Genomic DNA, 115,343 nt, shown 5'->3' with positions numbered 1-115,343 from the left:
AGATTCTATTCATAGAGTGCAAGGATTGAATATAGGTGCAGATGACTATATCGTAAAACCGTTTGAACCATCTGAATTGATTGCGAGAATTAATTCTCATTTTAGAAGAAATTATGTATTTACAAAAAATATTGTAAATACAATTAATTGTGATAGAGAAGTTAATAATTTAAAGATTAGCATTAAAACACATAAAGTTTACTATGGTAATATAGAGATTGAACTAACGCCAAAAGAATTTGATATTTTGTGGTTGCTTATGGAAGAACCTGGTAAAGTGTATAATATGGATGATATACACTATAAAATATGGGGTGATAAGGTGCTAGAAAATGAAGTTAATCCAGTTATGGTTCATGTAAGAAGAATTAGAAGTAAGTTTGAAAAGATTGGGTTAAAATCAGTCATATTAACTGTTTGGGGAGTGGGGTATAAAATCAATGGGTAAGAAAAACCGTTTTTTTGTGGAAGGTATTATTTATCAAATACTATGGATATTTTTAAGTACAATCCTATTTTTCATTATTTACAAAATAATGGATAATTCTTTTGTTGACAGTGTAAATCCAGAATTGCCATTAGATAAATTTGCTTCCTTTTATTTTGAAATAGGTAAATATATAATACTTTTACTAGGGGCGGTTGCTATATTGATAGGGACATTTATAATACAGAAAAAAAGGTTTTATGTATATAATCAATATTTTGAGTCTGGACTGAATTATCTTAAAAGTGAAGATAAAGATTTAATACCATTTCATGAGTCATTATCAAAGGAACGAGATTTGTTTATAGAACTTCATAATTACAATAAAGAACTTGAAAAGGAGTATGAACTGGTATATAAAGAAAAAACAGATCTGCTAACGTATTTAGCTCATGATATAAAAACTCCTCTTGCGAATATGATAGGTTATATAACACTATTAAAAGACGAAAAAAATCTTTCTGAAGAACAAAAAAATAAGTTTGTTGATGTTATATATGAGAACATAGAATATTTAAATCGTTTAAGTGAAGATTTTTTTTCATATTTAAAATTCAATTTAAATGAAATTCCACTAAATTTAACGGATGTAGATATAAAAATTTTTTTTAGCCAGTGGGAAGAAGAAAAAAGTATATCTATAAAAGATCATCTTTTGATTTTGGAGTTTTTAAATTTGGAAAACAGTAAGATTAAAACGGAACCACAACTTTTACTTAGAATAATGGAGAATCTGATTACAAATGCAGTTAATTATTCTGTGAAAGGAACAAGCATAAATATAAAGGTTGAGGAAATTAATGGAATGTTAAAAATAAGTGTTATAAACGATGTTTCTCCAAATTTAAATGTGAATTGGAATATGGTTACTTCAAAGTTTTATAGGGGAAATTTATCAAGACGAATAAGCAATAATGGATCGGGACTTGGACTTACAATTGTAAGTGACATTGTAAAACACTTGGGTGGAAATTTTGAAATTGGAGAGGAGAATAAAAGAGTTTGTGCTAAAGTAATACTTCCATATAGATTAAATTAAATCGCAAAGAAAACGCAAGAATTATTCAAAGATATCGTTAAGTATAAAGCAAAGAGCTATTCTATAATATAAATAAGGATAGCTCTTTTATATTTGAATGGAATTCTTAATTTGAATCATCATCTGTGATTATAAATATATAAAAGAGAGGTGGAGTTTTATGAATTACAATAATCCTCATAGGTATAGGAACGGAGATTGAGTAGAGTTTTTGAAAACTTTATTCGGAAGAAAAATTTTACAAAAAGTTTAAGTATTTGAGAGAGGAGAATTTTATCATGAAAAAAGCATTGTCATTAGTATTATTAACAGGTTTTATGTTAGTATCATTCGTACCAGCATTTGCAGCAGAAAAAACAAACTTACCATATGTTGAAGGTCTTGGTTATGAGGTGGAAGTATTTGAAGAAGATTATACTCTGCCAAGGTTGTTCAGTTATGATAGCGGATGGAAAAGTTTTTTAGGTGGAAAATGGAGACATGGTGTAGGTAGTGTATATGTTTGGTCTAAATACGATCACAATAATAAAACACATAAAACTACAGTACAAGGTGCTGGTGGTCAATTCTCTTATTCGGGTTGGACAAGAGCTGGAAGTAGAGCAGAAGCTTCTTGGGAAAAAGCTTCAAGTGGTAATAGAGCTTGGGCTGATGTTAAATAACAATAAATAAAAATAGTTGAACGAGTTTGAGCGGTGCCACGTTGTTATTTTAGTATTGTGGTATTACTCATACTCGTTATTTTTATAAAGTTGGAGATGATGCAGAATGAAAAAAACAGTGGGTATACTGGCAATTTTACTAATTATAGTGATTGGTATAGGAAAGTTTTTCTATTCAGACGGTATGTTTTTAAATATATTCATAAAAGAGTTTAATACTACTGTAAACATTGTAACAAAGCCAGAAATAGCTGATAAAACAATAATTGAATTGCAGAAAATCGCCAATAAAAATGATTTAAGCTTCATAAAGGAAGAATATATTCCTAAGAATAGTAGATTTGATAAACAGAAAATAAAGATTTACATTCATCTAAATGATTCTGAATGGTTCAAGAAATCTTTTAGAAATATATCTATTGCTGATAGCAAAGACAAATTGAATGATTTTGAGAATGTAAAATCAATGAGTTTACTCACGTCAAAAGATATAAGCTTAATTCCTTTTGAAAACGTCAGCAAGGAAAAAGTTAATGGGGATTATCATGTAAGAGGTACGGAAGTAAATATTAATAAGTTTATTGAAGAAATAAATCAAAATGAAAAATTAAAAACAGAGGTCGTGGTTAATCCGGATTTTACTGTTTCTAGTGAATTCACACAGAAACAAGCATATCTATATATGCTTACGATTTTTATTATATTTGTAGCTACTGTCTTTTGTCTAATTATTTATAATGGGATGCTTTCAAAGGAATTATCGATATCAATTTTACTAGGATACGACAAATTAACTTTAGCTATTTCTAAGGTTTTAAATATTCTTGCAATACCAGCAATAGTGGGACTTGTACTGACGATTGGAATTATAGAATATTTAGTTGCTCCTAGTGATATTTTAGGATTTATGATATCAATGAAAACAATACTTATTTTAGTTGCTTTTATAATAGGGGGGCTAATATCAATAGAGTTTATATTGATTTATCTCAAATTAAAAGGAATTAATGTTATTGCCTTATTGAAAGGTTATAGAAGAAGTTATCATAGAAGTTCTTTTTTTATAAAAACAGGGTCGATTGTTATGGTTCTTTATTTAGCAATTGTAAGTATTTTAGGACTCGCTGATTACTTGAGTATGAAACAATACATTCCAACTTGGGAAAACTCAAAATATTATGCAAATATGGCTTGTGCATGGTCTTGGAGTTATGAAAAAGATGATGATAAGTTCCATGAGATTGTTATTCCAAAGCTGAATAACTTATGGAATAGTTTGGACGATAGTGGAGCAATATTATTTAATGCCCCAAACGTTAGAAAAGAGGGAATGAATGATGATGAGGAGTATCTAAATCAACAACCGTTTCAAGGCAATTATGCCTATGTAAATAAAAATTATTTACATATTGCTAATCTCTTAGATAAAGATACGAATAAAATAGAACAATATAAAATACATGAAAATGAGTGGATTGTTTTTGTTCCAGAAGATGTTAAAATTACTGAATTTGACAAAGAAAAAATTCATGAAGATCATATTTTTCAAAATATAAAAAAACAAGGTACAATTATAGAAACATATGTAAGGCTGAAAGATAATCAAAGTGTATTTTCTTTTGATAGTGGCAAAAGAATTGATGAAGCAAACTTGAAAAATTATGTTTTGGTAGCAGTAAATGGGAAAGAATTACTCCCAGATTACGGAATCAAACTATCATCTTTAGTAAATGGGCAGCTACATCCATATGTTAAAGAGCCTAGTAGAGGATACGAGAGTTTGAAGGACGTAATTGAAGAAACAGAATCTGAGCCGTTTATACTCTTTATCAGCTCAGTCTACGATGATATAGTCTCAAGAATAGACGAATATAAGATGGAGGCAAGTATATATGTTATTGGTCTTGTCTTATCTATTGTTATTTTAGCAACGTTATTAAAAATAGATAAAGAAATATATTTTTATAATCATGGACAACGAATAGATGTTTCTAGGTTGTTGGGATATGGATTTTTTGATATACATCATAAGAAAATTATTGAAAATATCGTTGGTTATATCATAAGTATTATTATTTTATTTATGGTTATTATGGTAACAGGAGTAATAAGTGATGTTGGACTGTTTATACCAAGAGATGGTTGGAGTATGTCTAAACTTTTGATTAGTTTAATAATAGCTATTTGTGGAAGCTTTATATGTTTTGGCATAGAAATTTTACAACTAAAGAAAAGTGAAAGAAGCATTGTACTTAGGTTAAAGGAGGGGTGTTAAATGCAAAAAGAAAAGGAATTGCAAATAACCTTAAGAAATGTCTCTAAGAAATATGGGGAACACAGTATTTTGGAAAATATTAGTTTGGATATTTATAAAGGAGATTTTGTTTGTATCTTTGGGAAAAGTGGAGGAGGAAAAACAACACTTTTGAATATAATTGGGACATTAGAAAATTATGATAGTGGTAGTGTAACCTGTTTTTCAAATCGAGATCCTATAAAAGATCCTAAAGTAGGAGAGCTATTACGCAGAGAAAAAATTGCTTATTTATTTCAAAATTTTGCTTTGGTGGAAAAAATGACGGTTGAGGAAAATATGATGCTTGCTGCCAAATACAATAAAGAAAAAAATAAGAAAAATCTTATAGAAGCTGCCTTGAATAAAATGGGCATTTCAGACAAATTAAAATCGAAGGTTTATGAACTTTCAGGTGGAGAACAGCAAAGGGTAGCCCTTGCAAGAAATATGATAAAACCGTTTGAAATTATGTTGGCGGATGAACCGACAGGTTCTCTTGATTATGAGAATAAAAAAATTGTAATCGATACACTTATTAGATTAAATAATGAAGGTAAGACGATCGTAGTTGTAAGTCATGATAAGGACTTTGAAAAAGTAGCACATAAGAATTATATTATTGAAAAGTCAGCTATAAGGGAGGTGTTAAGATGAAAAGGAAGATTGCTTTATTAGTACCGGTTATAGCACTGTGCATTTGTGGTTTATTCTTTTACATGAACAGAAATAGTGATGATATTGATGTTGCATTTACAGTAAAAAATGAAACAAAAGAAAAAATAGATACAGTGGGTATTGCGATGGGGAAAAAATGTATTTTGAATAGAACAAATGGAGAAAAATTTTATTTTCCAAAAGATCTAGTCAAAGAAAAACAAGACAAAGCTATTGTTTTTGTAGTATCTAAAGATGGAATCATAGCAAAGTCAGGTGAAATAGATTTAAAAGAAAATAAAGAAGTAAGCATAAGGGAAATTAAAGAAGGAGAAATATCATTGGATATAGCTGCTCAAAAAACAGATATAAAAATTAGTATTCCTAGATTAGATGCTTGGAAGGTTAGTACAGATAAAAAATTTATCAAGGGTTCTTATGAAGCAAATACTGATTCGCAATATACATTATATTTATTAGGAAAAGGAGGAAAATTAGGTATTTCCAGTACAGAAATGAAAGGAATACGTGTTATTGCAAGTTGGGAAAAACCGAAAGATAAAATAGATAGTTGGCTTATATTTAATGATTAAAAACACCCCAAAAGTTAGATTTTTTCTGTCTAACTTTTGGGGTGCAGTTCACTGAGTCCTTTTAGTTTTATCTTAATTCGTTCGATGTTGTAATAATCAATATAGTCTACAATAGCTTGTTCCAATTGCTCAAGTGAGTGAATGGTCTTCTCATAACGATAAAACCTCTCAGACTTAAGAATGCCAAAGAAGGACTCCATCATGCCATTATCTGGGCTGTTTCCTTTACGTGACATAGATGGCTGGATTCCTTTATCCTCTTTATTTAATCTAATAGGTCCTTATTTTCAATTAAGAGTTCTAGTGGGGATTTATCTCTTGCTACAATAAAACCGGGTTCATATTGGGTATGAAATGTTCTTTTCTGAGAAGTTGGATCAATATACAATTCATCTCCATCTTCTGTGTATAGTTGGTTGCCTCTTGTTAGGTAAAGTAAATCCTCTAAGTACTGTCCATCAGTTTGTAGAAAATGTTCGATGTATTTGACAGCCTTTAAGATCTCACTTACTTTATCAGAGTATTCATTCGATTCAAGAACACTCTTTTCTAATTCAATCTCCTTACTCGTTCCAAAAAGTTGAGTTGGAGTTGCATTAAAATATTCTGCTATCTTATCTAAATTTGCAAAGGTAGGATAGCTTTTTTGTTTTTCGTAGTCAGAGATGGACTGTTTACCGATTCCTAAATCTTCAGCTAGTTGAGTTTGGCTTACCCCTTTTTCTATGCGTAGTCGTGCCAAATTGGGTCCAAAATTTTGAATAATAAAGGTCATGATAAACTCCTATGTTGTATTTTAAACTTATTCTATCACCTATAAACTTACAAATCAAGTTTTTAGTTGACTATTCCAAATGTTTTTTATAAAATATATTTATAACTTACAAATAAGTTACAAATGATACAAATAAGTCATATATTTAGGAATAGTAAGTGAGGAGGAATTTGAGGACGAGACTATGACTATGACTGATGACTATTCGAAGCCTTGGAGCTAGAAATTGTGTGGACAAAGGCAAGGGACGAGCCTGACGGGAAGTCAGGCGAAGTCCTGCAGACTGCCGTCCAGACAATTTCTAGCCAAGCAAAAGCTGGCTATTCTAACAGCCAGCAAAAAGGTACACTTAGGACAACGTCCAAAGAACGACGGGACGAGCAAACGTTGATTTGACGGTGTTTCTGAGGCCTAAAAAATCTAAAAGAAGGGGGGACAATTTTGTTGGTTTCTATACAAGATTTAAGAAGCATTCAAGAACGATGTGAAATAGGAGAATTAGTACAGCGACTAGATGTCAGTATTGATAGATTAACGGTTATCTGGGATACAGAAACTGGTTCCTTAAGACGAATTTTCAAAAATCTGAAACAGGCAATAAGTACAAGAGTTGACGCATTTGAAATACATGATAACGTACGAGATGATGTCTTTACTTTAGCTAAAGATTTTAATGAGTATGATTCGATCAATATTATATTTTTTCAACTATCCACTTATGGAGGTGAACAATTGATTCGAATTGATTTCAATCCTAATACTTTAAAAGAATTTGATGGAATGAAAGTATGGAGGCAATTAATGTACTTTGCCAGATTGAATTCATTGACGGTACGTTTGTCTCGTTTTGATTTGGCATTTGACATTTTCAACAGGCCTGAAATCGTTAATTTGCAACATATTAAAGGTGGTGTTACCCATAAGGTCTTCTATGGTCGAGGGGGCGAATTAGAGACGAAATATTGGGGTTCTAGCGGTAGTAATGTACAAGTTAGGTTATACGATAAGAATAAAGAAATCATTGCTCACAAGCGCGAAGAGAAGCTGGATTTGGCTGTAAATCCGTTTTGGTGGAGACTGGAGTTCCAACTTAGAACCAAAGCGATTGGTGAGGAGATGGTCCAAGATATTATGAATCGACTTGATAATTTCGGATTTTATAAGCTAGAACATATTCGAGTGGAGCAAAGAGCATTTACAATTATCTTTCTCAACAATCCTGAGCTGTTGTCATTGGCTTTTCCAAATTTAAAATCAGATAGCATCAAAAAGAAAAAAACAAGAGTCCGCAAACTATTGAGAGAAGAAACGAACCAATTTGCGGAAGAATTAAAAGAAGTATTAATACAGAATCTCCCTAAATTAAATACAGAATTACAACTACTTGTAGGCGAGTTTCTGAATTTAGAAAATAAATAAGGAGGATAACTATGGATCATAATTTAATTAGTAACAAAGAATTAATTGAAATGGGCTATCGCCCTCACACTGCAAATGATATCATCCATCAGGCAAGAGAATTACTTGTATCACGAGGCTATACATTTTATAATCGCAAACGTTTGATGGTTGTTCCAAAAAATGTTGTAAATGAGATTCTAGGAACAGAGGTGGCGTAATATGGCAAGTGTTCGTTACCGAAAGCGAGGAGATAGTAATTTATGGACCTATGAAATTCGTAACGAAGGAAAAACTGTTGCTCATAATAGCGGTTTTAAAACAAAAAAACTTGCAGAGTCAGAAGCTGAACCGATTCTGCAAGAACTTCGTTTAGGAAAAAGAATTTCTAGAGATATTTCTCTTGCCGATCTATATCAAGAATGGCTTGAACTAAAAATTTTACCAAGTAGTAGGTCGGAAGAAACAAAGAAAAAATATCTTCTCCGTAAAAACACAATTGAAAGATTATTTGGAAATAAAAAAGTCACTCAAATTCGTGCGAGTGAATACCAAAGAATTATGAATAAGTATGGGCAAACAGTTGGTAGAAATTTTCTTGGTAGATTGAATACTGGAATTCATCAGAGCATCCAAATGGCAATTGCTGACAAAGTTCTAATAGATGATTTTACACAACATGTCGAGTTGTTTTCATCCAAAGAACAACAGATGACAGAAGAGAAATATTTACATACAGAAAAGGACTATCTGGATTTACTTTTAGCAGTAAAGAGAAAATTTGATTACCAACGTTCAATTGTTCCTTATATCGTCTATTTTCTATTAAAAACAGGCATGAGGTTTGGAGAGTTAATAGCGTTAACTTGGAATGAAGTTGATTTTGACAGAGGATTGTTAAAAACATACAGGAGGTATAATACTCTCTCTCATAAGTTTGTTCCACCAAAAAATAAAACGTCTATTCGGATGGTTCCAATAGACGAAGAGTGTATCAAAATTTTGCGCCTTTTACAAACGGAGCAAGAAAGAGCAAACATGGAGTTAGGAATCAAAAATCGATATCGAATGATCTTTCAACATTTTGGATATATTCATTCAGTTCCAGATATTGCTAGCGTCAATAAAGCTTTGAGTGTTCTCTTAAATGAGTTGGACATTTATCCAATTATCACGACAAAAGGAGCACGTCACACCTATGGAAGCTACCTCTGGCACAAAGGGTTTGACCTTGGAGTTATCGCAAAAATTCTAGGGCATAGAGATATTTCAATGTTGGTAGAAGTATATGGACACACTTTAGAAGAGAAAATTTTTGAGGAATTTAATCAAATCAGAGATATCTGGAAAGATTGCTCATAAAAAAATGTGGGGCAAATGATGGGGCAAATGCTCTTAAGACAAGCAAAAAAGCCTTGGTTATCAAGGCTTTTACTGTTGAAGTTTGATGCCCCCTACAGGGCTCGAACCTGTGACCCATAGATTAAGAGTCTACTGCTCTACCAACTGAGCTAAGGAGGCAAATATAAAAAGCTGTATTGGTGCCGAAACTTCACGATTTGTATTGAACCCGCGCAATTAAGCAGGTGGGCAACTCGCTCTGACTTAGCTGCTTCCGCGTGAAACGGCCTGCATACTGCCAGAAGTCTTTTGTTTCCCTAATAATACAAAAAATAGTCGGTCAACACTTAAGTGTGAAGTCGTACACCACAGCGTTTCTATATGTATATGATACCACATTTTGAAAATATTTCAAGGGAAAATCTCAATTTTTTGAAACCGATGTCACTTTTTCTTAAATTGATCAATCTTCTCCTTGGTGGTTCCGAGAGCACGCTCGTACTTGCCATTTTCATTGGGAATAAAGTAGGAGGCGTGTTTGAGCTTGTCTGGCAGGTAGTCCTGATTGACCCAGTTGCCAGGGTAGTTGTGGGGGTATTTATAGTTTTGCGCATTTCCCAGTTCCTTGCTTCCGGCATAATGACCATCTCGGAGGTGGCGAGGAATAGGAAGGTTGCCAGAACTTCTAAGATCAGCCAGCGCCTTGTCCATCGCAACGTAGGCTGAGTTGGATTTAGGCGAAAGGGCTAGATCGATGACGATGTTGGCGATGAGAATGCGGGCCTCAGGAAAGCCGATGCGCTCAGCTGCTTGAAGGGCTGTTACGGTATGGATCTGCGCATCTGGATTGGCCAGACCGATATCCTCATAAGCGATAACAGTCAAGCGACGAGCGAGGCTGGGTAGATCTCCGGCTTCGATCAAACGAGCGGCGTAGTGGAGACTAGCATCGACATCCGAACCACGGATAGATTTTTGCAGAGCAGAGAGTACATCGTAGTGGCCATCTCCATCTTTGTCCATGGTGATATAGCTGCGCTGGAGGCTGTTTTCCATGATCTCTAGCGTAATATGGCGAATCCCTTCTGCATTTTCAGAGGTCGACAGCACCGCCAGATCGAGAGAATTAAAAGCAGAGCGAAGATCTCCATTGGTCGAGGTAGCGATGAAATCCAAAGCGTCCTCATCGAGCACGACTGGAAAGTCAAAGCCACGCTCGGGATCATCTAGAGTCGTTTTCAGAGCTTGCTTGACCTCCTCCGTCGTCAACGGTTCCAGCTCAAAGATCTGTACGCGGCTACGAATAGCGGGTGTGACAGAGAAAAAGGGATTTTCAGTCGTTGCACCGATCATGATGACTAGACCGCTTTCGAGCAAAGGCAAGAGAAAATCTTGTTTGGTTTTATCGAGGCGATGGATTTCGTCCAAAAGGAGGACTAAGCCACCAGAAAATTTGGCCTCCTCTGCGATTTCTTGGAGGCGTTTTTTACTGTCAACTGTTGCATTAAAAGTTCGAAAAGCATACTTGGTCGTTCCTGCGATCGCAGAAGCAATACTGGTCTTTCCGATCCCCGGAGGTCCATAGAGAATCATAGAGGACAGACGATTGGCCTCGACCATGCGACGAATGATTTTGCCTTCTCCGACCAGGTGCTGTTGACCGATGACTTGATCGATCGTTCGTGGTCGCATACGGAGTGCGAGATTGTCGGGCATTTCCTTCTCCTTTCTAGCTTTGTCTCCTTTCAAAGAGGCGTTTTTTATGGTAAGATTGTAGTAACTATTGTATCATATTCCGCTCTAAGAGTGGGAAATTAGAAAGAGGACGCTATGTCTAAATACGGATTTTTGGATATTTTAGAAGAGGAGATGGACAAGGTTTTTCCTTTTGATTTTGAGATCAATTGGGATAAGAAAAACCATGCGGTAGAAGTGGCTTTTCTCTTGGAAGCGCAAAACACAGGCGGGGTTGCCCTGGTTGATGAAGCTGGAGAAGAGTCTGACGAGGATATCTTCTTTGAAGAAGCCGTCATTTTCTACAATCCAGCCAAGTCTCATGTGGAAGAAGATGCCTATTTAACAGCGATTCCTTATGAGCCGAAAAAAGGCTTGTCTCGTGAGTTTCTAGCTTATTTTGCGACTTTCCTTCGAGATACAGCTGAGCTGGCCTTGGATGAGCTCATGGATTTCTTAGCAGACGAAGAAGCAGAGAGCTTTGAGATCGTCTGGAACCAAGAAGTTTTTGAAGAAGGCAAAGTCGGCCTAGAAGAAAGCACCTTTTATCCTTATCCGAGATATTAGGAGGGAAAGCTCATGCTTGAGGATTGCTTAGAAGAACGGTTCGAATTTACGGGTTGTAAAATTGCCTTGATTTGTGATGGGCAAATTTTGACCATCTTGCGCGATGACAAGGAGGATATTCCCTGGCCTAATATGTGGGAATTACCAGGTGGTGGTCGGGAAGGAAATGAGACCCCTTTTGAGTGTGTGGCGCGTGAGATTTATGAGGAATTGAGCATCCAACTGTCGAAAGCCGATGTGATCTGGTCCCGGCTCTACCCCAGTATGCTAGATGGAAATAAAAAATCCGTCTTTTTAGTTGGGAGGTTGACACAGGAACAGTTCGAAAGTATCATCTTCGGAGACGAGGGCCAGGGCTATAAGTTAGTGAGCTTTGAAGAATTTTTAACTTCAGATCGAGTTGTTCCCCAATTGCAAGAACGAGTGAGAGATTATATGGAGGAAAGTTTATGATAACACTTGAGAAAGCAGGAGCAGAGGATTTAGAAACCATTATTGCCATTCAAAGAGCCAGTTTTAAGGCAGTCTATGACAAATACCAAGATGAATATGATCCCTATCTAGAAGATCGTGAGCGAATCAAATGGAAATTAGTTGAGCGGCCCCATAGCTATTACTACTTTGTAAAAGAAAACGAAGAGAAGATTGGTTTTTTACGAATTCATACCAATGAAGAGTTAACGGAAGCTTGGTTGGGGACTGCAGCGATTCTGCCTCCGTATCAGGGAAAAGGGTATGGATCTGAAGGATTACGCTTGCTAGAAGAGGAGTTTTCAACCGTTAGACAATGGGATTTGTGTACGGTGTTACAGGATGCAGGGATGGTCGCGTTTTACGAGAAGAATGGCTACCATCAAACCCATATCGAGCCTGAAAAAGAAGGCATGGATATGGTCTACATGAAAAAATTAATAGAGAAATAGAAAGGATGGTTCAGTTAAATTTCTAAACTGAACCCGCCCTAAACACTGTGCCAAAAAGGTAAACTTCTCATAGATACAAGTGTCTTCAGAGAGTTTCCTATTTTGGCTTTGTGTTTTACGGGCTTGGTATCTTAATGATGGAAACATGGCAAGAGTTAAAAGTAACGGTGAAGCGTGAGGGTGAGGAGCTAGTCTCTAATCTCTTGATCGAGTTAGGCGCCCAAGGAGTTGCGATTGAAGACAGCATGGACTATGTGGGAAATGTCGACCGTTTCGGTGAGATTTTCCCAGAGGTTGTGCAACAAGAAGAAATCGTGGTGACGGCCTACTACCCGGAAACGGTTGATGTAGCAGCGGTTGAAGCGGATTTGCAGGCGAGTCTTGCAGAATTGACCGACTTTATGGATTTAGGAGAGATCAAGATGGGAACGACTGCCTTGGCTGAGGAAGACTGGGCCGACAACTGGAAGAAGTACTATGAACCAGCTCGTATCACTCATGACTTGACCATCGTGCCGTCATGGACAGACTATGAAGCGACTGCTGGAGAAAAGATTATCAAGCTGGATCCAGGGATGGCATTTGGAACAGGAACCCACCCAACAACCAAGATGAGCCTCTTTGCCTTAGAGCAAGTTCTTCGTGGTGGGGAGACAGTGCTAGATGTGGGGACAGGATCAGGCGTCCTTTCCATTGCTAGCTCCCTTCTGGGTGCTAAGGAAATCTTTGCCTATGACTTGGATGATGTAGCGGTTCGCGTCGCTCAGGAAAATATTGAACTCAACCCGGACATGGAAAACATCCATGTTGCCCCAGGCGATTTGCTCAAGGGCGTGGAGATTGAGGCAGATGTCATCGTAGCCAACATCTTGGCGGATATCCTTATCCATCTGACAGACGATGCTTATCGTTTGGTCAAGGACGAAGGTTACCTGATCATGAGTGGCATTATCAAGGACAAGTGGGACATGGTGCGTGAGTCAGCTGAGTTAGCTGGATTTTTCCTTGAAACCCACATGATCCAAGGGGAATGGAATGCCTGCGTCTTCAAGAAGACCAAGGATGTCTCCGGTGTGATTGGAGGCTAGCATGCAGCAGTATTTTGTAAAAGGATTGGCTAGCTCACCTGTCACCATTGAGGACAAGGAGACCAGCAAGCACATGTTTCAAGTCATGCGCTTAAAAGAAGATGATGAGGTGACCTTGGTCTTTGATGATGGGATCAAGCGCTTGGCGCGCGTGGTCAATGTAGAAGCCCGTCAGTTGGAGTTAATCGAGGAATTAGCGGACAATGTGGAACTGCCAGTCCAAGTGACCATCGCATCAGGCTTTCCCAAAGGAGACAAGCTGGAGTTTATCACTCAAAAGGTGACGGAACTGGGTGCTAGCCAGATCTGGGCCTTTCCCGCTGACTGGTCCGTTGCCAAATGGGATGGCAAGAAATTGGGCAAAAAGGTTGAGAAGTTAGAAAAAATCGCACTTGGAGCAGCCGAGCAAAGCAAGCGAAATTTGGTCCCGAGCATTACTCTTTTTGAGAAAAAGGTTGACTTTCTTGCACAACTGGACCAGTTTGACCGCATCGTGGTGGCCTATGAAGAGTCGGCTAAAGATGGAGAGGCAACTGCTCTGATTCAGTCGCTGACAGAATTGGAAGCTGGAAGTAAACTACTCTTTATCTTTGGACCGGAAGGTGGTCTTTCACCTGCGGAAATTGAGTCTTTTGAAGCTAAAGGAGCAATCCTTGCAGGACTTGGCCCTCGTATTCTTCGAGCAGAAACAGCACCACTCTATGCTCTCAGCGCCGTGAGTGTTGTTACAGAATTAATGAACTAACGAAGTGAAGGAATCACTTCGTTAGTTTTTTTTACAAAAATCTTCTATTTTCAAAAATTTTTACGAATTATAAAAGTAAGGAGAGGATGCATATGAATAAAAAAGAGAATAGACGACGTTTGATATTTTCTGTGATAGTTGTTGGACTCTTGATCTGGGTTGGGTCAAAAGTAAAGGATCATCTAGAATTCCAACAAGAAATGGTCCGAATTGTACATAGTCAAGAAGTGAAAAAGTTAATTGTAGATGATTTGAAACAGGAAGATCCGGACGCGTTTACAGAAAATGGAAAAATTCAATCGTATGAAATTGATGACGAAACGATCGAACACAATCCAATGGGAGGAATTATGTTTAAGGTAATTATAAATGGAGATAAAGAAATAACTGGAAGTATGGGATTAAGGAAGCGTAGTGAAGATGGCCCGATTAGATCTGTAGGGATGAGTACTTCTGTATTTCATCTAGTTTAACAGAACTTGAAAGTTCTCTAGATCAGGTTATTGGAACTATTGATTCGGATTTGGCTGGAAAATTTTCAAACTCTGTTAAAGAAGGGGTTGGAAGAAAGAAATTGGAGTTAAACGCTTTGCAAGAGTTTTGTAAGACAAAGTAGTATCCGTATATTAAAGTAGCTTCATTGGTTCCCATCTGCTTCTAAAAGTGTTAAAATAGTATCCAAGAAACTGGAGAAAATGAATGCCGAAAGAAGAGAATTTAACAGGGGACCAAGTCGTTGCCCTTACAAAAAAATATTTATCACCTGAAGATGTTGCTTTTGTGCAAAAGGCTTTGGTCTATGCGGTTGATTGCCATAGTGGGCAATTCCGTCAATCTGGCGAGCCTTATATCATTCATCCGATTCAAGTGGCAGGAATCCTTGCCAAGCTGAAGCTGGATGCTGTGACGGTAGCCTGTGGCTTTTTACATGATGTCGTGGAAGATACGGATGCGACTTTAGATGATTTAGAGCGCGAATTTGGTCATGATGTGCGCGTGATTGTCGATGGGGTGACCAAGCTCGGGAAGGTCAAGTACAAGTCCCATGAAGAGCAGTTGGCGGAAAACCATCGCAAGATGCTTATGGCCATGTCTCAAGATATCCGTGTCATTTTGGTCAAATTGGCAGACCGCTTGCATAATATGCGTACCCTTAAGCATTTACGCAAGGATAAGCAAGAGCGCATTTCGCGTGAGACCATGGAAATCTATGCGCCACTCGCCCACCGGCTCGGGATTTCCAGCGTCAAATGGGAACTTGAGGATTTGTCTTTCCGTTATTTGAATGAGACAGAATTCTACAAGATTTCTCATATGATGAAGGAAAAACGTCGCGAGCGCGAAGAGTTGGTGGAAGAGGTTGTCCACAAGATCGAGACCTATGCTGGGGAACGTCATTTGCATGGGAAAATTTATGGTCGACCAAAGCATATCTATTCGATCTATCGCAAAATGCAGGATAAAAAGAAACGCTTTGATGAAATCTATGACTTGATTGCCATCCGCTGCATCTTGGATACTCCAAGTGATGTTTATGCCATGCTGGGCTACATCCATGAGCTCTGGAAGCCAATGCCGGGGCGCTTTAAGGACTATATTGCCAACCGGAAGGCCAATGGCTACCAGTCCATCCATACGACTGTATACGGTCCTAAAGGGCCAATTGAGTTCCAGATCCGAACCAAGGAAATGCACGAGGTTGCCGAGTATGGGGTTGCGGCTCACTGGGCTTATAAAAAAGGGATCAAGGGTCAAGTAAACAGCAAGGAATCAGCTATTGGGATGAACTGGATCAAGGAGATGATGGAGCTCCAAGACCAGTCAGGCGATGCCAAAGAATTTGTTGAAAATGTAAAAGAAGACATCTTGGCAGAAGAAATTTACGTCTTCACACCAGATGGAACCGTGCGCTCGCTTCCGAAAGATTCTGGACCGATCGATTTTGCCTATGAGATCCACACCAAGGTTGGGGAAAAAGCGATTGGTGCCAAGGTCAACGGCCGGATGGTGCCTCTTAATACCAAGCTACGGACAGGAGATCAGGTGGAGATTATCACTAATGCCAACTCCTTTGGTCCGAGCCGTGACTGGCTGACCCTTGTTAAAACTAGCAAGGCGCGCAACAAGATTCGTCAGTTCTTTAAAAATCAAGACAAGGAATTGTCGATTACCCGTGGTCGGGATCTCTTGATGGCCCAATTTCACGAGCATGACTTGGTAGCCAATAAGTTCATGGACAAAAAGCACATGGATAAAGTGCTACAAAAATCAAGCTATAAGACAGAAGAAGCCTTGTTTGCGGCGATTGGTTTTGGAGAGATCGGGGCTATTACCATCTTTAACCGCTTGACGGAGGAAGAACGTCGAGAAGAAGAGCGGGCTAAGGCACGCGCAGAAGCAGAAGAGCTGGTCAAAGGTGGCGAGGTCAAGGTTGAAAATAAAAAAGACACCTTGAAGGTCCGTCATGAAGGTGGCGTGGTTATCCAAGGAGCTTCTGGACTCTTGATTCGGATTGCTAAGTGCTGTAACCCAGTTCCAGGAGATGAAATTGTGGGCTACATTACCAAAGGGCGTGGTGTTGCGATTCACCGCCGAGACTGTATGAATCTTCGCGCTCAAGATAACTACGAGCAACGCTTGATCGATGTCGAGTGGGAAGACAATAATACGACCAAGGACTACATCGCCCATATTGACATTTATGGACTCAACCGTGCAGGTCTTCTTAACGACGTGCTCCAAGTCCTCTCCAATACAGCTAAGATGATCTCAACTGTCAATGCTCAACCAACCAAAGATATGAAATTTGCCAATATCCACATTTCCTTTGGGATTCCGAACCTATCGATGTTGACAACAGTTGTGGATAAGATTAAGAGTGTGCCGGAGGTGTACTCTGTTAAGCGTACCAATGGCTAGTCTTCTGCGAAAATCGACTTCATACTGCGTTAGTTTCGACTGGCCTAACTACAGTTATGCCTGCGTCTCACTGCCTTGTCTGATGTCGATTTTCTTTGAAGAAGCTAGGACGTGCTCAGAACTCTTTTATTGCTTGGTTAGCTCGTCGTCTGAGGTTGATGTTCTTTCAAGCGCAGCAGTGAATGCTCGATAGATTTATAAAATAGGATAGTAAAATGAAATTAGTGATTCAACGGGTCAAGAGTGCCTCAGTTTCCATTGATGGTCAAGTATACAATGCGATCCAGCAAGGTTTGCTGCTTCTAGTAGGTGTCGGTCCAGATGATGATCAGAAAGATTTAGATTATGCGGTTCGAAAGGTATCGCAGATGCGTATTTTCTCAGATGAGGAAGATAAGATGAATCTTTCAGTCAAAGATATCCAAGGGGAAATTTTGTCGATCTCTCAATTTACCCTTTTTGCGGACACCAAAAAAGGCAACCGTCCTGCTTTTACAGGGGCTGCCAAGCCAGATATGGCCAGTCAGTTATATGATGCCTTTAATGATCAATTAGAAAAAGAAGTCCCTGTCAAACGAGGGATTTTTGGAGCCGATATGGCGATTGAATTGATCAATGATGGTCCAGTGACGATTTTGCTAGATACAAAAAATCCATAAGTAAGAAAGCATGCAGTCGGATTAGACTGCATGTTTTTCGATATAAAGTTGTTGGGCGATCACTTGGTTGATAGAAATTTCTTGTCCATGGATAACGAAGTGATAGAGGCCTGTGTAGTCATCGTACCGTTGAAACGCGATGGTATCACCAATTTGGAGATGGATCTGGTCTAAGAATTTTAACAATTCATAGGTGTCATAGACCCTTTTCAGAATATACAGACCAGGTTGGGTCGTTTCACTGAGACGGCCTTGGTGGGCTTCGACAAGCCTTTCGCCTTTCTTTGGAATTGTCCCACCGTGAGGGCAGGTCTTAGGATTCCCAAGCATGTGATCCAGTCGGTCGATGAAATGTTCAGAAACGGTATGCTCGAGAACTTCTGCCTCTTCATGGACTTCCTCAGTTGTGTAGCCAAGATTTTCCAGCAGAAATACTTCGATCAAGCGGTGCTTGCGGTAGAGATCAGAGACCAATTGCGAGCCCAGATCTGTTAGTAGATAGCCATGGGTCTTATCTTTCACCAAGAGGCCCTCAGAGATCATGCGCTTAATCATCTCGGTCACAGCGGGTGGAGAGACCTGCATGCGACTGGCGATTTCCTTATTACTGATTTTTTCTACTTCTGTGCCAATTTCATAAATGCACTTGAGGTAATCTTCTTTGTTTGGTGTCATGCTTTCCTCTTTTCTTCGCTCACTTCTAGTATATCAAAAAAATCCTCAAAAACGCTAGTGGAGTAATGAGAATTGTCTCAAGCTCCAAAAGATGGTAGTATAGAATCATAGAAAGGACGGCATCATGAACAGACGGGAATTAGCGAGACTAGGCTGGAGAGAAAATAGTTTAGCCTATCTAGAGAAGCACTTGCAGGGATACAAAGATCCACAAGCCTACCAAGAACAATATCAGTCTGTCTTTTTCTTTGCCAGTCCTCTATTTCAAAACATGTGGTTTCAAGAGATCAAAGATCTAACGGAAACTGCTGCCCAAGACTTGCTGAGGGGAGTCATGAAAATTCTTCTTATGCCAAGTGACTTGTCTGGAACTTGTGAAGAAACAGCCTTTCTTCTGAGTAGGATGGCTCCAGATTGTCCACCAGGTTCCGACTTTTGGAAGGCTTTTTCACGCGTCGTGCAAATCGCTTTTAAAAAGGATCACTTAGCAGATCAGTCGGGAGATCAGCTCTTGAAACGCCAGGTTCACCAGTTGCGCTATCTACTTTCAAGTTACCAGGCACAATGGATTCGGACGCATGAGGCAAGAGCTGGACAGACTGACGAAGAGGCCTTACAAGCTTACCTACAGGAGGCTAGAGCGATCACGGTGGATGCTTATGCGGCTGCCCGCCTTCACAACAAGGTCTCCCTAAGGCCAGATGGTCACCTTCATTATCCATCAGGGACCTCCCAACAAGTCAATTTCAAGGTCTTGTTAAATTTTCATACGGAGTATATTCTCGATCAAGCTGGGCATTTCCTCAATGAAGTCGATCCAGTAGAAGTTTCTGAAAATGGCATTGTCAATGGTGCCAGTTTTAACTACGGGTTGGCTAGGGGCCGGACCCATAAGGACTTAGATATTGACCCCGTCAAAGCGTGGGACCCAGCCTTTCGCAAGCAGGTCCTCTATCAGCAAGGTGTTCGCTATCTAGCTCCGAAGAATGACCGCGGTATCGAGGGATACTGGAGTCGAAAAGGAGTCTTTGCACAAGGAGGCAAGAGCTACAAGCAACAAGTAGCAAGACGCGTGCGAAGTTTCCTCAGAGGCATCCCTCGCTTACGCTGGCGGGTTCTCCTCCAGAATGGGCTCCATCGGATTTTATAACAACGAAAGAACTGTTATTTTACATAAAATAGCCTAAGAGATTCTTAAAAGAAGTTAAAACAGTTAAGTTCTTAGAGCTGATCTATCAGGTGATGAGCCTTTCCGCTGTGAGAAAAGTGCTTGAAACATTGTTGTTTCAAGTACTCGGGAGTTTTGAAACGTTAGGTTCAAAACTAATTGAACACGGGCTGCGGATCGTGTCAAAAAGATAAGTTTTTCTAGAATCAAAAGATTCTGTGTCAAACTTCCTATTTTGACTTTATCCGCGAACACCCTTTGTATCTTGCTAAGTCATGGAACTTCCTAGAAGTTCGCTGACGTCCGTACTCACTTAAGGAAAGGTTCTGAACAGATTTTGTAGATATAGAAAAGAGGTCGCAGACCTCTTTTTTCGTTTATCCAAGTACTTTGACGGCTTCGATTGCAGCGTCGTAATTTAGTTCGCTGTTGATGTTGTCTAGGTATTCAACGTAAGTCACCTTGTTATCTGCATCTAGGACCAAAACAGCGCGCGCAAGCAAGTGCCATTCATTGATCAAGAGGCCGTAGGCTTTTCCGAAGGAATGGTCGTAGTAGTCTGAGAGCATGATAGCATTGTCGATCCCTTCAGTAGCACACCATTTACCTTGAGCAAAAGGAAGGTCGACAGAGACCGTCAAGACGACAGTGTCTTCCAAGTCCGATAAGGTCTTGTTGAAGTGACGTGTTTGCATCGAACAGATCCCTGTGTCGATGGATGGGATGATGCTGAGGACTTTTTTCTTCCCAGCAAAATCAGCTAAAGATTTCTTCTCCAGAGCTGGAGTGATCAATGAAAAATCATGGGCCATTTCCCCTACTTGAAGTTGAGATCCGGTAAAGGTAACAGGGTTTCCTAAAAATGTTGCCATAAAAAGACTCCTTTTTTGTTTTTATTGTACCTCAATACCGGAGGAGGGGCCACTGATTTGTTTAGAAATCTGAAGGGTTACTGACTCAATCCTTCTGCGATCTTGTCTAAGTTCCACTTCATCATGCTGTAGTAGCTATCGCCCTTTTCTCCTTCTTTGGCAATGGAATCAGTGAAGATCTTTGCATAGATCGGGATATTGGTATCTTTAGAGACAGTTTTCATAGGACGTTCATCGACACTGGATTCAACAAAGAGGGCCGGCACCTTGGTTTGACGGAGTTTTTCTACCAGTGTTTTGATTTGGTCAGGTGTGCCTTCTTCTTCCGTATTGATTTCCCAGATATAGGCAGATGGGACGCCATAGGCTTTTGAGAAGTACTTGAAACAGCCTTCGCTGGTCACAATCATCTTTTTCTCTTCTGGGATGTTATTGAATGCTTGTTTGGCTTTTTGGTCTAGCTTGCTGAGTTTTTCAGTGTAGGCTGCTAGATTTTTTTCGTAGAAGTCCTTATTTTTTGGATCTTTTGCGATCAATTGTTTGGCAATGTTTTTAGCGTAGAGGATCCCGTTTTCGAGATTGAGCCAAGCGTGTGGGTCTTCTTTTCCCGCTTGGTTTTGGCCTTCTAGGTAGATGACGTCGACTCCCTCGCTCACTGCGAAATAGTCCTTGTTTTCTACTTTATTGGCATTTTTGACCAATTTAGTGAACCAAGCATTCCCACCAGTTTCAAGGTTGATCCCGTTGTAGAAGATCAGGTCTGCTTGTGAAGTTTTTTTGACATCTTCTGGTAGCGGTTCGTATTCGTGGGGATCTTTGCCGACGGGAACGATACTGTGGAGCTCGATCTTATCCCCAGCAATATTTTTGGTGATATCTGCAAGGATCGAATTGGTGGTGACCACTTTCAATTTACCAGAAGCTCCAGAAGAAGACCCCTTGCTACAGGCTAGAAGACCGAATAAGAGTGCCACAAAGAGGGCGAGGACAGAAGCGATTTTTTTCATGTGTTTCTCCTTTAATGAGATGAAAGAGCGTGCTTGTTCTTTCTCTGCTTAGGAGCGATAAAAAAGCTGATGAGAAAGAAGACGGCAGAAGTGAGGACAATACAAGACCCAACGGCGATGTTTAAGCTATAGCCAATAAAGAGTCCCAGAATGGATGCAAGAGCACCTAAGCTAGAGGACAAAAGCATCATGGACCAGAGGCTGTTGGCATAGAGATAGGCCGTCGCAGCGGGTGTGATGAGCATGGCGACGATGAGAATGGTCCCAACACTCTGCATAGCAGTGACAGAAACCAAGGTCAAGAGCACCATGAGCAGGTAGTGATAGATCTTGACCCGGACGCCCATGGATTGAGCCAAAACGGGATCAAAAGATGTGAGCAGTAAGGGTCGAAAGAGCAGGCAAATCACCAGTAATACGGTTACCCCGACACCGATGGTCATCCACATATCCTGGTCTTGCACGGCCAAGATATTCCCAAAGAGGATGTGGAAGAGGTCGGTGGAACTTTTTGCGACTCCAATCAGGATGACTCCTAAGGCGAGGAAAGAAGAAAAGGTAATCCCTATCGCTGTGTCGCTCTTGATGATGGAGTTGCTCTTGATATAGGTGATAAGGATGGAAGCTAGAAGTCCAAAGACAATGGCGCCAATAAAGAAATTGATGCCAAGGATAAAGGACAGGGCCACCCCTGGAAGGACTGCGTGCGAGATGGCATCTCCCATGAGAGACATGCCTCGCAAAATAATGAAGCATCCGACAGCTCCAGCGACAATACCGATGGCAATGGCTGTGATCAGGGCATTCTGTAAGAAGTGGAATTGCTGTAATCCATCGATAAATTCTGTAATCATCCGACGCCACCTCCTATAAAGAGTTCATGCCCATAGGCTGCATGCAGATTCTCCTTGGTAAAGGTTTCCTCTGTTTTCCCAAAAGCGATCAGCTTGCGGTGAAGGAGGAGGACCTGGTCAAAATAAGCTGGGACCTTGCTGAGGTCGTGATGGACAATCAGGATGGTCTTGCCTTCTTGTTTCAAGGTCTGGAGGGTCTGCATGATGATGTCTTCGCTGACAGAGTCAATCCCTGCGAAGGGCTCATCCAAAAAGATGACATCCGCTTCTTGGACCAGGCAACGGGCAATCAGCACCCGTTGGAATTGCCCTCCCGAAAGCTGACCAATCTGGCGATCTGCTAGATCAAGAAGATTGACAAGTTTCAAGGCATTTTCCACTTTTTTGAGGTCCTCTTTGCTTTTTCGCTTGAAGATAGAAAGATGGGGATAGAGACCCAGTGAGACACACTCCCGCACCGTGATGGGGAAGTGGAAATCAATAGCGGATTTCTGTTCGACGTAGGCCACTCGTTGAAGAACTTGGCTGAGATCTTTTTGATCAAGCTGGACCCTTCCTGAATGAGGAAGAAGTCCCAGCATGGCCTTAATTAGGGTTGATTTTCCAGCCCCATTGGGACCAAGAATGCCTAGGATGGTTGGACCCTGGATGGTGAGGGAAAGATCCTCTAGGGCCAGTGTTTGCTGGTAGGCAACACTTAGATGTTCAATTTGAATCATGAGTTTGCTCCTTTACTATTAATATACATAAATAAAAAAATTAAGTCAAGTTAATTTATAAAATAATTTAGATTAACTTACTTGTAATCATTGAAAAAAGTTCCTATTTTTGATAAGGTTATTAGAAAAGAATGAAAGCGAGAAGATCATGGTACGTTTACAAGATGATTTTTATGATTACGTCAACGGGGAATGGGCTGAGACAGCTGTGATTCCTGATGACAAACCGTCAACTGGTGGTTTTATGGACTTGATCCAAGATATCGAAAACTTGATGTTGGATATCACTGGGAAATGGCAACGGGGAGAAGAGCTACCTGAAGACAGCATTCTGCAAAACTTTGTCAAATACCACAAAATGGTGGCAGATTTTAATGCGCGAGAAGCAGCTGGTGTGGCACCAGTCATGCCCTTGATCAATGAAATTAAGGCTTTGTCTTCTTTTGAAGACTATACCAGCAAGTTGGGTACCTATGAACTAGCTGGCAAACCAAATCTCATGCCATTTAGCGTGTCACCAGACTTTATGAATGCCCAAATGAATGTCTTGTGGGGAGAAGCACTCGGTTTGATCTTGCCTGATACGACCTACTATGAAGAAGGCAATGAAAAAGGCCCAGAGTTATTGGCTGTTTGGCGTCAAATGGTTGAAAAGCTCTTGGCAAAATTTGATTTCTCAGAGGAGGAAATCAAAGACATTCTGGATAAAGTGATTGCGGCGGATGCAGAATTGGCCAAATATGTCTTGTCAAACGAAGAAAAATCCGAGTACAACAAACTCTACCATCCTTATGAGTGGGCAGATTTCAAGGCCTTGGTTCCAGAATTGCCACTCGATACCTTCTTTACAGAAGTGATCGGGCAAACGCCAGATACTATCATTGTTCCAGAAGAGCGCTTCTGGAAGGAATTTGCGCCAAAATACTACTCGGCAGCCAACTGGGAAACCATTCATGCCAAATTGAAACTCAGTGCAGCTCTTTCTTGGACGTCTTTCTTGACTGAAGAAATCCGTGTCTTATCTGGTGAGTATAGCCGTACGATTACAGGGACACCAGAAGCCCGTCCGAAAGAAAAAGCCGCTTTGGCTTTGGCAGAAGGACCTTATAGCCAAGCACTTGGCCTTTGGTATGCAGGAGAAAAATTCTCACCAGAGGCGAAAGCAGACGTAGAGCATAAAGTAGCGACCATGATTGAAGTCTACAAGGATCGCTTAGAAAAAGCAGACTGGCTCGCTCCTGAAACTCGTGAAAAAGCCATTGTCAAGCTCAATGTCATCACACCACATATCGGCTACCCTGAAAAATTACCTGAAACATACGCCAAGAAGATCATCGACGAAAGCAAGACCTTGGTGGAAAATGCTCAAAAATTGGCTCAAATTTCCATCGAGCATGTCTGGAGCAAGTGGAACCAACCAGTTGATCGGAGCGAATGGCACATGCCAGCTAATATGGTCAATGCTTACTATGATCCGCAACAGAACCAAATCGTCTTCCCAGCAGCGATTTTACAGGCACCTTTCTATGACCTTCACCAATCATCATCAGCCAACTACGGCGGAATCGGTGCGGTCATTGCCCATGAAATCTCCCACGCCTTTGACACCAATGGAGCATCCTTTGACGAGAACGGTAGCTTGAAAGACTGGTGGAAACCAGAAGATTACGAAGCCTTTACCGCTCGGACTCAAAAAGTCATCGATCAGTTCGAAGGCCAAGATTCATACGGTGCTAAGATCAACGGGAAATTGACTGTTTCTGAAAACGTAGCAGACCTCGGCGGTATCGCTGCAGCTCTTGAAGCAGCGAAAAAAGAGGAAGATTTCTCAGCAGAAGAATTCTTCACTAACTTTGCTCGCATCTGGCGCATGAAAGCTCGTACAGAGTACATGCAACTCCTCGCAAGTGTCGATGTCCACGCACCAGGAAAACTCCGTACCAATGTTCAATTACCAAACTTTGACGAATTCTTTGAAAACTTTGATGTCAAAGAAGGTGACGGCATGTGGCGCGCACCAGAAGACCGTGTGATCATTTGGTAGTTTAAGATACTAAGCCCGTAAAAAAAGCGAGAAGAAAATAGGAGATTGACCATGTGGGCCATGCCCACCAGGCAATCTCTCTTTTTCTCGACGCTTTTAGGGCGAGTTCAATTTCGCGATACTAGTTTCGCTGATTAAAGGAAGTAGTCTCGACTTCAGTTAGGCGATTGATTGATTTTCTTGATTGCTCGTGAAAAAAACTAAAAATCCCCACAGCCATGTTTCAACCTACTGAAACTAGCTGTGGGGATTTTTGAGTGGATTAGAAATAACAATGGATGTCATGATCTAAAAAAACTTGCTGGTAGTCATACAAGTCTTCGGGGTGCAGAGCCTTTATTCCTTCCATTTCATAACGACGTCCTAATAGTTTGTATTTATTCTCACCAAACTGGTGAAATGGGAGAAGTTGTACTTGATCAATATCTAAGGAGTTGAAAAGAGTGGAAAATTCTTCTGCATCGGCTAAAGAATCATTAAACTGAGGGATCACAGGTATACGTAAAACAATCTTTTTTTTCTCTTTAAAAGCGTAATGGATATTTTCGATGATTAAACTATTATGAACACCGACTTTCTTTTTGTGTTTGAGGCTATTGTAGTGCTTCAAATCGGTATAAATGAAATCAACATATTGGATCAGGTCAATAAATTTTTCGTGTTCCACAAAAGCAGTTGTCTCGATGGCAGTATGAAGACCTCTCTCTTTAGCAGCTTTCAGTAGTGCTTTTGCAAATTCGAATTGGGCAAATATTTCACCACCAGATAAGGTCATACCGCCTCCAGATTCCTCATAGAAATCAATATCTTTCATGACTTCATCAATAATTTCATCTACTGTTTTTTCTTGTCCAGTTGTTCCGGGAGCTTTAGTAACCGCATCAAGCATCGGTTCAGGGTTCATTCGCTGTGATTCGGGATTAGAGCACCACGGACAACGCAAAGGACATCCTTTCAGAAAAACAGTTGTTCGAATTCCTGGTCCATCATGAATACTGAAGTGTTGAATATTGAAAATAATACCGCGTGTCGTTCCCATATCTATTTCTCCTTCTTGCTGATATTTGTATTATATATTTTTTTAGAAACAAAATCAATTACGAATGAAACTTTTCTCCCTTATATTTTTTAAGAAAATTTGATAAAATAGAGAAGAGGTAAGAAATATGAAGCGTTTAGAAGAAATTTTAAAACTAGTTTCGCAATATGAAAAAATTGATGTCAATACACTTTCTGAAACTTTAGAAGTTTCAAAAGTAACGATTCGAAAGGATTTAGATAAATTAGAATCCAAGGGTCTTCTTCATAGGGAACATGGTTATGCTGTATTAAATAGCGGTGATGATATAAATGTCCGCTTGTCTTTCCATTATGATACCAAAAGAAAAATTGCCCAAGAAGCAGCAAAATTAGTACAGGATAACGAAACTATTCTCATTGAATCAGGTTCAACGTGTGCTCTATTAGCGGAAGAAATCTGTCAAACAAAGAAGAATGTGAAGATTGTGACAAATTCTTATTTTATTGCAGATTTTGTTCGAAATTATGACTCTTGCAAAATTATATTATTGGGAGGAGAGTTTCAAAAAGACTCCCAGGTGACAGTTGGTCCTTTGTTGAAGCAGTTAATCCAATCTTTTCGTGTAAAAAATGCATTTATTGGTGCAGATGGCTATGATGACGCATTGGGGTTTACTGGTAAAGATATGATGCGTAGCGAAGTTGTTCAATATATGTCTCAGGTTTCTGAAAATATAGTGATCCTGACAGATTCCAGCAAATTTCAAAAGAAGGGCAATGTCAGAAATTTTGCCTTGTCTCAAGTACAACGCGTGATTACAGATAAGGAAATATCATCAGAGGCGATGAGAAAACTTGAACAAGCAGGGATATCCCTTACCATGGTATAGTTAGGAGAAGGATTGTGAAATATGAACGCAAAAAACTGTTAGCTAAGCTTGCTTATCTATACTATATTGAAGAAAAGAGTCAATCGGAAATTGCTACTGAAACAGGAATTTATCGAACAACAGTTAGTAGAATGTTGACAGAGGCTAAGAAAGAAGGGATTGTCAAAATCGAGATTGAGAATTTCGATAGTAAACTGTTTCGTTTAGAGAATTACGTCAAAGAAAAATACAATCTGCATGAATTGGAAATTGTCCCTAATATTGCAGATGAGTCTTTGAAGGATTTGGAACAACGCTTGGCCCAATCGATTGCTAGTATGGTTCGCTCTCTTTTACAAGATGGAATGAACATCGGTTTTTCCTGGGGGAAAAGCCTTAGTCTTCTTGTTGATTGTATTGGGAGTAAGCGTCTAGAAAATGTATACTTCTATCCATTGGCTGGTGGTCCTAGCCATATTCATGCTCGTTACCATGTGAATACCCTCATTTATAATATGGCTAGCAAATTTCATGGAGAGTGTCGTTTTATCAATGCGACAATCATTCAGGAAAATAAGGAATTGGCAGAAGGAATTCTCACTTCAAAATATTTTGATGACTTAAGAGACAGTTGGGAAAATTTGGATATTGCGGTAGTAGGTATTGGTGGCCCTGCTGATACACATAATCCACAGTGGTTTGATATGCTAACAGAAAAAGACTTTACAGAACTCAGATCTGAGGCAGCAGTCGGAGAGGTTTGTTGTCGATTTTTCGATCAGGAAGGAAAACCAGTGTATCAAGATTTACAAGAAAGAACAGTTGCTATCAGATTGGAAGAATTGAAACAAATCCCAAAAACAGTTTCTTTGGCATATGGAGAAAGAAAAGCGGGGGCAATACTATCAGTGATCAAAGCTGGTTATATTAATCATCTCGTAACTGACGAAGCAACGATTATAAAAATGCTAGAATTGGATGGAGATGCTAATTTTTTAGAATAATAAGAAGATTGCTTACATTTGTGGGCAGTTTTTTTATAAGGTGTAATAGCACAAAAGTGCAACAATAATAAAAAGACAAACATATGTTTCAAAAATCGTTGACGGTGAAAGATAAAGATGATATATTGTTGTTAGAAATAAAAGCGCTTTCAAAAAGTAAAGGAGGCTTCGTTATGGAAGTCATTGTTGCGGACCAAATTATTATGGGATTGATTTTAAATGCGGGTGATGCAAAGCAGCATATTTACCAAGCTTTATCGTTTGCTAAAGAAGGAGATTATGAATCTTCTGAAGACGAAATTGCAAAGGCAGATGCAGCGCTACTTGAAGCGCATAACTTGCAAACACAATTTTTAGCCCAGGAAGCAGGTGGGACAAAGACAGAGATTACAGCTTTGTTTGTGCACTCACAAGATCACTTAATGACTTCAATCACAGAGATTAACTTGATCAAAGAAATGATTGACTTACGTAAAGAACTTTCAGCGAAACAATAAGGAGGAAAATAAGATGAAAATTGGATTGTTTTGTGCAGCAGGATTTTCAACAGGAATGTTGGTAAATAATATGAAGGTGGCGGCTAAGGAATTAGGGATTGATGCTGAAATCGATGCCTATTCTCAAGCGAAATTAGCAGATTTTGCTCCTGAAATCGATGTCGCTTTGTTGGGCCCTCAAGTAGCTTATACTTTGGATAAATCAAAAGCGATTTGTGAGGCAAACCATATTCCTATTGCTGTCATCCCTATGGCAGATTATGGGATGTTGGATGGTAAGAAAGTACTAAATCTAGCTCTAGAATTGCTAGGAGAAAAATAAGGAGGCTTCCCATGTCTAATTTTAATTCTCAGAAAATTATCGCTCCAATCATGCGGTTTGTAAACTTGAAAGGAATTATTGCTCTTAAAGATGGGATGTTAGCGATCCTTCCATTAACGGTAGTTGGTAGTTTGTTCCTGATTATTGGGCAATTACCATTTGAAGGCCTTAATCAGGCTATTGCTAGTGTATTTGGCGATACGTGGACAGAGCCATTTATGCAGGTTTATTCAGGAACATTCGCCATCATGGGCTTAATTTCGTGCTTCTCCATTGGTTATTCATATGCTAAAAACAGTGGAGTAGAACCCTTGCCAGCAGGAGTTTTGTCCCTATCTTCATACTTTATCTTGTTAAAATCTTCTTATGTACCAGCTAAGGGAGAACCAATTGGTGATGCCATTGCAAAAGTATGGTTTGGTGGTCAAGGGATTATCGGGGCTATTATTATAGGTCTGGTAGTTGGTGCGATTTATACTGTGTTTATCCAAAGACACATTGTTATTAAAATGCCAGAACAAGTACCTCAAGCCATTGCCAAACAATTTGAAGCGATGATTCCTGCTTTTGTGATTTTCTTACTATCAATGATTGTCTATATCGTATCAAAAGTAGTGACAAGTGGCGGTACTTTCATTGAAATGATCTATGATGTCATTCAGGTTCCTCTACAAGGTCTAACAGGATCACTTTACGGAGCGATTGGAATTGCCTTCTTTATTTCGTTCTTGTGGTGGTTTGGTGTGCACGGACAATCAGTTGTCAATGGTGTAGTAACAGCCTTGCTACTTTCTAACCTGGATGCCAATAAATCAATGTTGGCAGCTGGGAAGCTATCCGTTGAAAATGGTGCTCACATTGTAACGCAACAATTCTTAGATAGCTTTTTAATCCTATCTGGGTCTGGTATTACGTTTGGATTGGTTATTGCTATGCTTTTTGCAGCAAAATCAAAACAATACAAAGCTTTAGGGAAAGTTGCAGCTTTTCCTGCAATCTTCAATGTTAATGAACCCGTGGTATTTGGCTTCCCAATTGTAATGAACCCAGTGATGTTCCTTCCATTTATTTTGGTACCTATATTAGCGGCTGTTGTAGTGTATGGCTCGATTGCGATCGGATTTATGCAACCATTTTCTGGGGTTACTCTACCTTGGAGTACACCAGCTATTATCTCAGGATTTATGGTTGGTGGGTGGCAAGGTGCCATTGTACAGGTAATTGTTTTAGGAATCTCAACGCTTGTTTACTTCCCATTCTTTAAATTCCAAGATAAATTGGCTTATGCGAATGAACTAGAAGCCGAAAAATAGTGTCCTAAAAGATAATGGCACATATGTGCTGTTTTAGATAGAACTAGCTATTCTACAGAGTATTTATTGAATTTCAAACGATTAAATGCTACTATAGTTACGAAAGAAAACAAAAAAATTTCAAAAGAAAGGTTTATCGGATATGACAAACACAGTAGAAGTAGCAAGAACATCTATCAAAACGGACTATTTTGGTAGTCTAACCGATCGGATGAACAAATATCGGGAAGATGTATTGAACAAGAAACCTTACATTGATGCAGAACGTGCTGTTTTGGCAACAGAAGCCTATCGGGAACACAAGGAGAAACCAAATGTTTTAAAACGGGCCTATATGTTAAAACAGATTCTTGAAAATATGACCTTGTATATCGAAGATGAAACGATGATTGTTGGGAATCAAGCCTCTTCGAATAAGGATGCTCCTATTTTCCCAGAATATACATTAGAGTTTGTATTAAATGAATTGGATTTATTTGAAAAGCGTGACGGGGATGTCTTCTATATTACAGAGGAAACAAAAGATCAGCTAAGAGCAATTGCTCCTTTCTGGGAAAATAATAATCTCCGTGCACGTGCTGGAGCACTTCTTCCAGATGAAGTACAAGTCTATATGGAGACTGGATTCTTTGGTATGGAAGGAAAGATGAATTCAGGGGATGCCCATTTAGCTGTTAACTATCAAAAACTTTTGCAGTATGGTTTGAAAGGTTTTGAAGAAAGGGCGCGTGAAGCGAAAGCTAATCTTGATTTAACAGATCCTTCGAGTATTGATAAATATCATTTCTATGATTCGATTTTTATCATTGTGGATGCAGTTAAAACCTATGCAGAGCGTTTTGTGAAGTTAGCAACTGAAATGGCAGAGACAGCAGGTCCTGAACGTCGAAAAGAATTATTGGAGATTGCTCGTATTTGTTCGAAGGTTCCATATGAACCAGCAGAAACTTTTGCAGAAGCTGTTCAATCTGTATGGTTTATCCAGTGTATCCTACAGATTGAATCAAATGGTCACTCTTTATCATATGGACGTTTTGACCAATACATGTATCCTTTTGTAAAGGCTGATCTGGAAGCAGGTCGTGAGACAGAAGCAAGTATTGTGGAGCGTTTGACCAACTTATGGATCAAAACAATTACAATTAATAAAGTCCGTAGTCAAGCTCACACCTTCTCATCTGCAGGTAGTCCCCTTTATCAAAACGTTACCATTGGTGGCCAGACACGGGATAAAAAAGATGCTGTTAATCCATTATCTTACTTAGTATTGAAGTCAGTTGCTCAGACCCATCTTCCACAACCGAACTTAACCGTTCGTTATCATGCTGGTTTGGATGCCCGCTTTATGAACGAATGTATTGAGGTTATGAAGCTTGGCTTTGGTATGCCAGCTTTCAATAACGATGAAATTATTATTCCATCCTTTATTGCAAAAGGCGTGCTTGAAGAAGATGCTTATGATTACAGTGCAATTGGATGTGTTGAAACTGCAGTTCCAGGGAAATGGGGTTACCGTTGTACGGGTATGAGTTATATGAACTTCCCTAAAGTATTGCTCATTACAATGAATGATGGAATCGATCCAGCATCTGGCAAACGATTTGCACCAAGTTTCGGTCATTTTGTGAATATGAAGTCATTTGATGAGCTAAAAACTGCCTGGGATAAAACATTACGGTATTTGACCCGTATGAGTGTCATCGTTGAAAATGCAATTGACCTTGCTCTTGAAAGAGAAGTACCAGATATCTTGTGTTCTGCTTTGACAGATGACTGTATTGGTCGTGGTAAACACCTTAAAGAAGGTGGAGCAGTCTATGACTACATTTCTGGTCTTCAAGTTGGTATTGCGAATCTATCTGATTCTCTTGCGGCGATAAAGAAATTAGTCTTTGAAGAAGGACGACTAACACCACAAGAACTTTGGCATGCTTTAGAAACAGACTACGCAGGTGAACGTGGTAAAGAAATTCAAGAGATGCTGATTCACGATGCTCCTAAATATGGAAATGATGATGATTATGCGGATCAATTAGTTACGGATGCTTATGATATTTACGTAGATGAGATCGCTAAATATCCAAACACACGTTATGGTCGAGGTCCAATTGGTGGTATCCGTTACTCAGGAACTTCCTCTATTTCAGCCAATGTGGGGCAAGGACGAGGTACTTTGGCGACACCAGACGGCCGAAATGCTGGAACTCCATTAGCTGAAGGATGCTCACCATCTCATAATATGGATCAACATGGACCAACATCTGTTCTGAAATCAGTTTCAAAATTACCAACAGATGAAATTGTTGGTGGTGTATTATTAAACCAAAAAGTAAATCCTCAAACTTTAGCAAAAGAAGAGGATAAGTTAAAATTAATTGCTTTACTCCGTACGTTCTTTAATCGTTTACATGGATACCACATCCAGTATAATGTAGTTTCTAGAGAAACGCTTTTGGATGCGCAAAAACATCCAGAAAAACACCGTGACTTAATTGTACGTGTAGCAGGCTATTCAGCTTTCTTCAATGTACTATCCAAAGCCACTCAAGATGATATTATTGGACGGACAGAGCATACCCTATAGTAAAGAGGTTTGTTTATGGAATTTATGCTTGATACTTTAAATATAAATGAAATAAAAAAATGGGCTAGAGTGTTACCCCTTGCTGGGGTAACCTCTAACCCAACAATTGCCAAAAAAGAAGGAGAAATCGACTTCTTTAAACGGATTCATGAAGTTCGGGAGATCATTGGCGAAGCTCCTTCTATCCATGTGCAAGTTGTTGCGAAAGATTATGACGGTATTTTAAAAGATGCTGCGAAAATTCGACAAGAATGTGGCGGAAATGTTTTTATTAAAGTTCCGGTTACTCCTGAGGGGTTGGCAGCTATCAAAACATTAAAATCAGAAGGTTATAAAATTACTGCAACCGCAATTTATACTGTATTTCAAGGTCTTTTGGCTATTGAAGCAGGCGCAGATTACCTTGCTCCCTATTATAATCGAATGGAGAACTTGAATATTGATTCAGCACAGGTAATAGCACAATTGGCAGAAGCAATTGAAAAAAATCATTCATCAAGCAAAATTCTAGCAGCGTCCTTTAAGAATGTTGGTCAAGTCAATCGGGCATTCAAAGAAGGAGCACAAGCGATTACTGCTGGAGCAGATGTGTTTGAAGCAGCCTTTGGAATGCCATCAATTGGGAAAGCAGTGGATGATTTTGCAAACGATTGGGCAACCATTCATCATCAGAATATGATTTAATGAAAGGAGAGGAAGATGCGAATTTTTGCAAGTCCCTCACGCTATATTCAAGGTGAAAATGCCTTGTTTGAAAATGCGAAAACGATTCTTGAATTGGGCGATCATCCAATTCTTCTCTGTGACCAACTAGTTTATGAACTTGTAGGGGAAAAATTTGAAAAATATCTCTTGCGGTTTGGATTTGAAGTATTACCTGTCTTCTTTAATGGAGAAGCTTCAGACAATGAAATCAATCGTGTTGTTTCTTTAGGGAAAGAGCAAGGTTGTAACTTGATTATTGGTTTAGGTGGAGGAAAGACTATCGATAGTGCTAAAGCTATTGCCGATCTTTTAAAATCACCAGTTGTGATTGCCCCTACCATCGCTTCTACAGATGCCCCAGTTTCAGCCTTGTCTGTTATTTATACAGATGAGGGTGCCTTTGAGCGCTATATCTTCTACTCTAAAAACCCAGAATTGGTATTAGTGGATAGTAAGGTTATTTCTCAAGCGCCAAAACGCTTGCTCGCTTCTGGTATCGCAGATGGATTAGCGACTTGGGTAGAAGCGCGTGCAGTCCTTCAAGCCAACGGAAAAACTATGTTAGGGAAACACCAAACTCTAGCGGGTGTCGCTATTGCACAACGTTGTGAAGAAACCTTATTTGCAGACGGTCTCCAAGCTATGGCAGCCTGTGAAGCCAAAGTTGTAACGCCTGCTCTTGAAAACATTATTGAAGCTAATACCCTTCTCAGTGGTATTGGATTTGAAAGTGGGGGATTAGCAGCGGCTCACGCCATCCATAATGGCTTTACTGCCCTTACTGGGGACATCCACCATTTGACTCATGGTGAAAAAGTAGCCTATGGAACCTTGGTTCAATTGTTCTTGGAAAACCGTCCTAAAGAAGAATTGAACAAATACATTCGTTTCTATCAACAAATTGGTATGCCAACCACTCTGAAAGAAATGCATCTTGAAAATGCAAGCTACGAAGATCTTCTTAAGGTTGGTCAACAAGCCACCATCGAAGGAGAAACCATCCATCAAATGCCATTTGAAGTGAAGGCTTCTGATATTGCCCAAGCCATCGTAGCAGTAGATGCCTACGTTCAAGGTTTGGCCTAAATCAACATCTATCATTCACAGAGAATGTAGACAAACCAAGAGGCTGGGACAAAAGTCCTAGCCTCTCAATTGTTTTTGGATTGTCGAGCAAGACGCAGTGGTTGAGTGGGCTCTACTACGCTGATTTCATCAGCTTTTACAGCCCTACTCAACTGTGCGGAGGTGGGACGACGAAATCGAATTCTAACGAATTACCGATTTCTGTCCCACTCTCTTTTTCTATTTTCTTCTTTTTGGATCGGTTTGTTTAAAGATCAGGTATAAAATTCCGGCAGGCAGGAAGCAGAAGAGCCACATGGCATCGAGTCCCTTGCTTTTACTGCTAGAGGTCGTTGTTTTAGACTCACTTACGGCCACTCCCGGTTTAATACTTGGAGATACCTGTTGCAAGCCGTTCTGAACGACTAGGCGGTTGTCTTCCAGTTTAAGGGCTGGCTTCGTCCCCTTCTTAACGGTCGCATAGAAGTCTTGCTTCAGTTGAATGGTCTTCCCATCGATTTTGTGCTCACCTGCAGAGAGGACTTTTTTATACTGGTAGTCTGCGAACATTTTCTCAGCCAGGGTATTCCCGATTTGATTGCGGTAACTTTCGGCGATCTCGACATCGTAGTTCCCAACCCCCAAAATCACTTCGATAATCCGCTGTTTACCTCGCTTGGTTGTCGCGGTGTAGTTGTAGTCAGCAGTCGGGCTGGATCCAGTTTTGAGTCCATCTGTTCCTTTGAGGGCGAACTTTCCACCTTCGAGGGAAGTATTGTAGTTATCATAGCTTTGCTCGTAGGGGGTTCCTTCCATGATCGTAGTGTGAGCTTGCTTGGTGTATTCCAACATTTCTGGCAGGTCGTTTACGATGTGATAAGCCAGAATAGACATGTCCCGCGCTGTAATTTCGTTATTCGCATTGACATCGTAGCGCTGAGGATTGTAGTAGCCCTGAAGGACCGAGATCATCGCTCCATTTGGATTGTGCCATTTGGTATGGCTCATCCCCATTTCTTGCGCGTACTGATTCATTAAGTCCAAAAACTTATCGGGATCATTGTCCGTAACAGCGTTTGCGAGCATAATCACAGCTGCGCTAGAAGATGGAACAAAGAGCATCTTGATCAATTCAGATACCTTATAGTCCACACCAGCTACAATAGGTGAGTTGCTTAACAGATTGTTTTCTGAAATAGCTTGGTCTGCCTCTGTTGCTGTAACCACGGTATCATACTTGATCTTACCTTCTTTGAGAGCCCGAAAGACCACATAGGCACTCATGAGCTTGGCCATGCTTCCTGAGTCCCGGACCGTATCGATATTGTCTCCGTATAGGATGGCTCCAGTATTGGCATCGATGACGATGTCGGCCTTGGGCTTGTAAAAATCATCCAATTCTAATCCAGCATCAGCTGCGATTTTCATGACATCTTCTTGCTGGTAGATGTCGTCCGCAAAGGCAGTGGAAATAGGGCCTAATGCCAAGACTCCCACAAGGAGGGACAAGAGGCTGTGTTTTAGTCGTTTGTGTAAATGTCTCCCATAATTCATAGATTCCATTATATCATACAGGCCAGGGATTAAACCTGAAAAAATTCTTGAAAAATAAGAAATTGAAAAAATAAAGAAGAAATAGAATAATTTCACAGTAAAAGCGTTTACATTTCTTTAGAAAGTGCTATAATTTAAATTGAATATAACATTTTTTACAATGAGGTGATTTATATGAACAAAGGGAAGGTACTCTTAGCTACCAGCGCTCTGCTTTTATCAGCCGGTGTACTGGCAGCCTGCTCAGGAGGGAAATCTGGAAGTTCTGGCGATCAGACTTTTAGCTATGTCTATACCCAGGATCCAGATACTCTCGACTATTCGATTTCTAATAAAAAATCGACTTCCGAGTTTACAGGAAATGCGATAGATGGCTTGTTGGAAGTGGACAAGTATGGGAATTTGATTCCATCGCTTGCTAAAGACTGGACTGTTTCCAAGGATGGCTTGACCTATACTTATAAACTCCGCAAAGGGGTCAAATGGATGACTTCTGAAGGGGAAGAATATGGAGAAGTCAAAGCCAAAGACTTTGTCACAGGCCTCAAACACGCGGCAGACAAGAAATCACAAGCGATTTACTTGGTCCAAAAATCTGTCAAAGGTTTGGATGATTATGTTTCAGGGAAAACATCTGATTTCTCAACTGTTGGAGTAAAGGCTATTGATGATTATACTGTTCAATATACCTTGAGCCAACCAGAAAGTTTCTGGAATTCCAAGACTACGATGGGGATCTTGATGCCGGTCAATGAAGAATTCCTGAAATCTAAAGGAGATGACTATGGTCAAGGAACTTCTCCATCTAGTATCCTCTACTGCGGTCCTTATTTGATCAAATCTATCACTTCTAAATCTTCTGCGATATTGGAAAAGAACCCAACATACTGGGATGCGGATAATGTTAAGATCAGTAAAGTGAAGCTGACCTATTATGATGGACAAGACTCAGAATCCTTGATTCGTGGGTTTGATAACGGCGACTATACAGTTGCCCGTGTTTTCCCAAATGGTTCCAACTATAAGAGTGTAGAGAAGAAGCACAAAGACGATATCGTCTTTACTGACCAAGGTTCATCTACCTACAACCTTTCCTTCAACATTGACCGTCAGGCTTATGAAATCACTAAGAAGACCACTGATGCTCAAAAGACTTCAACTAAGAAAGCAATCTTAAATAAAGACTTCCGTCAAGCCATTATGTTTGCCTTCAACCGCAAGGCTTATGTAGCGCAAACTAACGGGGAAGCGGGTGCCAATAAGGTTATCCGTAATACCTTTACGCCACCAAACTTTGTCCAAATCGATGGCAAACAATTTGGTGATGCAGTAGAAAAAGACTTGGAAGCTTATGGGGATGAATGGAAAGGGGTCTCTGTCGCAGATGGAAAAGACACCCTCTACAATCCAACCAAGGCCAAAGAAGAGTTTGCCAAAGCCAAGGCAGATTTGCAGGCTCAAGGAGTTGAATTCCCAATTCATTTGGACCTTCCAACTTCTTCAACTTATACAGAAGGGATCAAACAAGCTCAATCCTTTAAACAGTCAGTTGAATCTACACTAGGAGCAGAAAATATTGTCATCGATTTGAATATGATTTCTGAAGATGATCTGCAACGGGTGACTTACTTTGCTGAAAGTGCTTCGCAACAAGACTGGGATTTGAACAATAACTTGGGTTGGGGACCAGACTATACGGACCCATCTTCTTACATCGACATCACTAGTGGTAAATCCGGCGAAAACGCCAATTCTTACTTTGGATTCGATGCTGGTACGGATAATGCAGCCGCAAAAGCAGCTGGTTTTGATGAATATGATCAATTGATCGAAGATGCGCACAATGAAACCAAAGATGTGAACAAGCGTTACGAAAAATATGCTGCCGCTCAAGCTTGGTTGACCGATAGTGCCCTCTTGATTCCGATCCATTCAGATGGAGCTTCTCCAGTCGTTCGTAAGACTGTACCATACTCTGCAGCCTTTGCTTGGACAGGCCACAAGGGTCAATCCTTCAACTATAAATATTTGGAAGTTCAAGACAAGGTCGTATCGGCTAAAGACTACGACAAAGCGCGTGATCAATGGAAGAAAGAAAAAGAAAAATCCAATAAAAAAGCGCAAGAAGAACTTGAAAAGCATGTGAAATAGACTTTTCTTGAAGAAAACAGGAAGGGAGGCTGGGACAAAAGTCCTAGCCTCTCAATTATTTTTGGATTGTCGAGCAAGACGCAGTGGTTGAGTGGGCTCTACTACACTGATTTCATCAGCTTTTACAGCCCTACTCAACTGTGCGGAGGTGGGACGACGAAATCGAATTCTAACGAATTACCGATTTCTGTCCCACTCTCTTTTTCTTTGTCTGAACCTTTAAAAATCGCCTAAAAATGGTATAATAGGAGCATCACGAAAATTGGAGAGACGCTATGAGTTTTTACAATCATAAAGAAATCGAGCCTAAGTGGCAAAAATACTGGGCTGACCATCACACCTTTAAGACAGGAACAGATGCTTCAAAACCTAAGTTTTATGCATTGGACATGTTCCCTTACCCATCTGGAGCGGGTCTTCACGTAGGACACCCAGAAGGCTACACAGCGACAGATATCCTTAGCCGTTTCAAACGTGCGCAAGGCTACAATGTCCTTCACCCAATGGGATGGGATGCCTTTGGTTTGCCTGCAGAGCAATACGCTATGGATACAGGGAATGACCCAGCGGAATTCACAGCAGAAAATATCGCCAACTTCAAACGCCAAATCAATGCGCTTGGCTTCTCTTACGACTGGGACCGTGAAGTCAATACGACAGATCCAAACTACTACAAGTGGACGCAATGGATTTTCACTAAGCTTTACGAAAAAGGCTTGGCCTATGAAGCGGAAGTGCCAGTCAACTGGGTTGAGGAACTAGGAACAGCTATCGCCAACGAAGAAGTTCTTCCAGATGGAACATCTGAGCGTGGGGGCTATCCAGTTGTCCGCAAACCAATGCGCCAATGGATGCTCAAAATCACTGCCTATGCGGAGCGCTTGCTGGCTGACTTGGATGACCTTGACTGGCCAGAGTCTATCAAGGACATGCAACGCAACTGGATTGGGAAATCAACTGGTGCCAATGTCACTTTCAAAGTAAAAGGAACAGACAAGGAATTCACAGTCTTTACCACTCGTCCAGATACTCTTTTTGGTGCAACCTTCACTGTTTTGGCTCCTGAGCATGAACTAGTAGATGCGATCACAACACCTGAACAAGCTGAGGCTGTAGCTGACTACAAACACCAAGCCAGCCTTAAATCAGACTTGGCTCGTACAGACCTTGCTAAGGAAAAAACAGGGGTTTGGACTGGTGCTTATGCCATCAACCCTGTCAATGGGAGAGAAATCCCAATCTGGATTGCGGACTATGTTCTTGCCAGCTACGGAACAGGTGCCGTCATGGCCGTACCTGCCCACGATGAGCGTGACTGGGAATTTGCAAAACAGTTTGGCCTTCCAATCGTAGAAGTGCTTGAAGGTGGAAACGTTGAAGAAGCTGCTTATACAGAGGATGGCCTTCACGTCAACTCTGACTTCTTGAACGGTCTCAACAAAGAAGAAGCGATTGCTAAAATCGTGTCTTGGCTAGAAGAAAAAGGCTTTGGTCAAGAAAAGGTGACCTACCGTCTCCGCGACTGGCTCTTTAGCCGTCAACGTTACTGGGGTGAGCCAATCCCAATCATTCATTGGGAAGATGGAACTTCGACAGCTGTGCCAGAAAGCGAATTGCCACTTGTCTTGCCAGTAACCAAGGACATCCGCCCTTCAGGTACTGGGGAAAGCCCATTGGCCAACTTGACAGACTGGCTTGAAGTGACTCGTGAAGATGGTGTCAAAGGTCGTCGTGAAACTAATACTATGCCACAATGGGCAGGTTCAAGCTGGTACTACCTCCGCTATATCGATCCACACAACACAGAGAAATTGGCTGACGAGAACCTCCTCAAACAATGGTTGCCAGTCGATATCTATGTGGGTGGTGCAGAACACGCCGTGCTTCACTTGCTTTACGCTCGTTTCTGGCACAAATTCCTCTATGATCTTGGTGTTGTACCTACTAAGGAGCCATTCCAAAAACTCTTTAACCAAGGAATGATCTTGGGAACAAGCTACCGTGACCACCGTGGAGCTCTTGTGGCGACTGACAAGGTTGAAAAACGTGACGGTTCTTTCTTCCATGTAGAAACAGGGGAAGAATTGGAGCAAGCACCAGCCAAGATGTCTAAATCCCTCAAGAACGTGGTTAACCCAGACGATGTGGTGGAACAATATGGTGCGGATACCCTTCGTGTCTATGAAATGTTCATGGGGCCACTCGATGCTTCCATCGCTTGGTCTGAAGAAGGTCTGGAAGGAAGCCGTAAATTCCTTGACCGTGTGTACCGTTTGATCACAAGTAAAGAAATCGTTGCGGAAAACAATGGAGCTCTAGACAAGGTTTACAACGAAACTGTTAAATCTGTCACTGAGCAAATCGAGTCGATGAAGTTTAACACAGCCATTGCTCAGCTCATGGTCTTTGTCAATGCTGCCAATAAGGAAGATAAACTCTATGTGGACTACGCCAAAGGTTTCATCCAATTGATTGCCCCATTTGCACCTCACTTGGCAGAAGAACTCTGGCAAACAGTGGCAGCAACAGGCGAATCTATCGCTTATGTGGCTTGGCCAACATGGGACGAAAGCAAATTGATTGAAGATGAAATTGAAATCGTCGTTCAAATCAAAGGAAAAGTCCGTGCTAAACTCATGGTCGCTAAAGATCTTTCACGCGAAGAATTGCAAGAAGTCGCTCTGGCTGATGAAAAAGTCAAAGCAGAGATCGATGGCAAAGAAATCGTGAAAGTGATTAGTGTCCCTAATAAACTCGTTAATATCGTCGTTAAATAACGAGTTTATTAGCCCTATCTGCCACCTTCAATAGTCCACTGGACTATTGAAGCTAACTAAATTGGTTAATATTGTTGTAAAACAACCAATTTATTTGTTCATTTCCAACCTCAAACAGTTTCCCAAACTGTTTGAGCCAACCATTGTTGTAAAATAAAAATGAGTCCTTCAGAGTTCAGCTCTGGAGGATTTTTTAGGCTCAGCTTGACAATAAATAGTATTTTTGTTAATATCATTAACAAAAGAGAGGCGCTATGAATAAGAAAGAACTGCATAAGTTTAATAATCGTTTTAACAGCTTTGCTTTAGCTTTTGAACAGTTGAAAAAAGCTCAGCATAGGAACAGTATTGATAAATCAATCACTATTAATGAAGTCCATTTGATCGACCTGATAGGTCGCAATCAGCCTGTGAATCTAGTGAAATTATCTGAGTTACTTGAAGTATCTAGGAGTGCCATTACTCAGAGTGTTAGACGTTTAACCAAGAAAGACCTCGTTACTTTTGAATTTGCACCGGATAATGAAAAAAATAAATATCTGATATTATCCAAAAAAGGTGTTGAAGTTTTTAATATCCATAAAGAGCAGCAAGAACATATTGAAAAGGCTATTTTTTCAGTTTTAAGAAACTATAGTGAGGAGGATCTTCAAATGGTTATGAAACTGATGGATGATGTTGAACAGGTATGGCAAGAATTGCCGTGGCAAAAATCACGGTAATTTTAAAACTATATTGTTAATTATATTAACAAAAAGAGGAAGTTATGAATATACAAATTGAACTGATCTCAGAGTCTGATTTAGCAGACGAATCTTTTAATATTGTCATCAATGGCTTAAAACCAAGTGAAACCTATCAAGTCGAAATGTATTTATCTGATTATTATTGTATCAATGCTCCTATGCTTTTAGCTCATAATGTTTTATGGAAATCAACAGCGACTTTTGTATCAGATAAGAATGGTATTATTGATATTTCACAAACTCCATCTTGCTTTGGCTCTTATGAAGATATTGCAACAATGGGGTTATTCTTTAATGCCAAGCCCTTGACCAATAGGAAAAAGAAACTTCCAAACTCTCTTTCTAAAATTCCCTTATTAGATCACTTTTTTGTGGAAATCAAAATTATACAAGGTAATACTGTCGTCGCAGAGAGAACTTTCACAAGACATTACATGAGTTCGCAAATTAGTCATCAAGATATTTACATGAACCATTTTCAAGGGAGACTATTTTATGATCAAAAGGCAATAAAAGCACCAGCATTGATTATTGTGAGCGGTAGTGAAGGAAGGATTGAAAAGGCACAGAATATAGCTCAGCTTCTATCTTCTAGAGGTTATATTTGCCTAGCAGTTGCCTACTTTGGTTTAGAGGGGTTGCCAAAACATTTGGAACGTATTCCTTTAGAGTGCCTTGTGGAAGCAAAGGATTATCTACGTCAGCATCATCAAGTAGATAGTGAAAGAATTGGAATCTATGGACGTTCTAAGGGAGCAGAGTTAGTTTTAGCTGAGGAGAGCATTTTTAATGACGTTCAATGTTTGGTACTAAATTCACCCTCTGATGTGGTGTATGAAGGGATAAAAGGGAAATGGAACTTCCATACTTCTTCTTGGACGTATTTGCAAAAGGAATTTACCTATCAAAAGTTTCGACTGAGAGATTATCTGTTTAGCAAACTTTTTAGAAAACCTATCCCTAAAGATCGCTCTGCTAGGATAGACATTAGTAGACTCTCTTCGCCAATCTTATTGCTCGGAAGTACTGTTGATGAAATATGGGATGCCTCATCAGCAATAGCCAATATTGTCTCACATTATAAAGGCCACCACATTACATTTAAAAAATACCATGAAATAGGTCACATGTTGACAGTGGCTTATCAACCCAATCATCGCTATCGAAAAGATTGGCGTTTATTGATGAAAGAGAGTAAGGATTCTTGGTTGGCTACGATTCATTTTTTTGATAGGCATTTGAAGAAGCAATAACATAAGATTATAAATATGCTATAATAGTCCCAACTAAGATAAAAACACAGTTCTGGTTGGTAGTCCAGACGTAGGCAAGCCTATCAGTAACCTTCCTCCTTGGTTGTCCATTCTTAGGGATAGATTTAAGGAGGTGCTGTCGTGGAAACAATTTCAATTGGATTGACAGTTTATTTTGAAGATGGATTTTGGCATGGTTTGTTCGAACAAGTGTATCGAGAAACTTATCAAGTTTGTCGTGTGACATTTGGTCAGGAGCCAAAAGATGATGAAATTCTAGAGATGTTACAGACTCAGTTTACTCATTTATCTTTTAGTCCAGAAGCTACAGTTAAGCAACCTGTAAAAATCAAGAATCCTAAACGATTACAGCGATCTGTGAAGAAACAAGTAAAGAAGAAAATTTCTTCCAAGTCGAAAGAACTATTGCAGTTGCAGTATGAGGAAAGGAAAAAGATTTCAAAACATCAATCTAGTGTCCAAAAGCAATTGCTCAAACAAGAGAAATTCGAACGCAAACAGCAAAAACGAAGAGACAAGCATAAAGGACATTAACCCTTATCTCTTTCATAAAAAAGCTTCGGTAGGAAGAAACTACCGAGGCTTTTTTAACATGTCGAAAACGATTGTTGAATATCTGGATGATGTTCCCAATCAGCTCGATCGTAGCTTCCTGTAATGGTGTGCTCTTCAGAAAAGAGCAGAACCCGTTCCACAATCGGAGCGATTTGCTCGAAGTGGTGGGAGGAAATCACAATCGTTTTTCCTGCTGTTTTGAGTTCTTGGAGCAAGGCGACAATCAGCTTCTGGTATTTGGGGGAGAGACCGTTAAAGGGCTCGTCAAATAGCAAGAGACTAGGATTCATGGTGAGGACACTGGCAATGGCGACTAGCTTCTTTTCCCCTCCGGAAAGATGGTAGGGAATACGATCTCTCAGGTGCTCAATCTCTAAAAGAGTGAGTGTATCATTGACGCGTTGTTCGATTTCAACTGCCGATAAGCTGAGTTGACGTGGGCCAAAAGCCAGTTCATCATAGACGCTTGTATTGAACAATTGGGTATCGCTGTTTTGAAAAATGAGTCCAACCTGCTGGAAGAGTTGCCCAGCACGATGGGGATCTTTCAAGAAGTCTTTGTCAATGGTCCAATCCTTGAAGTGGTACTGACCAGACGAGAGGGGCAAGAGCCCAACCAGAATTTTAAAGAGGGTCGATTTTCCCGCTCCGTTTGGTCCCATCAAAGCGATCGTTTCCCCTTGCTTGATCTGTAGTTGGATATCATGGATTCCAATCTCATCTGTGTAGTGGTAATTTCCATCTTGAATGGTAATCATAGGCTATCCTTTCTAACGGAGTAGAGTGGTGATGGCAATAAGGAAGACTAATTCCAGTAGAAAAAGGCCATCTTCTTTTTTCCAACAGAAGGGCTCTTTTTGTTTCCTATCCAAGCCATATCCTCTCAGCAACATGGCCTCGTAGACCTCTTTGGTATGGTTTTTCGTTGATAGATACAAGAGACCTAGAAGAGAGCCAAAGAGATGGAGGTTCACTTTTTGACCAATGGTCCGGAGTTGGACGCACTCAATTTGTTGGTGAAGGTGTTTTCCCAAAATATAACTATATTTCAGCGTAATATCAATGGTCTGGACAAAGGTCTTGGGGACATGTAGCTGCCTTAGGGCTTCAACCAGTTGGATGCTTGTGGTAGTGGCTAAAAAGACAGAAATATTGAGGACAATGATCCCCGCACGCAACAAAAAGAGCCCTCCATTTTGAAATCCTTGAAATAAGATGCTAGGCAAAATCACAATTGTGGAAATGAACAGCACCTTGAACAGGACCTTAAAGAGGTGGAGTAGGACCTCTCCAGGAAGCATGGCAATGTGAAGTAGTAAGAGGATACCGAGGATCCAGAGCTGGATCGTATGGTGGGCTGTTGTAATGAGAATGGCTAGGGTTAAAAAGTAAACAAGCCGCATCCAAGAGGAAGTTTTGGCCTTGAATGCGGGCGTCGTTTGTTTCATTTTGCCAAGAAAGTGGCGCAATGTGTGAAGATTCATTTGTAAATAGTGATGGCTTTTGGATGCTTCAAGAGTCGCTTGCTCTTGATGAAGCCAGTCAGGGAGTTTACGCATGAGAAGTCTTTTCTCCGTTCATTGATCGAATGATTTTACTGATGATATAGAAAATGAGAACAGCTGTAATGGCTGATAGAATATAGCCAATCGCAATTTTTGTTCCAGGAATGGTGTAATCACTGAACAAGGCTTCAAAAGAAAATCCATTTTTGATACCAGCTGGGACCTTTCCTTTAAGCAAGGAACCTAATTCTTCAGAAGACCATTCTCCAAAAGCTGTTCCTTCTGCTAGGAGACCTAGAGGGCTCAAAACGATTAGCCCCAAGAGGACCCAGCGGATTTTTTTGACAAATGAAGTCGTATTTTTTGTACTTGGTGTATACAATTCAGATGGGGCCACTTGTTTGACAAAGCGGTAAATCACATAGGTAAAGAAGGCTTCGACCCAGCCAGCTACCACAAGATGGGCAGCCATCATGGCAGGAATAGTGACTTCTAATCCATAAGGATTGTAGAGGGGTTGTCCAGCTTCGGATGCAATTAAGGGTTGTAATCCAAGTTCAATCCCTGTTAAGAGAGCTGCGGCGTTAATGGCGACATAAGAACTCACGATCACTCCAAGAGATTCATGATGGTGTTTGCGGAACCAACTGTAAATCCCGTAGCCGATAAAAGGCATGGCAACGGCCATATTGAAGATATTAGCTCCAAGGGCTAGGATTCCTCCATCTCCAAATAAGAAGGCCTGGAGGATCAGGGCGACAGATAAGGCTAGGGAAGCTGCATAGGGACCAATCAGGATAGCCAGAAGGGCACCACCGACAGCATGTGCCGTTGTCCCCCCTGGAACCGGGACATTAAACATCATTAACAAGAAGGATAAAGAAGCTGCAACGCCAAGCATAGGGGCCAACTCTTTATTTTCCTTTAATTGAACCTTGACTTTGGCAATGGATACGCCAATCGCAGGGGCAGCCGCCACAGCCAAGAGGGCACAACTTGCAGGACTTAAATAATTATCTGGGATATGCATCACAAATACTCCGATCTTTTTCTATCATACAGTTAACAGATTACCACATCGTAAAACCAAGTGTCGTTACAAAAGGAGTTTAACATTTGTTACTATTTCTAGAAAGAGGGCTATCTTGCTAAAAAATTAGTAGAAAGAAGGAGAAAAAACTAGTTTGAAGGGCTAGAAAGGCCTTTTTAAGGTGAATTTAAATAAAATTATTGGTTCTATATCGAAATAGTTGACGGATGTAACGAACAGTGATACAATGACTGTGGTATTTCGATATAGAAATAAAAAGGAGACAAAATGGATAAGATGTTAGGAGGCTATCAAGCCATGCAAATTCGTCATTTGAATAGCCGTATCTTTCAAAAACTGCTGAGTAAGGAACCAGATGCCCAATACCGAAGTGAACAGGGGAAAATTTTAACGATTTTGTGGAAGCAAGAGTTGGAGTGCGCTACCGCAACTGATATCGCTCTTGCGACGGGTCTAGCCAATAATACATTGACCAGCATGGTTAAGAAATTGGAAGAACAAGGCTTGGTTACGATTCAACCTTGTACGCAGGATAAAAGGAAAAAATATATTTCTTTGACAGACCTCGGTTGGGCGCAAAAAGAAATTGGCGACCGTGTCAGCAAAGAACTGGGTGAGATTTTCTATCAAGGATTTTCGGATCAAGAAATCCGAGAATTTGAGGATTATCAAGAGCGGATTATCACAAATCTAAAAGCTAAAGAGAATGACATCTAGGGAAAGGATGTAACAGTTATGATTGGTATTACAGGGGTAACAGGGAAATTAGGTTCTTATGTGGCTAATCTTGTCGATAAGAAGGGAATCGCTTCAGTCCATCTAGCACGAAGCCCAGAGCGTGCAAAGATCTATGCGTCAGCGGAAATTCGTAAAATAGTGTATGCCAATACACCAGAGGTGGTTGAGTCCTTAAAGGGGATCGATATCTTGTTGATGGTTTCTGCTCGGGAAAATCCAGAGCGTGTCAAGGAACACAAGGACTTTTTAGATGCTGCAAAGCTAGCAGGAGTAGAGCATATCGTCTATACCTCCTTTTATGGGGCAGATGAGAAGGCAACTTTCACCTTGTCTCGAGATCATGCCCAGACGGAAGCCTATATCAAGGAGTTAGGGTTCACCTACACTTTTTTGAGAGATAATTTATACTTGGACTTCCTGATTGATATGGCGCTTGAAAATGGAGAGATTCGTGGTCCGGCAGGCAGTGGTCTCGTGTCAGCTGTTGCCCGTAAGGACACATCTAGGGTTGCAGCAGAAATTCTTTTAAATCCTAAGGAGTGGGAAAATCAAACCTTGAATCTGACAGGGCCAGAGGATCTTTCCATGGAAGAAATCGTAGCGCTTCTCTCAAAAGAGAGCGGTGACGCTATCGCGTATGTGGATGAAACAGTAGAAGAAGCTTATGAGTCACGGAAAAAATGGCCAGCACAAACTTGGGAGTACGATGCCTGGGTCAGCACCTATACAGCGATTAAAGCTGGGGAACAAGCTGGGGTTTCAACAGATATCGAAAAAGTTCTAGGGCATCCGGCAAGTAGCCTATTGGATACTCTTAGAGACAGAAAACTTATCGAGGAAGAATATGATTGAATATAAACATGTAGCCTTGCGCTACACGGATACAGACATTTTAAAAGATGTCAATCTCCGTATTGAAGATGGTGAATTTATGGTCCTCGTAGGCCCTTCAGGATCTGGAAAGACCACCATGATCAAGATGATTAACCGTCTTTTGGAGCCAACTGATGGCAATATCTATATGGATGAAAAACGCATCAAGGACTATGATGAACGCGAATTACGTCTGTCTACCGGCTATGTGCTTCAAGCCATTGCCCTATTTCCTAATTTGACAGTTGCGGAAAATATCGCTCTCATTCCTGAGATGAAGGGCTGGAGCAAGGAGCAGATTGCCTCTAAAACAGAAGAACTCTTGGATAAGGTAGGTCTGCCCACTACAGATTATGCTAATCGTTTACCAAGCGAGTTATCGGGTGGGGAGCAACAACGGATTGGCATTGTGCGAGCCATCATTGCAGAGCCAAAGATTCTATTGATGGAAGAGCCCTTTTCAGCCTTGGATGCTATTTCTCGCAAACAGCTACAGTCTCTTACCAAAGACTTGCACAAAGAATTTGGTATGACGACTATTTTCGTGACCCATGACACAGACGAAGCCTTAAAATTAGGCGATCGTATTGCGGTGTTACAGGAAGGAGAGATTGTGCAGGTGGCGGATTCTGAGACCATTCTAGCCCAACCGGCCAACGACTTTGTCGCAGATTTGTTTGGAGGTGCTCACCATGTCTAAACTAGTTGCAACCTTTCAAGAGCGTTTTGGAGACTGGCTTACTGCACTGGGGCAACATTTGCAACTGTCATTACTGACCCTGCTCCTTGCTATTTTTCTAACTGTTCCATTAGCTATTTATTTAAGTACACGCAAGAGAGCCAGCAACTGGATTTTACAGGTAGCTGGGATTTTCCAGACCATTCCTTCCATGGCCCTTTTGGGGCTCTTCATTCCCATTATGGGGATTGGAACGCTTCCGGCCTTGACAGCTCTCGTCATCTATGCCATTTTCCCCATCCTTCAAAATACCATCACCGGTTTACAGGGAATTGATCCAAGCCTTGAAGAAGCGGGGGTTGCCTTTGGGATGACCAAGTGGGAGCGCTTGAAGAAGTTTGAGATTCCCTTGGCCATGCCCGTCATCATGTCTGGGATTCGGACAGCAGCTGTGATGATTATCGGGACGGCTACTCTAGCCGCCTTGATTGGAGCAGGAGGACTCGGTTCCTTTATCCTTCTAGGGATTGACCGCAATAATGCCAGTCTGATTTTAATCGGTGCCCTGTCTTCTGCCTTCTTGGCCATCGCCTTTAACCTTCTTCTCAAATGGATGGAAAAGGCCAAATTGCGGACCATCTTTGCGGCTTTTGCGGTAATGGTTATCGGATTGGGAGCTAGCTATACGCCAAGTCTTCTTCCCAAACCGGAAAAAGAAAACCTGGTCATCGCTGGGAAGCTAGGTCCTGAACCGGAAATTCTAGCCAATATGTATAAGATTTTGATTGAAGAAAACACAGACATGACAGTGACTGTTAAACCAAATTTTGGAAAAACCACCTTCCTCTTTGAAGCTCTGAAAAAAGGGGATATCGCTATCTATCCAGAGTTTACAGGGACCGTGACCGAAAGTCTCCTCAAGCCGGCGCCGCAAGTCGACCATGATCCAGAAGCAGTCTATCGAGCGGCTCGAGATGGGATCAAGAAACAAGATGACCTAGCCTTGCTCAAACCCATGGCTTATCAAAATACCTATGCTGTTGCAGTCCCTAAGAAAATTGCCCAAGAGTATGGCCTCAAGACCATTTCAGATTTGAAAAAGGTGGAAGGACAACTCAAGGCAGGATTTACCTTGGAGTTTAATGACCGAGAGGATGGGAACAAGGGTTTGCAGAAGGTTTACGGACTTCATTTACAAGTCTCCACCATGGAGCCAGCCCTTCGCTACCAGGCGATCCAGTCCGGTGATATCCAGATCACAGATGCTTACTCAACGGATGCCGAGCTGGCTCGCTATGACCTGGTGGTCCTTGAAGATGATAAGCAACTCTTCCCACCTTATCAAGGGGCTCCCCTCATGAAAGAAGCTCTTCTTAAGAAACACCCTGAATTGGAAGCTGTTCTCAATCAGTTAGCTGGAAAAATCACAGCAGACCAAATGAGCCAGATGAACTACCAAGTCGGAGTAGAAGGCAAGTCAGCTAATCAAGTGGCACGTGACTTTTTGGTAAAAGAAGGGTTTATTAAAAATTAACAAACAATTCTCAAGTCTTCGCACTTGAGGATTTTTTGATAGAAAGCAATTTTAACCCTTTCAGCAAGCTTTTGGGTTAGAAGGGGAGACCTTCCTTCAAAAACTCTCCATTGAGTCTGGCTTGAAATTGTGTTACAATAAGCCTTGAAAATGAATGAAAGATTATGGAAATAAGCATGAAAATAAGACCAGTGATTGGAATTACAGGAAATGAAAAACCCTTCCCAGATGATCCAGACGCGAACATGAGCTATGCGGCGACTGGTTTTGTCGAAGCGGTCAAAGAGGCAGGAGGGATTCCCTTGATCTTGCCAATTGGAGATGCAGCCTTGGCTAAAGACTATATATCGATGATTGATAAGCTCATCATCACCGGTGGACAAAATGTCTTGCCCAAGTTTTATGGAGAAGAAATCACCATTGATAGCGATGACTACCTCTTAAAACGTGATCTTTTTGAGTTGGCCTTGATTGAGGAAGCGCGTGCGGCTAAAAAAGCTATCTTTACAGTCTGTCGTGGGACTCAACTCTACAATGTTGCATTGGGTGGAACGTTGCATCAAGATATTGAGGATCATTGGCAGGACAATCCAGGTCAGTACACCAGCCAAGAGCTGGTGACCAAGGATCAGACGATCTTGCAAGAAATCTATGGCAAGACCAGTCGCATCAATTCCTTTCACCATCAAAGTATCAAAGACTTGGCAGATGGCTTAGAAGTAATCGCGCGGGATCCCAAAGATGACGTCATAGAGGCGGTTCAATCCACAGATGAGAGTCGTTTTCTCGGCGTTCAGTGGCATCCGGAACTGCGTTTTGACAAGAGTCCTGCAGACCACAAACTCTTTGAATATGTTGTGAATGACTTATAATGAGGACTAGCTCTCTTAGGAATTTTTCTAAGGGAGCTTTTTCTTTAATCTGCGTAAGAAAGACTGTAAATTGTGCCTAGGTTTTGGGGGAGGATTCGCTACAATAGAGCTAGTAGAATGAGGAGGATTAGAACATGTTTCAATTTCCAAAGGATTTTTTATGGGGGAGTTCGACCTCGGGTCCACAGACAGAAGGGCGTCTAGATCAGGATGGAAAAGGTGACAATCTCTGGGATTACTGGTATAGGATCGAACCCAATCGCTTTTATCAAGGGCAGGGACCAGAGAAAACATCCACTTTTTATGAACACTGGGAAGACGACCTGGATCTCTTGTTAGAAACCGGTCACACAGCTTTTCGGACGTCTATTCAGTGGTCCCGCATTTTCCCAGAAGGCCGAGGGGAGATCAATCAAGCGGGTGTCGATTTCTACCGTCGTGTCTTTGAAAAGATTAAGGAAAAAGGGATTCACCTCTTGGTTAACCTCTATCATTTTGATTTGCCGATGGCTCTCCAAGAGCAGGGCGATGGTTGGGAAAACAAGGAAACCGCCTATGCTTATCAAGAATATGCGCGTTTTTGTTTCAAGACCTATGGGGATCTGGTCGACCAGTGGATCACCTTTAATGAACCCATTGTCCCTGTGGAGTTTGGTTATTTTTATGATGCCCATTTTCCTCATAAGGTAGATGCAGCTGCAGCTGTAAAAGTAGCCTACCACACCCAGTTAGCAAGCTCTCTAGCGGTCAAGGCCTGTCACGAGGTGGATCCCAATTCCCGGATCGGGATTGTGCTCAATCTGACACCAGCCTACCCTCGGAGCCAGCATCCAGAAGATGTTAAAGCCGCTCATATCGCCGAGCTCTTTCAAGCCAAATCTTTTTTAGATCCTTCTGTTCTTGGCCATTATCCCCAAGAATTAGTGGAGATCTTGCGGGAGCGTGATCTCTTGCCAGATTATGATCCCTTTGAGTTGCGCTTGATGGAGGAAAATACCGTCGACTATCTAGGTGTTAACTATTACCAACCACTCCGTGTGGCAGCTCCTCGTTATACTCCGAATCCAGCTTCTCCCCTACTCTTTGAGCAATTTTATGAACCCTATGTCATGCCAGGCCGCAAGATTAATCCCCACCGTGGTTGGGAAATCTATGAGCAAGGCCTGTATGACATTGCTCAAAATATTAAGGAAAACTATGGCAATATCGAGTGGATTTTGACAGAAAATGGGATGGGAGTCGAAGGTGAGGAAAAATTCCGCGAGGATGGGGTGATCCAAGATGACTACCGGATTGACTTTGTCAAAGATCATCTTCGTGAGCTCCACCGGGCTATTCAAGATGGTGCCAATTGTAAAGGTTATTTGATCTGGACTTTTATTGACTGCTGGTCATGGCTCAATGGCTACAAGAACCGCTATGGTTTAGTTGAATTGGATCTTGAGAGTCAAAAACGTACCCTCAAAAAATCCGGCCATTGGTTCCGTGAATTGAGTCAGCAAAATGGATTTGAAGAATAGAAAAAACAGAGAGTGGGACAGAAATCGGTCATTCGTTAGAATTCGATTTCGTCGTCCCACCTCCGCACAGTTGAGTAGGGCTGTAAAAGCTGATGAAATCAGCGTAGTAGAGTCCACTCAACCACTGCGTCTTTCACGACAATCCAAAAACAACTAAGAGGCTAGGACTTTTGTCCCAGCCTTTTTTCTTAACCCTTTCTTAAGTAGACCAATTTTCTTATAATTCCTAGTTGACAAACTGGAAGAAGCATTGTATACTGACTCCGCTGGTTACTTTTTTGGCAAATTAGACTAGACCAATTTCGAAGTAACTTAGAAATCGACCATGGGTCGTTTGACTAAGTAAAGGGGAAAGTATAGCAAGGCTATATCGTAAAGACTATGTGCGGAATCGTTGGTGTTGTAGGAAATACAAATGCAACTGATATTTTGATTCAAGGACTTGAAAAACTCGAATACCGAGGTTATGACTCTGCAGGTGTTTTTCTGGCTAGTGAAGGCAAGAGCCAATTGGTAAAGGCAGTTGGCCGCATTGCAGAATTGTCAGCTAAGGCAGAAGGTGTTGAAGGGGAAGCGGGAATTGGACATACCCGTTGGGCCACTCATGGAAAACCAACTGAAGACAATGCCCACCCACACCGTTCGGAGACAGGTCGTTTTGTTTTGGTACACAATGGCGTCATTGAAAACTACCTTGAAATCAAGGAAGAATACCTAGCTGGTCATCATTTCAAGGGGCAAACAGATACAGAAATTGCCGCCCACTTGATCGGAAAATTTGCTGAAGAAGAGGGCTTGTCTACGCTTGAAGCCTTCAAAAAAGCTCTCCACATCATCCGAGGAGCCTATGCCTTTGCTTTGATGGACGCAGAAGATCCAAGCACCATCTATGTGGCAAAAAATAAATCACCACTCTTGATTGGTCTTGGCGATGGTTACAATATGGTCTGCTCAGATGCCATGGCCATGATTCGTGAGACCAACCAATATATGGAAATCCATGACAAAGAGTTGGTCATCGTCAAAGCAGACAGCGTTGAAGTCCAAGACTACGACGGAAATCGTCGTGAGCGCACTAGCTACACGGCTGAACTTGACTTATCAGATATCGGTAAGGGGACTTATCCATACTACATGCTCAAGGAAATCGACGAGCAACCAACTGTGATGCGTAAACTCATCCAAGCTTACACAGATGAGGCAGGTCAAGTAGTGGTAGAGCCAGCTATCATCAAAGCGGTTCAAGAAGCAGACCGCATCTATATCCTTGCGGCTGGTACCTCTTACCATGCTGGATTTGCGTCTAAAAAAATGTTAGAAGAATTGACAGATACCCCAGTGGAACTCGGTATTTCCTCTGAGTGGGGCTATGGAATGCCACTTCTTAGTAAGAAACCACTCTTCATCTTTATCAGTCAATCTGGTGAAACAGCTGATAGTCGCCAGGTATTGGTCAAAGCAAATGAAATGGGCATTCCAAGCTTGACAGTAACCAATGTTCCAGGATCTACTCTTTCACGTGAAGCAGACATGACTATGTTGCTCCATGCGGGTCCTGAAATTGCGGTCGCTTCCACCAAGGCTTATACGGCTCAAATCGCAGCCCTTGCCTTTCTTGCAAAAGCTGTTGGGGAAGCCAATGGCAATGAAAAGGCCAAAGCCTTTGATTTGGTGCACGAATTGTCTATCGTTGCCCAATCGATCGAATCAACCCTTTCAGAAAAAGAAGCGATCGATGAAAAAGTCCGCGGCTTGTTGGAAACAACCCGCAATGCTTTCTATATCGGACGTGGCCAAGATTACTATGTTGCCATGGAAGCCAGTCTGAAACTAAAAGAAATTTCTTACATCCAATGTGAAGGCTTCGCAGCGGGTGAGTTGAAACACGGGACCATTGCTTTGATCGAAGACGGTACACCGGTCATTGCTCTCTTATCTGATCCAGTCCTAGCCAGCCACACACGTGGAAATATCCAAGAAGTGGCAGCACGTGGGGCTCATGTCTTAACCATTGCAGAAGAAAATGTTGCTAAAGAGACAGATGATTTAGTCTTGACGGCGGTTCACCCTTATCTCTCTCCAATCTCAATGGTGGTGCCAACCCAATTGATTGCTTACTTTGCAACCCTTCATCGTGGACTCGATGTCGACAAACCACGGAACCTTGCTAAGTCTGTAACGGTTGAATAAACTTGTCTATATAGAAAAAACGAGGCTGGGACAAAAGTCCCAGCCTCTTAATTGTTTTTGGATTGTCTAGCAAGACGCAGTGGTTGAGTGGGCTCTACTACGCTGATTTCATCAGCTTTTATAGCCCTACTCAACTGTGCGGAGGTGGGACGACGAAATCGAATTCCAACGAATTACCGATTTCTGTCCCACTCTCATTTGTTTTATTTATCAAAACCTTGCAAGGCTTTGAGGCGTTCTTCTGTTTGTCCCTTGGCATCTAGTTTTTTACCTTGGTAAACAGCAGATTCCCATGATCCGTACATTGGATTTGGGAAGATGATGAATTTTTCACCAAATTCTTTTTGCAATTCGTCCAATTTCTTGTCGCGATCAGCTTCAGATGTCTTAGAGAAGTCTGCAAAGTCCACTAGGTTGTCCCCAAAGAGCAAGACAAGATTGGTCTTTTCTTGCACAGCTTGGCGACGGCCTTCTTTTGATTTGACACCATCTTCTAAGAACATGAGGTGGTCACGTCCTTGAACCGGAATTCCCTCTTTTTCAAGATTCTTGATGGTATCATCTACTTGAGAGGTTGTACGGTCAGAAATGTAGTAGATTTGAACCCCATTTTGATCCGCATATTGAAGAAAATCTTTAGCACCTGGCACCGCTTTTGCGGCGGCTTTTTTCACCCAAACATCCCAATCTTTAGGATTGAAGGCCGTACCATCTTTGACGTTTTGAACTTGGTAAGGGCTGTTGTCTAAAACAGTTTCATCCAAGTCTAATACGATTGAGTATGGCTTATCAGAAGGCGTTTGGAGGATCTCTTTCAAACGGTCAGTAGCGACATTGTAGCCTTGTAAATACAAAGCCTTGGTTTCTGCTGCCTTTTGGTACCAGAGAACAGACATGGTATTTTCTTGTGAACGCTGCTGATCATAGGTCATCGTCACCTGATTTTTAGGGCTGCTTGCTTTTGTCTCTTGCGTTTTGTTGGTGTTGCTTCCACAACTTGTCAGTAAAATGACAGAAGCAAGAGCAGAAACGATGGTAAAGGTGGTTTTTGTTGTTTTCATAAACCGTACACTCCTTAAAATTTTTCTATAAAAATTATACTCTTTTCAATCTTGCATGACAAGAAAGAGGAGAAGGGGATCCAGGGAATGGTAAAATGAATAGGAAGTAAGAAATGTTGATATGAAGGGCTTTTTCACCTCAATAGATGCCATTTTTCATCTTAAAAGAAGGGGTATAGTTTTATATTATAACCGGATCAAGAAAAGATCAAAGAGGTTCTTTTTTTCTAAAATGAAAAAATAGAGAAAGATACTCGCAAGTCCCTATTTTCAAGGGCTTGCGTTTTTTTGATGATTTTCTCAATAAAGAAATTTTAAGGCTTTGATAGGGAAAATATATTAGTCAGCTACTTTTCGAGGTGATATCATGGTTACAAATTCCAGAAGGGAAGCAGTCAGTCAGTCTTCCTTTTGGAGAAGATATTGAGGAGGTTTCACAGTATGAGTAAAAAAGAGTTGGTGCTTCGTGCCATTCGAGGTGAAAAAGTTGAGCGAATCCCTGTAGGATTTTGGTTCCATTATGTGACTCAAGAAGAAAAAGAATTGGGTCTCGACAATCCAGTCGTACTTGAAAAAAGTATTAAAGGACACCAACACTATGTTGAAAAAACATCCCCTGATTTTGTCAAGATTATGAGCGATGGCTTCTTCCGCTATCCGAGTGCCCTTTATTCGAGAGAAATCACATCGATCCAAGAATTGAAGGACATTCAACCGATTGGGGAGCATCATCCTTGGATTGAAAAACAAATTGAAGTGGTCAAGGAAATTCGTTCCCATTTCCATGAGGAGATTGTTTCGTTCTACAATATCTTCTCGCCCATCTCTTATTTGAAACGCTGGTTCCGGACGGATCAATCCCGTGGAGACCAAGTGATTGCGGCCTTTCTCAAAGAAGATCCAGAAACCTTGGCCCATATCCTTGATGTGATCGCAGGAGATATCGCCATTCTTAGTCGCCGCTTGATCCAAGAAGCAGGAGTGGAAGGCATTTACTTCTCAACCCAGCAGGTTCAAGATGAGCGCGTGACAGAGGAAGAATACCGCAAGTTCATTGAACCTAGTAACATCGCTGTCCTAGAAGCGGCTAATGAAGCGGGTGGCATCAATATCCTTCATATCTGTGGTTTTGAAGGGGCCAGCAATGAAGTGGAACTCTTCAAGGATTATCCAGCTCAGGTCATTAACTGGGCGACCCATCATGAAGGCCTTAGCTTGGCCACAGGTCGTAAACTTTTCGGCGATCGCGCCGTTTTGGGTGGCTTTGTCAATGGCAAGAAAGGTTTGCTCTACCAAGGGGAACGAGAAGCGATCGAGCAAGAAACGCGTCGCTTGGTGGCAGAAGCCGGAAGTCGTGGTTTGATCCTTGGAGCAGACTGTACCGTGCCAGATGATTTCCAATTGGAACGCTTAGATTGGGTACGTAAAGCAGCTGTATTGTAAGAAGAAAGGAGAGGGAGATGAAAAAGATCAATGTATGGTGTATCCTGGTAACCGTTTTGTTTTTGCTTCTAGGGCTGAGTAAAGCCACTCTAGCAAGCAGTCAGGGGAAAGCAAAAAAAGATCCAGATATGGCAAGACTGGAGAGAATTCCAGCCCATAGTCTCTCCCTCCTTCGCCCATCTGATCTAGCAGGAATTCTTCTTCTCGAAGATCAGTGATAAAAAAAGATGAAGAACTTGATAAAAAATATATATTAGTCAAAGCATCATTGAAGTGATAAGATAACAAACAAGAAATGAATAGAACGAGGTAAGAACATGTCAGCAAAAAGAGAATTAGTGTTAAAAGCTTTTAAAGGAGAAGCGGTTGACCGTGTGCCAGTTGGATTTTGGCATCATTTTACAACAGAAGAAGAATGGTTGAAAGGATTTTCTAATCCGGAAATTATTGAAAAAAACCTCAATGGCCATAAAAACTTCCTTCACAAGGTCAAACCAGACTTTGTCAAACTCATGAGTGATGGTTACTTTGCTTATCCAAACCCAGCCATTCACAAAGGCCTTGAAAATATCTCTGACTTAGCAGGGATTGAACCACTTGGAGCAGATCATCCATGGATCACAGAGCAAGTAGAGCTCGTTAAAAAAATCCGTACCGGTTTTGAAGAAGACATTGTGGCTATCTACAATATCTTTGCTCCGGTGACCTACTTCAAATGGTTGGTTGGAGAAGTTTCAGGAGGAGATGACTTGATCGCAAACTTCATCGATCAAGATGCAGCAACTCTTAAAAAAGTATTGGATACAATTGGCCAAGATATTGCAAGTTTGAGCCAACGAATCATCAAAGAAGCAGGAGCAGACGGGATCTACCTCAGTGTTCAAAGTATCCAAGATGCGCGGGTTACACAAGAAGTTTATAAAAACATTATTGCACCGAGTGAACTCCATGTCTTAGAGGCAGCCAATGAAGCCGGTGGCGTAAATATTCTTCATATCTGTGGTTATGAAGGAGCTCGCAATGATATCCATCTCTTCACAGACTACCCAGCCCAAGTCATTAACTGGGCAGTCGGACCAGAAGGAATCAGCCTAGCAGAAGGACGCGAAATCTTCGGTGGACGCACGGTTCTTGGTGGTTTTGAAAATGGCAAAAATGGTCTTCTCTACACAGGAGACAAGGCTGCGATCCAAGCAGAAACCAAACGCATCATCGCAGAAACAGGAACGACAGGATTGGTCATTGGTGCCGATTGTACCATTCCAAGTGACATTGATGAAGAACGAATAGAATGGGTTCGTGAAGCTGCAGCAGAATAAGGAAAATAGAAAGAGGGAGAACAGAGTATGAGTAAAAAAACATGGATTATCGGTGGGGTGGCAGTTCTTGCCATTGCAGGTGCAACTATTCTTGGACGGAGCTTGAACCATGCAAACGACAGCAAAGGCTCAACAGGATCGAACAAGGTAACAACCTTGAAAGTAGCCCACACTCAAAACTATGTACCGTATGATTTCGTTGATGAAAAAGGAGAATCAGATGGCTATGAAGTAGCCGTTCTCAAAGCCATTGATGAAAAACTACCAGACTACAAGTTTGAGTACACTGGAACAAGTGATGACGATCTCTTGATCGGTCTAGAATCTGGTAAATACGATATCGGAACCAAAGGAGCTTGGTATACCGAAGAACGTGCCAAGAAATTTATCATTCCAAAAGAACCAATTGGAGCAAGTATCATCGGATTTACTGTACGAAAAGAAGATGCGGATAAATACAAGAACATTGATGACTTCGCTAAAGAAAAAGGAAAATTGGTTCCAATTTCACCACAAAATGCACAATGGAATGTTATTAAAGAATACAATGAAAAACATAAGGACCAACAAATCGAATTAACAGCTGCGGAATCTTTCAAAGTGGCAGATGCCTATGCTTGGGTTCTTGAAGGACGTTACGATGCCTTCTTTGACATCAAACTTTCCTTTGAAAAAGCTGTCACAGATAAAGATGGTTCTTACCACCAATATGCGGACAAACTGAGCTGGTTTGCCTACAAAGGAATTCCAACTTACCCATTGATCCATAAGGATAAGAAAAACGAAAAATTTGCGGAAGCATACAGCAAGGCTATCAAAGAATTAGAAAAAGATGGGACACTTGCTAAATTGTCGAAAAAATATTTCGGTGAAGATGTCTTCAGTTATGTAGATAAAGAGAAATAAGATGGAACTGGGTGCGCATAGCCCCAGCTTCCTTATTTCTATACGGATACAGAAAGGAAAAGAAACATGGTCTCATACGACATTTCCAAGGTTTGGTCATTTCTTCCAACCTTGGTCCAAGCTCTACCAGCGACCCTAGCTTTGATGGTTTTAACGACGGTTCTCGGTTCTGCATTTGGCTTGGTTTTGACCTGGGCACAAGTATCAGAAGATAAGGTAGGAGCGGGTCTAGCCAAAGGCTATGTCTTTACCTTGCGTTGTACCCCTCCGATTGTCTTGCTCTTTTTGGTCTTTTATGGACTGCCCCAATTTTTGAACTGGTGGTTGGGCATTGACATTGACCACTGGTCCAAGTTTGTCTTTGTCCTGGTTGCCATGTTTCTTCTCTTTGCCGCTATGATCTCTGAGGTCTTCAAGGCAGCCTATTTGGCCATTCCAAAAGGTCAGATGGAAGCGGGCTTGAGTATCGGCTTGACGCCAGCTCAAACCATTTGGCGGATTGTCCTTCCCCAAGCCTTTCGCGTGGCTCTTCCAAATATGACGACTGCCATCTTGAACCTCATGCGCGATGCCGCTTTGGCTTATACCATTGGCTTTATCGATATCATGGGAGCAGGCAACAACTTGATCAGCCGCAATCTTGGGAATTATTCCCTCGAAACGTATACAGCTGTAGCAGTAATCTACTGGGGAATTGCCCTTGTGATCTCCTTCTCCGCTCAACTCCTTGAGAAACGACTCAGTGTAACAGAAAGGTAGCTTATGGATTTCAATTTTATTAGTAAAGCATTTCTAGCCACCTTGGGTGGTGTTCCAGTGACCCTTCTGATCATGGTTGTATCGATTCTCTTGAGTTTTCTTCCAGCCCTCTTTTTGGCACTCGGTCAGATTTATAAGGTCAAAGGTGTTCGCAGTTTCTCAGTGATTTACTTAGCCTTTATCCGCGCGACGCCTCCGATTCTCTTGATTCTCTTCTTTTATAGTCTCTTTCCCAGCCTCTTAAATAGCTTTTTTAAGAGTATTGGTAGTCACTTTAATGTCTTTGAGATCAATCCCATTTACTATGCCTTTATCATCTTTAGCTTGATGACAACGGGAAGTCTGACTGAAATTCTACGGTCAGCCATTCTGACGGTGGATAAGGGCCAGCTAGAAGCAGCGCAAGCCATTGGTTTGACTAATCGCCAAGCCTATATCCGCATTGTTTTTCCACAAGCCTTGCGTGCAGCCCTTCCCAATTTGTGTAACTTGGTTATCAACTTGGTCAAAGGAACTTCCCTTGTCTTTGTCATGACCATCAAGGATATTACCGCCATTGCCAAGGTAGAAGCCTCTTATGGCTATCAATATTTTGAATCCTATCTAGTGATTTTTATTCTTTATATTGTCATTTGTGGGGTGATTCAGTGGGGATTCAATCGCTTAGAAAAACGCCTGACACTCGCATAGAAGAAGGAGAAATAAGAAGATGTTAGAAGTAGAACACGTATCGAAAAAATTTAAGGACCACCAGGTCCTGGTAGATGTTAATCTCAAGGTCAACCAAGGGGATGTGGTCGTTATTTTGGGGCCATCTGGATCAGGAAAAACAACCTTCCTTCGCTGCCTTAACCACTTGGAAAAGGCAGATACAGGGCACCTCACCCTAGGTGGAAAAGAGTATGACCTCTCAAAACTCAGCAAAAAAGAGATTCTAGAAATCCGCCAAAAGACAGCCTTTGTCTTCCAGCATTACAATCTCTTCGCTAACAAAACAGCGCTTGAAAATATCTTAGAAGGCCTGGTTGTAGCCCGTAAGATTCCAAAAGAAGAAGCCATCCAACGGGCAGAATCAGCCCTTGAAAAAGTTGGTCTCCTCGCTTATAAGGATTACTATCCTTCTCAATTGTCAGGGGGCCAGCAGCAGCGGATCGGAATCGCGCGTGCCATTGCAGTGAAACCAGACGTGATCTTGCTAGACGAGCCGACTTCAGCGTTAGACCCAGAGTTGGTCGGGGATGTCTTAGATGTCATGAAGCAATTGGCCCAAGAAGGAGTGACAATGGTTGTCGTAACCCATGAGATGGGCTTTGCGCGTGATGTGGCCAACCACGTTATCTTTATGGATGGCGGACACATCATCGAAGAAAATGAACCGCATGAATTCTTTAATAGTCCAAAGGAAGAGAGAACCAAACAATTCCTTTCACGGATTTTATCCGATGCCACTTATAGCGTCGAATATATGATTTAACAAGAGACACACCTATGAAGGGTGTGTTTTTTTGGACTCTGGAAAAAAATTTTAAAAATTGGCTCATTTTTTAAAAATCATTACGAATAATATAAGTGAGAGGGAACATATGACTGATAAAAAACAACGATTAGTGCTACTATTTTTACTGACTTTATTTCTAGGAGGTTGCAGTCTTTTTACGGATAAAGCTGCTGAGAGAAAGGAAATGATTCAGATTGCAGAAAGCACGAAAATGGAGCGAGCGATAAAACACTTGTTAATCAGTATCGATCCGAAAGCTTTCACTTCAGAAGGAGTCATTCACTCCTATACCCTGATAAAAGGTGAATTGAAATACAATCCAATGGGAGGCATGAATGTCTCTCTCGTTATCAACGGCGATAAAAAGTTAACGATCGATACGACTGTTCAAATGGAAGATTCAGGACAGTTCGAAGCAGGTAGTTACGGTATTTCAGCAAAATTAAGTGATCTGTTAAGTGAAGCAGAAGAGGATGGGAAATAAACTCATTCAGGTAAACACCCCTAATATAAGTAAATAGAAACATTTCTGAATCAGAACCAATATATTACATTAATAGCTAGTGCTTGTAACGATTTGGCAACATTTTTTAACAAAAGTAACATTTCAGGTATGAATAGAATTTTGTATAATAAATTCTAAGAAACCTGAAGAAAGAATGGGAAGAAGATGAAAAAAAGTAAATTTATTTTGTTGTTAATGGTAGTATTTAGCCTAAGCTTAGGAGGCTGTAGTTTTTTCAATGGACAATCTGCCAAGAAACAAGAAATGATTCAAATCGCAGAGAGTAAGAAGATGAAAGTGGCGATTGAAAAATATTTAAAAAAACTGGACCCGGAAGCACTGACTCCAAATGGGAAAATAAAGACTTATAGGATTTTAAAAGATAAATTAAAATATAACCCAATGGGAGGAATGATTCTAGAGGTAGTCATTAACAATGATGATACATTATTAATCAATATGACAGTTCAAGAGGAAGATTCAGGGGAATATACCGTTGCAGCGTCTGGAATGCCAAAAAAGTTAACGAGATTAATAAGAGGAGAAAGTGATGGTCATTAATTCTAATTTTTCGGATCTTCAACATCAGAAAACATCTTTATTAGAATATCAACCGTTAGAAATGGGGCAAGATTATTCTATTAACGATGGAGATGATTATATTGGTAACTTAGCTCACATCTATGATAGTGTAAATGGCAATGAAGAACAGGTCTTCGTACTAACGGATAGTGGCAAGGGTGTTGAACAAGATCCAGTCCCCTATACTGCTTCAGATGATGCGCGAGCCCAGATCCATGACGTGACAGTTTTGATGAAGGGATCTGAAACTGAAACAAGTACACAAAAATTACTCCATGATACATTTACAGATTGGGTAGGGACAGATTTGCCAGCAGCTTCCAATATTTTGAACCCTGGTGGTGCAAGTGAGTATGCAACCGAATATGCGAAGAATTATGCGCGAGATAAGGCTAAAGATAGTTTTAACAATGCTGTAGAAGCTTTTGAAGATGCAATTATTCCTACATCTGTTAATCTTCCACCGGAGGCCACTCCCGTTGGTAGGTTCATACAAAAAGCGATGGACAATCCTGTCAGCAATTTCGTACAGGAAAAAGCATCAGATATGGTCGGCTTTTTTGCAGAAAGAACAGTCGAAGAACAGGTTAAATTTCCTGCTTTAATGGGAGCTGCTTTTTTAAAAAAATACAATGATGAAAACGAGACTTTCCCGCCTCCGCAATTTAAAGATGCTGCAGCTCATTTGAAAGAGGTGATCCGAAAATATCCCAATGCCAAGATTGATCTATACGGTCACTCTCTGGGTTCTATGAATATTCAGTATGCGCTTGCCTGTTTGACGGAAGAGGAAGCTTCTCATATTGGGACCGTACACCTATATAATGGCCCTAATGCCTATCCTATCCTAACACCCGAGCAAAAAGCGCGTATAGATGCGCTGAAGTACAAAATCTACAACCACATTGACCATAAAGATTTGGTTAGCTTGGGCTATCAGGATTCTGGAAGCAAGGAATCCAGTGGGATTGTCAAGCACCTCAAAACTAATGATTTAAAAAATACTGGCCTGCAACATATGATGCATGGTTATATCTATGATAAGAATGGAAATTTGGTTCTTGAAAAGGGAACGGAAGCCATCACTCGGAAGGAAATCATCGAAGAGAGGATGAAGGTTTACTATCGCCTAAAGGATAAATTACAAAAAACAGGTGGTGGACTGAGTTCAAGTGAACGGATTTATCTTGATGCTTTGCAGGCGCGCTTGGCTTCTGATGAGCTGATTCGAGTAGTGGATGAAGGGCTGGAGCAAGCACAGAAATCTAAGGTACAACTGGATACGGATTTAGAAGCTTTGGAGAAAGTATTACAGACCGTTCCGAAAGGCTTCATTCTCAATCTTGCGGAAGTAGAAGAGGCCTATGCACAGGCTGGTGCAACAAGGCAAACAGTTGTCACTGAAGTAAGAGAAAGGTTTGACAATCGTTTGGCTGCATATCAGTCCTTATCGAATGAATTCCATGCTTTAAACGAGCAAGTGAATGCAGGAATTGAGCTCTTAAAAGCAAAAGATCAAGAAATAGCAGGAGAAATGAACCAGTGGGAACAACTAGCTTATTAATTTCATCTACTCTTTCGAAAAAGGAAAAGAAACTAGATCATTTGGAAAGAGAGTTCCAAAAAGCGCGCTTGGAGCTAGATGAAAAGCGTTGCTTAGTAGAAAGAAAACAGCAGCTCTTTACCCAGATGCTGGAAGAAGAGTATGCGATGGCAGCTTCCTTCTTACAAGAGCAGGAAGTTGATAACAGTTGTGGATGGGAGTCCCTCCATCGCTGTATCGAAGAGTATGATCTCGAAGCTAGGGAAGCTGCACAAGTAGCCTTAAAACAGATCGAAATCGAGGAAGAGAATTTATGGCAATCCTACCGGAAAGATAGACGTCAACTGGAAGAGGAGTTTGAACAAGATAAAGTTTCATAGTATAGAAGAGGAGGAAGTATGGGTGATAGTCCAGTCAAAGATTTTTTTGATTTAGATATGAAAGATAAGATGAGGATCATCGAAAGCCGAAAGAAACTTGAAAAAGATTTAATCCGTGTTGTCTATGCGCCCGTTTTATTGACCTGCAAGGCAGGAGTTGAGAAGCGTTACAATGATGGATTGACTGCGATTACAACAGTAGCCGAAGAAGATGTCCAGGTAGTCGGAAAGCAACTGGACCAATCCATGGTGGGTCAATTTGCTAAAAATGTACAGACGGCTATTCAAGAAAAAGCTGGGAAATTTAAATCTATCTAGCCAAGTACTTCTATTTAAATGTGGAATCTGGAGTGACATCCAGATTTTTTTAAAAAATTTTTAAAAATTATGTAAAAAATGTTGACAAAGAAATCAGTCTGCGTTATAATAATTTATGTAAACAAAAGAGGTTGAAAAAACCTACTGGTTTACAAGATCAATAGTGGAAAGGAGATGGTGATATGCTATTTCCAGAATTAAGACAACTAATTGATAAAAGGAAAAATAGAAACTGTTAGCCTGTAGGGCTATTATTTAATAAATAAATTAAAATTATGTAAACAATCGAACAGCAGCCAATTGGTCTGCTAATTTTCAAGAATGAATTAAAATTATGTAAATTAGAGGTATACAATATGAATAACAACTTTAACAATATGGATGATCTTTTCAATCAACTAATGGGAAATATGGGTGGTTTTCGTTCTGAAAGCCGTCGCTACATGATCAACGGTCGTGAAGTGACACCAGAAGAATTTGCTATCTACCGTCAAACTGGTCAACTTCCAAATGAAGGAAGCGAGCAAGTGCAACACCGTCAAGGTAAAGGAATGAAACAAGATGGGATCCTTGCAAAACTTGGTCGTAACTTGACCGAAGAAGCTCGTGAAGGAAAATTGGATCCAGTCATCGGACGTAATAAAGAAATTCAAGAAACTGCTGAAATCTTGTCTCGTCGTACCAAGAACAACCCTGTCCTTGTAGGGGATGCCGGTGTTGGTAAAACAGCAGTTGTAGAAGGTTTGGCACAAGCTATTGTGAACGGGGATGTTCCAGCTGCTATCAAGAACAAAGAAATCATCTCGATTGATATTTCTGGTCTAGAAGCTGGTACGCAATACCGTGGTAGCTTTGAAGAAAATATTCAAAATCTGATCCAAGAAGTCAAAGCTATGGGAAATGTCATTCTCTTCTTTGATGAAATCCATCAAATCCTTGGTGCAGGTAGCACAGGTGATGGTCAAGGATCTAAAGGTCTTGCGGATATCATTAAACCTGCTCTTTCACGTGGGGAATTGACAGTCATTGGGGCAACTACTCAAGATGAATACCGTAATACCATCTTGAAGAATGCGGCTCTTGCTCGTCGTTTCAACGAAGTGAAAGTCAATGCTCCATCAGCTGAAGATACTTTCAAGATTCTCCAAGGGATCCGTGATCTTTATGAAAAACACCACAATGTCATCTTGCCAGATGAAGTTTTGAAAGCAGCGGTTGATTATTCGATCCAATACATTCCACAACGTAGCTTGCCTGATAAGGCCATTGACTTGGTCGATGTGACAGCTGCTCACTTGGCAGCCCAACATCCTGTAACAGATGTCCATGCTGTGGAACATGAAATTGAAGAAGAAAAAACCAAACAAGAAGAAGCTGCTGCTAAAGAAGATTACGAAGCAGCTTTGAAAGCAAAAGTTCGTATCGAAGAACTTGAAAAGAAAATTGCCAACCACACAGAAGACCATAAGGTAACAGCAACAATCAACGATGTGGCTGAATCAGTAGAACGGATGACGGGTATTCCAGTATCTCAAATGGGTGCAACTGATATCGAACGTTTGAAAGATATGGGTCATCGTTTGCAAACTAAGGTTATCGGTCAAGATAAAGCCGTTGAAGCAGTGGCACGTGCTATCCGTCGGAACCGTGCAGGTTTTGACGAAGGTAACCGTCCAATCGGTAGCTTCCTCTTTGTAGGTCCTACTGGTGTCGGTAAGACTGAGTTGGCTAAACAATTGGCTCTTGATATGTTCGGTACCAAAGATGCTATCATTCGTTTGGACATGTCAGAATATAGCGACCGCACAGCTGTTTCTAAATTGATTGGTACGACAGCTGGTTATGTTGGATATGATGACAATAACAATACCTTAACAGAACGTGTTCGCCGTAACCCATACTCAATCGTTCTTCTTGACGAAATTGAAAAGGCGGATCCTCAAGTGATCACCCTTCTCCTTCAAGTTTTGGATGATGGTCGTTTGACAGATGGTCAAGGGAACACGGTAAACTTCAAGAATACAGTGATTATCGCCACTTCAAACGCTGGCTTTGGTTACGAAGCTAACTTGACAGAAGATGCGGATAAACCAGAACTTATGGATCGTTTGAAACCTTACTTCCGTCCAGAATTTTTGAACCGTTTCAATGCTGTCATCGAATTCTCACACTTGAGCAAGGAAGACCTTTCTAAGATTGTTGATTTGATGTTGGTAGATGTCAATAAGACCCTTTCTAAGAAGGAAATTGACTTGGCAGTGAGCGATGCAGCCAAAGAATATATGACTGAAGAAGGTTATGATGAAGTGATGGGTGTTCGTCCACTCCGTCGGGTAGTTGAACAACAAATCCGTGACAAAGTCACAGACTTCCACTTGGATAACTTGGATGCCAAACATCTTGAAGCTGACATGGAAGATGGTGTACTTGTGATCAGAGAAAAAGATACCAAGAAAGAAGAAAATACGGATAAAGAAGCAGAATAACTTCTGACAGTGATAGAAAAAATGGGGACTGCTATAATATAGCAGTCTTTATTTTTTCTTCCCACCCGGGGGAAATTATTCGCCTGATAGAATCGAAAACACCAAAAATGTGCAAAAAAATATTAATAATTAGGGAAAATCATAGGAATTAAGCAAATTTATTAATAAATAAAGAAAATAAGTATATAATCTATAAAGTAAAAAAATTTGAGGAATGGAAGTATGATGAACAATACAATTGATATCTACTCAACTCCCGAATACAAAAAGGTTGAAGCTGTTGTGCAGTTGATGGTAGATGGTCGTTTAACGAGCTACCGTGTTGCAACTGAAACCAATATCAGCAAAATGAGCTTAGCGACTTTGACCAAGGGAACGAGTAAAATTAAAAATATTACCTATCAAACAGCCTTGGCCTTGATTGATTGGTATGATGAGAATCATGAAAAGTATGGCATTGAGATTGACTAGTCAGTAGCCCACTTTTCGTGGTTTTTTTCTTTTTCATCAAAACTTGCCTCCTCTTTGAGACTGGAGTCTGATTTGCTTGAAGAGGATGGGAAAACTTGAAAAGACAGGCGAAATTTGATATAGTATAGCATATATGAAAATTAAAGGAGAAACATATGCAAGGCGGAAGTTTGCTAATTATGCTCGTTCTTATGGTCGGTTTGATGTACTTCATGAGCCGTAGCCAAAAGAAACAGTACCAAAAACGGATGGAAAGTTTGAATAAACTTCAAAAAGGAAATGAAGTCATCACGATTGGTGGCTTGTACGGAACTATTGATGAAGTCGATACAGAACGCAAGACGGTTGTCTTGGATGTTGATGGTGTCTACCTGACCTTTGAATTAGGAGCGATCAAAACAGTTCTTCCTGTATCAGAAGGAATCTCAGCCACTGCTACAGAAGGTGCTAGCTCAGATGCCGATTCAGCCATCGAAGAATAATTATCAAAGAAGAGGCAAAGGCCTCTTTTTTGATGGGCAAATAGGACGATGTGATGAAAGAAAGTACTGCTGGTTCAAAATAGAGGCCATAGTCCCTATTTTATGGGGATTTATGGTATAATGAAGCGATAAATATTGAAATAGGTAGAAAAACATGTTTCGTTTTAAGAAGAAAGAAAAAATCGAGATTCCTTTAGAAGTCCCGAAACACATTGGGATCATTATGGATGGCAATGGTCGCTGGGCGAAAAAGCGGATGCAACCGCGTGTCTTTGGTCATAAAGCAGGGATGGAAGCTCTCCAAGAAGTGACGATTGCAGCGAAAAATATGGGGGTTCAGGTCTTGACAGTCTATGCCTTTTCTACGGAAAATTGGGCACGCCCTGAAGATGAAGTCAAGTTTATCATGCACTTGCCGGTTGAGTTTTATGATCGCTTCGTCCCCGAATTGCATCGCAACAATGTCAAGATTCAAATGATCGGTGATACCAAGAAATTACCCAAAGAAACCTTAGAGGCTTTGGAAAGAGCAGAAGCGATGACCCACCTCAATACGGGCTTGATTCTGAATTTCGCACTCAATTATGGTGGACGTGCAGAGATCACTCAGGCTGTGAAGCAGATCGCTCAAGAAGTCTTGGATGCGAAGTTCAGTCCAGAAGATATTACAGAAGAAGTGATCGCAGATTATCTCTACACTGAAAGTTTGCCACGTATTCTAAGGGATCCGGATTTGATTATTCGTACAAGTGGGGAGATCCGTTTGAGTAACTTTCTTCCTTGGCAGGCTGCTTACAGTGAGTTGTATTTCACGGATGTGATGTGGCCCGATTTTGGAGAAGAGGCACTAAGAAGTGCCGTAGTAGAATATAGCCATCGCCACCGGAGATTTGGCGGTGTTTAGGAGAAGATGATGACGAAAGATTTACAAAAACGTGTGATTTTTGGAGGGATTGCCCTACTCTTTTTCATTCCAACAGTAATGGTTGGAGGGGTGTTCTTCCAGATTGTAATTGGTTTGATTGCTATGCTAGGTGTTCATGAACTGCTCAAGATGAAAGGGCTTGAAACAGCGACCTTTGAAGGTGCGCTAGCCATGTTAGCGGCCTTTGTTTTGACCTTGCCGATCGAGGACTACCTCCCTTACCTTCCAGCAGATGGCAATATGATTGCTTACGGTTTAATCGTCTTGACTCTAATGGGAACAACTGTTCTCGCTCAGAATTACAATTATGAGGATGTGGTCTACCCCATTGCTTCCAGCTTTTATGTTGGACTTGGTTTCCATTCCTTAGTAGATGCGCGAATTGCTGGTATCGACAAGGTTCTTTTAGCCCTCTTTATAGTCTGGGCTACTGATTCAGGCGCCTACCTTGTGGGAAGTCAGTTTGGGAAACGCAAGCTCATGCCTACGGTTTCTCCCAATAAAACGGTGGAAGGTAGCCTTGGTGGAATCCTATCTGCAGTTGTTGTGACCGTTCTTTTTATGATCATTGATCGCTCTGTAGCGGGCGGACATGGTTTTTTTGCCATGATCTTCTTTACTATCCTTTTTAGTATTGCAGGTCAATTTGGCGACCTCGTAGAGAGTGCGATTAAACGCCACTTCGGTGTCAAGGATTCTGGGAAATTTATTCCAGGACATGGCGGTGTTCTAGACCGCTTTGATAGTTTGATTTTTGTCTTTCCCTTGATGCATTTCTTGGGCTTGTTCTAAGACAGAAGAGATAGAAAGGAAACCACGTATAGAACGATGCAGTTTATTGCCTTTATAGTTATTTTTGGAGTGATCGTTCTCGTTCACGAGTTTGGTCATTTCTATTTCGCAAAAAAATCGGGAATCCTAGTGCGAGAATTCTCGATCGGGATGGGGCCGAAGATCTTTGCCCATATTGGTCAAGATGGAACAGCTTATACCATTCGTATTCTACCTTTAGGTGGCTATGTTCGTATGGCTGGTTGGGGTGAGGATACGACTGAGATTAAAACTGGAACGCCTGTTAGCTTGACAGTAAATGAAGCTGGTAAGGTTGTCCGGATCAATCTTTCTGGAAAGAATCTGGATCAGACAGCTCTTCCCATGAATGTCACCCAGTTTGACTTTGAAGATAAATTAGAAATCACGGGTCTGGTTCTCGATGAGACCAAGACCTATGGTGTCGATCATGATGCGACCATCGTTGAGGAAGATGGGACAGAAGTGCGGATTGCACCCAAAGATGTTCAGTATCAGAACGCCAGCATTTGGGGACGATTGATCACCAACTTTGCGGGTCCTATGAACAACTTTATCCTCAGTATTGTCGTCTATTCCCTCTTAGCCTTTATGCGTGGTGGTGCGATTGATTACTACAGTAACAATGTTCAGGTGGCACCCGACGGGGCGCTTGCTAAGGTCGGTGTCAAAAGCACTGTTCAGATCCTTCAAGTCAACAACGATACCGTTAGCAACTGGGATGAACTGACAGATGCTGTCGAGAAGGCAACCAAGGACAGCAAGACGACTCCTGAATTGACCCTGAAAGTCAAGACAGACGGCCAAGAAAAAGAAGTCAAAGTGAAGCCAACTAAGTCAGGGAATCGTTACTATCTGGGTGTGACAAACGGCCTCAAGACAGGATTTGTAGATAAACTCTTGTCTGGTTTTACAGATACCTGGAATACAGCGACACGGATTTTGGGAGCTTTGAAAGATATTATTTTCCACTTTAGTCTCAATAAACTGGGTGGTCCGGTCGCCATCTACAATGCCAGCTCACAAGCTGCTCAATTAGGGATTCCGGCAGTGTTATCTCTTATGGCCATGCTCTCTATTAATATTGGCATCTTCAATCTAATCCCGATTCCGGCTTTGGATGGCGGGAAAATCTTGATCAATTTGATCGAAGTGGTTCGGAGAAAACCACTAAAACAAGAAGTAGAAACCTATATGACACTTGCAGGTGTAGCTGTAATGGTTATTTTGATGATTGCTGTCACCTGGAATGATATTATGAAATTATTTTTGAAATAGAAAAGGATATTGTCCATGAAACAAAGTAAAATGTTGATTCCAACGCTTCGCGAAATGCCAAGCGATGCCCAAGTCATTAGCCATGCTTTGATGTTACGTGCAGGTTATGTTCGCCAAGTCTCAGCTGGTGTCTATTCTTATCTGCCCTTAGCAAATCGAGTGATTGAAAAAGCAAAAGGCATCATGCGCCAAGAATTTGAAAAAATTGGAGCAGTAGAAATGCTAGCTCCAGCCCTTTTGAGTGCGGATCTCTGGCGTGAATCTGGTCGTTACGAAACTTACGGGGAAGACCTCTATAAGTTGAAAAACCGTGAAGGCTCTGACTTTATCTTAGGTCCAACTCATGAAGAAACCTTTACCGCTATTGTGCGCGACTCGGTAAAATCTTACAAGCAATTGCCATTGAATCTCTACCAAATTCAACCCAAATACCGTGATGAAAAACGTCCACGGAACGGTCTTCTTCGGACCCGTGAGTTCATCATGAAAGATGGTTACAGTTTCCATGCTAACTATGATAGTTTGGATGTTACTTATGACGAATACAAGGCGGCTTATGAGCGTATCTTTACCCGTAGTGGAATCGACTTCAAGGCTATTATCGGAGATGGTGGTGCCATGGGTGGAAAAGATAGCCAAGAGTTCATGGCTGTAACACCTGCTCGTACAGACTTAGATCGTTGGGTGGTTCTAGACAAATCCGTACCTTCGTTTGATGAGATCCCAGCAGAAGTCCAAGAGGAAATTAAAGCAGAATTGCTTAAATGGATGGTTTCTGGGGAAGATACGATTGCTTATTCAAGCGAATCAACCTATGCTGCGAACTTGGAAATGGCTACCAATGAGTACAAGCCAAGCAACCGGGTTGTGTCTGAAGAAGAAGTCAAACGCGTGGAAACACCAGGTGTTAAATCTATTGATGAAGTAGCAAATTTCTTGAATGTTTCAGAAAGTGCAACGATCAAGACCTTGGTCTACATTGCCGACGGTGAGCCTGTAGTAGCTCTACTTGTTGGAAATGATCAGCTTAATGAAGTGAAGTTGAAAAATTACCTTGGAGCTGATTTCTTTGAACCTGCAACAGAAGTGGAAGTGAAAGAATTATTGGGAGCAGATTTTGGCTCTCTTGGTCCAGTAGATCTCCCTGAAAATGTCAAGATTATCGCAGACCGCAAGGTTCAAGATAGTCGCAATGCAGTAGTCGGTGCCAATGAAACAGGCTACCACTTGACTGGTGTCAACCCAGGACGTGATTTTACTGCGGAATACGTCGATATCCGTGAAGTTCGTGAAGGCGAAATCTCACCGGATGGTAAAGGCGTCTTGAAATTTGCACGAGGGATCGAGATCGGTCACATTTTCAAACTCGGCACACGCTACTCAGCTAGCATGGGAGCAGATGTCTTGGACGAAAACGGCCGTGCAGTTCCAATCATCATGGGTTGCTACGGTATCGGTGTGAGTCGTCTTCTTTCGGCAGTTATGGAACAACATGCACGCCTCTTTGTCAATAAGACACCAAAAGGGGAATACCGTTACGCTTGGGGGATTAACTTCCCTAAAGAATTGGCGCCATTTGATGTGCATTTGATTCCAGTCAATGTCAAGGATGAAGCGAGCCTTGCTTTGACCAATCAGATCGAAGAAAGCTTAGTCAATAAAGGCTACGAAGTCTTGGTGGATGACCGAAATGAACGGGCTGGTGTCAAATTCAGCGATAGCGATTTGATTGGACTTCCAATCCGCGTAACAGTTGGTAAAAAAGCAGCTGAAGGCATCGTTGAAGTGAAAATCAAAGCAACAGGAGATACCATCGAAGTTCATGCGGATAATCTCCTTGAAACACTTTCAATCTTGAACAAATAAGAAAAAGCTTTCTGAGCCTTAACCATGTGTTAAAGAAATGCTCAGAGAGTTTTTTTATGGCCAACACTACAACGGTAAAGGTTATGGATGAGATAGAGATGAGTAGAATATTTTTTCATAGAGATTTCTTGTAGGTGAAGAATTGTCTTGGTGCTAGAATAAAGGGGATTTTCTATACTGATCTCCTTGTATGATATAAACTTCTGAAAGCAAAAATGGGAATTTATACAAAAAAATCTAATACTACTCAAAGCGTAAGTATAAAATCGACATTTACGCTCTATGTGTTGAGTTAATGTATAGAAAAAATACATCTCTTTCACACAATCAAATTGTTACTAATTAAAGACTATTGGGGCAGGCTTTTTTGAATATATGTTACATTTTTGTTACAAAAAATTACATTGCTGTAACAAAATTACAATGTTTTATCAGTTTGCCCTATAATATTGACATTCTCACAATATTTCATTAAGATATTTTTAAGTAAATAATACTGGGAGAGGAAAAAGGGAAAATATACAGTTGTCTGGAATTTCGCTAATTCATTCTAATGTATTGTTTATGAAAAAAATATAAGGGTATCAGCCCAAAAGGAGAAAAATATGGCTCAAATTAAATTAACTCCAGAAGATCTACGTGCTTCAGCACAACGCTATGCACAAGGTTCTCAAGAGATCGATCAAATCCTTACTACTTTGACTCATGAACAACAGGTCATCGATGCAAACTGGGATGGATCTGCATTTGATAGCTTTGAAGCACAATTCAACGAATTGTCTCCAAAGATCAAACAATTCGCTCAATTGTTGGAAGACATCAATGGTCAATTGATTAAAGTTGCTGATATCGTTGAACAAACTGACCAAGATATCGCTGCACAAATCCATTAAGATAGTCTTGGAGGTGATCTTACTTCTCGTAGGTAGATCACCCTTTTGTCTTTTGATATATAGAAAATAGGGGTTAGGTCCATCCATCCCTAACCCCTATTTTGTATTTATGATTAGAAAAAGGAAAAGGTATGGAAGTTAAAAATAAAAAATGGTTAAAATACATTGGTCAGAGTGCTGTTGTTCTCCTTTTGATGGGGGCTGTGGTCGGTCTCTATACGACTGTTCAAAAGGATCAAAAACAAAATGAAGCTAAAACCGTACAGACAACAGAAAACACCAAGCTCAATATTGCAGTTGTCAATGAAGACCAAGCGGTTAAGCTAAATGGTAAAGAATACAATCTTGGTGCCAGTTATGTGAAAAATATCGAGCGAGATAATTCACAAAGCTGGTCTGTACTGCCACGTGGAGCTGCTGAATCTGGTCTTGCAGATGGAAAATACCAATTGATGATTGTTATTCCAAGTGACTTTTCAGAGAAAGTTCTTGAAGTGAATGCAGTCAACGCGGAAAAGACTACAGTCACTTATAAGGTCAATGCTGCTGGAAATTCACAGGTTGAAAATGAAGCAAATAAAGTAGCCAAGGATATTGTTTCGGACTTGAGAAGCCAGTTGGTAGATATGTATATGGTCAGCATTTTGAGCAACCTTTATACAGCTCAGAAAAATGTGGAGACGAGTAACAAAATTCAGTCAACGAATATTGGTTCTTATCGTAGCAATTTGTTGGACTCAGCTTTGGATTCGAAGAATATTTTCCCGAGTCTCTATAGCTTGTCTACGTCATCGGTGGAATCCAATAATGCCTTAAAGACGGTACTGGAATCATATACGCAGGCTTTTGATCAATTGACTCAATCTCAGAATCAGTATGGTCAAAATTTTGATGCTCTTGTAAAACAACGCTCTGAAGATAAGATTAGTTACGAAGACTTCATGAATCAACTGATGTCTATGAACCAATCAGTTCTCAGCGAGAATACGAAGGAACTATACAAGAATCTTCAACTGAATCAGGAAAATCTTACGAAGCAATTAAACCAACCAGTTGAGGGTGATGCTTCAGGAACGAAGACTTACGCAGGTTTAACCAAAGATGTTAATGATCGTGTTGCAGATCTAGAAAAAGGCATCAAGGCGGAGCGTCAAAAGTTAGAGGATCATGAAAAGAACATCGACACTTCTGTGAAAGAGAAACTCTTGGGCTACTATGGTCTAAAGGAAGGAGAGAAGGTTACCCTTCGAACCTTATTAGGTAAGTCAAGTATTGAAGTGATTAGCAAGGCACGTAAGGCTGCTGATGAGGAGATTCAAACTGCGATTGAAGCACTTCCAGGTTTGGATTTAAAAAGTTTCGATCTGAATAAGTATGGAAATCTTGATACAGCGATTGATTTTGATGGAAGTTTTGCAGCTTCCCTGGGAACTCCAAAAGGAAGCGCAGATAATTTGAAGAAATTAGCGCAGGAAGTGGATGCCAAATCAACTGTTATCGCGAATATCCTCAATGCAAAAGCCGGGAAACAGAAGGTTAGTATTCTAGCTCCGGCAGGGATTAAAATAGACTCTTGGACCTATGACGGCAATTCTTACGCTGGTGGAGCTGAGCAGGAAGTGACGATTCAGGATGATAAAGAAATAGCCATTCAATTCAGTGAAGATGGGGCTCCAATTCCAAGTCCTTCAGAGATAAAAATTATTGTGAATGGTGTTGTTTCAACTAATGTAACTGTGTCAGCAGAAGACTTGAAAAAAGCTGTAGCAAGTTATGCAAGTGAAGCAAGTAAAATTGCCTTAGCTTATCAGCATGCGCAAACGTTGATGAATGCTTACTATCCAAAAGATAGTAAAGGAGAACGTCATTCAATCTATGATCCAATTGAAGATATCGATTTGACTGACGCCTTGACTGATATTGTGAAGACAGCTGTTGTAAACAATATCAAAGATTATCGCACAAGCATTGAAAAAGATGAATCAGGGGACGAAACTAAGAGTGTCAAAGCACAGCTAGATGGTACTCTCCAACGATTGCAAGATTTAGGTCCACAGTTGCAACGTAACCTTGAAGAGATTGAAAATAGTAACAACGAGTTGACTAAAAACATCAATGATCAACTGCAACAATATGCAGATCTCCAAAAACGCTTAGAGAGCATCTCGAATGCTCAAGAATCAAGCAACCTTGCTCAAACTAAGACGGACGTGGACTTGTCGGCTCTTGGTTCGGAATATACATCATTGTTGAACTCAACTGAAGGGGTAAAGACCTCTTCGCGTAGTAATGTAGATGCCGCAAATTCAACCAATGAAATCTTTAACCAATTGAACAAGGAATTACAACGAGCGCAAGGTACCACGGAGAAATTGTCTAGTAATGCAGAGAGTTTGATGAGTGAATTTGATAAGGAATTGTCTGAAAATGGGAACTTCGTCGAAGCCTTCCGTAAAGTCTTCAACAATGCCTATGAAAATGGAGTGCCAAATGAAGTCTTGCTTGACTTCTTGTCAAATCCAGTTGCAGAGAAATCTTCTTCTGTGAAAGCGACCATCAATGTCTACCGTCCATTTATCTGGATCTTTATGTTGGAAGTCTTGAGCCTCTTTACAGCTTATCTCTTTGCGACGCAACCAATTATTCGCAAGGTGAAAGACCGTTTTAAATTGGATCGTTTGCAAGAATCGGATCTCTTAACTGTCGGTGTCCTTGTAGGACTTTCCCTTATCCTTGGACTTGTGATCGGAATGATTTCAAGTATCCAACTCTCTGTTGGTCGTGAATATGTTCCTTCGTGGGTGTTACTAGCAGTATTGGCGGGGTTTGTATTGGTACAACTGCAATACCTTCTCTTGAAACACTTCCGTGTGATTGGAATGGGACTGGCCTTCTTCATGTTGATCAGCTATGTCTACCTATCAAGCGCGATCGGAACGACTGCGACCTTGTCGGGCCTTCCAGCATTTGTGAAAAATATTAACCTCCTCTCTATTCTAGAAGGACAGTTTGCGGGTTACTTTGATGGACAAACAGCTGGATTTACCGTCTTCTTTGGATTGTTGGTTTTCTTCGGCCTTTTGACTGTTGCCAACATCTTCCTTCCAAAGAAGTTTACTCAAACAAAGGAAATTGAATCAAGCTTATGAAAAAAATGATGTATCTTCTCTTTGTCTTTAGTCTCTTGCCAGTAGCTGTTGTTTCTGCAGATGATTTTATTGATAATCGTCTGCAGGTCAACAACTCACGTCTTGAGACAGAAGAGGAAAAGACACTTGGTGGCCAATTGGATGCCACTGAGTCTCTTTTCAATGAGAAGGATCAGAAAAAATTAGCAGATGAAAAACGCAAGCAAGAGAAACAATTGACCGATTCAGACGGCCAGTTGTTTTCTGCTATAAAGGGAAAGAAAAAAACAGAGCCTGAAGCGGACCTGTTCCAGCCTGAAAATCAAAAATTATCTAAATTCGAGTCCAATGTGGAGGACAATTCGGCCAGCTTGGCGGATTTTATTCCAGCCTTGCAAATGTTGGCTTGGAGTGCTCTTCTCTTTGGGATTGCTGGCTATATTTCCTATCGAATCTATAGAAAAGAGGCCTAAATGGAGCAACATATCAATGTCACCTTCCGTATGAATGGTGCAAGCCATGACCTCCGAATCCCAACGCGGATGGAGGTGCGACGCTTGATTCGGGAATTGGATCAGATCTTTGGATCTGCCATGGAGCCTAGAAGCAAGTATCAGTTGCGCGTGGTAAATAAAGGCATCTTGCTGGATGAAGGCAAGGTGGTACAAGAGTATCCGATCACAAGTGGTGATCTGATCGAGATTGAGGAGTGGTAAGGTGAAAGAAGAACAATTTACACTGGAAGAACAAGTCTTCCGTTTTGAAAAAGAAGAAACGAGCTGGCGGATGGACCTCAAGCGTTCAGAAGTGGATAGCCAGGATTTACGCAATTTATGGATTTTGGATCTCCATCATCCCTTGTTTTTAGAGCAAAGCATGACGGCGGATCAAGACCAGATTCATCTGACCTATCAGACAGATGCTCTGGGCTTGAGTGATGAAGAAATCCAGGTATTACCAGTATCAGACCGTCTGCGTCTAACTATTAATGTCTTAGATTTGGCGCCAGCCTTGGAGCTTCCGGTGACCTTTATGTTGCATCCCGTCAATTTGTTTGTGACCAAGGATGCACAAGTCAAGATCGCTTACCGCGGGGTTCCGGGAATAATGGTGCCACGCAAGTGGGATCAGGATGAATTCTTGCGTCAGGCCAAGTGCTATGCGGTCACTCTTTTTGGGGACTGGGATTTCATGGAGCTCTATCAAGGCACGCTTGAATTAGAAGATCTGCCAGAGTTCTTGGTGGAAATCCGTGATGCGGCTAGCTTAGAAGAGATGAAAGCTCTTTTAGAGAAAGCCTACCAAGAACGCAAGGAAGAGGAAGAAAAGACCTTGACCTTGGTTTCAAGTCGTCAACACCGAATCTTTAAGTTGGCAACCGTTTGGCTTTCCGCTGTAGTGGCCCTCTTACTCTTGCCCTTGATCTATTTGGTCTTTTTCCAAGCACCCTTTAAAGAAAAGTTGCTTCAAGCGGATACAGCCTATCTCAAGGTAGACTACACCGGTGTGATCGATGAACTGGAGGGAGTAGCTCCAAGCAGTCTTCCAACGACACAGAAATATGAGTTGGCAACGTCTTATTTGCAAGGCTTGAATTTCTCAGAGGACCAAAAGAAGGTCATCCTTAACAATGTTACGCTCAAGTCAGATAGCCTCTATCTCCACTACTGGATCTATATCGGCCGTCATGACTTTACCCAAGCGCTGGATACAGCCAAGCGGATCGACGATTCAGACTTGATCATTTATGCCCTTCGTAAAGAAATCAAGGCGACACGTGATAGCGAAAAACTCTCTGGTGAACAACGCGAGAAGAAACTCTCTGAGTTAGAAGGCGAATACAAGAAATACTGGGATGCCCGCTCTAAACTCTTGGAAGCTGAGACAGATGAAACCAAAGCTTCCACTAGCAGCTCAACAACAGCTTCGTCTACAGAAGGCTCCTCAACAGAAAGCTCGTCTTCTACAACTGCAAGCTCGACTGAGTCTAGCGACCACAAGGAGTAGTCTATGAAAAAACGTATCATACTCTATAAAAAAGGTTTTCGCTATGAGCTAGCGCTAGAAGAGGGAAAAACAGCGACCGTATCGAATCAAGAAACAGCTCAGTTGACCCTGGCTTCGCAAGAAAATCCCCTTCATTTTCAATGGAGTCAAGGAGAAATCTCCTACCGGTATGGTGAAGACAAGGGCGTGCTTGAAAATAGCAAGATCCTTGGGGATGTGGTCTGCTACTTGGCGACAGGAGAAGTCCATACCTATGAACTGCTAGACAAGGAAGAAATCCTCGTAGCAGATGAAAAGGGTGCAGATGTGCGCTTGCACTATCCAGTACGCTTTCTCCTTGTGAAAAAGAGCAGACTTGGACTTGCCAGCTCTTATCTGGAAAACTCTACCATAACCATAAACTCGTCAGTGAAGCGACTTTTCCACTGGCCTTTGGGGATGAGCTGGCTATTGGAGATGTGACCTTTAAGCTCTATCCAGAAGAATTTGGCGTGGAAGGGACAGTCGAAGTAAGTCCTTATCTGGTGCCGCGTTTGCATTCACGTTATGACTTCTACAATGACTATCCAGAGTACCACCGATCTCCTCGGATTATCTACCGGAGTTCGGAAGACAAGATCTTGATCAATCCTCCGGGAGCGGAGCCTCAAAAACCATCAGATGAACTCTTGAAGTTGATCATGCCACCCCTCATCATGGTTGGGGTGACCCTCTTGATCACCATTTTCCAACCGCGTGGGCTCTATATCATCGCGACGGTATCCATGTCTGTGGTTAGTGTGATCTTTTCGGTCCAAGGCTTCTTCAAAAATCGTAAGAAATACAAAGAAGACAAGAAAGAGCGCGTGGAGCTCTACCATCTCTATCTCAAGGACAAGGCCAAGGACTTGGAACAGCTATCTCGGAAGCAGCGAGAAGGCATGTTTTACCATTTCCCAGCGATTGAAGATTTGACCAAGATGGTCAAACGCTATGACTCGCGGATCTACGAAAAAACACCGCTTCATTTTGACTTTTTGGCCTATCGTTTGGGCTTGGGCAAGGTTCCAACCAGCTATGAGCTCAAATATGGTCAGGAAGAGCGCAGTGGGAAGAAAGATGCCTTAGAAGAAGAAGGCTATGCCCTGTTCCAAGCTCACCAAAAGATCGACAATCTTCCGATTGTAGCCAGCCTTAATCGAGGACCTGTAGGGTACGTCGGCCCTCGTCCTATCGTGCTAGAGCAGTTGCAACTCCTGGTTGCCCAATTGGCTGTCTTTCACTCTTACCATGATCTGACCATTATTCCGATTATTCCAGAAGAGGAAAAAGAAAGTTGGGATTGGATGCGCTGGTTGCCCCATGCGACTCTGCAAGACATGAATGTCCGTAGCTTTGTCTACAATCAGCGGACACGCGATCAGGTCTTGAACAGTCTCAACCAGATCCTCAAGCTCCGCAAGGCGCAAAAAGAGGAAGAAAAAGCTAATGATACCAAGATCTTCCACCCTCACTATGTGGTCCTCATCACCGATGAAACCTTGATTTTGGATCATGTCATCATGGAGTTCTTCCGTGAGGATCCGACAGAGCTCGGCTGCTCCATTATCTATGTGGCAGACGTGCTCTCATCTCTTTCTGAAAATATCCAAACCGTTATCTCTATCAAGGACCGCAACCAAGGGCAATTGCTCTTGCAAGAAGGGGTTCTTCGGGAGCTCGACTTCCAATTGGACCACTTCCCTGAAGGCTATGACAAGGAAGCCATCTCGCGTGGCCTTGCCCCACTGAAGCATATCCAACAGCTCAAGAGCTCAATTCCAGACTCGGTGACTTTCCTTGAAATGTACCAAGCGGAAACTTTTAATGACCTCAAGGTCTTGAGTCGTTGGGAGAGCCATGCCCCTTACCAAAGTTTGGCTGTTCCGATCGGTCTGCGTGGAAAGGACGATTTGGTCTACCTCAATCTCCATGAAAAAGCTCATGGACCACACGGTTTGATTGCAGGGACAACCGGTTCTGGTAAGTCTGAAACCATTCAGTCTTATATCCTGAGTCTTGCCGTCAACTTCCACCCACACGATGTGGCTTTCCTCCTCATCGACTACAAGGGTGGGGGAATGGCCAACCTCTTCAAGGATCTTCCTCATTTGCTTGGGACCATCACCAACTTGGATGGTGCCCAGTCCATGCGGGCCCTAGCCTCTATCAATGCGGAGATCCATCGTCGGGAACGGCTCTTTGGTCAATATGGGGTCAACCATATCAACCAATACCAAAAGAAATTTAAACTCGGTGAAGCGACCGAACCGCTTCCTCACCTCTTCTTGATCAGTGATGAGTTCGCCGAGCTCAAGGTCAACCAACCAGACTTCATCAAGGAATTGGTCTCTATCGCGCGTGTCGGGCGTTCCCTCGGGGTGCACTTGATCCTTGCGACGCAAAAACCTTCTGGGGTCGTGGATGACCAGATCTGGTCCAACTCCCGCTTCAAGCTAGCCCTCAAGGTGGCAGACCGTGGGGACTCTATGGAGATGCTGCGGACGGCAGATGCGGCTGAAATCACTCAGACCGGTCGTGCCTACCTCCAAGTCGGGAATAACGAAGTCTATGAACTCTTTCAAACCGCTTGGTCAGGAGCAGACTACCAACCTGAGAAGGACCAGCTAGGAATCGAAGACCATACCATCTACTTGATCAATGAACTGGGCCAATACGAAGTCCTCAACCAAGACTTATCCGGTCTGGATATGGCAGAAGAAATCAAGGAAGTGCCAACAGAGCTGGATGTCATCGTGCAAGAAATCAACCACTTGCATCAACAAGAAGGCATCGCAGCTGTGGCCCAACCATGGTTGCCACCGCTCAAAGAGCGAATCACGCTGGATGAGTTGGACAAGGTCGTGCCGATCGAGGCTTGGCAAAAGCGGACAGCTCCAAGCGTCCTAATCGGGGTCGCCGATATCCCGCAAGCGCAAAAGCAAGAAGCTGTCGCTATCGATCTATCAAAAGATGGGAATATCCTCCTTTACGGAAGTCCAGGTACAGGAAAGACCACTTTCCTACAGACAGCCGCAATGGATCTAGCTCGCAAGCAGAGTCCAGAAAATCTGACCATGTACCTGCTGGATTTCGGAACCAATGGTCTAGCACCCTTGACTCAATTGCCACATGTGGCAGATAGCCTCTTGCTCGATCAGACGGAAAAAATCCAGAAATTCATCCGGATCATCAACCGCGAATTGGATCGTCGCAAGAAACTCCTCTCTGAGCATGGTGTCGGCACCATCGCCCTCTACCGTGAAGTGACCGGCAAGCAAGAGCCGACTATGGTTATCCTCATGGATAGCTATGAGTCTATGAAGGACGAGCCTTATGAGACAGATCTCTTCAAGCTCTTCATGCGGATCTCTCGTGAAGGTCTCAGCATCGGTGTGCACCTGATCATCACAGCTAGCCGTCAGAACAACCTACGGGCGCAGCTCTATTCCAACTTCAAGCACCAACTGACCTTGCCACAAAATGATATCTCTGAAGTCCGCGGGATCGTGGGAGCAACCCCACTAGCAGCTACTATGGAAGACATCAAGGGACGCGCGCTCATGAAGCGTGACGAAGTCGATGTCGTCCAGTTCGCTCTACCAGTCGCAGGGGACAATGATATCCAAATCATCAACAACCTCCGCGACCAAGTCCAAAGCCTCAAAGAGATGTGGACAGGCCAAACACCAGCAGGCATCCCAATGGTGCCAGATGAGTTGACAGAAGCAGCCTTCTATGGACGTGAGGACGTAGCAGCTTTGTTGGATGAAGGAAAAGTACCACTCGGATTGGATCTGGAAACAGTTGAGCCTGTGACATGGGAGCTCAAGAAAGGCAACCTTCTTTATCTAACAGATAAGGAAGAGCAGATGATACAATTCGTCAAACAAATCGCCCACAGTAAGCAAAAGGTGATTGTGTTGGCGCCAGCCTATAATGAATTGCCAGAGATGGAAGGTGTGACAATTCTCTCTACGAAGGAAGACTATGTAGCTGGAATCAAGAAAATGGAAGAAAATATCCAATTGAGATTGGAACAGCAGAAATCACAACATGAAGCAACGATTGTACTATACAATCAACTAGAACTTATGAATGATCTAAGTATGGATCTGCAATCTAGTCTGAACTATGTCCTTGAAAAAGGGGCGCGTGCAGGCTATGCTACAGTAGCCATGAGTGGTAGCCAGTTGAATCGAAAAATTGACGAAGTATCAAAATCTATCAAACTCTACAAACAAGCGATCGTGGCTATGCGGATTACAGACCAAAGTGTCCTAAATGTTATCAATCGACCAGTCCGTGAAGAACCACTTGATAGCCAGGTGAACTACTATGTAGAAGATGGATTTGTAAGAAAAGTGAAAGTATTAATGAAATAGAAGGGGATGGATTATGGGATATGTATTAATAATGGATACCGAGGGAAAGGAAGCTAAATTAGCCTATATTCGATCTAAGATGTCCCAAATTGAGAAAGTCATTGCTGGATTAAATGGAGTTACAACGAAAGTTGATTATGTTTTAGTTAGTGATGAGAATATTAAGGCAAGCTACCATTTAGCGGGTAAAAAATATCAAACCTTGACGGAAGATGAAGAAAACATTCTGAAGAATATTGAATCGGTTTTTAATAATAAAAGATCCACAATAATTGAGGAATTAAATGCAAAATACCGAGAGTTGCAATCCGAGGCAGCCATGTTATTATGATTTTTTGAAAAATAAGGGGAACTAATGTCAACTATTACTGTTAATGATATGACTCAACTTGCTTTGTTAGGGAAAAACATGAAGGAAGTCGCAAAAAAATATGAGTCAGGTATAGCTAATGCATATAAAAAATTCGAATTAAAAGTATCAGGAAATGAAGGAGTAGCTATTACTGAGTTTGTTAATAAGTTAAATCAAATTCAAAAGGTGGTATTCAATGATTATCCTTCTTACCTCGATGATTTTGGTTCTGTTATGGTGAATTATGAAGCTTTACTTAACGGTCTGGGATTTGAAAAGGAAGTTTGGTCGAAGGACGGAGGTGAAGGTGCAGAAGGTGTAAAAAATAAACTAATAGTAGAACAAAAAAATAAGATAGAAGCTATTCAGAAAAAATTAGATTCCTATTTTGCTACAGCTGCAACAATATTGAGCCAAGCGAAAATTTCTGTACTGTCTGAATGTCAAGATGCTACTAAAGAATTGGAACAGTCTGGTAGTACTCGAGTACAGACTGACGAAATTATTCAAGGGTATTTTGTTCAATTTTTAGATGGTTTAAAAACAGTTAAGGTAAATTTAGAGGCTATTCAAGTAGCGTTAAATCATGCACGATATCTAGGAGAGTTGGATCCAAGTGCAGTAGTTAAAGCTATTGCTGAAAAGCGGATTACTACAGTAGAGCAATTGAAAGCTATTGATGCAATTAGTGACGCAGGAGATGGTAAAATTGTTGAAGCTTTATATTCTCCTAATCCCTATAAGGATCTTGGAAAAGTAAATGCGACACATGTTAGCGAAAATATGATGACAATTGCTTATAGTTTCCTGTATGGGGAAGTAGAACGTATTCAAGAAGGTAAGACTGACTTCTCAAACTTAAAAACCTTTTTAGATGCTCTACAGGCACAGAATTCATCAGATGTAGCAACCTACACAGAAAAATTAATTAAAGGAGGAGATAGATATGGTTTATCGCTTATTGCACAAGCATTTGATAGTAAGCCAGAGTTTCCTTTAAATGGATCTGTTAAGGATTATGAGAAGTATAAAGAGGAGTTGTTGAAATCTGAGCCTGAGTTGGCTAATATACGTCACAAACTGTTCTTAGCAAACTCTTTGACGGGGTTGTTTGAAGGAATGAATGTTTATCAACTAGGAACAAACAGAATTCCTCAATCAATGGGAGAATCAGTGATAGCAAATGTTATAGATACGAAATCTCTTAACCTCACTGCTCAAGGACTAACTTTTAAATTGGTACGACATCAGGTTGGAAGTGATGGACAGGTAAATGTAAATAGTTATGACAAAGAATTTTCAGTTAGTGGAGATCAATATACAGAGAGATTACGTCAACTAAACGAGAGACGAAATAAGGCTGGACTGGAGTTTTTGTCAAATGTTATGAAGATGAGTGCTTCTGCTGCAGCAGGTCCTTATGGGCCAATGGCTGCAATGGGAGTAACTGTACTTTCAGATATCTTCACATATAAGGATGAAGTATCCGATTATGTTGATGCTGCAAGAAATAATAAGGATTATTTTTCTGGGCAAATAGCTAAACCAGCAGGTGTGACTTTGGATGCACTTCATGCTGTGAGTAAATATTTTGAAACTTCTAATGAACTAGTGAAGAAGATAGATGAAAGTAAAGAAGGTGTAAAAAATAAATTATTTGATATTGGAGGACGTTCGGTTTACCATACAGTTGGTGGGCATTATGAATACAAATCCACCAGTTTCACACCTCAATATGATCTTCAGGCAGCTTTACAGATTCATGATATGGATAGATCAGGACTAAAAGCCCCAGCATTTCATAAAGCATTGGAAGAAGGACGAAGTCCAAAAAAAGCTTTGGAGGAAGTGAAATTCTCCCAAAATGTTCTAAGAAATGAACCAAGCGATAGTGGCCCATTCACAGAAGAAGTAAAAAATTACTTGTTAGGGAAGGGAGATAAATCAATTGATCAAATAGGGAGCAATCAAGTCTGGGAGGGACTTGCTGCTGCTAGTGATAAAAATGCACTTGTTGATTATCAAAGGAAAACCTATACTCGTGAGCAGTTAGCTAGCGATTATATTGATGTTTATCAAAAAATATCAGAAGGAGGATTTTAACTTAATGAAATACCTAAAGTCCCTCAGCTTTCGAACTAAGGTGATTGTGAGTTTGATTTTGTTAACTCTCTTTGCGTACTTAGCTTATTCCTATGCCTGGCCTAAATATGTTCAGTGGAAGGAAGGACATGAAGTACAGATTGTTAAAACAAAGGTAGAAAGAATCGAAACTTTTGGACCTCAGAATCGCTATGTTTTTTATGAGACAACTAGACCTAATGGTTCGTATGTTTCGTCTAATCATTTTGTTGCAAAGAATGCTAAATTTGTAGGTAGAGGATCTAATCAGCCGGTTGAATTATCTTTTGATGTCTACGACCTTAATCATTTGAAGAATCCACCGAAAACGATTGATGTGGTCAAACTTTTACAAACCTATGATCAGAGATATAAACTGGCCTTTCAGGCAAGAAGAGGATATTCGGATAATGGAAGGGATTATATGGTTCTTTCTTTGGTAAATAAGGAGAACGATAAAGATAAAAAAGAAGTCGCTTTAGATTTAGAAAGTGAGAAGATCGTACAGGCACTTCCTGAAGATAAGACGGAATATAAATGGGTCCCCTTTTCGTTTCCTTATACTAATCTAGATGACATAACTACTGAGTATGGTTTTATAAGTTATTATGATTTATCATATAATGAAGAAGATGATGTTAGAAAGGACACTAATCTAAATTTTATAAAGGAATACTCTAATTACTATAAAGATATGAAAGGGTTAGCTAGAGTAGAAATTAGACAAGGAGAATATAGTGATCCGGAAGCTATTTTCCAAGATATGCGCCATTGGTTTGCACCAATTGGTCAGGATAAATTAGATGTTATTGCAACAGATCCAAAGACAAATGAGCAAACTCCGATCCATACGTATAAAGAATACAGAGACTGGTACGAAAAACATCGAGATCACTTATAGAAGGAGATAAAATGTCGAAAAAGTTAATTAAATCGGAAGAAATTCAATCAGTTCAAGTTTATTTAGAGAATTATGCGGGAAATGGGAGCGATAGTTTTTCGGTTGGTATATTAGAAGATGAGTCGGCTCATGAATTAGATACCGCTTTAAAAGCTGTTGGAGATAGCGCAAAAGATCTTGTTATTGTAGTTGAAGGTCTTAATACATTTCTGGATAAAGTAGCAGATGCATTTAAAAAATCAGATAAAGAATTAGAAGGGATGATTGATGGCGGAATAAAAGAAATACCTTTTGGTACAAGATCTCAAAGACAGGATCACTTTGTTTCTAATGGGAAAAATTCTTCAGATCGTTTCCACCGTCGTAAAATGGTAGAACATATAAATTCACAATTCAACGATTTTCCTGCATAGCACATTCTTTTAATGAAAGTAGCTAACCCAACTCTTAATAAATGAGCTGGCTGAAAAAGAAACGAAGCAAAATAGATTTTAGAGAGAACCTGAGTTCTCTCTTTTTTCATTCTCTCAACTCCCTCCACCTGGTAACTAACTTGATCTTCAAACTAATTTTTTGGTATGATAGTAGAAAATGTTTTTAAATCCAACTCAATCACAAAAGAAGGGGAATGTTCCATGAAAAAGATGATGGTATTACTGGCGAGTGTGCTTGTATTAACAGCTTGTGCTCAGCCGAAAAAAGAGACCAAGGAGTCGACCACAAGCAAAACAGAGCAAAGTACAAAAGCCTCCTCGTCTGCTAAAGAGAAAAAGGGCTTGAAATTTGTAGTTGCACCCCAATTCGAAGGAAAAACATCTGATTTGATCGAACTGGGTAAGAAGTTAGTTAAGGAGCATCCGGAGGATGGCAAGCAAGGTGAGATCACTTTGTATTATACAGGGAGTACCTATACTTTGAACCAACAAGAATATGCAGTATTTATGTTGGTCAACAAAACGACAAAGAATATTGATCATGATGCAGAGTTTAAGCTCAATTGGAGTTATGATGGACAATCTATATATCAAAATCAGTTAGTTGAGTATAGTATTTCTGAAAATGGCAAATTACCGACCCAATCAGCGACACTCTTATTGCTTCCTTTGACGAGCGAACAAAGCTCGATCGTAGAGAAGATATCAGATGAAACGAAGATGAGTCTGAGTATTACAGACATTATGATGAAGTAGCTGATGGACATGCCTGATATTAGAATACTTCTAGTCATTGCTGTGGCTGTTATTGGATTTCCTTTGTTTACCGTACTCTTTTTTGGACATTTTTATAGACGAGAAGTTAGGATTAAGACCCTCTCTTCAAAGAGCATTGAGGGAGTGGTAGTTGGCTATAAGAGGGCACAAATTGTAGCGGCTCCAATTGTCGAATATAGAGTGGATGGTCAGATCTATCATAATAGCCTAAAATATTATCGGGTGGTGCGGGCGACACTTCCTTGGAAAACGAATCAAGCGGCTAGCGATATCGATTTGATGGCGCAAAGGATAACCATCTACACCAATTCTACAGACTCAAAGGGGAATCTTTTTCAAGATGCTTTTCCACTGGGATCGACCATGACGGTCTGGTATAATCCAGCTTGTCCAAAAGAATCATACGTTGAACGCTATGGTGGGCTAGACAAATCTTATAAGCAGGAAATGTGGATTGGAATCTGGATGTTAATTTTATTGCCTATTTTGGCAGTTGTGGCCATCACTATGGGGATGAAGTATAAATGATGGATCAACTCTAACTGAATAAAAGATGGAGAGAAATCACCGTCCTATCGGTGATTTTTTCGTCTTCACTTCTCCCTCGAATTAATCCTTAAATTGTGATAAAATAAGGGTTACGAATGTTTTTGAATGGTCTATTTTCCAGCTATAAAGTGGGCCACTCAAATGCGAGCAAAAGAATCAAGATCAAGGGAGAAACAATGTCCAACACCTTTGAAATTTTAATGGATCAGCTGGATATGCCGCTGGAGATGCGATCTTCCAGTGCCTTTTTGCATGCGGAGATTCAAGAAGTCGTGGTGCACAAGGTCAGTCGGGTCTGGGAGTTCCGCTTTGCTTTTGCGGAAGTCTTGCCGATTGCTTTGTTTAAGGAATTGCGCCAGCGCTTGAAGGACGAATTTTCAAAGACAGGAAACCAGGCGACCTTTACCATCCAAGTGGCTAATCAGGATTTTTCTGCTGACTTGTTGCAGGCCTACTACCGGGAGGTCTTTGAGGAAGGGCCTTGCGCTAGTCAAGGTTTTAAGGGGCTTTACCAAGACTTGCAGGTGCGCGCGGAAGGGCAGGAATTGATCATCTCAGGGCCTTCTTCGGTTGATACGGAGCATTTTCGTAAGAACCATTTGCCCAACCTTGCCAAGCAGTTGGAAGCCTTTGGTTTTCCGCATTTCACCTGTCGGGTGGAGTCTGATGAGGAGTTGACAGAGCAAGAAGTGGCGCGCTTTGAGGAGGAAAATGAAAAGATCTTCCAAGCGGCCAATGAAGAGACCTTGCGGGCTATGGAATCCTTGGCCCAGATGGCTCCGCCACCAGCGGTTGAAGAAAAGCCAGCCTTTGATTTCAAGGCTAAGAAGGCGGCAGCTAAACCCAAGCTAGACAAGGCCGAGATCACTCCAATGATCGAGATTACGACAGAAGAGAACCGGATTGTCTTTGAGGGTGTGGTCTTTGACGTGGAGCACAAGGTGACGCGGACCGGTCGGGTTTTGATCAGCTTTAAGATGACTGATTATACCTCGAGTTTTTCCCTTCAGAAATGGGTGAAAAATGAGGAAGAAGCCCAGAAGTTTGACATGATCAAGAAGAACAGCTGGCTACGGGTGCGGGGAAATATCGAAATGAACAATTTCACGCGCGACTTGACCATGAATGTCCAAGACATCCAGGAAGTCGTGCATTATGCCCGCAAGGACCTGATGCCAGAGGGTGAGCGCCGGGTGGAATTCCACGCGCATACCAATATGTCGACGATGGATGCCCTGCCAGAAGTTGAAGAGCTGATCGCCAAGGCAGCTGAGTGGGGCCACAAGGCGGTGGCCATTACCGACCATGGCAATGTGCAGAGTTTCCCGCATGGCTTTAAAGCAGCCAAGAAAGCTGGAATCCAGCTGATCTATGGGATGGAAGCCAATATCGTAGAGGACAAGGTGCCCATCACCTATAACGAGGTGGATCTGGACCTCAATGAAGCGACTTATGTGGTCTTTGACGTGGAAACGACGGGACTTTCAGCCATTTATAATGACTTGATCCAGGTCGCCGCTTCTAAGATGTACAAAGGCAATGTCATTGAGGAGTTTGATGAGTTTATCGATCCAGGCCATCCTTTGTCCGCCTTTACGACCCAATTGACAGGGATCACCAATGAGCATGTCCGGGGTGCCAAGCCCTTGGTGCAGGTCTTAAAGGAATTTCAGGCCTTCTGTGAGGGAACGGTTCTCGTTGCCCACAATGCTACCTTTGACGTGGGCTTTATGAATGCTAACTATGAGCGCCATGGTCTTCCCAAGATCACTCAGCCGGTCATCGATACCCTGGAATTTGCCCGCAACCTCTATCCAGATTTTAAACGGCATGGCTTGGGGCCATTGACCAAGCGCTTTGGGGTAGGCTTGGAGCACCACCACATGGCCAACTACGATGCGGAAGCGACGGGACGCCTGCTCTTTATCTTCATTAAAGATGTCGCTGAAAAGCACGGGGTGACCAATCTTAAGGACTTGAATATCGATTTGATCGATGAGAATTCTTATAAGAAGGCGCGGGTCAAGCATGCGACTCTCTATGTCAAGAACCAGACCGGCCTTAAGAACATGTTTAAACTGGTGTCACTTTCTGGGACCAAGTATTTCGAAGGAGTCCCACGGATTCCCAAGACCGTGCTGGACGCCCACCGCGAGGGCTTGATCCTCGGATCGGCCTGCTCAGAAGGGGAAGTTTTTGATGCGGTCATGTCGCAAGGTGTGGATGCGGCAGTCGAAGTGGCTAAGTACTACGACTTTATCGAGGTTATGCCACCGGCTATCTACGCACCCCTCATTGCCAAGGAGCAGGTCAAGGACATGGAGGAGCTCCAGACCATTATCAAGAGCTTGATCGAAGTGGGGGATCGTCTCGGCAAGCCCGTTCTTGCGACGGGTAATGTCCACTATCTGGAGCCAGAAGATGAGATCTATCGGGAGATCATTGTCCGTAGTCTCGGTCAAGGGGCCATGATCAACCGGACCATTGGGCACGGAGAAGATGCCCAGCCAGCGCCACTGCCAAAAGCGCATTTCAGAACCACCAATGAAATGTTGGATGAATTTGCCTTTTTGGGAGAAGACTTGGCACGCAAGATTGTCATTGAAAATACCAATGCACTCGCAGAGACCTTTGAGCCGGTCGAAGTGGTTAAGGGTGACCTCTATACGCCATTTATCGACAAGGCCGAAGAAACGGTTGCGGAATTGACCTATAAGCGAGCCTTTGAGATCTATGGTAATCCGCTTCCTGATATTGTCGATCTGCGGATTGAAAAGGAATTGACTTCCATCTTGGGGAATGGCTTTGCCGTGATTTATCTAGCATCGCAAATGCTGGTGCATCGTTCCAATGAGCGGGGCTACCTGGTTGGATCGCGTGGATCCGTTGGTTCCAGCTTTGTCGCGACCATGATCGGGATTACCGAGGTTAATCCGCTTTCGCCTCACTATGTTTGTAGCCAGTGCCAGTACAGTGAGTTCATCACAGACGGTTCTTATGGATCTGGTTTTGATATGCCGGACAAGGATTGTCCAAACTGTGGCCATAAGCTCAGCAAAAATGGCCAGGATATTCCTTTTGAAACCTTCCTTGGTTTTGATGGGGACAAGGTACCCGATATCGATTTGAACTTCTCAGGGGAAGATCAGCCGAGCGCCCACTTGGATGTTCGTGATATCTTTGGGGAAGAATATGCCTTCCGGGCAGGAACGGTAGGTACGGTCGCAGCTAAGACCGCCTATGGTTTTGTCAAGGGCTATGAGCGGGATTTTGGCAAGTACTACCGAGATGCTGAGGTCGAGCGCTTGGCTCTCGGTGCAGCTGGGGTCAAACGGACGACCGGTCAGCACCCGGGGGGAATCGTTGTTATTCCAAACTATATGGATGTCTATGACTTTACTCCGGTCCAGTATCCGGCAGATGATGTGACCGCTGAATGGCAGACCACCCACTTTAACTTCCACGATATCGATGAGAACGTCCTTAAGCTCGATGTCCTGGGACATGATGATCCGACCATGATTCGGAAACTTCAGGACTTATCAGGCATTGATCCGAACGATATCCCTATGGATGATCCAGGGGTCATGGCCCTCTTTTCTGGGACGGAAGTGCTAGGGGTGACAGCCGAGCAGATCGGAACGCCGACAGGGATGTTGGGGATTCCAGAGTTTGGGACCAACTTTGTTCGGGGCATGGTCGAAGAGACCCATCCGACGACCTTCGCAGAGTTACTTCAGCTCTCTGGTCTGTCTCACGGTACCGACGTGTGGTTGGGAAATGCCCAAGACTTGATCAAAGCGGGCATTGCCGACCTATCGACCGTTATCGGGTGTCGGGACGACATCATGGTTTACCTCATGCACGCGGGGCTCAAGCCTAAGATGGCCTTTACCATCATGGAGCGCGTGCGGAAAGGCATGTGGCTCAAGATCTCAGAAGAAGAGCGCAATGGCTACATCCAAGCCATGAAGGAAAACAATGTCCCTGAATGGTACATTGAGTCCTGTGGAAAAATCAAGTACATGTTCCCGAAAGCCCATGCGGCAGCCTATGTTATGATGGCCCTTCGTGTAGCCTACTTTAAGGTACATCATCCACTTTATTACTACTGTGCTTACTTCTCGATTCGGGCCAAGGCCTTTGACATCAAGACTATGGGCGCAGGCCTTGAGGCCGTGAAAGATCGGATGAAAGAAATCGCTGAAAAACGCAAGAACAACGAAGCTTCCAACGTAGAGATCGATCTCTACACCACCCTTGAGATTGTCAATGAGATGTGGGAGCGGGGCTTCAAGTTTGGCAAGCTAGACCTCTATCGCAGTCAGGCGACAGAATTCTTGATCGATGGGGATACCCTGATTCCACCATTTGTCGCTATGGATGGTCTAGGAGAGAACGTTGCCAAGCAAATCGTGCGAGCGCGTGAAGAAGGAGAATTCCTTTCTAAGACCGAGCTCCGGAAGCGTGGCGGTGTTTCGTCTACCCTAGTTGAAAAGATGGATGAGATGGGCATTCTTGGCAATATGCCAGAGGATAACCAGTTGAGCCTCTTTGATGATTTGTTTTGATGGAGGAAATCCATTTACAAAAGTTGATCAAGTTTCATCTAATTAAGACTTAACAGTAAAACCAGTAGAGATGATTTTTATGATTTTCATTTCTGCTGGTTTTTAGATATGATAGAATATAAATAAGTTTTTATCCAGAGACTAAAACTTTAGGAAGTTATATATTGAAATTATCAAAAATGATCGCTATAAATTATTAATAATGATACTCTCAAACAAGAGTAGGCTTAACGGAAGTAGTGTTTGCTATACCTTAATAACTTTTCGATATGGAATGGAGATAAGTATGATTTTAGGTGAAACTTATAGGAAAATAAGAGAAGAAAAGGGAATTTCTATTTCTTCATTAGCAGGTGCTGAAATTTCAAAATCTCAAATATCTAGATTTGAATTAGGAGAAACAGAGATTTCTGTCTTTAAGTTATTGTATCTTCTTGAAAGAATAGGAGTGACACTAGAAGAATTTCTGCTTATCTGTAATCATTATCAACCTTCGGATTTTAATACTTTAATAGCTTCTGTTAAACAAGCTGCATATAATGAAGATGCTCAAGCATTACTAGATATGGTAGAGAAAGAAATAGAACTTTTTCATGGGACAAATTCTCATTACCATAAATTAAATGCTATTTTCATTGAAAGTATTGTTTCGGGAATGGATAAGAATCATCAATTGAGTCGTCAAGACGCCTCTTATCTTACAAATTATTTATTTTCTGTTGAAAACTGGGGTTATTATGAAACGCTTATCCTTGGAAATTGCTGTCGTGTTCTATCTCCAGATTTATTATTTAGATATGCCAAAGAGGCGCTCAAAAAAGGGAAGTTGTATGGTTCTATACCTAGAAATAGACAATCTCTCATTCAACTACTTCTCAATTCTTTGATTATAATGATTGAGAACGACTTATATGAGGAATCTTTATTTTTAAAACAGGCTACGAAGAATATATTAGCGGATTCCACAGATTTTTTTGAACAAACTATTTTGCTGTATTTAGATGGATATTTGGAACTGAAATTCTATCATAATCAAAAATCACTTTTAAAAATCGAAGAAGCTTTAAAAATTTTCGAACTCTTCAATAAAACAATCTACAAAAATTACAAAGAATACTTTGAGAAACACATCATTCATTTAGTAGACTAGGCCATTTATCTATAGGGTAATAACGTGATCAAACTCTTCCAATATTTCTGGATTTTGATCATGAGTAATGACAATAACAATTGCATCTTTAATGGATAGAATGTAGTCCATCATTGCTTTGGCTTTTATTGGATCAAGGTTGCTTGTAGGTTCGTCAAAAATATATACAGAATATGGTTTGGCTAAAAACCTAGCTAAATCAATTCGTTGCTTTTCTCCTTCTGAAATGGTTTGATTTGATTGAGATAGACTCTTATTAAGGAAGTCTTCATTAAATCCTAAGGCTTTTCTTAATTTTTCAGTTAAATAAAGGTTTCTGGACAGTTTGATATTCTCTAGGATATTTCCTTCAATCAGAAAATCATTTTTTTGCACAAATGCAATATCTTTATATAACTCCTCTGAGGGAATATCAATATTCTGTTTTCCGTTGATTTTTATTTCCCCATCATAAAGATTTTTGGAATAATAGTTTAGTATTAATTTTACTAAAGTTGTTTTCCCAGCTCCTGAAGCACCTATAATCGCATAGCGTTTGCCTTTTTTAAATTCATAGGAAAAATGATCAAATAATATTTTATTTTCAATTTCATAATGTAATTGGCTAATAGAAATGGTCGAAATGTTATCACAATCAATTGTCCTTGTTTTATGGAAAATTTCATGATTTGTCTCATATAAATTTTCTTGGATATTATCAATAATGGACTTGCTACTGCTGATTAAATTTTTATTGTAAAGAATAGATTGTAATGGAGCAAAAACACCGTTTAATAATTGAATACTTGCTACTAGTAATCCAATAGTCAGTAAGTTATTTCTTACAAAAAAGATACCAGCAACCATACAGGATAGTTGAGAGCCAAAACTTAGTAAAATTCCAGTAGTTGAAGCTAAGTCTTTTAAGAATTGATATGTTTTTCTGGACTCTTCAAATTCTAAACTGATTTCCTGAATTTTTTCTTGGGTCCAGCTTTGAATATTTAATAACTTAATTTGTTCAAAACCATTAATAAAGTTTGTCATTTTTGACAAATAGTGATTATTTTGTAGAGAATAATTATTTGTTGATTTAGTCATTAACTTTCCAGGAATTTGTGATAGAAAAATCGTTATACTCGACAATAAAAGAAAGACTAATGCTAATCGCCATTCTATATAAATAATAGCAACCACACTCATGATAAGGCTCCCTAAATTTGCAATTAGAGAGATTTTAGGGATTAATAAATTTTCTTGAATAAGGTCACTGTTTTTGGTGATATTATTTAAGAAATCTGAATGGTTACGGTTGTCAATTTGGTTAAATTCACGCGATAAATAATGTAATAAGAGACGCCTTTTTAGATCTAAAATAACTTTTTTTACATATTGGTTTTTAAGATAGGAATAGGAACAAGAAATCAAGAACCACAGTAAAATCGAACTTACACAAATAGTGATATGAAAGAGTAATCCACTATTTGAATTAGATATACTATCAAGTATTCTTCCTAATTGGAGAGAGAAGAATGTCATTAAAAGAGCACTTGTCAGACTTAATAAAATAAGCAAGAAATATAGTAATTTATATTGTTTCGTAATCTGCTTCATATTTTTCACCTCTTAATATATGATAGCAACATTATATTCTAAAACTAAAACTCAGGCTGAGATCTCCCATATTTGGGATACTAATTTTATTTCTTTACTATATTTTAGTTTACAGCTATCTATTGTATATCCTATGGATTTACAATAGCTTTCTTTTTTGATACAATAAAAGATAGAAAGAAGGTGAGAATATGTCAAAGACGAGCATGAGTATCCGTTTGGATAGTGAGGTTAAGGAGCAGGCCCAACTGGTGTTCAATCATTTGGGAATGGATATGACAACAGCTATCAACATTTTCCTTCGTCAGGCTATTCAATATCAGGGCTTACCTTTTGATGTTCGATTAGACGATCACGGGAAGTTGCTCCAAGTCGTAACGGATGTAGAGCAAAATCGGAATATGAGTCAACCCTTTGAATCAGTCTCAGACTTGATGGAGGACTTGCGTGCTTAAGATTCGTTATCATAAACAGTTTAAAAAAGATTTTAAGTTAGCAATGAAGCGAGGTTTGAAGGCAGACTTGTTAGAAGAAGTCTTGAATTTTCTGGTTCAAGAAAAAGAACTTCCTGTCAGATATCGTGACCATCAATTGACCAATTCCAAGCATTTCCAAGGTGTTCGGGAGTGTCATATCCAGCCGGATTGGCTTTTGGTTTACAAAGTAGATAAGGATGAATTGATTTTAAATTTGCTGAGGACAGGAAGTCACAGTGATTTGTTCTAGAAACAAAGGAGGAGAACATGAAGTTAGAAATTTTTGCAGAAGACAAACCAGCTGAAAAAGTCTTTGAGTACAAGCTAGAAGTGGCAGACAATGTGCTGCTCCTTTCCACTGCCCTGCTCTCAGGAGCGATTGCTCTAGCCAGCTTGTTTTCAGCCTTGAAAGATTAACTGACAGCCTCTATTTTCCTTTTGAAAATAGAGGTTTTTCAGTCCTTTCAAATCTGATAAGTGTTTTCTTTGGTACTGGATTGTGTTACAATTTTTAGTAACAAGTGTTTATAACAAGGAAACAGAAAAGATGAAACAAAGGAGAAGCGCGTGGCAAGATATTTAGTAGGGCCTTACAACAATAGTTGGAACTTTATGGATGCGCTTGAAAAAGCGCAGGATGGAGATACCATCGAGTTTGAAAATGGGTATGTGTTTCAATGGCCGACAGATGAGGTAATTGTGATCAACAAGAGCCTTCATTTTGTGGGGCATGTAGTTCCAAATCCAAATGGTAATGGGCGCATGTTTAACAACACGATTGAGGCTTCTTTCCGATTTGTAGAGGGAGCTCAGGTGACATTTGAAGATCTGTGGTTTAAAGTTGGTGGGAACTATACTGCCTTGACCTTATGGAATGAGTCAGCTATCACTTGTAAACAGGTCTATTTTGAAATCACCACTCCGACAAATAGTGAATTTTTTATCTATATGGATACGCATTCGAAAATGACATTGGATGGAGTTGGGATGAAGGTTCCGGAAAAACACCAAAGTGTCATCGGAATGTCAGCATCAGAATTGTCCATTCAAAATTCAACGATTTTTTCTAAGATAGATCTGTCAGAAGGATCTAAATTGACCTTAGAAAATGTCCATATTGAAAAATTTGGGAATAATACGATCCATGCCAAGGACTCAGAAGTGATCGCAAAAAATTCAACGATTACAGGCGGGGATCTGGAAAAGGACTTTCCACCAGTTTGGTTGAGGAATGTCATCTGGGAGTCTGAAAACTGTAAAATTGAGTTGCCTACTGGAACTGGAGTCTGTCTTGACAATAATGTTCAATTCAATTCGGATTCGGATCGTATAACCTCCATCAATTCATTCAATAGTATGATCCGAGCTCACCAGGCTACATTTACAGAATTTTTATGCGTCTATGAAGAGTCCTTTGCTTCCCTGACTGGAGAAACAACCTTCTTGAATGAGAATGCCCAAACCATTTCGTTTGGAGTTTTTGATGATGGTGTGCTGATGGCTGAGCATATGATTTGTCATAAGATTGCGGATCCTAATATCCGGCTTCAAGGTGGAGCCTTTGTGAAGGCAGGTAGCATGACCTATAGGCAGGGTGATGCGCGTGATCTGACCAAGGAAATTGAGGATGACTGTGACTATCTTGTTGGCAGAGAAGTGGCTAAGGGCAATGCGCAAGTCGTTGCTGCGGAGCAGGCAATGGATGCAACGGTGGCATCAAACCCTACAACGGGCTCTGGACCAGAGAAGAAACAAGATGCTCTTCAAGAACTCAATAGCCTGATCGGTCTTGAAAAAGTCAAACATGAGATCAAGAAAATGATCAACATGGTGGAATTTAACAAGAAACGGATTGCCAGTGGTAAGGCGCCTGAAAAGCAAACCCTCCACGCTGCCTTTATGGGAAACCCTGGTACAGGGAAAACGACGGTGGCTCGTCTGTTGGGACAAGTGCTCTTTGATGCGGGTGTTCTCTCAGGAGAAGAATTCCGTTTCGTGGAAGCAACGGAGTCCGATCTGATCTCTTCGAATATTGGAGGAACAGCTGAACAGACCCAGGCCCTGCTTGAAAAAGCGCGAGGAGGTATCCTCTTTATTGATGAAGCCTATAGCTTGGATAAGAAGGACAGTGGTGCGGATTTTGGGATCGAGGCGATCAATACCATCCTCAAGTTTATGGAGGACAATCGCGATGACATCATGATCATCTTTGCCGGCTATACCAAGGAAATGGAAGAGTTCTTAAAGACCAATCCAGGCCTCCGTTCTCGGGTACCAAATAATTTCATCTTTGAAGATTTCACGGGAGATGAGATTGTCCAACTAGGGGAAATGATTTTAAGCAAAGGGGACTACAAGCTCGAAGACAGGGATTACTATGCGCGTCATGTCAAACGGGCCTATGATGGCTCGCTAGATAAGAGCAATGGTCGCTGGATCCGTAACTTGGATGAGCAATTGACCAAGACCATGGCAGATCGGGTAGTGGCCCAAGGTTCCGATGATATTGAGACCATCCTCAATAGCGATATCGATGCTGTCCTTAACCAAGGTAAGTATCAAGCCGGAGCCGACAAGGAAGAAGATGGGATGGCTGCCCTCAACCGTTTGGTTGGAATTGCCAAAGTGAAAGAGCAAGTCGAACAATTCGTAGCCATGGCTGAGTTCAATCAAAAACGGGTTGAACAAGGTGGCATCGTCGAAGACACGACCTTGCACTCTCTCTTTCTTGGAAATCCCGGTACAGGGAAAACGACTGTGGCCCGTATTTTGGGCAATATCCTCTTCCAAAAAGGGGTGATCAATCAGAAGAAATTCATCGAAGTATCGCGGAGCAATCTGGTTGGAGGTTACCAAGGTCAAACAGCCTTAAAGACGCGCGAAGTTTTAGAGAGTGCGCTGGGTGGAGTCCTCTTTATTGATGAGGCCTATACGCTCTTTACCGGTTCAAATGATGATTTTGGGAAGGAAGCCTTGGATGAAGTCCTCAAATTTATGGAGGACCACCGTCGCGATATCGTTATAATCTTTGCCGGTTACACGAAAGAGATGCACGACTTCTTGCAGGTCAATTCAGGTCTGCAAAGCCGGATCCCGACTACATTTGACTTTGAGGACTATAGTCCAGATGAGATCGTCGAGATCGGTCTGTTGGGATTGCACAAGCAAGGCTACCAAGTCAATGAAGCCCTTTACGGAGAGATTGTGAAAGGAAATTATATGCGTGCCAATGACCATAGTAATGGTCGCTGGGTCCGCAATCTCAATGAAAAACTCTTGCGCCAAGTATCGACGCGAGTAACCCGTGAAGGTAGTACGGATTACAATTCGATTTTGGATCAAGATTTGGAAGCCTTGAGGGAGAATGGCAATTCTGGGCATCCCCATACAGTAGATGATCAAGGCTATGTTCTTCCTTAAGCTAAAAGGAACAAGAAAAAGGAGGCTGGGACAAAAGTCCTAGTCTCTCAATTATTTTTGGATTGTCGAGCAAGACGCAGTGGTTGAGTGGGCTCTACTACGCTGATTTCATCAGCTTTTACAGCCCTACTCAACTGTGCGGAGGTGGGACGACGAAATCGAATTCTAACGAATTACCGATTTCTGTCCCACTCTCTTTTTGCATGGACTTATGGTATACTAGGAGGAGATCATTCACTTATGAAGGAGAAAACAATGGTTTTACCAAATTTTAAAGAAAACCTCGAAAAATACGCTAAATTATTGGTTGCGAACGGTATCAACGTGCAACCTGGCCATACCTTGGTCTTGAACATTGATGTGGAACAAAGAGAATTGGCCCACTTGATTGTGAAGGAAGCCTATGCCTTGGGTGCGCACGAAGTCATTGTCCAGTGGGCAGATGACTTCACTACCCGGGAAAAGTTCCTCCATGCACCGATGGATCGCTTGGACAACGTGCCTGACTATAAGATTGCAGAGATGAACTACCTCTTGGAACACAAGGCGAGTCGTTTGGGTGTGCGCTCATCTGATCCAGGTGCCTTAAATGGTGTCGATGCAGAGAAATTGTCTGCTTCTGCCAAGGCTTTGGGCATGGCCATGAAACCAATGCGCATCGCCACTCAATCCAACAAGGTTAGTTGGACCGTGGCTGCAGCAGCAGGACTAGAATGGGCGAAAAAGGTCTTCCCAAATGCGACTAGTGATGAAGAAGCAGTGGATCTCCTGTGGGATCAAATCTTCAAGACCTGCCGGGTGTACGAAGAAGACCCAGTCAAGGCTTGGGAAGAGCATGCAGCTATTCTCAAGAGCAAGGCAGATACACTTAATAAAGAACAATTCTCAGCCCTTCATTACACAGCACCAGGAACTGATTTGACTCTTGGCTTGCCGAAGAACCACGTTTGGGAATCTGCTGGAGCTATCAATGCCCAAGGCGAAGGCTTCTTGCCAAACATGCCGACAGAAGAGGTCTTCACAGCTCCTGACTTCCGTCGTGCAGAAGGTTATGTCACTTCCACAAAACCGCTTAGCTACAATGGGAACATCATCGAAGGCATCAAAGTGACCTTTGAAAATGGAGAAATTGTGGATATCACAGCTGAAAAAGGCGATCAAGTCATGAAAGATTTGGTCTTCAAAAACAAGGGAGCGCGTGCCTTGGGTGAATGTGCTCTCGTACCAGATCCAAGCCCAATTTCCCAATCAGGCATTACCTTCTTTAACACCCTCTTTGATGAAAATGCCTCTAACCACTTGGCCATCGGGGCAGCCTATGCAACCAGCGTAGAAGGGGGCGCAGAATTCACAGAAGAAGAACTCGAAGCAGCCGGCCTCAACCGCTCAGATGTCCACGTTGACTTCATGATCGGCTCAAGCCAAATGGATATCGACGGTATCCGTGAGGATGGAACACGCGTCCCAGTCTTCCGCAACGGAGATTGGGCAATATAGGGAGCAGGACAGAAATCGGTAGACGCAGTCTCGTAAAAAAAGTAAGGTAGTAGTGAATCATCACTACTACCTTACTTTTTTGTCATTTGCTCTATTCTAAAATCAAGAGTCCTTCTTTGATTTCAAATGGGTTGTTTGGGTTGATGCGGTCATAGAACATAATACCGTTGGTGTGGTCGATTTCATGTTGAACGACGATGGAGTTGTAGCCTTTGAGTTTGATGCGTTTCTTTTCACCGTCTTTTGTGAAATACTCAACGGTCACGCGGGCGTGGCGAACCACATAGCCTGGGACGTTGCGGTCTACAGAGAGACAGCCTTCCCCATCTCCAAGAGCCGCATCTTGGACAGAATGGGCGACAACCTTTGGATTGTACATGACTTCTTGAAGGCTATAGGCTTCTTTTGGTGGGTTGCCATCGGCATCTTCTGGATTGGGTACCAAAACAGCGATAATCCGTTTCGAGATATCCAGCTGAGGGGCTGCGAGCCCCACTCCTCCACGGAGGCCAAGTTTTTCAGCCATAACAGGGTCTTGAGAATGGTGCAAGAATTGCATCATTTTTTCACCTAGGATAATTTCCTGATCAGGCAAAGGGAAGGTCACATCTTCAGCGACTGCTCGAAGTGTTGGATTTCCTTCGCGGATGATGTCATCCATATCAATCAAATGGGATGCTCTTGTAACTTTTTCAATTGCTTTCATCGTTTTCTCTCACTTTCTTTCTACCCTCCATGATAACACAAAAGAGCCTAAAATTAAAGTTATCTGTCGACAGTTTCCGCATGTTTGATGGACAAATCACTCATCCTTTTGGGATCTAAAATCGTATAGATCCGCCCTTCTCTTTGGATCAACCCCTCGTCAATCATCTGCTTGATGACGCGGCTAAGGTGGCGGTAGCTGATCCCAAAACGCAGAGCTAGCTGATTCATCTTTGGCTTGAGGGCCCCATTTTCATCGCAATGCTCAAGGAAATGAGTCGCCACGCGCTCCTTGACCGAATAATGAAAGTTGGCAGGAGCTAAATAGTTGATCTGGTGCAATTTCTCAGCCAAGGTCTTGGCCGTAGAGCGCAGAAAGGTTGGATCAATCAGGAGGCGCTTCTTAAAGTGCTGGGCTGGGAGCTGGACGACTAGCGAGTCTTGGTCAGCGATGACCGATGTGATGCAGACCCGATCGAGCAGGAGCTCAATCTCTCCTAACAGTCCAGGTTTTTCTTGGATTTCAAGGATGGTGTCGCTACCATTTTCAAGACTGTGGACGATCTTGAGCCGGCCTTTGAGAAAATAAGGAATGACATCTTGGTCAGAACCCTGACGGCAGATATACTCTCCAGCCTGATAGAGAACGAGGTCCAGCTGACTAAGACAGTCACCTGGAAAGATCTGATCCAATTGGTAGTCAGTGATGATCTCCATGAGTTTCGTAGATGGGGAAATTTTTTTCATCTCAATCTCCTAAAATAGGACAAATGTCCTATTTTTCTCTTTCTAAATTGATTATACTAGGATTCTATTGAAAATACTAGTTTGAATCTTTTCTAAAAAAATTAGTAAAGTCAAATGTTACCAGTAAAGTGTAGGAAATAAAAAAATGAAAAAAACAATGGAAAGAATCAGTCTCTTGAGCTTGTCGCTCATGCTGATCTCATCCTTTTCAATTACAGCCGGTTTGCCAGCTATGAAGGCCTATTTTAGCCAATTCGGATATTCAGCAGGCCAGGTGGAACTCTTGGTTTCCCTGCCGGCCTTTGCGGTTGTGGTCATGCTCTTTTTAAATAGCCTGATCGAGCGATGGATGAGTGAGCGCCAGATGATTGTCGCAGGGCTCTTGCTCTTTTCAACTAGTGGCCTTGTGCCTTTGGTCGTGCAGGACTATCCTCTCATCTTTCTTAGTCGTTTGGTTTTTGGTTTGGGGACAGGAATGATCAATGCCAAGGCTATTTCGATTATCAGTGAACGCTACTCAGGCAATGACAAGACTCGGATGCTGGGCTATCGGGGGTCTGCTGAAGTGGTGGGCTCTGCCATCTTGACTTTTATTGTTGGACAACTCTTACCCCTAGGCTGGCCAGCGATCTTTGCTGTATATGGAGGTGGTTACTTGATTTTACTCTTCTATATCCTTTTTGTCCCCTATCCTAAGGGGAAAAAACAGGCTAGCTTGAAGGAGAAAAAGAAAGGTTCTGCACGCCTTCGCTCCCCTCAATGGCGTTTTAGTCTGATGCTAGCTGTGATTGCTGGTATCATCATTTGTTTCAATTCCATCATTAGCCTGCGCGTGCCAGATATCATTGTTGACGCTCGTATGGGAACGGCGACAACAGCTGGAACAGTCCTAAGTCTGATGCAATTGACAGGGATTGTAGCGGGAGTGGGATTTGCTAGTTTGACACATGTTTTCAAAAAGAACTTGCTCATGATCATGTGCTTTGGTTTCGGTCTAGCTTTAGCCTTGATTGGCTTGTCTGGACAGCTGTGGAGCCTAGTTCCAGGAACCCTCTTGGCAGGATTTACCTACAGTACGGGAGTAACCAGTATCTTCTATCACTTATCTGAAAAAATTCCGACTAATCTCCTGAACCTTGCGACCTCGCTTGTCTTGATTGGCTGCAATCTTGGATCAGCCGTCTCTTCTTTCTTCATCCAGTTGGTGACGCCACTAGCTCCTTCCAATCATCTGCTCTTTGTCTTGATTGGTGCTTTGATGCTCCTAACAGGAGTCTTCGCCTCACAATTACTAGCACGAACGAAATGATTGAGAAATCATTTCGTTTTTTTAATTCAATTGATTGCGTCCTGTCACTAGCTCGTGTTATTATAGGAGGAGTGTGAAAAAAAGAATAGTTTAAAGGAAAAAATAATGAAAAGAATCATGGAGAAAGTGAGTATTCTCGCGCTTTCATTTATTTTGACGACCTCGTTTTCGATTTCGAGTGCGCAGTCGGCCATGTTTGCCTATTACAAGGGAATTCCTCACAGCATGATTGAGCTCTTGGTCTCGCTTCCTTCTGCAGGGATCATGGTTTCACTCATCTTCAATAAATGGATTGGGCGCCTTTTTTCAGAGCGTCAGATGATTGTGACAGGCCTAGTCGCTTACGCTCTATGTGGCTTTATTCCCTTAATCAGTCCAGCTTATCCGGTTGTCTTTTTGTCTCGGATTATTTTCGGGATGGCGGTTGGCTTGCTCAATGTTTCTGCCATTGCCATTATCAGTGAGCGCTATAAAGGAAAAGAACGTGTCCAAACACTTGGCATTCGGGGTTCTGCAGAGGTTGTTGGGACGGCTGTTTTGACCTTTGGAGTGAGTCTCTTGATTCGCTTTGGCTGGCAGGCTGCCTTTCTCGTCTACGGTATCAGTATTCCAATCTTACTTTTGTATCTCTTATTTGTGCCATATGGATCTATGACGGAAGCAGTGGAGGAAAAACACCGGGATGTTAAGATGACGGGGGAACAATGGCGGACAGCGCTCGGCTTAGCAGTCGTTGCGGCGTCGATCGTCTTGTCCAATGTCATGATCACCGTTCGGATTCCAAGTGTGGTCGAGCAAGTAGGGCATGGTACTGCCCAAACTGCTGGGATTATTTTAGCAGCCATGCAATTTGTTGGGATCTTGGCAGGTTTAGCCTTCTCGCCCTTGACCCAGCTCTTCCGCGATCGTTTATTATTGGTTTCGGGTGTAGCTTTTGGTGTGGCCCAACTGTTGATCGGCGTCTCTCCAAATCTCTTGATTCTTGCCCTTGTAACCATCGCTTCTGGCTTCGCCTACAGTGTAGCTCTTACAACAGTTTACAATGTCTTATCAGATAAGATGCCAGCAGGGGTCTTGAGCCATGCAACATCCATTGCGGTTTTGGGATGTAGTACAGGTTCGATCGCAACGACCTTTGTCCTTAGTCTATTAGGGACTATCTCATCTGCTCCAGCCTTTATTTTTGGATTTTCTGGTATCCTCATGATCCTGATTTCCTTTTTTGGCCTTTGGATTGTGCGAAAGAGCGGGAAGTAATCATGCGGCTAGATAAATTTTTAGTGGATTGTGGCGTGGGGAGTAGGACCGAGGTCAAGCTGCTTCTCAAGCAAAAGAAAATCGCAGTGAATGGAAAAAAAGAGACAGCAGGGAAGCTACAGATTGATCCAGACAAGGATCAGGTGACCTTTATGGGGGAAAATCTGGTCCATGAAACCTTTGTGTATTATCTGCTTAATAAACCAGCTGGAGTCATCTCAGCGACTGAGGATGACCATCACCAAACTGTCTTGGATCTACTGGATGAGACAGCCCGTCACAAGGAAGTCTTTCCTGTCGGGCGCCTAGATATCGATACCCATGGCTTGCTCCTTTTGACCAATAATGGGAAGCTCGCCCATGCCATGCTTTCACCGAAGAAGCATGTGTCGAAGGTCTACCGTGCCCAGGTGGCTGGGATCATGGATGAGGCAGATGTGGCCCGTTTTGAAGCAGGTATTGCCCTCAAAGACTTCACGACTTTGCCTGCGAGATTGCAGATCTTAGAGGTGGATGAGGCAAGCGCCAGTTCCTATGTCGAAATTGAAATTGCAGAAGGAAAATTCCATCAGGTCAAGCGCATGGTCGCTGCCTGTGGCAAGGAAGTAGTGGATTTAGAGCGGATCTCTATGGGTCCTCTAAGGCTAGATCCAAATTTAGAGCTTGGGGACTGGAGACGGCTGAATGAGTCTGAATTGAAATCTATCAGTATATTTGGGATCAAACTTTAAGTTAGTACAATGTTAAAGTTAAAAATTGGATAATTACAATATATAAGGAGTTTGTAGTGAATTACTTTAATAATTTATTTATAGTTTTAATGCCAGTTATTGTTGGTGCATTGATTTCAATTGTTCCTAATATGATAAATAAGAAAATTGAAAATAAAAATAAGTTAAAAGAAGACAATAGAAATATTAAGTTACAAAACTATGTAGAATTAATAGATCTATTAACAATAGTGTTGAAGAATCCAGGAGTTAATTTTGAACAAATTATTTCTAAAATAAATATAGTAAACATGATTGGCAGTGTGGAAGTAGTTTATACGTTAAATGAATATATTCAAACATGGGGAGGTTGCACTTCACAAGAGGATCAAAATACTAAATATTTTCAATTACTCATTGCGATGAGGAAAGATATTGGTATTGACGAAGGGGATCTGTCTAAGCTTTCTACAATAGGGTTACTTGATATCCAACGAGTGAGTTGATATTATGGAGATGTTTTTTCTTGCTTAAGTTTATGTACAAACTAACTTTTAAAATCATCAAGCTACTGTATTTTCTATTTGTTTGACAAACGGGATCAATCCTGATAGAATAAGAAGGTCGAATAGACAACTAACTCTTTCTTGGTAGCAGGATATGCCAAACCTGCCACTCGGATAGAGCATAAAGAAAAGGAGCTTATCATGGCAATCTCAAAAGAGAAAAAAAATGAAATCATTGCACAATACGCACGTCACGAAGGTGACACTGGTTCAGTAGAAGTACAAGTTGCTGTCCTTACTTGGGAAATCAACCACTTGAACGAACACATCAAACAACACAAAAAAGACCACGCTACTTACCGTGGTTTGATGAAGAAAATCGGTCGCCGTCGTAACTTGTTGGCTTACCTTCGTACAAACGACGTTAACCGTTACCGTGAGTTGATCAACTCTCTTGGACTTCGTCGTTAATCTTGCGTCTAAAACGTTTCTATACTTCGTTGACTTCGCCTCGATGTACCATCAGTACAATCTTCGCCTCGGCGCCTTGTCTAGAAACGTTTTATCCAGCAAGAATGGAGCCTTCTGAATTCAGGGGGCTTTTTTATTGAGTTTTATCGGCCACAATTTTGGAGACTACAAAAACCTCAAATGGTAGCAGTCTGCAAGCCCCCTCGTAGAGTCCACACTTTACGAAGTAAAGTATAGTGGGTTATACTTTACATGGAAGTAGTCACCGAATTCCAGTTAGAAAATACTTTGTAACTACGTTTTGAGGAGGAGTAAAATGCTTTCCTACGTTCGACATTACCCACTAGCGATAGCTAAATTAATGTGTCTGTGTTTCCCTAAAATCTGCTGATTTATTACTGACTAATACAGGAGTTTTTTTATGGGACAGACAATCATATCTGCTATTGGTGTTTATATTTCCACCAGTATCGATTATTTAATTATTTTAATTATTTTATTTGCACAGCTATCACAGAATAAACAGAAATGGCATATTTATGCGGGGCAATATCTAGGCACAGGCTTACTTGTAGGGGCGAGTTTAGTTGCTGCTTATGTCGTCAATTTCGTGCCTGAAGCATGGATGGTTGGATTGCTTGGTTTAATCCCTATCTATTTAGGGATTCGCTTTGCAATTGTTGGAGAAGGTGAGGAAGAAGAGGAAGAAATTATTGAAAGATTTGAACAAAGCAAGGCAAATCAACTGTTTTGGACAGTTACATTGCTGACAATTGCGTCTGGCGGAGATAATTTAGGTATCTATATACCTTATTTTGCTTCGTTAGATTGGTCACAGACACTCGTGGCGTTGCTTGTGTTTGCAATCGGCATAATTATCTTTTGCGAGCTTAGTCGTGTGCTATCCTCTATGCCGTTAATATCCGAGACAATTGAAAAATATGAGCGAATCGTTGTGCCCTTAGTATTCATTACACTTGGACTATACATCATGTATGAAAATGGCACGATAGAGCCTACAATCTTCAGTTCGTCGCCTTTTCTAGAACGGTTTTATCCAGTATAATCTTCGGCTTCGGTTCCTAGCATCGTAAGGTAAAATAAACCAGATCGATCTCCCTTCGGGGAGATTTTTTGTTTTCACCAAGATTTTCGCCCGAGCTCAAAACAGCTCTCTGAATTCAGGGAGCTGTTTTATTGTCTTTTCCTTATCGCACAAGATCCATCATTCTGAGGAAGTCGTTTTGTTTGACAGATGTAATGAACGGAGTTACAATGGATACATCTTAAGAAATAGAGGTTACTGATATGATTGAAATTACATATCTAGATGGTGCAAAACATGAAAGAGTCATGCATTTTGATTCCTATGAAGAGTTTGAACGATCCCAACAGACCTGCTTGATTGGTGTAGCGGATTACTATCCTGTACAAAAATTGACCTATAATGGGCACGAACTCGATTACCAAGGCACTTACGGAGATGTCTTCTTCTATTTGATGAAGCAAGACCTCGATCAATACAAAAACTAAAGGAGAAAAACAATGGTAAAAGCAATTACAGATGCAACATTTGAAGCAGAAACTAAAGAAGGATTAGTCTTGGTAGACTTTTGGGCAACCTGGTGTGGCCCATGTCGCATGCAAGCTCCTATCTTAGAAAAATTATCGGAAGAACTTTCGGAAGATGAGTTAAAAATCCTGAAAATGGATGTGGATGAAAATCCTGAAACAGCGCGTGCTTTCGGCATTATGTCCATCCCAACCTTGCTCTTTAAAAAAGATGGGCAAGTTGTCAAACAAGTAGCAGGTGTACACACCGCAGCACAAATTAAGGCCATTGTGGCTGAGTTGAGTTAAAATTAATAGCACTCCCAATAGTAAGATAGGAGTGCTATTTTATATTCAAAGAAAGAGCCCTGTTCTTTTAAATGAGGAACAAGGCTCTTTTATCATCAATTATTCTTTTGTTTCGAGAACAGTAACTTGAAATTTTTGGTGAGTTTTACATTCACTGTGTCACCATTAGTATTGAAAAGATTGAATAGCTTCTTTCAAGTCAGCTTGTAAAATGTTTCTCTGGTCGAGTTGGACATAGACTTCCAATAGGCAGGATCTGAAGTTGGAAAATTTATAAAAGTCTTCCCTTTCTTCTATTGGGAAATCAACAGCTTTTATCCAAGAAGCTACCTGCTCTTGATCTAACTTTCCCTGTAAATAGGTTCATAAAGCACTCTCGCCAAGCGCCAATCCTCATCATCTGTAAAACGAATCGAAATTCTTTTAAAGATTTGGCCAAGTATGTCCAATCCGTCAAGTACTCTATTTTTAGGAAAGCCAGGATGACAAACCACTTCTGTCAAGAGGTCAGCTCCATGCGCAAAAGCGTGAACCCAACCATACTGACTGGAAAAACCTGTTGTATCCTTTTCTTTTTCAAGATAATGTAAACCTTGATCCAGTAAAATATATCTTATATCGGCTTTTAATCTTTGATAAAAAATTGATTGCGGATTGGCATCTGCAGATAGGAGGTTGGCATAAACAAGGGCTTTAAAAGAACGCTCAAGTGTTGATAGCCCAATCTTATCAATCTCTTTTTCTACTCCTTCATTGGATGAGATCGTCTCAGCAATGAAATGAAATTGTTCCTGTGTAAACAGTTCTTCTTGAATCCCTCTGGCCAAGCTGGTAAAAACGAGATCATCGCGAATTTCGGGCGAGGGATCTCCCAAATGTTCTAGCAACCACTGGATTTCTTCTTGACTAAAGCTTGGTTTTTCTTCTGTTATTTTTCTAAGTAACTCTTGATACATGGTCAATACCTCTACATTTTTAGCAACTTGATATAATCCAGACCCCAGTTCTCAACAGCATCTAAGACAACTCTGAATTTCTGCCCCATTTCGGTTAAGCTGTACTCAACTCGTGGGGGAACTTCCGCATAGACCTTTCGTTGAACAATCTTATCCTTTTCTAATTGACGGAGATGACGTGTCAAAATAGTTTGAGTAATCCCAGGCAATAATCTTTGCAATTCTTTAAATCGTTTAGTACCCGTACTCAACTGATAAATGATTACCAGTGCCCATTTCCCTGTTAAAACCCTCTGCGTTGTCGCAAATGGACAAATACCATACTCACTCACTTTATTTGGCATAAAACATCTTCTTTCTATTTTTAAAAAAATTTATCCTTTAGTAGCAACAATAGTATTGATTTTGATACCAGCTATCAAAAAAGTGTCTACTTGTTTTTTTGTTTGTAACTGTTAAAATTATATCATAAAAATGAAATGGAGAATAGATATGTCAACAAACTTAGAAATTTTCAATACTTATAACCAAGCTTTAATTGCTGGTGACTTTCCGGGTGTCTTTGAAACGATGGCAGACGATATTGTCTGGCATCAACCTGGTACTCATAGTATATCTGGTACAGTTGTTGGTAAGGACCAACTAGGAGCTCACCTAGCTACATTTGCTGAGAAAACTAATGGAACCTTTAAGGTGATAACAAATTGGGTTTCTGATAATAAGGATTTTGTCGCAGCTAATGTTACTTTTCTTGGAACACGGGCTGATGGTACTGAACTCAATATGAACGGGATTGACCTCTTCCGTATTGAAGACGGGAAAATCAAAGAAGTTTGGCTTTTCTCTTCAGATCAAGCTGAAGAAGATAGCTTTTGGGGATAAGCAAAACAGATTGGAAAAATCCAATCTGTTTTTGCTTATACTCATAACTCAGCACTGTAGGCAATGATTTGATCCACAGTGTCTGAAAGGAATTGGATGGTATCGCGGAGTGGTTTGTCAGTCGAGATATCTGCTCCGATGATCATGGCTGACTCAAGTGGGGTCTTGCTGCCACCTGATTTGAGGAGGTCTAGCCAATCTTTAGCTCCGTTTTCGGAGTTCTTCAAATGCAAGTATCCCGCTGTTGAGATAACCAAGCCAGCTGAGTAAGTATAGCTGTAAAGCCCCATGTAGTAGTGGCTTTGGCGCATCCAGGTCAATGCTGCGTCATCATCGATTTCAACGGCGTCTCCCCAGAATTCGGTCAAGACTTCCTTCATGATGCTATTGAGCTTGCTAGCTCCGAAGGTACCACCTTCTTCGATCAAGGTGTAGACCTTGCGTTGGAAGGCTGCTTCTAGCAAGTGGGTGATGAAGTTGTGGAAGTAGGTATCTGTCAAACGGTGAGCTAGGGCAAAGCGTTTTTGACGAGGATCGTCAAACTGGTGTTCCAAGTAGTCGCTGAGGAGGAGCTCGTTAAAGGTAGAAGGAGCTTCCACATAGTAGGTCGACATGTGGGCGTTGAAGTAGCTTTGGTTGTTGTCTGAGAAGATGAATTGACCAGAGTGTCCGATTTCGTGGATCAGGGTATAAACATCGCTCATCCGTCCTGTCCAACTCATCAGGACATAAGGATGGACACGGTAAGGGTCGGCTGCATAACCACCGGAATCCTTGCCTTCATTGGCAGCAAAGTCGACCCAACGTTCGGTTTGGTAGCGGGCAATTTCGCGGGAGTATTCTTCTCCAAGAGGTGCCACAGATTTCATGACCAAGTCATAAGCATCATCAATGGTAACATCTGGGTTGAGCGCACTGTCCAAGTCTAACTTCCAGTCGGCAAAGGTCATTTTTTCAAGGCCGTTGACCTTGGCCACGTGTTTGAGGAATTTTTGAGCAACTGGAGCGAAGTCCTTCATGATCAGGTCAATCTGACGGTCAAACATGGCACGATCCACTTCCTGCTCAGCCAAGAGATAGTCAAAGACTGAGTCGTAACCCCGCATATCGGCGATTAGTTTTTCGGATTTGATTTGGGCTAGATAGGTAGCAGCAGCCGTGTTTTGGTGCTTGCGGAGGCCTTCTGAGAAGGAACGAAAGGCTTTTTCACGGACTTCCGCATTTTCATGGTTTTGGTAGAAGTTTTCATAGGTGACAAAGCTATTCTTGTAAACTTTTCCATCTACTTCAAAATCAGCCATTTCAAAGTCACCTGCCCGCATCTTGGTATAGATATCTTGTGGTCCGTAGAAGACTTCACCAAGGTTTGTCAGAGTTTTTTCCACATCAGCTCCCAAGTAGTGAGCTTTTTTGATTTTAGCCTGACGAATGGCAAAAGTGAGGTGAGGGAGTTGACCCAGGCGTTCAAGGACTTCTTCATCTGCTTCGACCAAAGCATCGTCAAAGAAGGAAAGTTCAACGCTGGCCCAAGTTTCGAAATCCATCCCTGCTTGGGCAATTTCCGCAAAAGCTTCATCGCCAAAGTCCGTCGTTTGGGGCATAAAGCTGTAGTTACCAATGTGGCTGAGTTGGATCTGAATTTGTTCAAAGACTGCAAAGGCAGCTTCAAAGTCTTCAAAGGTGTGGAGCTTGCCCTTGTAGTTACGGACAAATTCATTAATTTCCTCGCGCGTTTTTTCAATGGCACGCAAGAAGTCTTCTTGGTCTTGATAGAGGGCTGTGAGGTCCCAGAGTTCCTTCTCAGGAAATTCAGAACGTTTTTTTAATTCCATAGTGTTCTCCTTTTGATCAAATAACTATACTAAGTATAGCAGAAAAAAGGGCAGAAACATAGAGGGAGAGGGGAAAATGCTTGTGTAAAAATCTTGAAAAGAGCTGGAAAAAAATTAAGATTAAAAAACATAAGTCTAACCACTATATTTATGTAGGAAGCGAAATGAAATTTTGCTGATATACTAAGTACATCAGAGTATTGCATTTCATGCAATACTCAACACTAATGGCTCTAAAGAATATAAGAATTGTTTGATATTTTTTGTGGCAATTCTTATATTCAAAATTTTAGTAAAATGTTGCTAATTAGTGATAGAGGAGGTTATATATGGAAACAAGAGAAGAAATTGTTTCGAAACTAGAACTAATCCGTGAGAATATATTGGGATTTATTCAGGCCCGTTCACGTCAAGTTACACTTGTTAATCAAATGAGAACAGCCAAATTGATTCAACAAGATGAATATAGCGATAACACATTGTCTCATAAATCCCTAAAGCTTGCTTTTTCAATTATGGTATTTTCAAGTATTGCTATACTTTTAGGGGATTTATTGTATGTCATCTTACTTGGTGCTGTGAATCGATTAATCGGTGATATTATTTTTGAAGTTATATTCTTATCAGGATTTTTATTTCTGTTGTATCGTCGTATGAAAGGTTCAAAAGATAGCTGGATTTATCCGGCGACACTGATTATGGGAGGGATCTTACTTGTATTCCCTCTACGTTTGCTTTTGACTCCTAATCCTATAACATTAATTCTACTTGGAGTATCAATTGTAGCCACCTATTTCATCATTCAAAACAAGCTGGAACTAATGATTGCGTTTGTGAATAAAGGTATTCGTAATAAAAATGAACAGCATTTAAGAGATTACCAAGCAGTGGTTGCAGAAAATCAACGATTAGAATTGGCCTATCAGCAAGAGGGACGTTTGATGGAAAATTTCCGAAATCAAGCTGTAGCAATTGGTCAAGGATGGTACCCTAAAGATTATTATGCACTAGATGCAGTGAACTATCTTATTCACGCGTTTAATAATTTCAAAGCAGATAATATAAAGGAAGCCATTAATTTATACGATACATATTTAGACCGAGCAGCCCGTCGAGCATTTGAGGCAGAGATGATCGAACTTGAAAAAGAGCAGATTATTAATCAAGAACGAATGATCAAGCTTCAGGAACATGCAAATATTTTAAGCGCTAGACAAATTGCAGAAACACAAGAAGCAGCTGCTGCATCACGTGCTGTAGCAAGTGAACTCGAGAATATTCGTTATGGAAGATAAGAAATCCGGGATAAATAGGTAGGGAAGAAAATAGAAGGAATATAATTATGAATAAAACAACAAAGAAAAGTATTGCTATCAGTGCTACTATTATCGCTGCAACTGCTGTAACTTCAGTTGTACAAGCTGAAGAAGCGTCAGTTGCTCAACCTCAGACAGGGACATCAGCAACTGTTTCAAATATCGATCATCCTGCTGAGGTTACAAAAGAGGCAGTTGATACAGCAAAAGAGCAAGCTGATGCTGCGGCTAAAACGGTAACAGAACAAGAAAAGGTTGTCAGTGCAGCGGATCAAAAGGCCAAGGAAGCGGAAGCTGCTGAAAAAACGGCAGCAGCAACCTATGAGAAAACAAAAGAAGCTGCGAAAGAAGCAACTCCTGAAAATATTGCAAAAGCTGAAGATGCGATTAAAACAAAAGAGGCTGGTGTGAAATCAGCTGAAGAAAGTGTAAAAACGGCTGAAGAAGGTGTGAAATCAGCTGAGACAGCAGAAGCCGAATCAGGAAAAAATTATGAAGAGTCTACTAAAAAAATAGAAGATGAAAAAGCAAAAGTCGCATTAGCCAAGGAAGAAGTGAAGAAGGCAGAACAAGCTCTTAATGAGACAACACTGACCAGAGCACAGGAGACAGTGACGATTGCGGGAAATAAACTGAAAGATGCAGAGTCTGTAAATAAAGCAGCTCAAGACGAATTGACTCGTGCAAAAGAATTCGACGCATCTCGTCAAGCTAAAATTGATGAAACAAAATCAGCTCTCGATAAAGAACGCACTAAAAAGAACGTCCCTGCTCTTGAACAAGGTCTCGCTGATGCAAAAGCTAACGTAGAAGCTAAAGAAAAAGCTCTCGCTGAAACAAAAGCTAAAGCAGGTGTCGCTCAAGCTGAAGTCGATGCGGCTCAAAAAGCTCTTGATGTAGCAAACGCTCTATATCAAGAAAAATTGGCTAAATTGAAACAAGACGAAGCTCTTCGTAAAATCGTAATTCCTGAAGAATACGCAAAACACGATATCACAGACTACGCTTGGTTCATCTCTCACTCAGATGAATATATGAAATTGCAACCTCAAATTGATTGGGCTGCTTACAATCAAAAAGGTATCGGCACAAACAAAGACAAAGTCGACCTTGCAAACCTTACAGTGGCGCAACGTAAAGAACTGGCTGAATTCGCCGCTCAAATGTTGAACGACATCAACCAACAATACTGGTCACAACGTGAACCTGGCAAAACAGTTGCACCTCTTCAATTGACTGTAGGAGGACAAGAATTCGCAGATAATATTGCT

107 protein-coding genes, 1 tRNA gene, 1 other RNA gene and 3 pseudogenes (2 of these 112 cut by a window edge) are annotated in these 115,343 nt (G+C 41.4%); 90 read left to right on the top strand and 22 right to left on the bottom strand.

Annotated features, from left to right (window positions below; all coding sequences use genetic code 11):
- From PCY07_RS00820 to PCY07_RS00795, 6 genes are all read left to right on the top strand, one after another.
- Positions 1-448 carry the 3' portion of a response regulator transcription factor gene (locus PCY07_RS00820; RefSeq protein ID WP_301355846.1) on the top strand. Its footprint begins 251 nt before the window's first position, so 448 of the gene's 699 nt are visible here — the last part of the coding sequence; the start codon falls outside the window, past its left edge; it ends in the stop codon at positions 446-448.
- Positions 441-1,526 carry a sensor histidine kinase KdpD gene (locus PCY07_RS00815; protein WP_301355850.1) on the top strand — a complete coding sequence of 362 codons (1,086 nt, stop codon included), beginning with the start codon at positions 441-443 and terminating at the stop codon, positions 1,524-1,526. Before PCY07_RS00820 ends, PCY07_RS00815 begins: the two co-directional genes overlap by 8 nt.
- Positions 1,527-1,804: 278 nt before the next feature.
- Positions 1,805-2,188: a lactococcin 972 family bacteriocin gene (locus PCY07_RS00810; protein WP_301355853.1), complete on the top strand. Its 384-nt coding sequence runs from the start codon at positions 1,805-1,807 to the stop codon at positions 2,186-2,188.
- 106 nt (positions 2,189-2,294) lie between these two features.
- The gene (locus PCY07_RS00805; protein WP_301355854.1) at positions 2,295-4,463 is read left to right on the top strand and encodes a hypothetical protein; all 2,169 of its coding nucleotides are present in this window, start codon (positions 2,295-2,297) and stop codon (positions 4,461-4,463) included.
- Positions 4,464-5,138, top strand: coding sequence for an ATP-binding cassette domain-containing protein (locus tag PCY07_RS00800; protein WP_301355856.1), 675 nt, complete (start codon positions 4,464-4,466; stop codon positions 5,136-5,138).
- Complete coding sequence (locus tag PCY07_RS00795; RefSeq protein ID WP_301355859.1) at positions 5,135-5,731, top strand: conjugal transfer protein; 597 nt, start codon at positions 5,135-5,137, stop codon at positions 5,729-5,731. Before PCY07_RS00800 ends, PCY07_RS00795 begins: the two co-directional genes overlap by 4 nt.
- 29 nt (positions 5,732-5,760) lie before the next feature.
- On the opposite strand, the pseudogene PCY07_RS00790 reads toward PCY07_RS00795, so the two are convergent.
- Together PCY07_RS00790 and PCY07_RS00785 are read right to left on the bottom strand one after the other, a co-directional pair.
- Positions 5,761-5,991, bottom strand: a pseudogene (locus tag PCY07_RS00790) (IS3 family transposase); the annotation flags it as partial.
- A gap of 5 nt (positions 5,992-5,996) precedes the next feature.
- On the bottom strand, positions 5,997-6,506 hold the full coding sequence (locus PCY07_RS00785) for a helix-turn-helix domain-containing protein (protein ID WP_247941099.1): 510 nt from the start codon (positions 6,504-6,506) through the stop codon (positions 5,997-5,999).
- Between the two features lie 213 nt (positions 6,507-6,719).
- Here PCY07_RS00785 and PCY07_RS10420 point away from each other — a divergent pair, with 213 nt between their 5' ends.
- Genes PCY07_RS10420 through PCY07_RS00770 form a run of 4 tightly spaced genes read left to right on the top strand, consistent with a single transcriptional unit; the run spans position 6,720 to position 9,266 of the window.
- Entirely contained in the window at positions 6,720-6,902 is a 183-nt protein-coding gene (locus PCY07_RS10420; protein ID WP_366921380.1) for a hypothetical protein, read from the top strand.
- A gap of 45 nt (positions 6,903-6,947) precedes the next feature.
- A complete protein-coding gene (locus tag PCY07_RS00780) occupies positions 6,948-7,925 on the top strand; it encodes a replication initiation protein (RefSeq protein WP_301355862.1) in 978 nt (325 codons plus the stop codon).
- Positions 7,926-7,936: 11 nt separating this feature from the next.
- A complete protein-coding gene (locus PCY07_RS00775) occupies positions 7,937-8,125 on the top strand; it encodes a DUF3173 domain-containing protein (protein ID WP_301355864.1) in 189 nt (62 codons plus the stop codon).
- Position 8,126: 1 nt separating this feature from the next.
- The gene (locus tag PCY07_RS00770; RefSeq protein ID WP_134973532.1) at positions 8,127-9,266 is read left to right on the top strand and encodes a site-specific integrase; all 1,140 of its coding nucleotides are present in this window, start codon (positions 8,127-8,129) and stop codon (positions 9,264-9,266) included.
- An 86-nt stretch (positions 9,267-9,352) separates the two neighbouring features.
- Here PCY07_RS00770 and PCY07_RS00765 read toward each other — a convergent pair.
- The 3 genes from PCY07_RS00765 to PCY07_RS00755 form a co-directional block, all read right to left on the bottom strand.
- Positions 9,353-9,425: transfer RNA gene (locus PCY07_RS00765), tRNA-Lys, on the bottom strand.
- Positions 9,426-9,430: 5 nt separating this feature from the next.
- Positions 9,431-9,623, bottom strand: a non-coding RNA gene (gene ssrS, locus PCY07_RS00760) — 6S RNA.
- Between the two features lie 66 nt (positions 9,624-9,689).
- Positions 9,690-10,961 (bottom strand): replication-associated recombination protein A, encoded by a 1,272-nt coding sequence (locus PCY07_RS00755; protein ID WP_301355869.1) that lies wholly within the window; start codon positions 10,959-10,961, stop codon positions 9,690-9,692.
- Between the two features lie 114 nt (positions 10,962-11,075).
- On the opposite strand from PCY07_RS00755, the gene PCY07_RS00750 reads away from it, so the two are divergent.
- The 8 genes from PCY07_RS00750 (at position 11,076) to dtd (ending at position 17,880) form a co-directional block, all read left to right on the top strand.
- Entirely contained in the window at positions 11,076-11,546 is a 471-nt protein-coding gene (locus PCY07_RS00750) for a DUF3013 family protein (RefSeq protein ID WP_049473933.1), read from the top strand.
- Positions 11,547-11,558: 12 nt separating this feature from the next.
- Positions 11,559-11,999, top strand: coding sequence for an NUDIX hydrolase (locus PCY07_RS00745; RefSeq protein ID WP_013904513.1), 441 nt, complete (start codon positions 11,559-11,561; stop codon positions 11,997-11,999).
- On the top strand, positions 11,996-12,469 hold the full coding sequence (locus PCY07_RS00740) for a GNAT family N-acetyltransferase (RefSeq protein ID WP_301355873.1): 474 nt from the start codon (positions 11,996-11,998) through the stop codon (positions 12,467-12,469). The genes PCY07_RS00745 and PCY07_RS00740 overlap by 4 nt, the downstream gene beginning before the upstream one ends.
- 137 nt (positions 12,470-12,606) lie before the next feature.
- Positions 12,607-13,557, top strand: coding sequence for a 50S ribosomal protein L11 methyltransferase (gene prmA / locus PCY07_RS00735; protein ID WP_301355899.1), 951 nt, complete (start codon positions 12,607-12,609; stop codon positions 13,555-13,557).
- Position 13,558: 1 nt separating this feature from the next.
- Positions 13,559-14,302, top strand: a complete 744-nt coding sequence (locus tag PCY07_RS00730; RefSeq protein ID WP_301355875.1) for a 16S rRNA (uracil(1498)-N(3))-methyltransferase — start codon at positions 13,559-13,561, stop codon at positions 14,300-14,302.
- Positions 14,303-14,394: 92 nt separating this feature from the next.
- A complete protein-coding gene (locus tag PCY07_RS00725; protein ID WP_301355876.1) occupies positions 14,395-14,775 on the top strand; it encodes a DUF1310 family protein in 381 nt (126 codons plus the stop codon).
- A gap of 226 nt (positions 14,776-15,001) precedes the next feature.
- Positions 15,002-17,221 carry a bifunctional (p)ppGpp synthetase/guanosine-3',5'-bis(diphosphate) 3'-pyrophosphohydrolase gene (locus PCY07_RS00720; protein WP_195311546.1) on the top strand — a complete coding sequence of 740 codons (2,220 nt, stop codon included), beginning with the start codon at positions 15,002-15,004 and terminating at the stop codon, positions 17,219-17,221.
- A 215-nt stretch (positions 17,222-17,436) separates the two neighbouring features.
- A complete protein-coding gene (dtd, locus tag PCY07_RS00715; RefSeq protein ID WP_024054704.1) occupies positions 17,437-17,880 on the top strand; it encodes a D-aminoacyl-tRNA deacylase in 444 nt (147 codons plus the stop codon).
- A gap of 21 nt (positions 17,881-17,901) precedes the next feature.
- Here the strand turns inward: dtd and PCY07_RS00710 are convergent, their stop codons facing one another.
- Positions 17,902-18,555 carry a metal-dependent transcriptional regulator gene (locus tag PCY07_RS00710; protein WP_301355877.1) on the bottom strand — a complete coding sequence of 218 codons (654 nt, stop codon included), beginning with the start codon at positions 18,553-18,555 and terminating at the stop codon, positions 17,902-17,904.
- A 124-nt stretch (positions 18,556-18,679) separates the two neighbouring features.
- On the opposite strand from PCY07_RS00710, the gene PCY07_RS00705 reads away from it, so the two are divergent.
- Positions 18,680-19,705 (top strand): DUF3114 domain-containing protein, encoded by a 1,026-nt coding sequence (locus PCY07_RS00705; protein ID WP_301355878.1) that lies wholly within the window; start codon positions 18,680-18,682, stop codon positions 19,703-19,705.
- Positions 19,706-20,100: 395 nt separating this feature from the next.
- On the opposite strand, the gene tpx is transcribed toward PCY07_RS00705, so the two are convergent.
- From tpx to PCY07_RS00685, 4 genes are all read right to left on the bottom strand, one after another.
- Positions 20,101-20,595: a thiol peroxidase gene (gene tpx, locus PCY07_RS00700; protein WP_301355880.1), complete on the bottom strand. Its 495-nt coding sequence runs from the start codon at positions 20,593-20,595 to the stop codon at positions 20,101-20,103.
- A gap of 77 nt (positions 20,596-20,672) precedes the next feature.
- Positions 20,673-21,602, bottom strand: a complete 930-nt coding sequence (gene fimA / locus PCY07_RS00695) for a metal ABC transporter substrate-binding lipoprotein/fibrin-binding adhesin FimA (RefSeq protein WP_301355881.1) — start codon at positions 21,600-21,602, stop codon at positions 20,673-20,675.
- Between the two features lie 11 nt (positions 21,603-21,613).
- Entirely contained in the window at positions 21,614-22,456 is an 843-nt protein-coding gene (locus PCY07_RS00690; RefSeq protein WP_014712826.1) for a metal ABC transporter permease, read from the bottom strand.
- The gene (locus tag PCY07_RS00685) at positions 22,453-23,175 is read right to left on the bottom strand and encodes a metal ABC transporter ATP-binding protein (protein WP_301355884.1); all 723 of its coding nucleotides are present in this window, start codon (positions 23,173-23,175) and stop codon (positions 22,453-22,455) included. Before PCY07_RS00685 ends, PCY07_RS00690 begins: the two co-directional genes overlap by 4 nt.
- A 148-nt stretch (positions 23,176-23,323) precedes the next feature.
- Between PCY07_RS00685 and PCY07_RS00680 the strand changes: the two genes are divergently transcribed.
- The gene (locus PCY07_RS00680) at positions 23,324-25,219 is read left to right on the top strand and encodes a M13 family metallopeptidase (RefSeq protein WP_301355885.1); all 1,896 of its coding nucleotides are present in this window, start codon (positions 23,324-23,326) and stop codon (positions 25,217-25,219) included.
- Between the two features lie 262 nt (positions 25,220-25,481).
- Here the strand turns inward: PCY07_RS00680 and PCY07_RS00675 are convergent, their stop codons facing one another.
- Positions 25,482-26,258 (bottom strand): glycyl-radical enzyme activating protein, encoded by a 777-nt coding sequence (locus tag PCY07_RS00675; protein ID WP_014712829.1) that lies wholly within the window; start codon positions 26,256-26,258, stop codon positions 25,482-25,484.
- Positions 26,259-26,385: 127 nt separating this feature from the next.
- Here PCY07_RS00675 and PCY07_RS00670 point away from each other — a divergent pair, with 127 nt between their 5' ends.
- The 8 genes from PCY07_RS00670 (at position 26,386) to PCY07_RS00635 (ending at position 34,619) form a co-directional block, all read left to right on the top strand.
- Positions 26,386-27,129, top strand: a complete 744-nt coding sequence (locus tag PCY07_RS00670; protein ID WP_003014225.1) for a DeoR/GlpR family DNA-binding transcription regulator — start codon at positions 26,386-26,388, stop codon at positions 27,127-27,129.
- A gap of 14 nt (positions 27,130-27,143) precedes the next feature.
- Positions 27,144-28,112, top strand: a complete 969-nt coding sequence (locus tag PCY07_RS00665; RefSeq protein ID WP_013904532.1) for a sugar-binding transcriptional regulator — start codon at positions 27,144-27,146, stop codon at positions 28,110-28,112.
- Positions 28,113-28,285: 173 nt separating this feature from the next.
- A complete protein-coding gene (locus tag PCY07_RS00660; RefSeq protein WP_003014213.1) occupies positions 28,286-28,609 on the top strand; it encodes a PTS lactose/cellobiose transporter subunit IIA in 324 nt (107 codons plus the stop codon).
- A gap of 13 nt (positions 28,610-28,622) precedes the next feature.
- Entirely contained in the window at positions 28,623-28,931 is a 309-nt protein-coding gene (locus PCY07_RS00655) for a PTS sugar transporter subunit IIB (protein ID WP_013904534.1), read from the top strand.
- Positions 28,932-28,942: 11 nt separating this feature from the next.
- A complete protein-coding gene (locus PCY07_RS00650; protein WP_227197776.1) occupies positions 28,943-30,244 on the top strand; it encodes a PTS sugar transporter subunit IIC in 1,302 nt (433 codons plus the stop codon).
- Between the two features lie 142 nt (positions 30,245-30,386).
- Positions 30,387-32,828, top strand: a complete 2,442-nt coding sequence (locus PCY07_RS00645; protein WP_301355891.1) for a glycyl radical protein — start codon at positions 30,387-30,389, stop codon at positions 32,826-32,828.
- A 15-nt stretch (positions 32,829-32,843) separates the two neighbouring features.
- Positions 32,844-33,512 carry a fructose-6-phosphate aldolase gene (locus PCY07_RS00640; RefSeq protein ID WP_003014188.1) on the top strand — a complete coding sequence of 223 codons (669 nt, stop codon included), beginning with the start codon at positions 32,844-32,846 and terminating at the stop codon, positions 33,510-33,512.
- Between the two features lie 15 nt (positions 33,513-33,527).
- On the top strand, positions 33,528-34,619 hold the full coding sequence (locus PCY07_RS00635; protein WP_013904537.1) for a glycerol dehydrogenase: 1,092 nt from the start codon (positions 33,528-33,530) through the stop codon (positions 34,617-34,619).
- Positions 34,620-34,838: 219 nt separating this feature from the next.
- On the opposite strand, the gene PCY07_RS00630 is transcribed toward PCY07_RS00635, so the two are convergent.
- Positions 34,839-36,161, bottom strand: a complete 1,323-nt coding sequence (locus PCY07_RS00630) for a DUF1958 domain-containing protein (RefSeq protein ID WP_195412327.1) — start codon at positions 36,159-36,161, stop codon at positions 34,839-34,841.
- A gap of 165 nt (positions 36,162-36,326) precedes the next feature.
- Here PCY07_RS00630 and PCY07_RS00625 point away from each other — a divergent pair, with 165 nt between their 5' ends.
- The 5 genes from PCY07_RS00625 to PCY07_RS00605 all read left to right on the top strand — a co-directional run bounded on the left by PCY07_RS00625 (position 36,327) and on the right by PCY07_RS00605 (position 43,634).
- Positions 36,327-38,303, top strand: coding sequence for a peptide ABC transporter substrate-binding protein (locus tag PCY07_RS00625; protein ID WP_301354831.1), 1,977 nt, complete (start codon positions 36,327-36,329; stop codon positions 38,301-38,303).
- A gap of 275 nt (positions 38,304-38,578) precedes the next feature.
- Positions 38,579-41,080: a leucine--tRNA ligase gene (leuS, locus tag PCY07_RS00620; RefSeq protein WP_301354833.1), complete on the top strand. Its 2,502-nt coding sequence runs from the start codon at positions 38,579-38,581 to the stop codon at positions 41,078-41,080.
- A gap of 254 nt (positions 41,081-41,334) precedes the next feature.
- Positions 41,335-41,802, top strand: coding sequence for a MarR family winged helix-turn-helix transcriptional regulator (locus tag PCY07_RS00615; RefSeq protein WP_301354835.1), 468 nt, complete (start codon positions 41,335-41,337; stop codon positions 41,800-41,802).
- Between the two features lie 44 nt (positions 41,803-41,846).
- Entirely contained in the window at positions 41,847-43,079 is a 1,233-nt protein-coding gene (locus PCY07_RS00610; RefSeq protein WP_301354836.1) for an acyl-CoA thioesterase/BAAT N-terminal domain-containing protein, read from the top strand.
- A 141-nt stretch (positions 43,080-43,220) separates the two neighbouring features.
- The gene (locus tag PCY07_RS00605) at positions 43,221-43,634 is read left to right on the top strand and encodes a YjdF family protein (protein ID WP_003018360.1); all 414 of its coding nucleotides are present in this window, start codon (positions 43,221-43,223) and stop codon (positions 43,632-43,634) included.
- 53 nt (positions 43,635-43,687) lie between these two features.
- Here the strand turns inward: PCY07_RS00605 and PCY07_RS00600 are convergent, their stop codons facing one another.
- Genes PCY07_RS00600 through cbiM form a run of 3 tightly spaced genes read right to left on the bottom strand, consistent with a single transcriptional unit; the run spans position 43,688 to position 46,190 of the window.
- Complete coding sequence (locus PCY07_RS00600; protein WP_301354839.1) at positions 43,688-44,413, bottom strand: energy-coupling factor ABC transporter ATP-binding protein; 726 nt, start codon at positions 44,411-44,413, stop codon at positions 43,688-43,690.
- Positions 44,414-44,425: 12 nt separating this feature from the next.
- A complete protein-coding gene (locus PCY07_RS00595; protein ID WP_301354841.1) occupies positions 44,426-45,214 on the bottom strand; it encodes an energy-coupling factor transporter transmembrane component T in 789 nt (262 codons plus the stop codon).
- Positions 45,207-46,190: a cobalt transporter CbiM gene (gene cbiM / locus PCY07_RS00590; protein WP_301354842.1), complete on the bottom strand. Its 984-nt coding sequence runs from the start codon at positions 46,188-46,190 to the stop codon at positions 45,207-45,209. The genes PCY07_RS00595 and cbiM overlap by 8 nt, the downstream gene beginning before the upstream one ends.
- A gap of 288 nt (positions 46,191-46,478) precedes the next feature.
- Here cbiM and PCY07_RS00585 point away from each other — a divergent pair, with 288 nt between their 5' ends.
- From PCY07_RS00585 to PCY07_RS00550, 8 genes are all read left to right on the top strand, one after another.
- Positions 46,479-46,928: a MarR family winged helix-turn-helix transcriptional regulator gene (locus PCY07_RS00585; protein WP_301354843.1), complete on the top strand. Its 450-nt coding sequence runs from the start codon at positions 46,479-46,481 to the stop codon at positions 46,926-46,928.
- Positions 46,929-46,946: 18 nt separating this feature from the next.
- Positions 46,947-47,801 carry an SDR family oxidoreductase gene (locus tag PCY07_RS00580; RefSeq protein ID WP_301354844.1) on the top strand — a complete coding sequence of 285 codons (855 nt, stop codon included), beginning with the start codon at positions 46,947-46,949 and terminating at the stop codon, positions 47,799-47,801.
- Positions 47,794-48,522 (top strand): ABC transporter ATP-binding protein, encoded by a 729-nt coding sequence (locus PCY07_RS00575; RefSeq protein ID WP_301354846.1) that lies wholly within the window; start codon positions 47,794-47,796, stop codon positions 48,520-48,522. The genes PCY07_RS00580 and PCY07_RS00575 overlap by 8 nt, the downstream gene beginning before the upstream one ends.
- Positions 48,515-50,035 (top strand): ABC transporter permease/substrate-binding protein, encoded by a 1,521-nt coding sequence (locus tag PCY07_RS00570; protein ID WP_301354847.1) that lies wholly within the window; start codon positions 48,515-48,517, stop codon positions 50,033-50,035. Before PCY07_RS00575 ends, PCY07_RS00570 begins: the two co-directional genes overlap by 8 nt.
- Positions 50,036-50,211: 176 nt before the next feature.
- Positions 50,212-50,907 carry a gamma-glutamyl-gamma-aminobutyrate hydrolase family protein gene (locus tag PCY07_RS00565; protein WP_301354848.1) on the top strand — a complete coding sequence of 232 codons (696 nt, stop codon included), beginning with the start codon at positions 50,212-50,214 and terminating at the stop codon, positions 50,905-50,907.
- Positions 50,908-51,041: 134 nt separating this feature from the next.
- Complete coding sequence (locus PCY07_RS00560; RefSeq protein WP_301354849.1) at positions 51,042-52,427, top strand: glycoside hydrolase family 1 protein; 1,386 nt, start codon at positions 51,042-51,044, stop codon at positions 52,425-52,427.
- Between the two features lie 381 nt (positions 52,428-52,808).
- Positions 52,809-54,617, top strand: coding sequence for a glutamine--fructose-6-phosphate transaminase (isomerizing) (gene glmS, locus PCY07_RS00555; RefSeq protein ID WP_301354851.1), 1,809 nt, complete (start codon positions 52,809-52,811; stop codon positions 54,615-54,617).
- A gap of 83 nt (positions 54,618-54,700) precedes the next feature.
- A complete protein-coding gene (locus PCY07_RS00550) occupies positions 54,701-54,880 on the top strand; it encodes a hypothetical protein (RefSeq protein ID WP_080978981.1) in 180 nt (59 codons plus the stop codon).
- Here the strand turns inward: PCY07_RS00550 and PCY07_RS00545 are convergent.
- Positions 54,821-55,678 (bottom strand): 5'-nucleotidase, lipoprotein e(P4) family, encoded by an 858-nt coding sequence (locus PCY07_RS00545; protein WP_049489362.1) that lies wholly within the window; start codon positions 55,676-55,678, stop codon positions 54,821-54,823. The genes PCY07_RS00550 and PCY07_RS00545 overlap by 60 nt on opposite strands.
- Before the next feature lie 441 nt (positions 55,679-56,119).
- Between PCY07_RS00545 and PCY07_RS00540 the strand changes: the two genes are divergently transcribed.
- The 33 genes and pseudogenes from PCY07_RS00540 to PCY07_RS00380 all read left to right on the top strand — a co-directional run bounded on the left by PCY07_RS00540 (position 56,120) and on the right by PCY07_RS00380 (position 94,535).
- Positions 56,120-57,121 carry a uroporphyrinogen decarboxylase family protein gene (locus PCY07_RS00540; protein WP_301354854.1) on the top strand — a complete coding sequence of 334 codons (1,002 nt, stop codon included), beginning with the start codon at positions 56,120-56,122 and terminating at the stop codon, positions 57,119-57,121.
- Positions 57,122-57,138: 17 nt separating this feature from the next.
- A complete protein-coding gene (locus tag PCY07_RS00535) occupies positions 57,139-57,339 on the top strand; it encodes a hypothetical protein (RefSeq protein ID WP_003016096.1) in 201 nt (66 codons plus the stop codon).
- A gap of 99 nt (positions 57,340-57,438) precedes the next feature.
- Entirely contained in the window at positions 57,439-58,440 is a 1,002-nt protein-coding gene (locus tag PCY07_RS00530) for a uroporphyrinogen decarboxylase family protein (RefSeq protein WP_013904550.1), read from the top strand.
- A gap of 27 nt (positions 58,441-58,467) precedes the next feature.
- On the top strand, positions 58,468-59,346 hold the full coding sequence (locus PCY07_RS00525) for a transporter substrate-binding domain-containing protein (protein WP_155127235.1): 879 nt from the start codon (positions 58,468-58,470) through the stop codon (positions 59,344-59,346).
- Between the two features lie 66 nt (positions 59,347-59,412).
- Positions 59,413-60,105 (top strand): amino acid ABC transporter permease, encoded by a 693-nt coding sequence (locus PCY07_RS00520; protein WP_003004525.1) that lies wholly within the window; start codon positions 59,413-59,415, stop codon positions 60,103-60,105.
- Positions 60,106-60,108: 3 nt separating this feature from the next.
- Positions 60,109-60,795, top strand: coding sequence for an amino acid ABC transporter permease (locus PCY07_RS00515; protein ID WP_301354860.1), 687 nt, complete (start codon positions 60,109-60,111; stop codon positions 60,793-60,795).
- A gap of 19 nt (positions 60,796-60,814) precedes the next feature.
- Complete coding sequence (locus PCY07_RS00510) at positions 60,815-61,579, top strand: amino acid ABC transporter ATP-binding protein (protein WP_003016067.1); 765 nt, start codon at positions 60,815-60,817, stop codon at positions 61,577-61,579.
- A 109-nt stretch (positions 61,580-61,688) separates the two neighbouring features.
- On the top strand, positions 61,689-62,087 hold the full coding sequence (locus PCY07_RS00505) for a DUF1310 family protein (RefSeq protein ID WP_301354864.1): 399 nt from the start codon (positions 61,689-61,691) through the stop codon (positions 62,085-62,087).
- A gap of 186 nt (positions 62,088-62,273) precedes the next feature.
- Entirely contained in the window at positions 62,274-62,669 is a 396-nt protein-coding gene (locus PCY07_RS00500; protein WP_301354866.1) for a DUF1310 family protein, read from the top strand.
- Positions 62,659-64,254, top strand: a complete 1,596-nt coding sequence (locus PCY07_RS00495; protein WP_301354868.1) for a hypothetical protein — start codon at positions 62,659-62,661, stop codon at positions 64,252-64,254. Before PCY07_RS00500 ends, PCY07_RS00495 begins: the two co-directional genes overlap by 11 nt.
- On the top strand, positions 64,233-64,613 hold the full coding sequence (locus tag PCY07_RS00490; RefSeq protein ID WP_301354869.1) for a type III secretion protein: 381 nt from the start codon (positions 64,233-64,235) through the stop codon (positions 64,611-64,613). The genes PCY07_RS00495 and PCY07_RS00490 overlap by 22 nt, the downstream gene beginning before the upstream one ends.
- Before the next feature lie 18 nt (positions 64,614-64,631).
- Positions 64,632-64,931 carry a hypothetical protein gene (locus PCY07_RS00485; protein ID WP_061604415.1) on the top strand — a complete coding sequence of 100 codons (300 nt, stop codon included), beginning with the start codon at positions 64,632-64,634 and terminating at the stop codon, positions 64,929-64,931.
- 356 nt (positions 64,932-65,287) lie between these two features.
- Complete coding sequence (locus tag PCY07_RS00480; protein WP_301354872.1) at positions 65,288-67,417, top strand: AAA family ATPase; 2,130 nt, start codon at positions 65,288-65,290, stop codon at positions 67,415-67,417.
- Positions 67,418-67,642: 225 nt separating this feature from the next.
- Positions 67,643-67,888 carry a hypothetical protein gene (locus PCY07_RS00475; RefSeq protein ID WP_037616900.1) on the top strand — a complete coding sequence of 82 codons (246 nt, stop codon included), beginning with the start codon at positions 67,643-67,645 and terminating at the stop codon, positions 67,886-67,888.
- 155 nt (positions 67,889-68,043) lie between these two features.
- Entirely contained in the window at positions 68,044-68,370 is a 327-nt protein-coding gene (yajC, locus tag PCY07_RS00470) for a preprotein translocase subunit YajC (RefSeq protein WP_003016077.1), read from the top strand.
- A 154-nt stretch (positions 68,371-68,524) separates the two neighbouring features.
- Complete coding sequence (locus PCY07_RS00465; RefSeq protein ID WP_003016124.1) at positions 68,525-69,274, top strand: isoprenyl transferase; 750 nt, start codon at positions 68,525-68,527, stop codon at positions 69,272-69,274.
- Positions 69,275-69,283: 9 nt separating this feature from the next.
- A complete protein-coding gene (locus PCY07_RS00460) occupies positions 69,284-70,087 on the top strand; it encodes a phosphatidate cytidylyltransferase (protein ID WP_041818427.1) in 804 nt (267 codons plus the stop codon).
- Between the two features lie 36 nt (positions 70,088-70,123).
- Positions 70,124-71,383, top strand: a complete 1,260-nt coding sequence (gene rseP / locus PCY07_RS00455; protein ID WP_301354879.1) for an RIP metalloprotease RseP — start codon at positions 70,124-70,126, stop codon at positions 71,381-71,383.
- Positions 71,384-71,398: 15 nt separating this feature from the next.
- Positions 71,399-73,249, top strand: coding sequence for a proline--tRNA ligase (locus PCY07_RS00450; protein ID WP_041826219.1), 1,851 nt, complete (start codon positions 71,399-71,401; stop codon positions 73,247-73,249).
- 605 nt (positions 73,250-73,854) lie between these two features.
- Positions 73,855-74,142, top strand: a complete 288-nt coding sequence (locus tag PCY07_RS00445) for a WXG100 family type VII secretion target (protein ID WP_003016069.1) — start codon at positions 73,855-73,857, stop codon at positions 74,140-74,142.
- A gap of 131 nt (positions 74,143-74,273) precedes the next feature.
- A complete protein-coding gene (gene esaA / locus PCY07_RS00440) occupies positions 74,274-77,291 on the top strand; it encodes a type VII secretion protein EsaA (protein WP_301354883.1) in 3,018 nt (1,005 codons plus the stop codon).
- Positions 77,288-77,743: a type VII secretion protein EssA gene (gene essA / locus PCY07_RS00435; protein ID WP_014712861.1), complete on the top strand. Its 456-nt coding sequence runs from the start codon at positions 77,288-77,290 to the stop codon at positions 77,741-77,743. Before esaA ends, essA begins: the two co-directional genes overlap by 4 nt.
- Entirely contained in the window at positions 77,744-77,986 is a 243-nt protein-coding gene (locus PCY07_RS00430) for an EsaB/YukD family protein (protein ID WP_013904565.1), read from the top strand.
- A 1-nt stretch (position 77,987) separates the two neighbouring features.
- Positions 77,988-79,277: a type VII secretion protein EssB gene (gene essB / locus PCY07_RS00425; RefSeq protein WP_301354885.1), complete on the top strand. Its 1,290-nt coding sequence runs from the start codon at positions 77,988-77,990 to the stop codon at positions 79,275-79,277.
- A gap of 3 nt (positions 79,278-79,280) precedes the next feature.
- A pseudogene (essC, locus tag PCY07_RS00420) lies at positions 79,281-83,680 on the top strand (type VII secretion protein EssC).
- A 13-nt stretch (positions 83,681-83,693) separates the two neighbouring features.
- Positions 83,694-84,011 carry a hypothetical protein gene (locus PCY07_RS00415; protein WP_031576567.1) on the top strand — a complete coding sequence of 106 codons (318 nt, stop codon included), beginning with the start codon at positions 83,694-83,696 and terminating at the stop codon, positions 84,009-84,011.
- A 24-nt stretch (positions 84,012-84,035) separates the two neighbouring features.
- A complete protein-coding gene (locus PCY07_RS00410; RefSeq protein ID WP_301354889.1) occupies positions 84,036-86,135 on the top strand; it encodes a hypothetical protein in 2,100 nt (699 codons plus the stop codon).
- Positions 86,136-86,139: 4 nt separating this feature from the next.
- A complete protein-coding gene (locus PCY07_RS00405; protein WP_003016110.1) occupies positions 86,140-87,054 on the top strand; it encodes a hypothetical protein in 915 nt (304 codons plus the stop codon).
- Positions 87,055-87,065: 11 nt separating this feature from the next.
- On the top strand, positions 87,066-87,467 hold the full coding sequence (locus tag PCY07_RS00400) for a hypothetical protein (protein ID WP_003016125.1): 402 nt from the start codon (positions 87,066-87,068) through the stop codon (positions 87,465-87,467).
- A gap of 222 nt (positions 87,468-87,689) precedes the next feature.
- Complete coding sequence (locus PCY07_RS00395) at positions 87,690-88,244, top strand: hypothetical protein (RefSeq protein ID WP_301354891.1); 555 nt, start codon at positions 87,690-87,692, stop codon at positions 88,242-88,244.
- A gap of 9 nt (positions 88,245-88,253) precedes the next feature.
- Complete coding sequence (locus PCY07_RS00390; protein WP_301354893.1) at positions 88,254-88,793, top strand: DUF3592 domain-containing protein; 540 nt, start codon at positions 88,254-88,256, stop codon at positions 88,791-88,793.
- A gap of 197 nt (positions 88,794-88,990) precedes the next feature.
- Positions 88,991-93,385, top strand: a complete 4,395-nt coding sequence (locus PCY07_RS00385; protein ID WP_301354895.1) for a PolC-type DNA polymerase III — start codon at positions 88,991-88,993, stop codon at positions 93,383-93,385.
- A 286-nt stretch (positions 93,386-93,671) separates the two neighbouring features.
- Positions 93,672-94,535 (top strand): helix-turn-helix domain-containing protein, encoded by an 864-nt coding sequence (locus tag PCY07_RS00380; RefSeq protein WP_301354897.1) that lies wholly within the window; start codon positions 93,672-93,674, stop codon positions 94,533-94,535.
- Between the two features lie 9 nt (positions 94,536-94,544).
- On the opposite strand, the gene PCY07_RS00375 is transcribed toward PCY07_RS00380, so the two are convergent.
- Positions 94,545-96,128 (bottom strand): ABC transporter ATP-binding protein, encoded by a 1,584-nt coding sequence (locus PCY07_RS00375; RefSeq protein WP_037616892.1) that lies wholly within the window; start codon positions 96,126-96,128, stop codon positions 94,545-94,547.
- Between the two features lie 191 nt (positions 96,129-96,319).
- On the opposite strand from PCY07_RS00375, the gene PCY07_RS00370 reads away from it, so the two are divergent.
- The 5 genes from PCY07_RS00370 to PCY07_RS00350 all read left to right on the top strand — a co-directional run bounded on the left by PCY07_RS00370 (position 96,320) and on the right by PCY07_RS00350 (position 101,521).
- Positions 96,320-96,583, top strand: coding sequence for a type II toxin-antitoxin system RelB/DinJ family antitoxin (locus PCY07_RS00370; protein WP_009732165.1), 264 nt, complete (start codon positions 96,320-96,322; stop codon positions 96,581-96,583).
- Entirely contained in the window at positions 96,576-96,854 is a 279-nt protein-coding gene (locus PCY07_RS00365) for a type II toxin-antitoxin system YafQ family toxin (protein ID WP_003013623.1), read from the top strand. The genes PCY07_RS00370 and PCY07_RS00365 overlap by 8 nt, the downstream gene beginning before the upstream one ends.
- A gap of 17 nt (positions 96,855-96,871) precedes the next feature.
- Complete coding sequence (locus PCY07_RS00360; RefSeq protein WP_155127304.1) at positions 96,872-97,021, top strand: hypothetical protein; 150 nt, start codon at positions 96,872-96,874, stop codon at positions 97,019-97,021.
- A 150-nt stretch (positions 97,022-97,171) separates the two neighbouring features.
- On the top strand, positions 97,172-100,024 hold the full coding sequence (locus tag PCY07_RS00355; RefSeq protein WP_301354902.1) for an AAA family ATPase: 2,853 nt from the start codon (positions 97,172-97,174) through the stop codon (positions 100,022-100,024).
- Positions 100,025-100,279: 255 nt separating this feature from the next.
- Positions 100,280-101,521, top strand: coding sequence for an aminopeptidase (locus tag PCY07_RS00350; RefSeq protein WP_301354904.1), 1,242 nt, complete (start codon positions 100,280-100,282; stop codon positions 101,519-101,521).
- 91 nt (positions 101,522-101,612) lie between these two features.
- Here the strand turns inward: PCY07_RS00350 and def are convergent, their stop codons facing one another.
- Positions 101,613-102,227 (bottom strand): peptide deformylase, encoded by a 615-nt coding sequence (gene def, locus PCY07_RS00345; RefSeq protein ID WP_301354906.1) that lies wholly within the window; start codon positions 102,225-102,227, stop codon positions 101,613-101,615.
- Positions 102,228-102,286: 59 nt separating this feature from the next.
- Positions 102,287-102,973, bottom strand: coding sequence for a cyclic nucleotide-binding domain-containing protein (locus PCY07_RS00340; protein WP_301354907.1), 687 nt, complete (start codon positions 102,971-102,973; stop codon positions 102,287-102,289).
- A gap of 145 nt (positions 102,974-103,118) precedes the next feature.
- On the opposite strand from PCY07_RS00340, the gene PCY07_RS00335 reads away from it, so the two are divergent.
- The 8 genes from PCY07_RS00335 (at position 103,119) to trxA (ending at position 109,086) form a co-directional block, all read left to right on the top strand.
- On the top strand, positions 103,119-104,282 hold the full coding sequence (locus PCY07_RS00335) for an MFS transporter (RefSeq protein ID WP_301354915.1): 1,164 nt from the start codon (positions 103,119-103,121) through the stop codon (positions 104,280-104,282).
- 105 nt (positions 104,283-104,387) lie between these two features.
- Positions 104,388-105,539 carry an MFS transporter gene (locus PCY07_RS00330; RefSeq protein ID WP_301354917.1) on the top strand — a complete coding sequence of 384 codons (1,152 nt, stop codon included), beginning with the start codon at positions 104,388-104,390 and terminating at the stop codon, positions 105,537-105,539.
- 2 nt (positions 105,540-105,541) lie between these two features.
- Complete coding sequence (locus PCY07_RS00325) at positions 105,542-106,270, top strand: pseudouridine synthase (RefSeq protein WP_301354918.1); 729 nt, start codon at positions 105,542-105,544, stop codon at positions 106,268-106,270.
- Between the two features lie 56 nt (positions 106,271-106,326).
- Complete coding sequence (locus PCY07_RS00320; protein ID WP_031576193.1) at positions 106,327-106,755, top strand: hypothetical protein; 429 nt, start codon at positions 106,327-106,329, stop codon at positions 106,753-106,755.
- A 201-nt stretch (positions 106,756-106,956) separates the two neighbouring features.
- Positions 106,957-107,226, top strand: coding sequence for a 30S ribosomal protein S15 (rpsO, locus tag PCY07_RS00315; protein WP_003004251.1), 270 nt, complete (start codon positions 106,957-106,959; stop codon positions 107,224-107,226).
- A gap of 421 nt (positions 107,227-107,647) precedes the next feature.
- Positions 107,648-108,292: a CadD family cadmium resistance transporter gene (locus PCY07_RS00310; protein ID WP_156672092.1), complete on the top strand. Its 645-nt coding sequence runs from the start codon at positions 107,648-107,650 to the stop codon at positions 108,290-108,292.
- A 242-nt stretch (positions 108,293-108,534) separates the two neighbouring features.
- A complete protein-coding gene (locus PCY07_RS00305) occupies positions 108,535-108,759 on the top strand; it encodes a DUF4649 family protein (protein WP_049498040.1) in 225 nt (74 codons plus the stop codon).
- Positions 108,760-108,771: 12 nt separating this feature from the next.
- Positions 108,772-109,086 (top strand): thioredoxin, encoded by a 315-nt coding sequence (gene trxA / locus PCY07_RS00300; protein WP_023919472.1) that lies wholly within the window; start codon positions 108,772-108,774, stop codon positions 109,084-109,086.
- 165 nt (positions 109,087-109,251) lie between these two features.
- Here the strand turns inward: trxA and PCY07_RS00295 are convergent.
- Positions 109,252-110,042 (bottom strand): annotated as a pseudogene (locus tag PCY07_RS00295) (DUF2785 domain-containing protein).
- A gap of 11 nt (positions 110,043-110,053) precedes the next feature.
- Entirely contained in the window at positions 110,054-110,386 is a 333-nt protein-coding gene (locus PCY07_RS00290) for a helix-turn-helix domain-containing protein (RefSeq protein WP_156672094.1), read from the bottom strand.
- A gap of 148 nt (positions 110,387-110,534) precedes the next feature.
- Here PCY07_RS00290 and PCY07_RS00285 point away from each other — a divergent pair, with 148 nt between their 5' ends.
- The gene (locus tag PCY07_RS00285; protein ID WP_061455680.1) at positions 110,535-110,924 is read left to right on the top strand and encodes a nuclear transport factor 2 family protein; all 390 of its coding nucleotides are present in this window, start codon (positions 110,535-110,537) and stop codon (positions 110,922-110,924) included.
- A 41-nt stretch (positions 110,925-110,965) separates the two neighbouring features.
- Here the strand turns inward: PCY07_RS00285 and pepF are convergent, their stop codons facing one another.
- Positions 110,966-112,756, bottom strand: a complete 1,791-nt coding sequence (gene pepF, locus PCY07_RS00280) for an oligoendopeptidase F (RefSeq protein WP_301354919.1) — start codon at positions 112,754-112,756, stop codon at positions 110,966-110,968.
- Between the two features lie 329 nt (positions 112,757-113,085).
- Between pepF and PCY07_RS00275 the strand changes: the two genes are divergently transcribed.
- Together PCY07_RS00275 and PCY07_RS00270 are read left to right on the top strand one after the other, a co-directional pair.
- Positions 113,086-114,051 (top strand): hypothetical protein, encoded by a 966-nt coding sequence (locus PCY07_RS00275; protein WP_301354920.1) that lies wholly within the window; start codon positions 113,086-113,088, stop codon positions 114,049-114,051.
- A 47-nt stretch (positions 114,052-114,098) separates the two neighbouring features.
- Positions 114,099-115,343, top strand: the 5' end (the start) of a protein-coding gene (locus PCY07_RS00270) for an SEC10/PgrA surface exclusion domain-containing protein (protein WP_301354921.1). It continues 1,395 nt past the right edge of the window; the window shows 1,245 of its 2,640 coding nt (coding positions 1-1,245); its start codon is at positions 114,099-114,101; its stop codon lies beyond the right edge, outside the window.

Source organism: Streptococcus sp. SP1, from assembly GCF_030440005.1.
In the GTDB taxonomy this organism is placed as follows: Bacteria; Bacillota; Bacilli; order Lactobacillales; family Streptococcaceae; genus Streptococcus; species Streptococcus parasanguinis.
Note: the sequence above shows the minus strand (reverse complement) of the source record. Positions and strands in the feature narration are given on the sequence as shown.

Coding starts and splice junctions, on each gene's coding strand:
- PCY07_RS00510 (WP_003016067.1), top strand. CDS start 60,815: ATGTTAGAAGTAGAACACGTATCGAAAAAATTTAAGGACCACCAGGTC.
- PCY07_RS00810 (WP_301355853.1), top strand. CDS start 1,805: ATGAAAAAAGCATTGTCATTAGTATTATTAACAGGTTTTATGTTAGTA.
- PCY07_RS00745 (WP_013904513.1), top strand. CDS start 11,559: ATGCTTGAGGATTGCTTAGAAGAACGGTTCGAATTTACGGGTTGTAAA.
- PCY07_RS00720 (WP_195311546.1), top strand. CDS start 15,002: ATGCCGAAAGAAGAGAATTTAACAGGGGACCAAGTCGTTGCCCTTACA.
- rpsO (WP_003004251.1), top strand. CDS start 106,957: ATGGCAATCTCAAAAGAGAAAAAAAATGAAATCATTGCACAATACGCA.
- PCY07_RS00655 (WP_013904534.1), top strand. CDS start 28,623: ATGAAAATTGGATTGTTTTGTGCAGCAGGATTTTCAACAGGAATGTTG.
- PCY07_RS00725 (WP_301355876.1), top strand. CDS start 14,395: ATGAATAAAAAAGAGAATAGACGACGTTTGATATTTTCTGTGATAGTT.
- PCY07_RS00615 (WP_301354835.1), top strand. CDS start 41,335: ATGAATAAGAAAGAACTGCATAAGTTTAATAATCGTTTTAACAGCTTT.
- PCY07_RS00575 (WP_301354846.1), top strand. CDS start 47,794: ATGATTGAATATAAACATGTAGCCTTGCGCTACACGGATACAGACATT.
- glmS (WP_301354851.1), top strand. CDS start 52,809: ATGTGCGGAATCGTTGGTGTTGTAGGAAATACAAATGCAACTGATATT.
- PCY07_RS00360 (WP_155127304.1), top strand. CDS start 96,872: ATGAAGTTAGAAATTTTTGCAGAAGACAAACCAGCTGAAAAAGTCTTT.
- PCY07_RS00445 (WP_003016069.1), top strand. CDS start 73,855: ATGGCTCAAATTAAATTAACTCCAGAAGATCTACGTGCTTCAGCACAA.
- PCY07_RS00560 (WP_301354849.1), top strand. CDS start 51,042: ATGTTTCAATTTCCAAAGGATTTTTTATGGGGGAGTTCGACCTCGGGT.
- PCY07_RS00385 (WP_301354895.1), top strand. CDS start 88,991: ATGTCCAACACCTTTGAAATTTTAATGGATCAGCTGGATATGCCGCTG.
- PCY07_RS00405 (WP_003016110.1), top strand. CDS start 86,140: ATGAAATACCTAAAGTCCCTCAGCTTTCGAACTAAGGTGATTGTGAGT.
- PCY07_RS00335 (WP_301354915.1), top strand. CDS start 103,119: ATGAAAAAAACAATGGAAAGAATCAGTCTCTTGAGCTTGTCGCTCATG.
- PCY07_RS00625 (WP_301354831.1), top strand. CDS start 36,327: ATGAACAAAGGGAAGGTACTCTTAGCTACCAGCGCTCTGCTTTTATCA.
- PCY07_RS00430 (WP_013904565.1), top strand. CDS start 77,744: ATGGAGCAACATATCAATGTCACCTTCCGTATGAATGGTGCAAGCCAT.
- PCY07_RS00400 (WP_003016125.1), top strand. CDS start 87,066: ATGTCGAAAAAGTTAATTAAATCGGAAGAAATTCAATCAGTTCAAGTT.
- PCY07_RS00770 (WP_134973532.1), top strand. CDS start 8,127: ATGGCAAGTGTTCGTTACCGAAAGCGAGGAGATAGTAATTTATGGACC.
- PCY07_RS00480 (WP_301354872.1), top strand. CDS start 65,288: ATGAATAACAACTTTAACAATATGGATGATCTTTTCAATCAACTAATG.
- PCY07_RS00635 (WP_013904537.1), top strand. CDS start 33,528: ATGCGAATTTTTGCAAGTCCCTCACGCTATATTCAAGGTGAAAATGCC.
- PCY07_RS00520 (WP_003004525.1), top strand. CDS start 59,413: ATGGTCTCATACGACATTTCCAAGGTTTGGTCATTTCTTCCAACCTTG.
- PCY07_RS00750 (WP_049473933.1), top strand. CDS start 11,076: ATGTCTAAATACGGATTTTTGGATATTTTAGAAGAGGAGATGGACAAG.
- PCY07_RS00350 (WP_301354904.1), top strand. CDS start 100,280: ATGGTTTTACCAAATTTTAAAGAAAACCTCGAAAAATACGCTAAATTA.
- PCY07_RS00465 (WP_003016124.1), top strand. CDS start 68,525: ATGTTTCGTTTTAAGAAGAAAGAAAAAATCGAGATTCCTTTAGAAGTC.
- PCY07_RS00600 (WP_301354839.1), bottom strand. CDS start 44,413: ATGATTACCATTCAAGATGGAAATTACCACTACACAGATGAGATTGGA.
- rseP (WP_301354879.1), top strand. CDS start 70,124: ATGCAGTTTATTGCCTTTATAGTTATTTTTGGAGTGATCGTTCTCGTT.
- esaA (WP_301354883.1), top strand. CDS start 74,274: ATGGAAGTTAAAAATAAAAAATGGTTAAAATACATTGGTCAGAGTGCT.
- PCY07_RS00815 (WP_301355850.1), top strand. CDS start 441: ATGGGTAAGAAAAACCGTTTTTTTGTGGAAGGTATTATTTATCAAATA.
- essA (WP_014712861.1), top strand. CDS start 77,288: ATGAAAAAAATGATGTATCTTCTCTTTGTCTTTAGTCTCTTGCCAGTA.
- leuS (WP_301354833.1), top strand. CDS start 38,579: ATGAGTTTTTACAATCATAAAGAAATCGAGCCTAAGTGGCAAAAATAC.
- PCY07_RS00595 (WP_301354841.1), bottom strand. CDS start 45,214: ATGCGTAAACTCCCTGACTGGCTTCATCAAGAGCAAGCGACTCTTGAA.
- PCY07_RS00690 (WP_014712826.1), bottom strand. CDS start 22,456: ATGATTACAGAATTTATCGATGGATTACAGCAATTCCACTTCTTACAG.
- fimA (WP_301355881.1), bottom strand. CDS start 21,602: ATGAAAAAAATCGCTTCTGTCCTCGCCCTCTTTGTGGCACTCTTATTC.
- PCY07_RS00530 (WP_013904550.1), top strand. CDS start 57,439: ATGTCAGCAAAAAGAGAATTAGTGTTAAAAGCTTTTAAAGGAGAAGCG.
- PCY07_RS00340 (WP_301354907.1), bottom strand. CDS start 102,973: ATGAAAAAAATTTCCCCATCTACGAAACTCATGGAGATCATCACTGAC.
- PCY07_RS00450 (WP_041826219.1), top strand. CDS start 71,399: ATGAAACAAAGTAAAATGTTGATTCCAACGCTTCGCGAAATGCCAAGC.
- PCY07_RS00375 (WP_037616892.1), bottom strand. CDS start 96,128: ATGAAGCAGATTACGAAACAATATAAATTACTATATTTCTTGCTTATT.
- PCY07_RS00395 (WP_301354891.1), top strand. CDS start 87,690: ATGAAAAAGATGATGGTATTACTGGCGAGTGTGCTTGTATTAACAGCT.
- PCY07_RS00680 (WP_301355885.1), top strand. CDS start 23,324: ATGGTACGTTTACAAGATGATTTTTATGATTACGTCAACGGGGAATGG.
- PCY07_RS00390 (WP_301354893.1), top strand. CDS start 88,254: ATGCCTGATATTAGAATACTTCTAGTCATTGCTGTGGCTGTTATTGGA.
- PCY07_RS00660 (WP_003014213.1), top strand. CDS start 28,286: ATGGAAGTCATTGTTGCGGACCAAATTATTATGGGATTGATTTTAAAT.
- PCY07_RS00640 (WP_003014188.1), top strand. CDS start 32,844: ATGGAATTTATGCTTGATACTTTAAATATAAATGAAATAAAAAAATGG.
- PCY07_RS00540 (WP_301354854.1), top strand. CDS start 56,120: ATGAGTAAAAAAGAGTTGGTGCTTCGTGCCATTCGAGGTGAAAAAGTT.
- PCY07_RS00380 (WP_301354897.1), top strand. CDS start 93,672: ATGATTTTAGGTGAAACTTATAGGAAAATAAGAGAAGAAAAGGGAATT.
- prmA (WP_301355899.1), top strand. CDS start 12,607: ATGGAAACATGGCAAGAGTTAAAAGTAACGGTGAAGCGTGAGGGTGAG.
- PCY07_RS00670 (WP_003014225.1), top strand. CDS start 26,386: ATGAAGCGTTTAGAAGAAATTTTAAAACTAGTTTCGCAATATGAAAAA.
- PCY07_RS00645 (WP_301355891.1), top strand. CDS start 30,387: ATGACAAACACAGTAGAAGTAGCAAGAACATCTATCAAAACGGACTAT.
- dtd (WP_024054704.1), top strand. CDS start 17,437: ATGAAATTAGTGATTCAACGGGTCAAGAGTGCCTCAGTTTCCATTGAT.
- PCY07_RS00580 (WP_301354844.1), top strand. CDS start 46,947: ATGATTGGTATTACAGGGGTAACAGGGAAATTAGGTTCTTATGTGGCT.
- PCY07_RS00525 (WP_155127235.1), top strand. CDS start 58,468: ATGAGTAAAAAAACATGGATTATCGGTGGGGTGGCAGTTCTTGCCATT.
- def (WP_301354906.1), bottom strand. CDS start 102,227: ATGAAAGCAATTGAAAAAGTTACAAGAGCATCCCATTTGATTGATATG.
- PCY07_RS00705 (WP_301355878.1), top strand. CDS start 18,680: ATGAACAGACGGGAATTAGCGAGACTAGGCTGGAGAGAAAATAGTTTA.
- PCY07_RS00495 (WP_301354868.1), top strand. CDS start 62,659: ATGGTCATTAATTCTAATTTTTCGGATCTTCAACATCAGAAAACATCT.
- PCY07_RS00500 (WP_301354866.1), top strand. CDS start 62,274: ATGAAAAAAAGTAAATTTATTTTGTTGTTAATGGTAGTATTTAGCCTA.
- trxA (WP_023919472.1), top strand. CDS start 108,772: ATGGTAAAAGCAATTACAGATGCAACATTTGAAGCAGAAACTAAAGAA.
- PCY07_RS00415 (WP_031576567.1), top strand. CDS start 83,694: ATGGGATATGTATTAATAATGGATACCGAGGGAAAGGAAGCTAAATTA.
- PCY07_RS00505 (WP_301354864.1), top strand. CDS start 61,689: ATGACTGATAAAAAACAACGATTAGTGCTACTATTTTTACTGACTTTA.
- PCY07_RS00305 (WP_049498040.1), top strand. CDS start 108,535: ATGATTGAAATTACATATCTAGATGGTGCAAAACATGAAAGAGTCATG.
- PCY07_RS00535 (WP_003016096.1), top strand. CDS start 57,139: ATGAAAAAGATCAATGTATGGTGTATCCTGGTAACCGTTTTGTTTTTG.
- PCY07_RS00515 (WP_301354860.1), top strand. CDS start 60,109: ATGGATTTCAATTTTATTAGTAAAGCATTTCTAGCCACCTTGGGTGGT.
- PCY07_RS00410 (WP_301354889.1), top strand. CDS start 84,036: ATGTCAACTATTACTGTTAATGATATGACTCAACTTGCTTTGTTAGGG.
- PCY07_RS00565 (WP_301354848.1), top strand. CDS start 50,212: ATGAAAATAAGACCAGTGATTGGAATTACAGGAAATGAAAAACCCTTC.
- PCY07_RS00740 (WP_301355873.1), top strand. CDS start 11,996: ATGATAACACTTGAGAAAGCAGGAGCAGAGGATTTAGAAACCATTATT.
- PCY07_RS00485 (WP_061604415.1), top strand. CDS start 64,632: ATGGGTGATAGTCCAGTCAAAGATTTTTTTGATTTAGATATGAAAGAT.
- PCY07_RS00785 (WP_247941099.1), bottom strand. CDS start 6,506: ATGACCTTTATTATTCAAAATTTTGGACCCAATTTGGCACGACTACGC.
- PCY07_RS00610 (WP_301354836.1), top strand. CDS start 41,847: ATGAATATACAAATTGAACTGATCTCAGAGTCTGATTTAGCAGACGAA.
- PCY07_RS00275 (WP_301354920.1), top strand. CDS start 113,086: ATGGAAACAAGAGAAGAAATTGTTTCGAAACTAGAACTAATCCGTGAG.
- PCY07_RS00710 (WP_301355877.1), bottom strand. CDS start 18,555: ATGACACCAAACAAAGAAGATTACCTCAAGTGCATTTATGAAATTGGC.
- PCY07_RS00570 (WP_301354847.1), top strand. CDS start 48,515: ATGTCTAAACTAGTTGCAACCTTTCAAGAGCGTTTTGGAGACTGGCTT.
- PCY07_RS00805 (WP_301355854.1), top strand. CDS start 2,295: ATGAAAAAAACAGTGGGTATACTGGCAATTTTACTAATTATAGTGATT.
- PCY07_RS00800 (WP_301355856.1), top strand. CDS start 4,464: ATGCAAAAAGAAAAGGAATTGCAAATAACCTTAAGAAATGTCTCTAAG.
- cbiM (WP_301354842.1), bottom strand. CDS start 46,190: ATGCATATCCCAGATAATTATTTAAGTCCTGCAAGTTGTGCCCTCTTG.
- PCY07_RS00330 (WP_301354917.1), top strand. CDS start 104,388: ATGAAAAGAATCATGGAGAAAGTGAGTATTCTCGCGCTTTCATTTATT.
- pepF (WP_301354919.1), bottom strand. CDS start 112,756: ATGGAATTAAAAAAACGTTCTGAATTTCCTGAGAAGGAACTCTGGGAC.
- PCY07_RS00650 (WP_227197776.1), top strand. CDS start 28,943: ATGTCTAATTTTAATTCTCAGAAAATTATCGCTCCAATCATGCGGTTT.
- PCY07_RS00730 (WP_301355875.1), top strand. CDS start 13,559: ATGCAGCAGTATTTTGTAAAAGGATTGGCTAGCTCACCTGTCACCATT.
- PCY07_RS00290 (WP_156672094.1), bottom strand. CDS start 110,386: ATGCCAAATAAAGTGAGTGAGTATGGTATTTGTCCATTTGCGACAACG.
- PCY07_RS00685 (WP_301355884.1), bottom strand. CDS start 23,175: ATGATTCAAATTGAACATCTAAGTGTTGCCTACCAGCAAACACTGGCC.
- yajC (WP_003016077.1), top strand. CDS start 68,044: ATGCAAGGCGGAAGTTTGCTAATTATGCTCGTTCTTATGGTCGGTTTG.
- PCY07_RS00325 (WP_301354918.1), top strand. CDS start 105,542: ATGCGGCTAGATAAATTTTTAGTGGATTGTGGCGTGGGGAGTAGGACC.
- PCY07_RS00630 (WP_195412327.1), bottom strand. CDS start 36,161: ATGGAATCTATGAATTATGGGAGACATTTACACAAACGACTAAAACAC.
- tpx (WP_301355880.1), bottom strand. CDS start 20,595: ATGGCAACATTTTTAGGAAACCCTGTTACCTTTACCGGATCTCAACTT.
- PCY07_RS00370 (WP_009732165.1), top strand. CDS start 96,320: ATGTCAAAGACGAGCATGAGTATCCGTTTGGATAGTGAGGTTAAGGAG.
- PCY07_RS00775 (WP_301355864.1), top strand. CDS start 7,937: ATGGATCATAATTTAATTAGTAACAAAGAATTAATTGAAATGGGCTAT.
- PCY07_RS00585 (WP_301354843.1), top strand. CDS start 46,479: ATGGATAAGATGTTAGGAGGCTATCAAGCCATGCAAATTCGTCATTTG.
- PCY07_RS00475 (WP_037616900.1), top strand. CDS start 67,643: ATGAACAATACAATTGATATCTACTCAACTCCCGAATACAAAAAGGTT.
- PCY07_RS00755 (WP_301355869.1), bottom strand. CDS start 10,961: ATGCCCGACAATCTCGCACTCCGTATGCGACCACGAACGATCGATCAA.
- PCY07_RS00675 (WP_014712829.1), bottom strand. CDS start 26,258: ATGGGAACGACACGCGGTATTATTTTCAATATTCAACACTTCAGTATT.
- PCY07_RS00460 (WP_041818427.1), top strand. CDS start 69,284: ATGACGAAAGATTTACAAAAACGTGTGATTTTTGGAGGGATTGCCCTA.
- PCY07_RS00310 (WP_156672092.1), top strand. CDS start 107,648: ATGGGACAGACAATCATATCTGCTATTGGTGTTTATATTTCCACCAGT.
- PCY07_RS00795 (WP_301355859.1), top strand. CDS start 5,135: ATGAAAAGGAAGATTGCTTTATTAGTACCGGTTATAGCACTGTGCATT.
- PCY07_RS00285 (WP_061455680.1), top strand. CDS start 110,535: ATGTCAACAAACTTAGAAATTTTCAATACTTATAACCAAGCTTTAATT.
- PCY07_RS00545 (WP_049489362.1), bottom strand. CDS start 55,678: ATGAAAACAACAAAAACCACCTTTACCATCGTTTCTGCTCTTGCTTCT.